Origin of the sequence: Enterobacter cloacae complex sp. P40C2 (assembly GCF_014930695.1) — a bacterium.
GTDB classification, from domain to species: domain Bacteria; phylum Pseudomonadota; class Gammaproteobacteria; order Enterobacterales; family Enterobacteriaceae; genus Enterobacter; species Enterobacter pasteurii.
Genome location: NZ_JADBRP010000004.1, coordinates 173,015 through 286,276, shown reverse-complemented (window position 1 = coordinate 286,276; position 113,262 = coordinate 173,015). Strand labels below are relative to the sequence as shown.

General features: G+C 57.1%; 107 protein-coding genes, 6 tRNA genes and 1 other RNA gene (2 of these 114 only partly in view). 78 read left to right on the top strand and 36 right to left on the bottom strand.

Going from position 1 to position 113,262, the window contains the following annotated elements:
• Both ligA and IM304_RS10690 read left to right on the top strand, forming a co-directional pair.
• Nucleotides 1-1,911, top strand: the 3' portion of a protein-coding gene (gene ligA, locus IM304_RS10695; protein WP_193356697.1) for an NAD-dependent DNA ligase LigA. Its footprint begins 105 nt before the window's first position; only the last 1,911 of its 2,016 coding nucleotides appear in the window; the start codon falls outside the window, past its left edge; it ends in the stop codon at nucleotides 1,909-1,911.
• 1 nt (nucleotide 1,912) lies between these two features.
• The gene (locus IM304_RS10690) at nucleotides 1,913-2,128 is read left to right on the top strand and encodes a DUF3820 family protein (protein ID WP_048959525.1); all 216 of its coding nucleotides are present in this window, start codon (nucleotides 1,913-1,915) and stop codon (nucleotides 2,126-2,128) included.
• Here IM304_RS10690 and IM304_RS10685 read toward each other — a convergent pair.
• On the bottom strand, nucleotides 2,125-3,120 hold the full coding sequence (locus IM304_RS10685) for a bile acid:sodium symporter family protein (RefSeq protein WP_193356696.1): 996 nt from the start codon (nucleotides 3,118-3,120) through the stop codon (nucleotides 2,125-2,127). The genes IM304_RS10690 and IM304_RS10685 overlap by 4 nt on opposite strands.
• An 89-nt stretch (nucleotides 3,121-3,209) precedes the next feature.
• Between IM304_RS10685 and IM304_RS10680 the strand changes: the two genes are divergently transcribed.
• Nucleotides 3,210-4,151, top strand: coding sequence for a LysR family transcriptional regulator (locus IM304_RS10680; RefSeq protein ID WP_193356695.1), 942 nt, complete (start codon nucleotides 3,210-3,212; stop codon nucleotides 4,149-4,151).
• Here the strand turns inward: IM304_RS10680 and IM304_RS10675 are convergent.
• From IM304_RS10675 to IM304_RS10655, 5 genes are all read right to left on the bottom strand, one after another.
• A complete protein-coding gene (locus IM304_RS10675) occupies nucleotides 4,142-4,486 on the bottom strand; it encodes a FlxA-like family protein (RefSeq protein WP_193356694.1) in 345 nt (114 codons plus the stop codon). The two genes, IM304_RS10680 and IM304_RS10675, sit on opposite strands and share 10 nt — an antisense overlap.
• A 122-nt stretch (nucleotides 4,487-4,608) precedes the next feature.
• Nucleotides 4,609-4,734: non-coding RNA, RtT sRNA (locus IM304_RS10670), on the bottom strand.
• Nucleotides 4,735-4,763: 29 nt separating this feature from the next.
• Nucleotides 4,764-4,839 (bottom strand) — tRNA-Lys (locus IM304_RS10665).
• A gap of 4 nt (nucleotides 4,840-4,843) precedes the next feature.
• Nucleotides 4,844-4,919, bottom strand: a tRNA-Val gene (locus IM304_RS10660).
• Between the two features lie 41 nt (nucleotides 4,920-4,960).
• Nucleotides 4,961-5,036 (bottom strand) — tRNA-Val (locus IM304_RS10655).
• Between the two features lie 258 nt (nucleotides 5,037-5,294).
• On the opposite strand from IM304_RS10655, the gene gltX reads away from it, so the two are divergent.
• A complete protein-coding gene (gltX, locus tag IM304_RS10650) occupies nucleotides 5,295-6,710 on the top strand; it encodes a glutamate--tRNA ligase (protein ID WP_193356764.1) in 1,416 nt (471 codons plus the stop codon).
• 51 nt (nucleotides 6,711-6,761) lie between these two features.
• On the opposite strand, the gene IM304_RS10645 is transcribed toward gltX, so the two are convergent.
• Complete coding sequence (locus IM304_RS10645) at nucleotides 6,762-7,148, bottom strand: YfeC-like transcriptional regulator (protein WP_209007142.1); 387 nt, start codon at nucleotides 7,146-7,148, stop codon at nucleotides 6,762-6,764.
• A gap of 1 nt (nucleotide 7,149) precedes the next feature.
• A complete protein-coding gene (locus tag IM304_RS10640; protein ID WP_148419988.1) occupies nucleotides 7,150-7,512 on the bottom strand; it encodes a YfeC-like transcriptional regulator in 363 nt (120 codons plus the stop codon).
• A gap of 218 nt (nucleotides 7,513-7,730) precedes the next feature.
• Here IM304_RS10640 and IM304_RS10635 point away from each other — a divergent pair.
• The 3 genes from IM304_RS10635 (at nucleotide 7,731) to IM304_RS10625 (ending at nucleotide 10,324) form a co-directional block, all read left to right on the top strand.
• A tRNA-Ala gene (locus IM304_RS10635) sits at nucleotides 7,731-7,806 on the top strand.
• Nucleotides 7,807-7,847: 41 nt separating this feature from the next.
• Nucleotides 7,848-7,923, top strand: a tRNA-Ala gene (locus IM304_RS10630).
• Nucleotides 7,924-8,134: 211 nt separating this feature from the next.
• Complete coding sequence (locus IM304_RS10625; protein ID WP_193354520.1) at nucleotides 8,135-10,324, top strand: EAL domain-containing protein; 2,190 nt, start codon at nucleotides 8,135-8,137, stop codon at nucleotides 10,322-10,324.
• Nucleotides 10,325-10,369: 45 nt separating this feature from the next.
• Here IM304_RS10625 and nupC read toward each other — a convergent pair whose 3' ends face one another.
• Nucleotides 10,370-11,557, bottom strand: a complete 1,188-nt coding sequence (gene nupC, locus IM304_RS10620) for a nucleoside permease NupC (RefSeq protein ID WP_148419986.1) — start codon at nucleotides 11,555-11,557, stop codon at nucleotides 10,370-10,372.
• A 345-nt stretch (nucleotides 11,558-11,902) separates the two neighbouring features.
• Between nupC and IM304_RS10615 the strand changes: the two genes are divergently transcribed.
• Entirely contained in the window at nucleotides 11,903-13,141 is a 1,239-nt protein-coding gene (locus tag IM304_RS10615) for an Nramp family divalent metal transporter (RefSeq protein WP_148419985.1), read from the top strand.
• A 29-nt stretch (nucleotides 13,142-13,170) separates the two neighbouring features.
• Here the strand turns inward: IM304_RS10615 and IM304_RS10610 are convergent, their stop codons facing one another.
• Nucleotides 13,171-13,512 carry a DUF2502 domain-containing protein gene (locus IM304_RS10610; protein WP_193354521.1) on the bottom strand — a complete coding sequence of 114 codons (342 nt, stop codon included), beginning with the start codon at nucleotides 13,510-13,512 and terminating at the stop codon, nucleotides 13,171-13,173.
• A 126-nt stretch (nucleotides 13,513-13,638) separates the two neighbouring features.
• On the bottom strand, nucleotides 13,639-14,637 hold the full coding sequence (gene mgrA / locus IM304_RS10605) for an L-glyceraldehyde 3-phosphate reductase (RefSeq protein WP_193354522.1): 999 nt from the start codon (nucleotides 14,635-14,637) through the stop codon (nucleotides 13,639-13,641).
• A gap of 185 nt (nucleotides 14,638-14,822) precedes the next feature.
• On the opposite strand from mgrA, the gene ipdC reads away from it, so the two are divergent.
• Nucleotides 14,823-16,481, top strand: coding sequence for an indolepyruvate decarboxylase (gene ipdC, locus IM304_RS10600; protein ID WP_193354523.1), 1,659 nt, complete (start codon nucleotides 14,823-14,825; stop codon nucleotides 16,479-16,481).
• Here the strand turns inward: ipdC and IM304_RS10595 are convergent, their stop codons facing one another.
• Nucleotides 16,482-17,717 (bottom strand): ion channel protein, encoded by a 1,236-nt coding sequence (locus tag IM304_RS10595; protein ID WP_193354524.1) that lies wholly within the window; start codon nucleotides 17,715-17,717, stop codon nucleotides 16,482-16,484. It abuts the gene before it with no gap.
• Between the two features lie 205 nt (nucleotides 17,718-17,922).
• On the opposite strand from IM304_RS10595, the gene glk reads away from it, so the two are divergent.
• Nucleotides 17,923-18,888, top strand: coding sequence for a glucokinase (gene glk / locus IM304_RS10590; RefSeq protein ID WP_148419980.1), 966 nt, complete (start codon nucleotides 17,923-17,925; stop codon nucleotides 18,886-18,888).
• Between the two features lie 35 nt (nucleotides 18,889-18,923).
• Here glk and IM304_RS10585 read toward each other — a convergent pair whose 3' ends face one another.
• Nucleotides 18,924-19,655, bottom strand: a complete 732-nt coding sequence (locus tag IM304_RS10585) for a LytTR family DNA-binding domain-containing protein (protein ID WP_193354525.1) — start codon at nucleotides 19,653-19,655, stop codon at nucleotides 18,924-18,926.
• A 13-nt stretch (nucleotides 19,656-19,668) separates the two neighbouring features.
• A complete protein-coding gene (locus IM304_RS10580) occupies nucleotides 19,669-21,366 on the bottom strand; it encodes a sensor histidine kinase (protein WP_193354526.1) in 1,698 nt (565 codons plus the stop codon).
• Nucleotides 21,367-21,752: 386 nt separating this feature from the next.
• Between IM304_RS10580 and alaC the strand changes: the two genes are divergently transcribed.
• Nucleotides 21,753-22,988 carry an alanine transaminase gene (alaC, locus tag IM304_RS10575; protein ID WP_148419977.1) on the top strand — a complete coding sequence of 412 codons (1,236 nt, stop codon included), beginning with the start codon at nucleotides 21,753-21,755 and terminating at the stop codon, nucleotides 22,986-22,988.
• 56 nt (nucleotides 22,989-23,044) lie between these two features.
• On the opposite strand, the gene ypdK is transcribed toward alaC, so the two are convergent.
• Nucleotides 23,045-23,116 (bottom strand): membrane protein YpdK, encoded by a 72-nt coding sequence (gene ypdK, locus IM304_RS22420; protein WP_099458937.1) that lies wholly within the window; start codon nucleotides 23,114-23,116, stop codon nucleotides 23,045-23,047.
• Nucleotides 23,117-23,475: 359 nt separating this feature from the next.
• Nucleotides 23,476-24,396, bottom strand: a complete 921-nt coding sequence (gene lpxP / locus IM304_RS10565) for a kdo(2)-lipid IV(A) palmitoleoyltransferase (RefSeq protein ID WP_176611187.1) — start codon at nucleotides 24,394-24,396, stop codon at nucleotides 23,476-23,478.
• 268 nt (nucleotides 24,397-24,664) lie between these two features.
• On the opposite strand from lpxP, the gene IM304_RS10560 reads away from it, so the two are divergent.
• A complete protein-coding gene (locus IM304_RS10560; protein ID WP_193354527.1) occupies nucleotides 24,665-26,044 on the top strand; it encodes a diguanylate cyclase in 1,380 nt (459 codons plus the stop codon).
• A 13-nt stretch (nucleotides 26,045-26,057) separates the two neighbouring features.
• Here the strand turns inward: IM304_RS10560 and IM304_RS10555 are convergent.
• Both IM304_RS10555 and IM304_RS10550 read right to left on the bottom strand, forming a co-directional pair.
• Nucleotides 26,058-26,129: transfer RNA gene (locus IM304_RS10555), tRNA-Arg, on the bottom strand.
• Nucleotides 26,130-26,204: 75 nt separating this feature from the next.
• A complete protein-coding gene (locus tag IM304_RS10550) occupies nucleotides 26,205-27,134 on the bottom strand; it encodes a formate/nitrite transporter family protein (RefSeq protein ID WP_148419972.1) in 930 nt (309 codons plus the stop codon).
• 313 nt (nucleotides 27,135-27,447) lie between these two features.
• On the opposite strand from IM304_RS10550, the gene mlaA reads away from it, so the two are divergent.
• Entirely contained in the window at nucleotides 27,448-28,200 is a 753-nt protein-coding gene (mlaA, locus tag IM304_RS10545; protein ID WP_003861365.1) for a phospholipid-binding lipoprotein MlaA, read from the top strand.
• Between the two features lie 44 nt (nucleotides 28,201-28,244).
• On the opposite strand, the gene fadL is transcribed toward mlaA, so the two are convergent.
• Nucleotides 28,245-29,528: a long-chain fatty acid transporter FadL gene (gene fadL, locus IM304_RS10540; protein WP_148419971.1), complete on the bottom strand. Its 1,284-nt coding sequence runs from the start codon at nucleotides 29,526-29,528 to the stop codon at nucleotides 28,245-28,247.
• A 372-nt stretch (nucleotides 29,529-29,900) separates the two neighbouring features.
• Between fadL and IM304_RS10535 the strand changes: the two genes are divergently transcribed.
• The 4 genes from IM304_RS10535 (at nucleotide 29,901) to sixA (ending at nucleotide 34,576) form a co-directional block, all read left to right on the top strand.
• Nucleotides 29,901-30,185 carry a YfcZ/YiiS family protein gene (locus IM304_RS10535; RefSeq protein ID WP_028013973.1) on the top strand — a complete coding sequence of 95 codons (285 nt, stop codon included), beginning with the start codon at nucleotides 29,901-29,903 and terminating at the stop codon, nucleotides 30,183-30,185.
• A gap of 238 nt (nucleotides 30,186-30,423) precedes the next feature.
• The gene (gene fadI / locus IM304_RS10530; RefSeq protein WP_193354528.1) at nucleotides 30,424-31,734 is read left to right on the top strand and encodes an acetyl-CoA C-acyltransferase FadI; all 1,311 of its coding nucleotides are present in this window, start codon (nucleotides 30,424-30,426) and stop codon (nucleotides 31,732-31,734) included.
• Nucleotides 31,734-33,881, top strand: a complete 2,148-nt coding sequence (gene fadJ, locus IM304_RS10525; protein ID WP_193354529.1) for a fatty acid oxidation complex subunit alpha FadJ — start codon at nucleotides 31,734-31,736, stop codon at nucleotides 33,879-33,881. Before fadI ends, fadJ begins: the two co-directional genes overlap by 1 nt.
• Before the next feature lie 209 nt (nucleotides 33,882-34,090).
• The gene (gene sixA / locus IM304_RS10520) at nucleotides 34,091-34,576 is read left to right on the top strand and encodes a phosphohistidine phosphatase SixA (protein ID WP_148419967.1); all 486 of its coding nucleotides are present in this window, start codon (nucleotides 34,091-34,093) and stop codon (nucleotides 34,574-34,576) included.
• A gap of 46 nt (nucleotides 34,577-34,622) precedes the next feature.
• On the opposite strand, the gene smrB is transcribed toward sixA, so the two are convergent.
• A complete protein-coding gene (smrB, locus tag IM304_RS10515) occupies nucleotides 34,623-35,174 on the bottom strand; it encodes an endonuclease SmrB (RefSeq protein WP_148419966.1) in 552 nt (183 codons plus the stop codon).
• A gap of 145 nt (nucleotides 35,175-35,319) precedes the next feature.
• On the opposite strand from smrB, the gene prmB reads away from it, so the two are divergent.
• Genes prmB through IM304_RS10485 form a run of 6 tightly spaced genes read left to right on the top strand, consistent with a single transcriptional unit; the run spans nucleotide 35,320 to nucleotide 39,871 of the window.
• Complete coding sequence (gene prmB / locus IM304_RS10510) at nucleotides 35,320-36,252, top strand: 50S ribosomal protein L3 N(5)-glutamine methyltransferase (RefSeq protein WP_193354530.1); 933 nt, start codon at nucleotides 35,320-35,322, stop codon at nucleotides 36,250-36,252.
• A gap of 60 nt (nucleotides 36,253-36,312) precedes the next feature.
• Entirely contained in the window at nucleotides 36,313-37,398 is a 1,086-nt protein-coding gene (aroC, locus tag IM304_RS10505) for a chorismate synthase (protein ID WP_148419964.1), read from the top strand.
• 2 nt (nucleotides 37,399-37,400) lie between these two features.
• The gene (gene mepA / locus IM304_RS10500) at nucleotides 37,401-38,225 is read left to right on the top strand and encodes a penicillin-insensitive murein endopeptidase (RefSeq protein ID WP_193354531.1); all 825 of its coding nucleotides are present in this window, start codon (nucleotides 37,401-37,403) and stop codon (nucleotides 38,223-38,225) included.
• Nucleotides 38,225-39,034, top strand: coding sequence for a sulfite exporter TauE/SafE family protein (locus IM304_RS10495; RefSeq protein ID WP_148419962.1), 810 nt, complete (start codon nucleotides 38,225-38,227; stop codon nucleotides 39,032-39,034). The genes mepA and IM304_RS10495 overlap by 1 nt, the downstream gene beginning before the upstream one ends.
• A complete protein-coding gene (locus IM304_RS10490) occupies nucleotides 39,034-39,579 on the top strand; it encodes an elongation factor P hydroxylase (RefSeq protein ID WP_148419961.1) in 546 nt (181 codons plus the stop codon). The genes IM304_RS10495 and IM304_RS10490 overlap by 1 nt, the downstream gene beginning before the upstream one ends.
• Before the next feature lie 13 nt (nucleotides 39,580-39,592).
• Complete coding sequence (locus IM304_RS10485) at nucleotides 39,593-39,871, top strand: YfcL family protein (RefSeq protein WP_193354532.1); 279 nt, start codon at nucleotides 39,593-39,595, stop codon at nucleotides 39,869-39,871.
• A 46-nt stretch (nucleotides 39,872-39,917) separates the two neighbouring features.
• On the opposite strand, the gene mnmC is transcribed toward IM304_RS10485, so the two are convergent.
• Complete coding sequence (gene mnmC / locus IM304_RS10480) at nucleotides 39,918-41,915, bottom strand: bifunctional tRNA (5-methylaminomethyl-2-thiouridine)(34)-methyltransferase MnmD/FAD-dependent 5-carboxymethylaminomethyl-2-thiouridine(34) oxidoreductase MnmC (protein WP_193354533.1); 1,998 nt, start codon at nucleotides 41,913-41,915, stop codon at nucleotides 39,918-39,920.
• A 158-nt stretch (nucleotides 41,916-42,073) separates the two neighbouring features.
• On the opposite strand from mnmC, the gene fabB reads away from it, so the two are divergent.
• Both fabB and IM304_RS10470 read left to right on the top strand, forming a co-directional pair.
• On the top strand, nucleotides 42,074-43,291 hold the full coding sequence (fabB, locus tag IM304_RS10475; RefSeq protein ID WP_193354534.1) for a beta-ketoacyl-ACP synthase I: 1,218 nt from the start codon (nucleotides 42,074-42,076) through the stop codon (nucleotides 43,289-43,291).
• A 67-nt stretch (nucleotides 43,292-43,358) separates the two neighbouring features.
• Nucleotides 43,359-44,537 carry an MFS transporter gene (locus tag IM304_RS10470; RefSeq protein WP_148419957.1) on the top strand — a complete coding sequence of 393 codons (1,179 nt, stop codon included), beginning with the start codon at nucleotides 43,359-43,361 and terminating at the stop codon, nucleotides 44,535-44,537.
• A 40-nt stretch (nucleotides 44,538-44,577) separates the two neighbouring features.
• Here the strand turns inward: IM304_RS10470 and flk are convergent, their stop codons facing one another.
• The gene (gene flk, locus IM304_RS10465; protein WP_148419956.1) at nucleotides 44,578-45,582 is read right to left on the bottom strand and encodes a flagella biosynthesis regulator Flk; all 1,005 of its coding nucleotides are present in this window, start codon (nucleotides 45,580-45,582) and stop codon (nucleotides 44,578-44,580) included.
• Between the two features lie 111 nt (nucleotides 45,583-45,693).
• On the opposite strand from flk, the gene pdxB reads away from it, so the two are divergent.
• From pdxB to hisP, 15 genes are all read left to right on the top strand, one after another.
• Nucleotides 45,694-46,830, top strand: coding sequence for a 4-phosphoerythronate dehydrogenase PdxB (pdxB, locus tag IM304_RS10460; protein WP_193354535.1), 1,137 nt, complete (start codon nucleotides 45,694-45,696; stop codon nucleotides 46,828-46,830).
• Between the two features lie 64 nt (nucleotides 46,831-46,894).
• Nucleotides 46,895-47,908 carry an aspartate-semialdehyde dehydrogenase gene (locus IM304_RS10455; protein ID WP_193354536.1) on the top strand — a complete coding sequence of 338 codons (1,014 nt, stop codon included), beginning with the start codon at nucleotides 46,895-46,897 and terminating at the stop codon, nucleotides 47,906-47,908.
• Nucleotides 47,908-48,720, top strand: a complete 813-nt coding sequence (gene truA, locus IM304_RS10450; protein ID WP_148419953.1) for a tRNA pseudouridine(38-40) synthase TruA — start codon at nucleotides 47,908-47,910, stop codon at nucleotides 48,718-48,720. The genes IM304_RS10455 and truA overlap by 1 nt, the downstream gene beginning before the upstream one ends.
• Before the next feature lie 28 nt (nucleotides 48,721-48,748).
• The gene (locus IM304_RS10445; protein WP_148419952.1) at nucleotides 48,749-49,408 is read left to right on the top strand and encodes a DedA family protein; all 660 of its coding nucleotides are present in this window, start codon (nucleotides 48,749-48,751) and stop codon (nucleotides 49,406-49,408) included.
• Between the two features lie 154 nt (nucleotides 49,409-49,562).
• On the top strand, nucleotides 49,563-50,468 hold the full coding sequence (gene accD, locus IM304_RS10440; protein ID WP_148419951.1) for an acetyl-CoA carboxylase, carboxyltransferase subunit beta: 906 nt from the start codon (nucleotides 49,563-49,565) through the stop codon (nucleotides 50,466-50,468).
• 70 nt (nucleotides 50,469-50,538) lie between these two features.
• Nucleotides 50,539-51,807, top strand: coding sequence for a bifunctional tetrahydrofolate synthase/dihydrofolate synthase (gene folC / locus IM304_RS10435; RefSeq protein WP_193354537.1), 1,269 nt, complete (start codon nucleotides 50,539-50,541; stop codon nucleotides 51,805-51,807).
• The gene (dedD, locus tag IM304_RS10430; RefSeq protein WP_193354538.1) at nucleotides 51,797-52,492 is read left to right on the top strand and encodes a cell division protein DedD; all 696 of its coding nucleotides are present in this window, start codon (nucleotides 51,797-51,799) and stop codon (nucleotides 52,490-52,492) included. Before folC ends, dedD begins: the two co-directional genes overlap by 11 nt.
• A gap of 253 nt (nucleotides 52,493-52,745) precedes the next feature.
• On the top strand, nucleotides 52,746-53,234 hold the full coding sequence (gene cvpA, locus IM304_RS10425; protein ID WP_045327894.1) for a colicin V production protein: 489 nt from the start codon (nucleotides 52,746-52,748) through the stop codon (nucleotides 53,232-53,234).
• Between the two features lie 33 nt (nucleotides 53,235-53,267).
• On the top strand, nucleotides 53,268-54,785 hold the full coding sequence (purF, locus tag IM304_RS10420) for an amidophosphoribosyltransferase (protein ID WP_148419948.1): 1,518 nt from the start codon (nucleotides 53,268-53,270) through the stop codon (nucleotides 54,783-54,785).
• Between the two features lie 89 nt (nucleotides 54,786-54,874).
• A complete protein-coding gene (locus tag IM304_RS10415) occupies nucleotides 54,875-55,444 on the top strand; it encodes a UbiX family flavin prenyltransferase (protein WP_148419947.1) in 570 nt (189 codons plus the stop codon).
• Between the two features lie 290 nt (nucleotides 55,445-55,734).
• Nucleotides 55,735-56,517 carry a lysine/arginine/ornithine ABC transporter substrate-binding protein ArgT gene (argT, locus tag IM304_RS10410; RefSeq protein WP_148419946.1) on the top strand — a complete coding sequence of 261 codons (783 nt, stop codon included), beginning with the start codon at nucleotides 55,735-55,737 and terminating at the stop codon, nucleotides 56,515-56,517.
• A gap of 225 nt (nucleotides 56,518-56,742) precedes the next feature.
• Nucleotides 56,743-57,525: a histidine ABC transporter substrate-binding protein HisJ gene (gene hisJ / locus IM304_RS10405; RefSeq protein ID WP_148419945.1), complete on the top strand. Its 783-nt coding sequence runs from the start codon at nucleotides 56,743-56,745 to the stop codon at nucleotides 57,523-57,525.
• Between the two features lie 88 nt (nucleotides 57,526-57,613).
• On the top strand, nucleotides 57,614-58,300 hold the full coding sequence (locus tag IM304_RS10400) for a histidine ABC transporter permease HisQ (protein WP_148419944.1): 687 nt from the start codon (nucleotides 57,614-57,616) through the stop codon (nucleotides 58,298-58,300).
• Entirely contained in the window at nucleotides 58,297-59,010 is a 714-nt protein-coding gene (hisM, locus tag IM304_RS10395) for a histidine ABC transporter permease HisM (RefSeq protein WP_148419943.1), read from the top strand. The genes IM304_RS10400 and hisM overlap by 4 nt, the downstream gene beginning before the upstream one ends.
• A 9-nt stretch (nucleotides 59,011-59,019) precedes the next feature.
• Nucleotides 59,020-59,793, top strand: coding sequence for a histidine ABC transporter ATP-binding protein HisP (gene hisP, locus IM304_RS10390; protein WP_148420012.1), 774 nt, complete (start codon nucleotides 59,020-59,022; stop codon nucleotides 59,791-59,793).
• A 72-nt stretch (nucleotides 59,794-59,865) separates the two neighbouring features.
• On the opposite strand, the gene IM304_RS10385 is transcribed toward hisP, so the two are convergent.
• The 4 genes from IM304_RS10385 to yfcG all read right to left on the bottom strand — a co-directional run bounded on the left by IM304_RS10385 (nucleotide 59,866) and on the right by yfcG (nucleotide 62,400).
• The gene (locus tag IM304_RS10385) at nucleotides 59,866-60,375 is read right to left on the bottom strand and encodes a GNAT family N-acetyltransferase (RefSeq protein ID WP_193354539.1); all 510 of its coding nucleotides are present in this window, start codon (nucleotides 60,373-60,375) and stop codon (nucleotides 59,866-59,868) included.
• 44 nt (nucleotides 60,376-60,419) lie between these two features.
• A complete protein-coding gene (locus tag IM304_RS10380; RefSeq protein WP_193354540.1) occupies nucleotides 60,420-61,313 on the bottom strand; it encodes a TIGR01777 family oxidoreductase in 894 nt (297 codons plus the stop codon).
• A 13-nt stretch (nucleotides 61,314-61,326) separates the two neighbouring features.
• On the bottom strand, nucleotides 61,327-61,695 hold the full coding sequence (folX, locus tag IM304_RS10375; protein ID WP_148419940.1) for a dihydroneopterin triphosphate 2'-epimerase: 369 nt from the start codon (nucleotides 61,693-61,695) through the stop codon (nucleotides 61,327-61,329).
• A 75-nt stretch (nucleotides 61,696-61,770) separates the two neighbouring features.
• Complete coding sequence (gene yfcG, locus IM304_RS10370; RefSeq protein WP_148419939.1) at nucleotides 61,771-62,400, bottom strand: GSH-dependent disulfide bond oxidoreductase; 630 nt, start codon at nucleotides 62,398-62,400, stop codon at nucleotides 61,771-61,773.
• 140 nt (nucleotides 62,401-62,540) lie between these two features.
• Between yfcG and yfcF the strand changes: the two genes are divergently transcribed.
• Genes yfcF through yfcD form a run of 3 tightly spaced genes read left to right on the top strand, consistent with a single transcriptional unit; the run spans nucleotide 62,541 to nucleotide 64,415 of the window.
• The gene (yfcF, locus tag IM304_RS10365) at nucleotides 62,541-63,185 is read left to right on the top strand and encodes a glutathione transferase (RefSeq protein WP_148419938.1); all 645 of its coding nucleotides are present in this window, start codon (nucleotides 62,541-62,543) and stop codon (nucleotides 63,183-63,185) included.
• 56 nt (nucleotides 63,186-63,241) lie between these two features.
• Entirely contained in the window at nucleotides 63,242-63,793 is a 552-nt protein-coding gene (gene yfcE, locus IM304_RS10360) for a phosphodiesterase (RefSeq protein WP_148419937.1), read from the top strand.
• A gap of 55 nt (nucleotides 63,794-63,848) precedes the next feature.
• Entirely contained in the window at nucleotides 63,849-64,415 is a 567-nt protein-coding gene (gene yfcD / locus IM304_RS10355; protein WP_003861439.1) for an NUDIX hydrolase YfcD, read from the top strand.
• A gap of 3 nt (nucleotides 64,416-64,418) precedes the next feature.
• Here the strand turns inward: yfcD and IM304_RS10350 are convergent, their stop codons facing one another.
• Complete coding sequence (locus tag IM304_RS10350; RefSeq protein WP_148419935.1) at nucleotides 64,419-65,438, bottom strand: LacI family DNA-binding transcriptional regulator; 1,020 nt, start codon at nucleotides 65,436-65,438, stop codon at nucleotides 64,419-64,421.
• 236 nt (nucleotides 65,439-65,674) lie between these two features.
• On the opposite strand from IM304_RS10350, the gene IM304_RS10345 reads away from it, so the two are divergent.
• The 5 genes from IM304_RS10345 (at nucleotide 65,675) to IM304_RS10325 (ending at nucleotide 69,656) form a co-directional block, all read left to right on the top strand.
• Complete coding sequence (locus IM304_RS10345) at nucleotides 65,675-66,118, top strand: PTS sugar transporter subunit IIA (protein ID WP_193354541.1); 444 nt, start codon at nucleotides 65,675-65,677, stop codon at nucleotides 66,116-66,118.
• Between the two features lie 79 nt (nucleotides 66,119-66,197).
• Complete coding sequence (locus IM304_RS10340; RefSeq protein WP_003861447.1) at nucleotides 66,198-66,470, top strand: PTS sugar transporter subunit IIB; 273 nt, start codon at nucleotides 66,198-66,200, stop codon at nucleotides 66,468-66,470.
• A gap of 21 nt (nucleotides 66,471-66,491) precedes the next feature.
• Nucleotides 66,492-67,880, top strand: a complete 1,389-nt coding sequence (locus IM304_RS10335) for a PTS ascorbate transporter subunit IIC (RefSeq protein ID WP_148419933.1) — start codon at nucleotides 66,492-66,494, stop codon at nucleotides 67,878-67,880.
• The gene (locus IM304_RS10330; protein WP_193354548.1) at nucleotides 67,880-68,710 is read left to right on the top strand and encodes a transketolase; all 831 of its coding nucleotides are present in this window, start codon (nucleotides 67,880-67,882) and stop codon (nucleotides 68,708-68,710) included. The genes IM304_RS10335 and IM304_RS10330 overlap by 1 nt, the downstream gene beginning before the upstream one ends.
• A complete protein-coding gene (locus tag IM304_RS10325) occupies nucleotides 68,703-69,656 on the top strand; it encodes a transketolase family protein (RefSeq protein ID WP_193354542.1) in 954 nt (317 codons plus the stop codon). Before IM304_RS10330 ends, IM304_RS10325 begins: the two co-directional genes overlap by 8 nt.
• 44 nt (nucleotides 69,657-69,700) lie before the next feature.
• Here IM304_RS10325 and pta read toward each other — a convergent pair whose 3' ends face one another.
• Nucleotides 69,701-71,842 (bottom strand): phosphate acetyltransferase, encoded by a 2,142-nt coding sequence (gene pta, locus IM304_RS10320; RefSeq protein WP_148419931.1) that lies wholly within the window; start codon nucleotides 71,840-71,842, stop codon nucleotides 69,701-69,703.
• Between the two features lie 75 nt (nucleotides 71,843-71,917).
• Nucleotides 71,918-73,120, bottom strand: coding sequence for an acetate kinase (ackA, locus tag IM304_RS10315; protein WP_148419930.1), 1,203 nt, complete (start codon nucleotides 73,118-73,120; stop codon nucleotides 71,918-71,920).
• 337 nt (nucleotides 73,121-73,457) lie between these two features.
• On the opposite strand from ackA, the gene yfbV reads away from it, so the two are divergent.
• From yfbV to IM304_RS10295, 4 genes are all read left to right on the top strand, one after another.
• A complete protein-coding gene (yfbV, locus tag IM304_RS10310) occupies nucleotides 73,458-73,913 on the top strand; it encodes a terminus macrodomain insulation protein YfbV (RefSeq protein ID WP_063853427.1) in 456 nt (151 codons plus the stop codon).
• A 92-nt stretch (nucleotides 73,914-74,005) separates the two neighbouring features.
• The gene (locus IM304_RS10305; protein WP_148419928.1) at nucleotides 74,006-74,500 is read left to right on the top strand and encodes a YfbU family protein; all 495 of its coding nucleotides are present in this window, start codon (nucleotides 74,006-74,008) and stop codon (nucleotides 74,498-74,500) included.
• 11 nt (nucleotides 74,501-74,511) lie between these two features.
• Nucleotides 74,512-75,171, top strand: a complete 660-nt coding sequence (locus tag IM304_RS10300; protein WP_193354543.1) for a sugar phosphatase — start codon at nucleotides 74,512-74,514, stop codon at nucleotides 75,169-75,171.
• 75 nt (nucleotides 75,172-75,246) lie between these two features.
• Entirely contained in the window at nucleotides 75,247-77,079 is a 1,833-nt protein-coding gene (locus IM304_RS10295) for an SLC13 family permease (protein ID WP_193354544.1), read from the top strand.
• A gap of 51 nt (nucleotides 77,080-77,130) precedes the next feature.
• On the opposite strand, the gene yfbR is transcribed toward IM304_RS10295, so the two are convergent.
• Nucleotides 77,131-77,730: a 5'-deoxynucleotidase gene (gene yfbR / locus IM304_RS10290; protein WP_148419925.1), complete on the bottom strand. Its 600-nt coding sequence runs from the start codon at nucleotides 77,728-77,730 to the stop codon at nucleotides 77,131-77,133.
• 117 nt (nucleotides 77,731-77,847) lie between these two features.
• Nucleotides 77,848-79,062, bottom strand: a complete 1,215-nt coding sequence (gene alaA, locus IM304_RS10285) for an alanine transaminase AlaA (RefSeq protein WP_013098109.1) — start codon at nucleotides 79,060-79,062, stop codon at nucleotides 77,848-77,850.
• 938 nt (nucleotides 79,063-80,000) lie between these two features.
• Between alaA and lrhA the strand changes: the two genes are divergently transcribed.
• From lrhA to nuoN, 14 genes are all read left to right on the top strand, one after another.
• The gene (gene lrhA, locus IM304_RS10280; RefSeq protein WP_148419924.1) at nucleotides 80,001-80,939 is read left to right on the top strand and encodes a transcriptional regulator LrhA; all 939 of its coding nucleotides are present in this window, start codon (nucleotides 80,001-80,003) and stop codon (nucleotides 80,937-80,939) included.
• A gap of 630 nt (nucleotides 80,940-81,569) precedes the next feature.
• A complete protein-coding gene (gene nuoA / locus IM304_RS10275) occupies nucleotides 81,570-82,010 on the top strand; it encodes an NADH-quinone oxidoreductase subunit NuoA (protein ID WP_003861475.1) in 441 nt (146 codons plus the stop codon).
• A 15-nt stretch (nucleotides 82,011-82,025) separates the two neighbouring features.
• On the top strand, nucleotides 82,026-82,700 hold the full coding sequence (gene nuoB / locus IM304_RS10270) for an NADH-quinone oxidoreductase subunit NuoB (protein WP_003861482.1): 675 nt from the start codon (nucleotides 82,026-82,028) through the stop codon (nucleotides 82,698-82,700).
• 89 nt (nucleotides 82,701-82,789) lie between these two features.
• Entirely contained in the window at nucleotides 82,790-84,592 is a 1,803-nt protein-coding gene (gene nuoC, locus IM304_RS10265) for an NADH-quinone oxidoreductase subunit C/D (protein WP_148419923.1), read from the top strand.
• Nucleotides 84,593-84,594: 2 nt separating this feature from the next.
• Nucleotides 84,595-85,095, top strand: a complete 501-nt coding sequence (gene nuoE, locus IM304_RS10260) for an NADH-quinone oxidoreductase subunit NuoE (protein WP_006176513.1) — start codon at nucleotides 84,595-84,597, stop codon at nucleotides 85,093-85,095.
• Complete coding sequence (gene nuoF / locus IM304_RS10255) at nucleotides 85,092-86,429, top strand: NADH-quinone oxidoreductase subunit NuoF (RefSeq protein ID WP_148419922.1); 1,338 nt, start codon at nucleotides 85,092-85,094, stop codon at nucleotides 86,427-86,429. Before nuoE ends, nuoF begins: the two co-directional genes overlap by 4 nt.
• Before the next feature lie 54 nt (nucleotides 86,430-86,483).
• Nucleotides 86,484-89,207 (top strand): NADH-quinone oxidoreductase subunit NuoG, encoded by a 2,724-nt coding sequence (gene nuoG, locus IM304_RS10250; RefSeq protein ID WP_193354545.1) that lies wholly within the window; start codon nucleotides 86,484-86,486, stop codon nucleotides 89,205-89,207.
• On the top strand, nucleotides 89,204-90,181 hold the full coding sequence (nuoH, locus tag IM304_RS10245) for an NADH-quinone oxidoreductase subunit NuoH (protein WP_003861490.1): 978 nt from the start codon (nucleotides 89,204-89,206) through the stop codon (nucleotides 90,179-90,181). The genes nuoG and nuoH overlap by 4 nt, the downstream gene beginning before the upstream one ends.
• A 13-nt stretch (nucleotides 90,182-90,194) precedes the next feature.
• Complete coding sequence (nuoI, locus tag IM304_RS10240; protein ID WP_003861491.1) at nucleotides 90,195-90,737, top strand: NADH-quinone oxidoreductase subunit NuoI; 543 nt, start codon at nucleotides 90,195-90,197, stop codon at nucleotides 90,735-90,737.
• Between the two features lie 10 nt (nucleotides 90,738-90,747).
• A complete protein-coding gene (nuoJ, locus tag IM304_RS10235) occupies nucleotides 90,748-91,302 on the top strand; it encodes an NADH-quinone oxidoreductase subunit J (protein WP_148419920.1) in 555 nt (184 codons plus the stop codon).
• A complete protein-coding gene (gene nuoK / locus IM304_RS10230) occupies nucleotides 91,299-91,601 on the top strand; it encodes an NADH-quinone oxidoreductase subunit NuoK (RefSeq protein WP_003861496.1) in 303 nt (100 codons plus the stop codon). Before nuoJ ends, nuoK begins: the two co-directional genes overlap by 4 nt.
• Nucleotides 91,598-93,439 carry an NADH-quinone oxidoreductase subunit L gene (gene nuoL / locus IM304_RS10225; RefSeq protein WP_193354546.1) on the top strand — a complete coding sequence of 614 codons (1,842 nt, stop codon included), beginning with the start codon at nucleotides 91,598-91,600 and terminating at the stop codon, nucleotides 93,437-93,439. Before nuoK ends, nuoL begins: the two co-directional genes overlap by 4 nt.
• Nucleotides 93,440-93,515: 76 nt before the next feature.
• The gene (nuoM, locus tag IM304_RS10220; RefSeq protein ID WP_193354547.1) at nucleotides 93,516-95,045 is read left to right on the top strand and encodes an NADH-quinone oxidoreductase subunit M; all 1,530 of its coding nucleotides are present in this window, start codon (nucleotides 93,516-93,518) and stop codon (nucleotides 95,043-95,045) included.
• A gap of 6 nt (nucleotides 95,046-95,051) precedes the next feature.
• Nucleotides 95,052-96,509, top strand: a complete 1,458-nt coding sequence (gene nuoN / locus IM304_RS10215; RefSeq protein WP_148419916.1) for an NADH-quinone oxidoreductase subunit NuoN — start codon at nucleotides 95,052-95,054, stop codon at nucleotides 96,507-96,509.
• A 529-nt stretch (nucleotides 96,510-97,038) separates the two neighbouring features.
• On the opposite strand, the gene IM304_RS10210 is transcribed toward nuoN, so the two are convergent.
• Both IM304_RS10210 and rbn read right to left on the bottom strand, forming a co-directional pair.
• Nucleotides 97,039-98,043 carry a chemotaxis protein gene (locus IM304_RS10210; RefSeq protein WP_193355644.1) on the bottom strand — a complete coding sequence of 335 codons (1,005 nt, stop codon included), beginning with the start codon at nucleotides 98,041-98,043 and terminating at the stop codon, nucleotides 97,039-97,041.
• 64 nt (nucleotides 98,044-98,107) lie between these two features.
• Entirely contained in the window at nucleotides 98,108-99,025 is a 918-nt protein-coding gene (rbn, locus tag IM304_RS10205) for a ribonuclease BN (protein ID WP_193355643.1), read from the bottom strand.
• Nucleotides 99,026-99,096: 71 nt separating this feature from the next.
• On the opposite strand from rbn, the gene IM304_RS10200 reads away from it, so the two are divergent.
• From IM304_RS10200 to menE, 8 genes are all read left to right on the top strand, one after another.
• Nucleotides 99,097-99,558 carry a GNAT family N-acetyltransferase gene (locus IM304_RS10200; RefSeq protein ID WP_176609845.1) on the top strand — a complete coding sequence of 154 codons (462 nt, stop codon included), beginning with the start codon at nucleotides 99,097-99,099 and terminating at the stop codon, nucleotides 99,556-99,558.
• Nucleotides 99,559-99,611: 53 nt separating this feature from the next.
• The gene (gene elaB, locus IM304_RS10195) at nucleotides 99,612-99,917 is read left to right on the top strand and encodes a stress response protein ElaB (RefSeq protein ID WP_148419912.1); all 306 of its coding nucleotides are present in this window, start codon (nucleotides 99,612-99,614) and stop codon (nucleotides 99,915-99,917) included.
• An 86-nt stretch (nucleotides 99,918-100,003) separates the two neighbouring features.
• On the top strand, nucleotides 100,004-101,299 hold the full coding sequence (gene menF / locus IM304_RS10190; protein ID WP_193355642.1) for an isochorismate synthase MenF: 1,296 nt from the start codon (nucleotides 100,004-100,006) through the stop codon (nucleotides 101,297-101,299).
• An 88-nt stretch (nucleotides 101,300-101,387) separates the two neighbouring features.
• Nucleotides 101,388-103,058, top strand: a complete 1,671-nt coding sequence (menD, locus tag IM304_RS10185) for a 2-succinyl-5-enolpyruvyl-6-hydroxy-3-cyclohexene-1-carboxylic-acid synthase (protein WP_193355641.1) — start codon at nucleotides 101,388-101,390, stop codon at nucleotides 103,056-103,058.
• Nucleotides 103,055-103,831 (top strand): 2-succinyl-6-hydroxy-2,4-cyclohexadiene-1-carboxylate synthase, encoded by a 777-nt coding sequence (gene menH / locus IM304_RS10180; RefSeq protein WP_193355640.1) that lies wholly within the window; start codon nucleotides 103,055-103,057, stop codon nucleotides 103,829-103,831. Before menD ends, menH begins: the two co-directional genes overlap by 4 nt.
• Entirely contained in the window at nucleotides 103,828-104,685 is an 858-nt protein-coding gene (menB, locus tag IM304_RS10175) for a 1,4-dihydroxy-2-naphthoyl-CoA synthase (protein ID WP_176609849.1), read from the top strand. Before menH ends, menB begins: the two co-directional genes overlap by 4 nt.
• Nucleotides 104,685-105,650 carry an o-succinylbenzoate synthase gene (gene menC / locus IM304_RS10170; RefSeq protein ID WP_193355639.1) on the top strand — a complete coding sequence of 322 codons (966 nt, stop codon included), beginning with the start codon at nucleotides 104,685-104,687 and terminating at the stop codon, nucleotides 105,648-105,650. The genes menB and menC overlap by 1 nt, the downstream gene beginning before the upstream one ends.
• Nucleotides 105,647-107,008: an o-succinylbenzoate--CoA ligase gene (menE, locus tag IM304_RS10165; RefSeq protein WP_193355638.1), complete on the top strand. Its 1,362-nt coding sequence runs from the start codon at nucleotides 105,647-105,649 to the stop codon at nucleotides 107,006-107,008. Before menC ends, menE begins: the two co-directional genes overlap by 4 nt.
• Here the strand turns inward: menE and IM304_RS10160 are convergent, their stop codons facing one another.
• The 3 genes from IM304_RS10160 to IM304_RS10150 are packed head-to-tail and all read right to left on the bottom strand — an operon-like array spanning nucleotide 107,009 to nucleotide 109,958.
• Entirely contained in the window at nucleotides 107,009-108,523 is a 1,515-nt protein-coding gene (locus IM304_RS10160; protein WP_148419905.1) for a tripartite tricarboxylate transporter permease, read from the bottom strand. It abuts the gene before it with no gap.
• A gap of 11 nt (nucleotides 108,524-108,534) precedes the next feature.
• Nucleotides 108,535-108,966 (bottom strand): tripartite tricarboxylate transporter TctB family protein, encoded by a 432-nt coding sequence (locus IM304_RS10155; RefSeq protein WP_193355637.1) that lies wholly within the window; start codon nucleotides 108,964-108,966, stop codon nucleotides 108,535-108,537.
• Between the two features lie 11 nt (nucleotides 108,967-108,977).
• Entirely contained in the window at nucleotides 108,978-109,958 is a 981-nt protein-coding gene (locus IM304_RS10150) for a tripartite tricarboxylate transporter substrate binding protein (RefSeq protein WP_193355636.1), read from the bottom strand.
• A gap of 152 nt (nucleotides 109,959-110,110) precedes the next feature.
• Here IM304_RS10150 and tctD point away from each other — a divergent pair, with 152 nt between their 5' ends.
• The 4 genes from tctD to IM304_RS10130 form a co-directional block, all read left to right on the top strand.
• Nucleotides 110,111-110,785 carry a transcriptional regulator TctD gene (tctD, locus tag IM304_RS10145; RefSeq protein WP_176609855.1) on the top strand — a complete coding sequence of 225 codons (675 nt, stop codon included), beginning with the start codon at nucleotides 110,111-110,113 and terminating at the stop codon, nucleotides 110,783-110,785.
• Nucleotides 110,772-112,181 (top strand): sensor histidine kinase, encoded by a 1,410-nt coding sequence (locus IM304_RS10140; RefSeq protein WP_193355635.1) that lies wholly within the window; start codon nucleotides 110,772-110,774, stop codon nucleotides 112,179-112,181. The genes tctD and IM304_RS10140 overlap by 14 nt, the downstream gene beginning before the upstream one ends.
• A 129-nt stretch (nucleotides 112,182-112,310) precedes the next feature.
• Nucleotides 112,311-112,850: a YfaZ family outer membrane protein gene (locus tag IM304_RS10135; protein ID WP_148419900.1), complete on the top strand. Its 540-nt coding sequence runs from the start codon at nucleotides 112,311-112,313 to the stop codon at nucleotides 112,848-112,850.
• Nucleotides 112,851-112,944: 94 nt separating this feature from the next.
• A protein-coding gene (locus IM304_RS10130; protein ID WP_176609857.1) for a nicotinamide mononucleotide deamidase-related protein YfaY crosses the window boundary here: on the top strand, nucleotides 112,945-113,262 show its 5' end (the start). Its footprint extends 882 nt past the window's final position; the window shows 318 of its 1,200 coding nt (coding positions 1-318); its start codon is at nucleotides 112,945-112,947; its stop codon lies beyond the right edge, outside the window.

The window sequence follows — 113,262 nt, the reverse complement described above, 5'->3', positions numbered from 1 at the left end:
GACCGCCTGATGCGCGAGCTGCGCGAGCTGGAAGCCCGCCATCCGGAGCTGATTACGCCCGACTCCCCGACGCAGCGCGTCGGCGCGGAACCGCTTGGCGCATTCAGCCAGGTGCGCCACGAGGTGCCGATGCTGTCGCTGGATAACGTGTTTGATGAAGAGAGTTTTCTGGCTTTCAACAAGCGCGTGCAGGATCGCCTGAAGAGTGTCGACAACCTGAGCTGGTGCTGCGAGCTGAAGCTGGACGGTCTGGCCGTCAGTATTCTTTATGAAAACGGCGTAATGGTGCGTGCCGCGACGCGCGGCGATGGCACCACCGGGGAAGATATCACCACCAACGTGCGCACCATCCGTGCAATCCCGCTGAAGCTGCGCGGCGATAACATTCCCGCGCGGCTGGAAGTACGCGGGGAGGTGTTCCTTCCGCAGGCGGGCTTCGAGAAGATCAACGAAGAAGCACGCCGCACCGGCGGAAAAGTATTTGCGAACCCGCGTAACGCGGCGGCAGGCTCTCTGCGTCAGCTCGATCCGCGCATCACCGCGAAGCGACCGCTTACTTTCTTCTGCTACGGCGTCGGGATCCTGGAAGGCGGAGAACTGCCTGATACCCACCTGGGACGTTTACTCCAGTTCAAAGAGTGGGGCTTGCCGGTAAGCAACCGCGTGCAGCTTTGCGACTCCCCTGAGGCGGTGCTGGCGTTCTATCACAAGGTAGAAGCAGATCGTCCTGCTCTCGGGTTTGATATTGACGGCGTGGTGATCAAGGTTAACTCCCTGGCATTGCAGGAGCAGCTGGGCTACGTGGCTCGCGCGCCTCGCTGGGCGGTGGCCTTTAAATTCCCGGCCCAGGAGCAGATGACCGTCGTTCGCGACGTGGAGTTCCAGGTTGGCCGTACGGGAGCGATTACGCCGGTAGCGCGTCTGGAGCCGGTACAGGTGGCTGGCGTGCTGGTCAGTAACGCCACGCTGCACAACGCCGATGAAATCGCGCGTCTGGGCCTGCGTATTGGCGACAAAGTGGTTATTCGCCGCGCGGGGGATGTGATACCGCAGGTGGTTAACGTTGTGGAGTCAGAGCGTCCCGCCGATACCCGCGCCATTGAGTTTCCGGCCCACTGCCCGGTATGCGGTTCGGACGTAGAGCGCGTGGAGGGTGAAGCGGTAACGCGCTGTACGGGCGGGTTAATCTGCGGGGCACAGCGTAAGGAGTCGCTCAAGCACTTTGTCTCCCGCCGGGCGATGGACGTCGACGGAATGGGTGACAAGATTATCGATCAGCTCGTTGAAAAAGAGTACGTCCATACGCCAGCAGACCTCTTTACGCTGACGGCAGGTAAGCTGACCGGCCTTGACCGGATGGGGCCAAAATCTGCCCAAAACGTGGTCAATGCGCTGGAAGCGGCAAAAAATACAACCTTTGCCCGTTTCCTTTACGCGCTCGGCATTCGTGAAGTGGGGGAGGCGACGGCGGCAGGGCTGGCGGCCTATTTCGGCACGCTGGACGCGCTGGAGAAAGCCAGCATAGAAGAGTTACAGAAAGTCCCGGATGTGGGCATTGTGGTTGCAACCCACGTCTTTAACTTCTTCGCCGAAGAGAGTAACCGCGAGGTGATCGGCAAATTGCTGGAGCAGGGCATTCACTGGCCCGCGCCGGTAGTGGTTAATGCAGAAGAGATCGACAGCCCGTTCGCGGGTAAAACGGTGGTCCTGACCGGTAGCCTGAGCCAGCTCTCGCGCGATGATGCGAAGGCGCGTCTGGTGGCGCTGGGGGCAAAAGTGGCGGGCAGCGTGTCGAAGAAAACCGATCTGGTAATTGCCGGGGAAGCGGCCGGCTCCAAGCTCGCCAAAGCGCAGGAGCTCGGCATTGACGTGATCGACGAAGCGGAAATGATGCGTCTGTTAGGAGAATAACGTGGAAAAAGAGCAGCTCGTTGAGATCGCCAATACGGAGATGCCGTTCGGTAAATATAAGGGCCGCAGGCTCATTGATTTGCCGGAGGAGTATCTGCTGTGGTTTGCCCGTAAGGACGAGTTTCCCGCCGGGCGTCTGGGCGAGCTGATGGCCGTCACGTTACTGATCAAAACCGAGGGGCTGACCCAGCTGGTTCAGCCCCTGAAGCGTCCTTAAGCCTTTGCGGCGCGGGTCTCTTCCTGCGCCAGTTTTTCCGTCTGCGCCTTGTAACGGCGCGCCAGTACCGCACAGACCATCAGCTGGATCTGGTGGAAAATCATCAGCGGCAGCACCATCATCCCAATGACCGAGGTCGGGAACAAAATATTGGCCATCGGGATCCCGTTGGCCAGGCTCTTTTTCGAGCCGCAAAACACGATGGTGATTTCATCGGCTTTACTGAAGCCGCATTTGCGGGCCACGAAGACGTTAACCGCGATGACGATTGCCAGCAGAACGATACTGACCACAACAATAAACAGCAGCGAACCGGCCCCCACCTTGTGCCAGATGCCGTTGACAACGGCTTCGCTAAAGGCGGTGTAAACCACGAGCAGAATCGAGCTCTGATCCGTTTTCGCGATCCATTTTTTGCGTTTAGCCACGAACGCGCCGATCCAGGGGCGGGACAGGTGCCCAAGCACAAACGGCAGCAGCAGCTGCAGGCAAATTTTACCCACCTGCTCCAGGTTACCCTCCGCGCCGTGCATATTCATCAGCAGACCAACCAGCAGTGGGGAAACAAAGATCCCCAGCAGGCTGGAAGCGGAAGCGGAGCAGACCGCCGCCGCGACGTTGCCGCCCGCCAGTGAGGTAAAAGCGATGGCGGACTGTACGGTGGCCGGCAAAATACACAGATAGAGGAAACCGGTATAAAGCGCCGGATCGACGTTCACCGGTGCCCACCAGGCAAACAACACCCCCAGCACCGGGAAGAGGATAAAGGTGCTGCACATTACCCAGAGATGCAGCCGCCAGTGGCTGCCGCCTGCAATAATCGCTTCCCGGGAGAGCTTGGCGCCGTGCATAAAGAACAGCAGCGCGATAGCGGCCGTGGTCAGCCCTTCAATAACTGGAACGAAACCGCCGCGCGCCGGGAAGAAGGAGGCCAGCAGGACGACGGCAATTAGGGTCAGCGTAAACGGATCAAGGATACGAAAAAGTTTCATAATCACTCCTGAAATCAGATATCGCTATTGTGCTTTTTTCCCTTTGAGAAATAAAATTGATTTATTGCATCCATTCATGAATTGATCAGATGAATTATTCACTACGTCAGCTTCGCGTTTTTGTTACCGTCGCGCAGGCCCGCAGCTTTAGCCGGGCAGGGGAGATGATCGGCCTCAGCCAGTCGGCGGTCAGCCATAGCGTTAAGGAACTGGAAACCCAGACCGGCGTAAAGCTCCTTGACCGCACGACGCGGGAAGTGGTGCTCACCGAAGCAGGACAGCAGCTGGCCGCGCGTCTGGAGAGGCTGCTGGACGAACTAAACAGCACGCTGAGGGATGTGGGCCGGCTCGGGCAACAGCTTTCCGGCACCGTGAGAGTGGCGGCGAGCCAGACGATCTCCGCGCACCTCATCCCCCAGTGCATCGCTGAAGGCAGCCTGCGCTACCCGGATATCGATTTTGTTTTACACGACAGGCCGCAGCAGTGGGTGCTGGAGAGCATCCGCCAGGGCGAGGTGGATTTTGGCATCGTTATTGACCCCGGCCCGGTGAGCGATCTGGTTTCGGAGGTTGTCCTGTCTGAACCCTTCCTGCTGCTGTGTCGCGACGACGATCCGCTGGCATTGTTACCGCAGGTGGGCTGGCAGTCGCTCCAGGGGGCGAATCTGGTTTTGCAGGATTACGCGTCGGGAAGTCGCCCGCTGATTGACGCAGCCCTGGCGGCGCAAGGCGTTCAGGCTACTATCGTTCAGGAGATCGGCCACCCCGCAACGTTATTCCCCATGGTAGAAGCGGGAATCGGTATCAGCGTATTGCCGGCGCTGGCGCTGCCCCTGCCGCAGGGAAGCCGCCTGGTTGTTAAGCGTTTTACGCCGGCTATCGAGCGTCAGCTGATGCTGGTACGCCGTAAAAATCGCTCGCTCTCGGGAGCGGCGCAGGCTATCTGGGAAGTGGTGCGCATACAGTCTCAGAAATTAACCCAGGCCCGCACGCGCGACCCGCTGTTTAGCGCTTCTGATTGTCAGATATAGACATCAATCTGACGATCGTCGGAAGGGTGATTAACCCCTTCGGCTTTACCCAGCATTTGCTCCTGCTTTTTCTGCGCTTCTTCGGCCTGCTGGCGCTGCAACTGTGCCAGCTGCGCCTGTAGCATTTTGATTTGCGTCTGGATCAGCTCCTGCTGCTTTTTCTTTTCTTCTGCGCTGGCGGAGCTATCGGCAAGCTCTTTTAACTGTTGAGTCAGCTTTGTGATCTGCTTCGTGATCCGCATGATTTGTGCGGAGATATCGTTGCCGCTCACATTTCCGCTGCTGCCGGTGTTTTGGCTCTGAACGGATGGCGTTGATGCATGAATGGTGGTCATCTTTATTCCTCTTGCCATAAATAAGAGGTATCGGCACGGCGGCGGGTAGCTTGAGAAAAACTGCAGCAGAAGGTGCTGTATCGCAGATAGCAAAAAAGCGCCTTTAGGGCGCTTTTTTACATTGGTGGGTCGTGCAGGATGACTCGCTTCGCTCGCCCTTCGGGCCGTCGTCGTAAACGACTCCGGTGCCTCACTGCGTTCGGCTCGAACCTGCAGCAGGTTCGAATCATCCATATTGCAGATAGCAAAAAAGCGCCTTTAGGGCGCTTTTTTACATTGGTGGGTCGTGCAGGATTCGAACCTGCGACCAATTGATTAAAAGTCAACTGCTCTACCAACTGAGCTAACGACCCGAAATGGTGGGCGATGACGGGCTCGAACCGCCGACCCCCTCCGTGTAAAGGAGATGCTCTACCAACTGAGCTAATCGCCCAATCTCAATTCTTATCTACACTGCGAGCCTACCGAAGTAGATGGTGGGTGATGACGGGCTCGAACCGCCGACCCCCTCCGTGTAAAGGAGATGCTCTACCAACTGAGCTAATCACCCCCGCTGTGTGGAGTCGCATTATAGGGAGAGTTGAAAATGAGTCAACGCATTTTCTAAAGTTTTTATTCGTTCGTCGTAAAATTAGTCAAAACGATCGCAAAACCGACTGCGGTGCATGATTTCTAAACAAAAACAGCAATCTCGGGCCGGATAAAGTGATCGACATTGAGGAATCGGCCCACAGTGATAGAATATTGCCCATTGTTTTCTCCCCAGGATTTGCCGATTACCGGCATCTTTATAACGTAAGGCCATTTCATGAAAATCAAAACTCGCTTCGCGCCGAGCCCGACAGGCTATCTGCACGTCGGTGGTGCACGTACTGCTCTCTATTCCTGGCTTTTCGCACGTCACAACAAAGGTGAGTTTGTGCTGCGTATTGAAGACACCGATCTTGAGCGCTCAACGCCGGAAGCAATTGAAGCCATTATGGATGGGATGAACTGGCTGAATCTGCAGTGGGATGAAGGCCCTTACTTCCAGACCAAACGTTTTGACCGCTATAACGCCGTGATTGACGAGATGCTGGTCGCGGGTACCGCCTATAAGTGTTACTGCTCCAAAGAGCGTCTGGATGCGCTGCGCGAAGAGCAGATGGCAAACGGTGAAAAACCACGCTATGACGGCCGCTGCCGTCATGACCACAGCGAACATGCCGCTGACGAACCGTGCGTGGTGCGTTTTGCTAACCCGCAGGACGGCTCCGTTATTTTTGATGACCAGATCCGTGGCCCGATCGAATTCAGCAACCAGGAACTGGACGACCTGATTATCCGTCGTACCGATGGTTCTCCTACCTATAACTTCTGCGTGGTGGTGGACGACTGGGATATGGAGATCACCCATGTGATCCGTGGGGAAGACCATATCAATAACACGCCTCGTCAGATCAACATCCTTAAAGCGCTTAACGCGCCAGTGCCGGTGTATGCGCACGTATCAATGATCAACGGTGACGACGGTAAAAAACTGTCCAAGCGTCATGGTGCGGTGAGCGTGATGCAGTACCGTGATGACGGCTATCTGCCGGAAGCGCTGCTGAACTATCTGGTGCGTCTGGGCTGGGCTCACGGCGACCAGGAGATCTTCAGCCGCGAAGAGATGATCGAGCTGTTCTCTCTGAACTCGGTGAGCAAATCAGCCAGCGCGTTCAACACTGACAAGCTGCTGTGGCTGAACCACCACTACATCAATACCATGCAGCCAGAATATGTGGCGACGTACCTGCAGTGGCATATTGAGCAGGCAAATATCGATACCCGTACCGGCCCCGAGCTGGCGGATCTGGTGAAACTGCTCGGCGAGCGTTGTAAAACGCTGAAAGAGATTGCCCAGAGCTGCCGCTACTTCTATGAAGAGTTTGACGAGTTCGACGCCGACGCGGCGAAAAAGCACCTGCGTCCGGTTGCGCGCCAGCCGCTGGAAGTGGTGCGCGACAAACTGGAAGCCATTACCGAGTGGACTGCTGAAAATGTTCACCACGCGATTCAGGCTACCGCTGATGAGCTGGAAATCGGCATGGGTAAAGTTGGCATGCCGCTGCGCGTTGCGGTGACGGGTGCAGGCCAGTCTCCGGCGCTGGACGTGACCGTTCATGCGATCGGTAAATTACGCAGCATTGCGCGTATCAACAAGGCGCTGGGCTTTATTGCCGAGCGTGAAAGCCAGCAGTAATTCTGGCGTGTTACGATAAACGGCAGGGTGACCTGCCGTTTTTTATGTCTGCTATTCAGCAATACCGAGACGTGTAAGAAAACCCTGCAAGCCTTCGCGGGCGAGCAACGTGCGTAAACGTTCCTGTTCGGCAGTCGTCATGTTTTCCAGCGAGTCGATGATTTGCGGAAGCAGGCTCGCTGAGGTCGCCACGCCATACGGGGAAGGACTTTCCGCCAGCTGGTATACGGCGCGACGGTTACGAATGGCAGGAAGGCTGATGATATGCTCTTTTACGTGAGCATCGATACAGACCACCCTTGCTCTTCCACCCTTTACACCGTTAATGCCCTCTGTTTTCCAGCCTTTTTGTCGTATCCAGCGATTAACGGTTTGTCGGGCTACGCCCAGACTGTCCGCCAGCTCTTCCGTGGTCATTTTGCTGCGTAATCTTTTCATATCAGCTCTGTTCGCGAATCCCTAAACGTTGCAATAATCCGGTAATCCCTTCCCGCAGTAACAGAGAGGTTAACTGCTTTTGCTCATCCGGCGTCATTTCATTCGCCAGCGTCAGAAGCAGGGCATGAAGCGAACCGTCGTGGTAAGCATTTTCCGGCATGTCCGGCGTCTCTGTTGCCCGGCGCGCGCTGCGAATAAAGTCGCGCACCTTATCATTGACGTGTACCAGACGCGCCTTGCCGCCCTGAACGCCTGGCTTTGGCGAAGTAATCCAACCCTCTTTACGTACCCATTTATTGATGGTCTGTCGGCTATAGCCAGTCAGCAAGGCTAACTCTTCTGGCGTCATTCGTTCCTTGATCATGCAATTTCCTGAATATCTGTGGGGTTAATTTAGTGGTTCATTTTATAGCACCGTTTTACGTGAAAACGTGACAGGCTTAACTCCTGACTGCGAGCAGGCTCGCAAAGTGGTTTATTTGCATGATTTTTCGGCGATTGAAAGGCAGAGAATGAATTTGCCGTTGACACTCTGCGGCGGAATTCATATTATGCCGCCCGTCAACATGACAGCTTTACGATGGGGCTATAGCTCAGCTGGGAGAGCGCCTGCATGGCATGCAGGAGGTCAGCGGTTCGATCCCGCTTAGCTCCACCAAACTCTGAACCCAACAGAGTGAGGTCGGTAAAGTAACATGTGGGGCTATAGCTCAGCTGGGAGAGCGCTTGCATGGCATGCAAGAGGTCAGCGGTTCGATCCCGCTTAGCTCCACCAAAATTTAAACCCTCGTCGTAAGACGGGGGTTTTTTTATATGTTGTAAAATATTTTTACTGGTTTTGTTGCCAGTTACGTCGTTTTCTATACCTCACCTCAATCCAAATCAATAAACATGTCCATAATTAGACTTGAACTTGATTCGTGCAATTAATAAACCTATTATCCATGCGGTCAATAAGACGATGGTAAAATAGATTTTATTAATTAATGAATAGAAAAATATACAATAATGTAAAGATATTTATCATTGCCCTGGCGCTATGCCTGTTTGTGATACCCCTTTCCCGTTATGTTTCTCCGCGCGCCATTGTAAACGAAAATGATGTTTATTTAGCATGGTTGCCGCTGAGCGCCATGCTCGCCATCGTGCTGTTATTCGGGCGACGGGCAGTCATTCCGCTGCTGTTTGGTTTTAGTTTTACTAACATATATAACCTTGATTTAGCACCGCTACAATCTGCCGCGCTATTATTTTGCCAGACGTTCGCGGTTTTTGCGGCATGCGGCGTAATCCGCCTGCTGCTGGGCAAGCGCTGGCGGTACAGCATGCCAAATAAGTCTGTTGGTATTCATATATTCTGGCTCGGTTTTATGGTACCTGTCGGTATCAAATTATCAATGTATCTGGCTGGCTATTTATTTGATTTTCCGGTGACAATCTCCTCTTATTTCGGCGAAGGCTCCGCAATTTATAATGTTATCGATATTCAGAGCCTGATTTGCGCCGCGCTGATTTTTACCATGATGTTCTATTATCCATTAAGAATGATTATTAATCCCCGTTATGCCCGCACGTTCTGGCGACGCAGCGTTAAGCCTCTGTTCGCAGACAGAAAAGCCGTATTTACAGTAGTGTGGCTAATGCTTTTAGTCTCCCTCATTGCAATTTTGTGTGCGCCTTTTGAATCGCAGATTATTGCAGGTTATTTGATGCCTTTAGTTTTCATTCTTTTCACGCTTGGTATTGGTCGCCTGAGCTATGCTCCCATCTCGCTGCTGTGGGCAGCGTCGGCGCTCATGCTATTGACCTATAATTATAATTTCCTCAACGGCGTTGAGTCGGGTCACTCGCTCTCCTTTATCCTGTCCGTTCTGATCTCATTCGCCATCTGCCTGCTTTTTATGTCGCGGATTTACCAGAAAAGCGAGTGGCTAAAGCAGGGCTGGCAGGACAGGGCACTTACCGATCCGCTCACCGGTTTGCCCAACGTCCGCGCGCTGGAAGCGTTCCTGCAAACGCATCCAGACGCCAGGGTGTGTTGTCTGCGCCTGGATAACCTCGAGTTCCTGAGCCGCTACTACGGCATTCTTATGCGCGTGCACTGTAAAAAGATGATTGCCACGTCGCTGCAACCGCTTTTGCAAAAAGACGAGAAGCTCTTCCATTTGCCTGGAAGCGAGCTGGTTCTGGTATTGCTGGGGCCGGGCACCGCCGAGCGGCTGCAATACATGGTTGACCATCTCAACAGCCGTAAGATTATCTGGAACAAGACGGAGCTGGACATTGAGTTTGGCGCATCCTGGGGAGAAGTGCCGGATGGTGAAAGCCTGCACCACACGCTGGGACAGCTGAGCTGGCTCTCCGAGCAGTCTTGTGCCGGGCATAATGTGCTGGCGTTAACGAACAGTCTGGACGATGTCTCCGGACAGACAACGGACAGGGTGCTGATGCTGGCCCGTATCAAACGCGCCCTGGATATCGGCGGGATTCACCTGTACGCCCAGCCCATTCAGAACGCGCGCGGGGAAGGCTACTTCGAAATTCTTTCTCGCCTGGAAAGTGAGGGCGAGATCGTCACCCCGGATCGTTTTATTCCGCTGATTGCGCAGTTTAACCTGAGCCACCGGTTCGACCTCAACGTGGTGGAAAAGCTGCTGGTCTGGCTGCGCGATCACCCGTCCAGCGAGGCCGGAACGCGTTTTTCCGTTAATCTGATGCCGCTGACGTTAATGCAAAATGAGAGTGCAGCAGAGATTATCGCGCTTTTTGAACGCTATGCCGTCGCGCCGCAGGATATCGTCATCGAGATAACGGAGGAGCAGGCGTTTTCCGATTCGGGCAGCAGCATGAAAAATATTCAGCTGCTGCGGGATTACGGCTTTCGTATCGCCATTGATGACTTCGGTACCGGATATGCCAACTTTGAGCGCCTGAAGCGGCTGGAGGCCGATATCATCAAGATTGATGGCTGCTTTGTGAAAGATATCTGTACCGACAGCATGGATGCGATGATCGTGCAGTCCATTTGCAATCTGGCAAAAACAAAATCCCTTTGCGTGGTGGCTGAATATGTGGAGTCACCGGAACAGCGTGAGGCGCTGCTGGGCCTTGGCGTGGATTACATGCAGGGGTACTTAATCGGCAAGCCTGTGCCGCTCACGGCGCTGGAGACATAAAAAAACCGGGAGCAAAAGCTCCCGGTTTTCGTTAAGCGGTCAGTATTACAGAACCAGAGCTGCAATAGAGGCAGACAGTACGCTCACCAGCGTTGAACCGTAAACCAGCTTCAGGCCGAAGCGAGAAACCACGTTACCTTGCTCTTCGTTCAGGCCTTTAATCGCGCCAGCGATGATACCGATAGAAGAGAAGTTCGCGAAGGAGACCAGGAACACGGACAGAATGCCTTCCGCACGTGGAGACAGCGTGCTGGCAATCTTCTGGAGATCCATCATCGCCACGAATTCATTGGAAACCAGCTTGGTTGCCATGATACTTCCCACCTGCAGCGCCTCGTGCGCCGGCACACCCATTACCCAGGCGACCGGATAGAAGATGTAGCCCAGGATACCCTGGAAGGAGATCCCCAGAACGGCCGCAAACAGGGCGTTCAGCGCTGCGATCAGGGCGATGAAGCCAATCAGCATCGCGGCAACGATAATCGCGACCTTGAAACCAGCCAGAATGTATTCACCCAGCATTTCGAAGAAGCTCTGTCCTTCATGCAGGTTGGACATCTGGATGTTCTCTTCGCTGGCGTCCACGCGGTATGGGTTGATGATCGACAGAACGATAAAGGTGCTGAACATGTTCAGAACCAGCGCCGCAACCACGTATTTTGGCTCCAGCATGGTCATATACGCGCCCACGATAGACATGGAAACGGTAGACATTGCGGTCGCCGCCATGGTGTACATGCGGTTGCGGGACATCTTGCCGAGGATATCTTTATACGCGATAAAGTTTTCAGACTGGCCCAGGATCAGCGAGCTGACGGCGTTGAACGATTCCAGCTTGCCCATGCCGTTGACTTTGGACAACAGGAAACCAATCGCACGGATAACCACGGGCAGAACGCGGATGTGCTGCAGGATCCCGATCAGGGCGGAGATGAAGACGATAGGGCAGAGAACCTTCAGGAAGAAGAAGGCCAGACCCTGATCGTTCATGCTGCCAAAGACGAAGTTTGTCCCTTCGTTGGCAAATCCGAGCAGTTTTTCGAACATTTCGGAGAAGCCTTTCACGAAGCCGAGGCCTACGTTGGAGTTCAGGAAGAACCACGCAAGTAAAACTTCAATGACCAGCAGCTGGACAACATAGCGAATACGAATTTTTTTGCGGTCTGTGCTGACCAGCAATGCAAGTGCAGTAACGACAACGAGTGCCAGGACAAAATGAAGGACGCGGTCCATATTTGCTCCAAATATGAGGCAGGTTTAATTTCCGTGCACATTCTATGTAACAAGCACAAAGAAAACGAGATCAAGGCCACACTATAGTTACATCCTGTGACGAGTCTCAAAAATAGTGATCAACAATACATTTTTGTTATGTTAGGTAAATGAGTGAAAAGTTAAGTTTGTGTGCTACGCTTCACAAATGTTCGTGCATTTTCACATTCTGTGATATCGCTCCACCTGCCTGTCTATCGTTCCCGGCTATCAGAGAAATCATGTTAACCACTTTAAATGATCTTGATAATCATTCTCATTTTGATAGCATAAAACATAGCAAAGGCTATATTTCCAGAGGCAGAAATGACTAACAGTCGCGTAGAGCGTAGCAGCGGCAGGGCGGCACGCAAGTTGCGGTTCGCATTAATGGGACCTGCATTCATTGCCGCTATTGGCTACATCGATCCGGGTAATTTTGCGACCAATATTCAGGCCGGAGCCAGTTTCGGCTATAAGCTGCTGTGGGTGGTGGTGTGGGCTAATCTGATGGCAATGCTGATTCAGATGCTCTCGGCCAAACTCGGCATTGCCACCGGAAAAAACCTGGCGGAGCAAATCCGCGACCACTATCCGCGACCGGCGGTATGGTTTTACTGGGTTCAGGCGGAAATTATCGCCATGGCCACCGATCTCGCCGAGTTTATCGGGGCGGCGATCGGGTTCAAGCTCATCCTCGGCGTCTCCCTGCTGCAGGGGGCTGTGCTGACGGGTATCGCCACGTTCCTTATACTGATGCTTCAGCGGCGGGGACAGAAGCCTCTGGAGAAAGTCATCGGCGGCCTGCTGCTGTTTGTCGCTGCCGCCTATATCGTTGAGCTGGTATTCTCTCAGCCGAACCTGGCGCAGCTGACGAAGGGAATGGTAATCCCTTCGCTACCTACGTCCGAAGCCGTATTTCTGGCAGCCGGGGTGCTGGGGGCAACCATCATGCCCCACGTTATTTATCTCCACTCTTCCCTGACCCAGAACCTGCATGGGGGGACGAGTAAGGAGCGTTACTCCGCGTCGAAATGGGACGTGGCTATCGCGATGACCATCGCCGGATTTGTGAATCTGGCAATGATGGCGACCGCCGCTGCCGCCTTCCACTTTAACGGACATACCGGTGTCGCCGATCTCGATCAGGCCTATCTGACGCTGGAGCCGTTGCTGAGCCATGCCGCTGCCACAATTTTTGGCTTGAGCCTCGTTGCCGCCGGTCTCTCTTCAACGGTTGTAGGCACGCTGGCAGGCCAGGTGGTTATGCAGGGTTTTGTCCGTTTCCATATTCCGCTGTGGGTGCGTCGCTCGGTAACCATGCTGCCTTCTTTTATTGTCATTCTGATGGGGCTGGATCCAACCCGCATTCTGGTGATGAGCCAGGTATTGCTGAGTTTCGGAATTGCGCTTGCGCTGGTGCCGCTGCTGATCTTTACCAGTGACAAAACGCTGATGGGCGAGCTGGTCAATACGGCGCTGGTGAAACGCACCGGATGGGCCATCGTGCTGGTGGTCGTGGCGCTAAACCTGTGGCTGCTGGTCGGCACAATCGCAGGGCTATAAAAAAAGGAGCCGCAAGGCTCCTTTCAGAATTAATGGTGATGGCCGTGTCCGCGACCTCTCCCGTGACCCCTGCCGCCGTGGCGGTCATCGCGGTCGCGCCAGCCTTCACGGTAGCCGCGTTCATAGGCTTTGCGTTTATCCCAGCCGCGGTGATAGCCGTTGTCGTGTTTCCACCAGCGGTTTTTACGCCATTCATAATGACGATGCCAGTAGTCACGGTCGCGCCAGTAGCCACCGTCCCAGTATCTGCCGTAGTCATCACGATCGCCAATTTGTAATTTTACGGATGGCAACAGGGTGATTTCGCCCGCAGTGGCGACCAGCGGGGCTGAAGCCAGTAATACCGCTGCAAGAATCAGTGACCTGAACATACTTTTCTCCTTCACGATCGGGGCCGTTGTCCGGCCTGTTAACGCAATATTAAGGGGTGGTAAAGTCCCTTATCATCGCCTCAACTCCGAAATCACAGGTGAGAGCACTTTTTGCTAAAGATGATTTTATGTTGTGCTACTGAGTATGTTGTCGATCGCAATTAACTCGTCCGCAGAGAAATGCAAATTCTCCAGCATGCCGACCGCATCATCGATTTGTGCGGTCTTACTTGCACCAATCAGCACTGAGGTAACGGCTTCATGGCGCAGGATCCATGCCAGGGCCATCTGCGACAGCTTCTGCCCGCGGCTTTCGGCCAGAGCGTTAAGCTGTTGAACCTTTTCCCGTTTCTCTTCGGTGATCTGCTCTGGGTTAAGAAACTTACTGCCGCTGGCTGCGCGGGAATCTGCGGGTATGCCGTGGAGATAGCGATCGGTCAGCTGTCCGCCCGCCAGGGGAGAGAAGGGAATACACCCCACCCCTTTCTGCTGCAACACCTGGAGCAAACCCGCTTCCGGAGCGCGTTCGAACATGGAGTACTTCGGCTGGTGGATAAGACAGGGCGTGCCCAGATCCTCCAGTATTTCAATTGCCTGTCGCGCCAGCTCTGCCGGGTAGTTGGACAGGCCGATGTACAGCGCTTTGCCCTGGCGCACCAGATGGTCAAGCGCTTTCATCGTTTCACCGAGCGGCGTTTCCGGATCGGGACGGTGGTGATAGAAAATATCCACATACTCGAGTCCCATGCGTTTGAGGCTCTGATCCAGGCTGGAGATCAGATATTTACGCGAACCCCAGTCGCCGTAGGGCCCGTCCCACATGGTGTAGCCCGCTTTGGTGGAGACGATCAGCTCATCGCGCCAGGGCAGGAAATCCTCCTGCAGGATGCGCCCGAAGTTGCGTTCGGCTGAGCCGGGAGGCGGGCCGTAGTTATTGGCAAGGTCAAAATGCGTAATACCCAAATCAAAGGCGCGCTGTAAAAGTTGACGGCTGTTTTCGAGTAGCGTCGCGTCGCCAAAATTATGCCAGAGCCCCAGCGAGATGGCGGGTAGCCTGAGTCCGCTCTGCCCGCAGCGGCGATACTGCATTGTCTGGTAACGATTTTTGTCAGGCTGATAGCCCATAGTCATGTCCTCTGGCGAAGGTAAGAAAAGTCCGTGTATGCGTTTACACTAACCTGAAGAAAATGAGAATAGCCGAGCTTTTTTCGTAAAGCATTCTTTCCATAACCTGTTTGACGCCAATTCTGGACACGCTTCACGCTTATTTAATACTCAGAGGGAGGTCAACGTCAGAAGGACACCTGTATATGCGTACCCCATATTGCGTCGCCGATTACCTGCTGGACCGTCTTACAGATTGTGGTGCCGATCATCTGTTTGGCGTGCCGGGCGACTATAACCTGCAGTTTCTCGACCATGTGATAGACAGCCCGGACATCTGCTGGGTGGGCTGTGCCAACGAGCTTAACGCGTCTTATGCCGCGGACGGCTATGCCCGCTGCAAGGGCTTTGCCGCGCTCCTGACGACATTCGGCGTTGGGGAATTAAGCGCCATGAACGGGGTGGCGGGCAGTTTTGCTGAACACGTTCCGGTGCTCCATATTGTGGGGGCACCGGGCATGGCGTCCCAGCAGCGCGGTGAGTTACTGCACCATACGCTTGGCGATGGTGAGTTCCGCCACTTCTACCACATGAGCGAGCCGATTACGGTTGCGCAGGCGGTGCTGACGGAACAAAACGCCTGCTATGAAATTGACCGGGTGCTCACCACCATGCTGAGGGAGCGTCGTCCGGGCTACCTGATGCTGCCTGCCGATGTTGCCAAAAAAGCCGCCACTCCGCCTGTAAGCGCTCTCACGATGGACCCCGCTCCGGCCGATGCTGCCTGCCTGCAGGCATTCCGTGAAGCTGCCGAAAAACGCCTGTCCATGAGTAAACGCACGGCGCTGCTGGCGGATTTCCTGGTGCTCCGCCATGGGCTGCGGGCTGCCCTTCAGAAATGGGTCAGCGAGGTGCCGATGGCGCACGCGACCATGCTTATGGGCAAGGGAATTTTTGACGAACGACAGAGCGGTTTCTACGGCACCTATAGCGGATCGGCCAGTGCCGATTCGGTCAAGATGGCGATTGAGGGGGCCGATACGGTGCTGTGCATTGGTACGCGCTTTACCGATACGCTCACTGCCGGGTTTACCCACCAGCTGACTTCCGCCCAGACGATAGAGGTTCAGCCCCATGCTGCTCGCGTGGGTGACGTCTGGTTTACGGGGATCCCGATGCGCCAGGCCATTGAAACGCTCACGGCGCTGTGTAAAGCGCACGTTAGCGATATGCGAGCGCCATCGGATCCCAGCGGCTATTCCTTCCCGACCGTCGAAGGCTCGCTCACCCAGGAGAGCTTCTGGCGCACGCTGCAGACATTTATTCGCCCCGGCGACATCATTCTGGCCGATCAGGGCACGTCCGCTTTTGGCGCTATCGATCTGCGGCTACCGGCAGACGTAAACTTTATCGTCCAGCCGCTCTGGGGATCGATTGGCTACACGCTGGCAGCGGCCTTTGGCGCGCAAACGGCGTGCCCGGACCGACGCGTAATCGTTCTGACGGGGGACGGCGCCGCGCAGCTGACCATTCAGGAGCTGGGGTCCATGTTACGCGACAAGCAGCGCCCGATTATTCTGGTACTGAACAACGAAGGCTACACGGTTGAGAGGGCCATCCACGGGCCAGAGCAGCGGTATAATGATATCGCCCTCTGGAACTGGACGCAGATCCCGCAGGCGCTGAGCCTGGCGCCCGAGGCCGAGTGCTGGCGCGTCAGCGAAGCGGAGGAGCTGGCGGAGGTGCTGGATAAAGTGGCGCACCATGAACGGCTTTCGCTGATAGAGGTAATGCTGCCGAAAGCCGATATCCCACCGCTGCTGAGCGCGCTTACGAAAGCGCTGGAGGCGCGTAATAACGCCTGATTATCCGTCGTTTCGCCATCCCATCATTATCGGTTTGCCCGCCAGCAGGAGCCAGGCGGGCAACATCACGATGCAGAGCAGCGGCAGAAGCGTGGTATCCGGAACGACCACGGCCGCCATAAACAGGCTCAGCCAGGCATCGCGCGTCACCACCAGTACCAGCCCCAGAATGGAGCAGGAGACGGTAATCGCCGCAGGAACAGCGTCAACATGCTCATGCAGCATAAGCCCCAGCGCGACGCCAACAAACACCGCCGGGAAGATACGCCCCCCGCGGAAGCCGCACGCCGCGGCCACCACCAGCGCCGCCAGCTTCACCAGCGCAAACAGCAGATAATCTGAAACGCTGAAGACCTGGCTGAACGCCAGCTGCTGCATCTCGTCCAGGCCCTTGAACAGGGTTACCGGCCCGCCGATCGCGCCTAACGCGCCCAGAATAAAGCCACCCGTGCCCAGAATCAGCACCGGATGCTTCAGCCTGTGCATCAGCCGATGCAGGCGCGGAAGGCACCACACCGCGACCATTCCCAGCGCGATCGCTATCGCAACGACGACGGCACCGCTGAGAATATCGGCTATTTGCATCTGGCCGTAGTGGGGGATAGGGAGGGAAAAGTGGGGATTGAAAAACAGGCTGGTGGTAAGTGCCCCCGCCGCCGCCGCCATCAGCGGCGCAAAAAGTTTATCCCACAGCGGTACGTCCTGGTTACTGCTGAGGGTTTGAGAAAAGATGAGCGCAGCCGCGACGGGGGTGCCGAACAGCGCTCCGATGGTCCCGGCGGAGGCGAGGATCGTCCAGTCCAGCGCGCCGACGCGCGGGAAGATACGCGCTCCCAGAAAAACCGCCAGCGCGATGTTAACCGCCATAATGGGATGCTCGGGGCCGAGGCTGACGCCACCCGCAAGGCCGAGAATCAGCGCGATAATGAGCCCCGGCAGCGCAGAGGGAGCAATCGGCTCGCCAATCAACGGCTCCAGTGCCGGATCGGGACCGGCATGACCCGGGCTGTAGCGGATAACCAGACCCACGGCTATCCCGGTCAGGGTCAGCATCATCACGATCCATCCCGGCGAGTCAATGCTGATGCCCAGTTTTACCGGAAGCGCTGTCCATAATATCGTTTGCAGCACCGACGCCACTTTCATGACGACAATGAGCACCAGGCTCGACGCTACGCCAATAATCAGCGCCGGGATAGCCAATAACAGCATGGTTCTGGCTCGCGGATGGAGCATGATGATTTCCTTGTACAAAACGGCTTAACGTTACTTTGCACAATCAGCATTGTGGCAATAGTGCAAAAGGTGCTGAAACGGTAAAGTTATTATGTGACGAAGATCGATAATCCATGGGCAGTCACCTTCTGGTCGTTGTTGTTATCACGCCTTGAATTTACAGTGTCCCAAAGATTTATTCTGACTTTAGCGGAGCAGTAGAAGAATGACAAAGTATGCTTTGGTAGGTGATGTGGGCGGCACCAACGCGCGCCTTGCCCTGTGTGATGTGAATAGCGGTGAAATTTCCCAGGCGAAAACCTATTCAGGGCTGGATTTCCCAAGCCTGGAAGCGGTGGTTCGCGTCTATCTGGAAGAGCATCACGTTAACGTGGAAGACGGCTGTATCGCCATTGCCTGCCCGATCACCGGCGACTGGGTGGCGATGACCAACCACACGTGGGCATTCTCCATTGCCGAAATGCAGAAAAACCTCGGTTTCTCTCACCTTGAAATTATTAACGACTTCACCGCGGTCTCCATGGCTATTCCGATGCTTAAGCCCGAGCATCTGATCCAGTTCGGCGGCACCACACCGGTGGAAGGCAAGCCGATTGCCGTTTATGGCGCTGGCACGGGCCTCGGGGTAGCGCACCTGGTCCACGTCGACAAGCGCTGGGTGAGCCTGCCGGGCGAGGGCGGTCACGTGGATTTTGCGCCGAACAGCGAAGAAGAAGGGATCATTCTTGAGGAGCTGCGCGCGGAGATTGGCCACGTGTCGGCCGAGCGCGTGCTGTCCGGACCGGGGCTGGTGAACCTGTATCGCGCAATTGTGAAATCAGACGGCCGTCTGCCGGAAAATCTGCGGCCGAAAGATGTGACCGAGCGCGCGCTGGCCGACAGCTGTATCGACTGCCGTCGTGCGCTGTCGCTGTTCTGCGTAATCATGGGACGCTTCGGCGGCAACCTGGCGCTGAATCTCGGCACCTTTGGCGGCGTCTATATTGCGGGCGGGATTGTGCCGCGCTTCCTCGACTTCTTTACCGCCTCCGGTTTCCGCGGCGGCTTCGAAGACAAAGGACGCTTTAAAAGCTACGTGCAGGACATCCCCGTTTACCTGATTGTCCACGATAATCCAGGCCTGCTTGGCGCCGGTGCGCATCTGCGCCAGGTGCTCGGTCAGATCCTCTGACAACCGTCTCCCTCTCCTGCGGGAGAGGGAACATTCTACAGGTGCATGAGCTGGCGGAACGCTTTTACCCTGCTGCGGCTTACCGGCACCTGAAAATCCAGATCCTTAAGCCGCAAAATGTAGGTGTTATTAAACCAGGGTTCGATTTCGCGGATCTTGTTCAGGTTCACGCAGAACGAACGGTGGCAGCGGAAGAAGTGGGCGGCCGGCAGTTTGTTGCAGAATTCGGTAATGTTCATTGCCATCACGTAGGATTCACGCCGCGTATAAACAAACGTCATTTTTTCATGCGCTTCGGCATAGTAAATATCGTCGATCGGCGTGACGATAATCCGCTCGTCCTTCACCAGATTAATGGTGTCGTTTTCCCGCGCTGCCGGGCTGTTGCCTGCGGGCTGCGTCTGCTGCTGCCATGCCGCCTCCAGCTTATGCAGCATGCTGATAATCCGCGACTCCTGGTACGGCTTGAGAATGTAGTCAAACGCCTCCAGCTCGAAGGCCTCCACCGCATGCTCTTTCCAGGCAGTGACAAACACGATAAACGGCTTGTGGGCGAACTGGTTGATATTTTGCGCCAGCAGGACGCCGTCCAGCGAGGGAATATTGATATCGAGAAAAATGGCGTCGACCCGGTTATGCTGCAAAAATTTCAGCACGTCCAGACCGTCGTCAAAGCAGCCGACAATCTCCATCTGGCTGTGGGTTTTAATCAGCCAGCTCAGCTCCTGTTGAGCCAGAAATTCATCTTCTACGATGATTACTTTCATGCGTTACTCCGGCTTACGGCAACAAGGATATGGGGGCATGAACGGGGGTTCGTTCATTTGGAACATAAAATGCGATTTCGGTGCCCGGCTCAAGGCGATGAATGTGCAGCCCGTCGCCGAACAGTAGCTTGACCCGGTGATGCACGTTCAGCAGCCCAATTTTATTGCCCGGCATTTCGTTAGATTCAACGCGCTCAATCACTTTTGGATCAATGCCGTGTCCGGTATCGCGGACGGCAATACGCACGCGGTTGCCGCTTTCCGTCACGCTAATCGTTACCACGCCCTTGCCTTTACACGGCTGAATGCCGTGAACAATGGCGTTTTCCACCAGCGGCTGGATCAGCAGGCTTGGGATCACGCAGTTGACCTCTTCATCAATATCGTAAATGACGGTGAGCTTATCGCCAAAGCGCGCCTGCTCAATGGCGATGTAATCCTTGATTTGGTATAGCTCTTTTTTAATGTCGATCTGCTCGTCGTCTTTCAGCTCAATGTTGTAGCGCAGATAGCGTGACAGATTGAAAATCAGCTGGCGTGCGGTGTCCGGATTAAGACGGATGGAGGAGGAGATAGCATTCAGGGCGTTGAACAGGAAATGGGGATTGATTTTACTTTGCAGCGCACGCAGCTCTGCCTTATTTGCCATCTCCCGCAGCTGCTCGGCGCGGGAAACCTCAAGCTGGGTAGAGATGATCTGCGACAGGCCAATCGCCATCTCCTGAAGCGAGGAGGTAATTTGGTGCGCATGGCAGTAGTAAATTTTCAGCGTCCCCGTCACCACGCCCTTTTCCCACAGGGGGATTACCAGCATCGAGTGGATCTCTGGCGTTCGGTGGGCTTCATCATTGTTTTTAATGATGATTTTACCGTAGTTAATCGCCTGTCTGGTGGTGGGGCTGATGGTGTCGTCATTGTCGCGATAGTTATGTTCACCCACGCCCACGTAAGCCAGCACGTGATTGATATTGGTGATGGCAACCGCATCGGCGTGAATATCCCGACGGATGATTTCGCACACCTGGCGCAAGGATTCGGCGTTAACGTGACGGAAAAGCGGCAGCGTTTTGTTGGCAATATCCAGCGCCAGCTTGGCCTGACGTGCGGCGCTGGCCTCCTTTTCCCCTTCCACGCTCTGCACCAGCAGCACGATAAAACCGATACAGACGCTGCCGAGGATCATCGGAATGCCGATCTTCGAGACGATATCCAACCCCAGCGCAACGGTTGGTGCCCAGGCGACAACCAGAATCATGGTCAGCGTTTCGCAGATCATCCCGGCGATAATCCCCGCCCGCCAGTGCTGTTTTTTCGGGAATCTGCGGTTAATCCAGCCGGAGAGCACCCCGGCGATAATGCTGGTGATAAAACAGGGGATTGCCGTTACGCCGCCAATATCAATCAGGTAACGATGGGTACCGGCGATAATGCCCGTAATAATCCCGACCCAGGGGCCAAAGAGGATCCCGCCTGACATTACGGCGATGATGCGCACGTTGACCAGCGAGCCTTCTACCGGCACGCCGGACCAGGTACTGAACAGGGCAAGCAGCGAAAAGATGAACGTGACGGCCAGGAGCTCTTTTGGTGAGTGGGCAGATTTATGCAAAAGCTCGCGGAACAGGCGAATGCGTATAAGGAAAAACAGACAGATCAGCATTAACGCCGCGCGGTCAAACACCGCCAGAAGCATATTGAAGATTTCGTGCACGGTCAGGCCTGGGGAAACGGGAAAAAGCTATGATAAAAAACCTCGCGTCCGATCGCCAGTTATCCGTCAGATTTATCAAATGAGGAAAAACCATAATTCTCAAAGGGGATTGTTCGCTTTTGACTGAAAGACGCTGCGTTTCCGTTTGTCGGAAAATGCCAGGTAAAGATACTGATAACAACCTGTTAAATCATAGCGGTAAAAACTGGCCGCTCGCGATAATGGTTCCGCTTTTCACTGCGATGTGATTCCCGTTTTAGTGCAAAATGTTTTTTTGTCGATTGCCCCTCGACAGCATCTTTTTCTTCAGGTTATTTTCTAGGCATGCCACGCTGGTGGCAGCGTCGCTCGGACGGTCCGGGCGCTAACGTGACTCTGAGGAACCTATGGCTGAATTCAGTCCTGAACGCCGTTTTACGCGTATCGATCGTCTCCCCCCTTATGTTTTTAACATCACTGCTGAACTGAAAATGGCTGCGCGTCGGCGCGGCGAAGACATTATTGATTTCAGCATGGGTAATCCTGACGGCCCTACGCCTCCCCACATTGTGGAAAAACTCTGCACGGTTGCCCAGCGGCCTGATACGCACGGCTATTCGACGTCGCGGGGTATTCCCCGGTTGCGCCGGGCGATCTCACGCTGGTATCAGGATCGCTATCAGGTCGATATCGATCCCGAAAGTGAAGCGATCGTGACCATCGGCTCGAAAGAGGGGCTGGCGCACCTGATGCTGGCGACCCTCGATCATGGCGATACCGTACTGGTGCCAAACCCGAGCTACCCGATTCATATTTACGGTGCGGTGATTGCCGGCGCGCAGGTTCGTTCGGTACCGCTGGTGGAAGGCGTCGACTTCTTTAACGAGCTGGAACGTGCCATTCGCGAAAGCTACCCGAAGCCGAAGATGATGATCCTCGGCTTCCCGTCAAACCCAACGGCACAGTGTGTCGAACTGGAATTCTTTGAGAAAGTGGTGGCCCTGGCGAAGCGTTACGACGTGCTGGTGGTACACGATCTGGCCTACGCCGATATCGTCTATGACGGCTGGAAAGCCCCGTCAATTATGCAGGTGCCCGGCGCCCGTGACGTGGCGGTTGAGTTCTTTACGCTGTCGAAAAGTTACAACATGGCGGGCTGGCGTATTGGTTTTATGGTCGGGAACAAGACGCTGGTGAGCGCCCTGGCGCGGATTAAAAGTTACCACGACTATGGCACCTTTACGCCGCTGCAGGTCGCGGCCATCGCTGCGCTGGAGGGCGATCAGCAGTGCGTGCACGACATCGCCGCCCAGTACAAGCGCCGCCGTGACGTGCTGGTCAAAGGGCTTCATGAGGCCGGCTGGATGGTGGAAATGCCAAAAGCGTCGATGTACGTCTGGGCGAAAATACCCGAGCCGTATGCGGCGATGGGCTCGCTGGAATTTGCTAAAAAATTGCTTCAGGATGCAAAGGTGTGCGTCTCGCCGGGCATCGGCTTTGGTGACTACGGCGATACGCACGTTCGGTTTGCGCTTATCGAAAACAGCGACCGTATTCGTCAGGCCGTGCGGGGAATAAAAAGCATGTTCCGTGCCGACGGCCTGCTTGCGACGAAGAGCGTGGCGGAACAACCCGAATCGTAACCGACAAAAAAAAACAGGCGCCGCTGGCGCCTGTTTTTTTGACTGCATTTTCTTAACTAGATCATCAGAGCAAACGTCCCGGCCCAAACTAAAACAATAACCGAAATGCCCATAAAGAAATATTTCACGTTTCATCGCTCCGCGTATCTACCGGTACGCATTAAAAAAACAGAGTCCAACTGAGTATAGAGAGTTGAAATCGCGCGCAGGGGTAAATAAGAATTATCCCGTTACGCCGCTAACTTCAGCTCAGAATTCTGTGCTTTCCTGTCGCCAGACGGCGCTAATGTACGCCTAAATTTCAGGGGTGACAAGAGTCATTTTTTTAAATAATTTCCTATACTTACAGGTGTCGTGGAACGGCGACAGTTTGATTTCATCACGCAATAAAAGTGTATTGAGCGACGGCTCGAATAAGCCGTCACGCAATGTGATTACAGGTGATTGAAAAGGTTAGTTTCTTAGGGAAACTAACCTTCAGAAAGGCTTAGACGTAGAGGGAGGCTTCGCCCAGAGGGCGGGTTTTAAAGCGGCGGTGCATCCACAGATACTGCTCAGGCGCGCGCATAATCTCGAACTCAATCACCTTGTTGATAAAGGAGGCAGCTTCGCCTTCGTTTTCAGGATAGTCGGCCATTTCAGGAGAGATGTGCAGGCGGTAGCCTGATTTATCCGCTTTCCTGACCATGGTCACCGTTAACATCGCGGCGCCTGAAAGACGTGAAATCACAAAGGTACCGTTCGTCGTGGCGACATTTTTCACCGCAAAGAAGGGGGCAAAGCTGCTGCCTTTAGGACCGTAGTCCTGGTCCGGTGCAAACCAGACCGCTTCGCCTTTCTTCAGGGCACCGACCATGCCGCGCAGGTTGTTTCGGCTGATCATGGCTTTATTCGAACGCATGCGACCGCGCGTTTGTACCCACTCCATCAGCGCGCTGTTATGCGGACGATAGGTAGCCATCATCGGCTGGCAAAGGCCCATAACGCGGCCACCCAGCTCAAGGGACATAAAATGCACGCCGACAACCATCACGCCGCGGTTTTGCAGCTGGGCGCGCTTCAGGTTATCCAGACCTTCAACGTCAAACCATTTACGCACGCGCTCGTCTGACCAGAACCAGGCCATGCCGGTTTCGAGCAGCGCCATACCGATAGATTTAAAGTTTTCAGCAATCAGCTTTTCACGCTGCTGCGCGTTGTAATGCGGAAAGCAGAGTTCGAGATTTTTACGGGCAATGGATTCGCGACGCTTCAGGAAATGGCGCGATGCGCTACCCAGCTTCGAGCCCAGGAAACGAATCACGGGGTAGGGAAGTTGCACCAGCAGCCAAAGCACGCCAAGACCGAACCATGTAAACCAGTAGCGCGGGTGCAGAAACGCCCGCTGAAATTTGGATTGAGACAAAATAGTGGAACCTTTGTAAAGCCTGTGAAGGTAGCGCAGACTTCGCGATACCACGTGCCATTAAGACCGTAGGACGAGGTCATGGTTGCAGGCTTTACCGTTCTTTACGACGTTGCCTGGCCATTGCTGACTTGGGTGGGCGGCATAATGTAGCACCGTTATACGATATGAGCTATCGCTCCTTTTTGTTTAAAAAAGCGACAATTGCGGAGTGGGTTGATTTTGCTATTGTTAAATCTGCATTCCCGCGTGTCTCCTGAAGGAGCTGACCATGGAAACCTACCTGCAAACGGTAAAACAAGAGTGGGTAAAGCTGATTAATGAAACCGATCCCGAAGTGCACCGGCTTGCGGCCGAGCTTGCCGGGGATAATGCCACGGCGCTGATCGATGAATTCTATCGTATTGTTCTGGCCGATCCCTCCGTCGCTGAATTTCTGACTACCGAGCAGGTGGAAAGGCAGCTTCAGGAGGCGCTGCGTCGCTGGCTTACCGACGTACTTTCCTGCGAGGCCGGCCAGGTTGAAGAACAGATCCGGGCCCAGCAGCGCGCCGCGGACGTTCATGCCCGTATCGGCATTTCGGTTGATTTGGTCGAAATGGGGTTTCGCGTCCTGAAAAAGCTGCTGTTGCCCATCATCACCACCAGCCCTCATTCGTCTGAAATAAAGCTCCATATTTATCATTACGCGATAAACAGCATCGACCTGGCTATGGAAGTGATGTCACGGGCGTACGTGTTTAGCGAAAACAATGCGGCGAAAGAGGACGAAAACTACCGAATCTTTTCCTTAATGGAGAATGCCGAAGAGGAGAAGGAGAGGCAGACCGCGGCGCTGCTGACATGGGAAATGGTGCTTCTGTATAAAATCACGCTTAATTCCAGCATCGGCAACAGCCTGCCGCTGGGCCAGTCTGAGTTTGGGCTGTGGTTTAGCCATAAGGGACGCCACTATTTCAGCGGGATCGCTGAGGCCGGTCATATTTCGCGTCTGATTCAGGAGTTTGACGAAACCTTCGAGCGCATCCGTCAATCCGAGCAGGGCCTGAACGATAACGTGCACCGGGATAAATTTCTGCATCAAATGCGAAACTCGCTCTCCCAAATCATTACGCTGCTGCGGGAGCTGTTTGACGAGGTCTCACGTCACGAGGTCGGCGTGGATGTCCTGACCCGGCTGCTGAACCGCCGTTTCCTGCCAACCATATTCAAACGCGAAATTCTGCACGCCAGCCGGGCCGGAACCAGGCTTTCTACGCTGCTTATTGACGTTGATAAATTTAAGCAAATTAACGATACCTGGGGGCACAACACGGGAGATGAGATCCTGCGTAAGGTCGCCGGCGCGTTTTATGACAACGTGCGGACCTGCGATTACGTTTTTCGCTACGGCGGAGATGAGTTTCTGATTGTGCTAACGGAAATCTCAGAGGCAGACACGCTGCGAATTGCCGAGCGGATTCGCAAACGGGTGGAAAAAATCAAGGTTAACTCTCCGGCCGGCGATATTATCCCGCTCTCTCTTTCGATAGGGGCGGCGATGTTTAACGGGCATCCTGACTACGAGCGGTTGATTCAGGCAGCGGATGAAGCGCTGTACGGCGCGAAACGTCGTGGCCGCAATTGCGTGGAGCTGTGGAAGGAGGCATAAGGGAAATCGGAAGTGTCCCCTGCAGGAATCGAACCTGCAACTAGCCCTTAGGAGGGGCTCGTTATATCCATTTAACTAAGGGGACGAAGCGGCAAGAGTATAGCGTTATTTACACTTTTCGTTAAGCGCCTTGCCGCCTGACTGGTCAAAGAGTCACCGTTTAGCCCGATTTTTTAGCAGATTGCGCCTTTTTTTCCTGTGCTTTTAGCTCTGCCTTACGCTTGTTGGACATATCGTTACGGATTTGCGCATGGCTCAGCAGCGCGAAGATAAAGGTTCCGCCACAAATGTTGCCCGCAAGGGTGGGGATCGCAAACGGCCAGAAGAAATCGCTCCAGTGCAGGGTGCCGTTAAAGACCAGATAAAGGATCTCAACGGTTCCGACCACAATGTGTGTGGTATCGGCGAGGGCGATTAGCCAGGTCATCAGGATAATCACCACAATCTTCGCGCTGCCCGCTGACGGGAACATCCAGACCATGGTGGCGATGATCCAGCCGGAAATGATGGCATTAGAGAACATTTCCACCGGCGTGTTTTTCATCACGTCCATACCGATCTTCACGAAGGCGTCGCGGGTAGGTTCATCAAATATTGGCATATATTCGAAGGCCCAGGCGGCTACGCCTGTACCGATGAGGTTACCCAGCAGCACGACGCTCCACAGGCGCATCAGCAGGCCAAAATTCCCGAGGGTAGGATTTTGCATTACCGGCAATACGGCGGTGACGGTGTTCTCGGTGAAAAGCTGCTGCCGTGCCATAATGACGATAATAAAGCCGAACGTGTAGCCTAAGTTTTCCAGCAGAAACCCGCCCGGTACGCCTTCCAGCTGCACGTGAAATATCCCTTTGGCAAGCAGCGATGCGCCCATCGACAGGCCGGCGGCTATGGCCGACCACAGCAGGGCCATCGCGTCGCGCTCCATCTCTTTTTCGCCGTCCTGGCGAATATGCTCATGAATGGCCATGGCGCGCGACGGCAGGCGGTCCTCATCGACCTCTATCTCTTCTCCCCGGTCTTTCTCCTCGCTCTCAATCTCAGGTTCTTCATTATTCTCGCCAATTTTTTCTTCGTTAATGTCTTTCATAACTGCTCCTTCGGGGTTATCGCTCATTTAAGCGTAGCGGCTTTTAGCGCGCTGCCCGTGGGGAAGCTCTTAAATTGCTGAAAATGGCAATAAAGGTGAGACATCCCTTTCAAAGCCAATATAAAATTGCCGGCGAAACGAATTCTGAAAGCCAGGCTATGCTGAAATTAGCGTGATGACGAGAGCGGGTCGTCATTGTCCTCGTAGACATCGGTAAGCGTGCTGTTACAATCACTTGCACGTTTCGGCGGAGCGTAAGATGCTCCGTCTCGGATGGCATTCAACGATAGCCATACTGAACAGGGAGAAATTTATGAAACTTCGGCTGTCGGCGCTTGCGCTGGGCGTCACAATGCTTGTGGGCTGCGCCAGCTCTGGCGAGCAAACGGGACGCTCCGATCCTCTCGAAGGATTTAACCGTTCAATGTACAGCTTTAACTACAATGTGCTGGATCCGTACCTGGTTCGACCGGTTGCCGTGGCGTGGCGTGACTACGTTCCGCAGCCAGCGCGTAACGGCCTGAGCAACTTCACCAGCAACCTGGAAGAGCCTGCGGTGATGGTGAACTACTTCCTCCAGGGCGACCCGTATCAGGGAATGGTGCATTTCACCCGATTCTTCCTGAACTCCCTGCTGGGGATGGGCGGCTTAATTGATGTCGCCGGCATGGCGAACCCGAAACTGCAGCGCGAGCAGCCGCACCGTTTCGGCAGTACGCTGGGGCATTATGGCGTGGGTTATGGTCCGTATGTGCATCTGCCATTCTACGGCAGCTTCACCGTGCGTGATGATGGCGGCGATATGGTGGATACGCTGTATCCGGTGCTGTCATGGCTCACCTGGCCGCTGTCGATTGGTAAATGGACAGTGGAAGGCATTGAAACACGTGCGCAGCTGCTGGACTCTGATGGTCTGCTGCGTCAGTCGTCAGATCCGTACATTATGGTGCGTGAGGCCTACTTCCAGAACCACGACTTTATTGCCAACGGCGGCAAGCTGAAGCCGGAAGATAATCCGAACGCGAAAGCCATCGAGAATGAATTAAAAGATATCGATTCGGAATAAATAAAAAAGGTGAGCGATGCTCACCTTTTTTGATGCCTGCGCGATTAGAACGCGTAGTTGAAGTTGGTACCGAACAGCCACGCTTTACCTTCAGAGGTAAACTCGTAAGGGCCTTCCTGGAACGTCACTTTCTGACCGTGCATATAAGAGACGCCAGCGTCGATGGAGGCATTCTCGTTAAACGCATAGGTTGCACCCGCACTCAGCCAGAAGCGGTCCTGATCAGGAATGGAGATGGAGCGTTTATCCGCCGGAACCGGGCTGTCATCAAACGCGATACCGGTACGGAACGTCCAGTTGTCATCCATATAGTAGGTTGTACCCAGCGCCAGACGGTATGCGTCGTGGAAGCTTTCGTCCTTATAGAACAGCGTCTGACCGTTGGTGCCGGTGGCTTTCAGCTCCTGGAACTGACTCCAGCTGGTGTAAGCCAGGCTATAGTGGATCGCCCACTGTGGCGCGACGCGGTTATAGCCGGAGACTTCCCACATTTCTGGCAGATGCAGCGACAGTGAACCCGGTACGGTCTGGTTAGACGTACCCCATGGAATGGTGGTGCCCGCACCCGGAACCAGGCCGTTAACAGGGCTCAGGATGCCGCTTTTGTAATCGCCATCGAAATCAATTTTCACTTCTGAGCGATAGGTCAGACCCCAGCGGTTGTTCTTGTCCAGCTCGTACAGGATCCCGGCGTTCCAGCCGTAACCCCATTCATCGCCTTTCAGGCTGGCAATTTTATTGCTGTTTTTCGGCAGCGCGGCGGTTTGCTCGCCGGTGTAACGCTCAATTTTTGCATCAGCATAAACGGCATTGAAGCCCAGACCGAAGCTCCAGCTTTCGTTCAGACGATAAGCGCCGCTCAGGTTGAGGTTCAGGGTGGTCAGGTCGGTTTTACCGCCGTATTCCCCGGCCGGATAGTCGTTATTGAATTCCGTCGCCAGGCCATAGTTAGAGGTAACGGAAGCCCCCCAACCAAACTGCTCGTTAATAGGAGCAACAAAGTGCAGGTTAGGCACCCACGCCGTCGGCGCAATGTTATCCGCCTTCAGGTCTGCACCGGTGAAGCGAGATTTGCCGGAAATGTTGACATCAGGATCGATGTAAACCGCACCAGCAGAGAAGGTAGGGCGATCGAACATCATGATCAGCGCCGGGTTACGGCTTGCGTTGCCTGCGTCATCGGCAATCGCACCTTCCCCGGAATACGCACGGCCAAGGCCAGAGGAAGAAAATTCGTTTAACTGGAAGCCCGCTGACCAGGCGGACGTTGAGACGATTGCCACTGCAACTGCTAAAGCAGTTTGTTTGAACAGGGTTTTCTGGCTCATGACCATAACCTCATTGAGTTATTTTTATTCAATAATTGTTACATACCGTAACAGGAGCGCGAAGTGTAGGGTCTGAGGTATGACTTACAAATCAGACCAGTGGCGAGAGTATAGGTCTGACCAGCTGGGATGTTGCAAGTTTGTTTATTAATATTTTCAGATATGTTTCTTGAAACGAGATCTGGTTGGCAAAATTGTGACCAGTGCGAATCATCTGAAAAGGTGAATTTTGTTTTAGATCATTTTTTAGTGTGATATTGCTCACTTATCCGATTTTGCGCCATTAACGGCTGGAGGGGGCACGCGAGGGGGCGTAAAATAGTCGCATCGTGTTTATCTCGCGCGCTGCGCGAATACAGAGGAAATTGAGCTATGAGTAAATGCAGTGCTGATGAAACCCCGGTTTGCTGCTGTATGGATGTTGGCACCATCATGGACAACACCGATTGCACCGCCTCTTACAGCCGTGTATTCACTAACCGCGCTGAAGCAGAAGAGACGCTGGCTGCGCTGAGCAAGCGCGCGCGCGACGTGGAGTCCGATCCGTGCGAAATCAAATCCACCTTCACGGAAGTGGACGGCGGCGTGAAGCTGGATATCGACTTTGTCTTCGCCTGTGAAGCAGAAACACTGATTTTCCAGTTAGGGCTGCGTTAATCTCCGCGGCCTGATGCCCTCACCCCAGCCCTCTCCCACGGGAGAGGGTGCAAACACTAAAAACGGTAACCTATGGGTTACCGTTTTGCTTTTACCTCGGGGCATTTTCTTTTTCTTCTCTGTGCCTTAGCTCGCAATTTTTCGCTTCCCCGATTGGCTCAATGTAAAAAAATAGTTAAGACTATTATCAGGTCAGACCACTTTGTGCGTGCGCAAATTTTTTTTACAGGGGAGTGTTATGAGTCAGGCATTACCGCTTATCACCCGACACGGTGACCGCATTGCCATCGTCAGCGGGCTGCGTACGCCGTTTGCGCGTCAGGCAACCGCGTTTCACGGAATACCGGCTGTCGATCTGGGAAAAATGGTGGTGGGGGAGATGCTGGCTCGCAGCGACATTCCGCCTGAAATCATTGAGCAACTGGTTTTTGGTCAGGTCGTGCAGATGCCGGAGGCGCCAAATATCGCGCGTGAAATCGTTCTGGGAACGGGCATGAACGTGCACACCGACGCCTACAGCGTCAGCCGTGCCTGTGCCACCAGTTTCCAGGCGGTGGCGAACGTGGCGGAAAGCCTGATGGCGGGCACCATTCGCGCCGGGATCGCCGGAGGCGCAGACTCCTCATCCGTGCTGCCCATCGGCGTCAGCAAAAAGCTGGCCCGCATTCTCGTGGATGCCAACAAAGCCCGCACCACCGGGCAGAAGCTGAAGCTTTTCTCGCGTTTGCGCCTGCGCGATCTGCTGCCTGTTCCACCCGCCGTCGCCGAATACTCCACCGGCCTGCGCATGGGCGACACCGCCGAGCAGATGGCGAAAACCTACGGCATCACGCGTGAGCAGCAGGATGCGCTGGCGTACCGTTCCCATCAGCTTGCCGCAAAGGCCTGGTCGGAAGGCAAACTGACCGGCGAAGTGATGACCGCCTATGTCCCGCCCTATCGTGAGCCGCTTTCGGAAGATAACAATATTCGCGGCACCTCGACGCTGGCGGACTATGCGAAGCTGCGCCCGGCCTTTGACCGTAAACACGGAACGGTAACCGCGGCTAACAGCACGCCGCTGACGGACGGTGCTGCCGCCGTGATCCTGATGACGGAGTCCCGGGCCAAAGAGCTGGGCATAACGCCGCTGGGCTATTTGCGCAGCTACGCCTTCACCGCTATCGATGTCTGGCAGGACATGCTGTTAGGGCCTGCCTGGTCCACGCCGCTGGCGCTGGAGCGCGCGGGGCTGACGCTCTCCGATCTCACGTTAATTGATATGCACGAAGCCTTTGCCGCACAAACGCTGGCAAACGTTCAGCTTATGGCGAGCGAGCGCTTTGCCCGCGACGTGCTGGGCCGCGCGCATGCCACAGGCGAAGTGGATCAGAGCAAATTCAACGTGCTGGGTGGCTCCATTGCTTACGGCCATCCGTTTGCGGCGACGGGGGCGAGAATGATAACCCAGACGTTACATGAGCTACGCCGCCGGGGCGGCGGCTTTGGTCTCGTCACCGCCTGTGCGGCGGGCGGCCTGGGCGCAGCAATGGTTCTGGAGGCTGAATAATGGAAACGACATCTGCATTTAACCTGACCGTTCGCCTCGATAACGTGGCCGTTATCACCATTGACGTGCCCGACGAAAAGATGAATACCCTGAAGGCCGAGTTTGGCGTTCAGGTGCGCGACATGCTCAGACAAATTCGTGAAAACAAGGCGATTCGCGGGCTGGTGTTTATTTCGGCAAAGCCGGATAACTTCATTGCCGGGGCCGATATCAACATGATTGCCCGCGCCAGAAGCGCGCAGGAAGCAGAGGATCTGGCGCGCCAGGGCCAGCAGGTGATGGCGGAAATCCATGCGCTGTCGATACCCGTTGTCGCCGCAATTCACGGCGCCTGCCTGGGCGGCGGGCTTGAACTGGCGCTGGCCTGCCACAGCCGCATCTGTACCGACGATGCGAAAACCGTGCTGGGCCTGCCGGAGGTGCAGCTTGGACTGCTGCCCGGCTCCGGTGGAACGCAGCGTCTGCCGCGTCTGGTGGGCGTCAGTACGGCGCTGGAGATGATCTTAACCGGAAAACAGCTGCGCGCCCGTCAGGCGTTAAAGGCGGGGCTGGTTGACGAGGTCGTTCCCCACGCCATCCTGCTCGATGCCGCCGTTGAGCGGGCGCTTAAAGGCCGCCAGGCAAAACGCGCGCTGCCGGTGCGCGAGCGCGTCCTTGCCGGGCCGCTGGGGCGCGCGCTGTTGTTTAATATGGTGGGTAAAAAAACCGGGCAAAAAACCAAAGGTAACTACCCGGCCACGAAGCGCATTCTGGACGTGATTGAAACCGGGCTGTCGCAGGGCAGCAGCAGCGGCTATGCCGCCGAAGCGAAAGCTTTTGGCGAGCTGGCGATGACGCCGCAGTCGCAGGCACTGCGAAGCATTTTCTTCGCCAGTACTGACGTGAAAAAAGATCCGGGCAGCGAGGCTGAGCCTGCTCCGCTGCGCGCCGTTGGCGTACTGGGCGGTGGGCTAATGGGCGGCGGCATCGCGTTTGTCACCGCCAGCAAAGGCAAATTGCCCGTACGTATCAAAGACATCAACCCTAAGGGCATCAACCACGCGCTGCAGTACAGCTGGCAGAACCTCGATCGAAAGGTTAAACGCCGCCATATCAAAGCCAGCGAGCGCGATAAAACGCTCGCGACGATCTCCGGCACCACGGACTACAGCGGGTTTACGCACCGCGACGTAGTGATTGAAGCCGTTTTCGAAGATCTGGCGCTTAAGCAGCAGATGGTGGCGGAGGTTGAGGAGCACTGCGCGCCGCACACCATTTTCGCTTCAAATACCTCCTCCCTGCCAATTGGCGATATCGCAGCGAAAGCCGCGCGTCCGGAGCAGGTGATAGGGCTGCACTATTTTAGTCCGGTCGAAAAAATGCCGCTGGTAGAGGTTATCCCTCACGCCACAACCCGTCCGCAAACTATTGCCACGGTGGTGAAGCTGGCGAAAAAACAGGGGAAAACCCCCATCGTGGTAGCGGACAAAGCCGGTTTCTACGTCAACCGCATACTGGCGCCGTACATCAACGAAGCGATGCGGCTCCTGACGGAAGGCGAGAAAATTGAGCACGTTGATGAGGCCTTAGTAAAGTTTGGCTTCCCCGTAGGCCCTGTCCAGCTTTTGGACGAGGTAGGCATTGATACCGGCACTAAAATTATCCCCGTGCTGGAAGCCGCTTACGGCGATCGTTTTTCGCCGCCTGCAAACGTTGTTTCTGCAATTTTGAAGGACGATCGCAAAGGCAGAAAAAATGAACGCGGTTTCTATCTTTACGGCGCGAAAGGGCGTAAAAGCAAGAAACAGGTCGACCCTTCAGTTTATGGGCTTATACCTGCCGCGGGGCAGGGAAAACTGTCGGCGGTTCAGTGTGCTGAACGCTGCGTGATGATGATGCTCAATGAAGCGGCACGCTGCTTTGGTGAGAAGGTTATTAAAGGCGCGCGCGATGGCGACATCGGTGCCGTTTTTGGCATTGGTTTCCCGCCGTTTCTTGGCGGCCCGTTCCGGTATATGGATACCCTCGGGGCGGGTGAAGTGGTTGCGATCCTGCAACGTCTGGCCTCGCAGTATGGTCCGCGGTTTACACCTTGTGACGAATTATTGCAGATGGCGGAACGGGGCCAGACCTTCTGGCCCGCAAGGGAAACTGATTTCGTAAACTGAAGTCAAAGAAGGGTAAATCCTCCGGTGAGGGGGCCTGTTTTGGCGAAATTGTAAACAGAGATTGACTATACTTACGCCATTGAGGTAAAAAACAGCGTTTCATTCACCGAATGGATCAGGCACAATGCCCGGCCATCGGGTTTTCTACCTCAGAGCATTTATCGCGGGTAGTTAACGCCGGTGATTCTGGTTAACAAAAGCGGTGCAATATGCAAGTTTTTATCATGCGTCACGGCGACGCGGCACTCGATGCCGCCAGTGACTCAGTACGTCCTTTAACCGTCTGTGGCTGCGACGAATCCCGTCAGATGGCGACATGGCTTAAAGGTCAAAAAGTGGACATTGAACGCGTTCTGGTGAGTCCGTACCTGCGGGCAGAACAGACGCTGGATGTGGTGGGGGAGTGTATGAACCTGCCATCCAGCGTGGATGTTCTCCCTGAACTCACGCCGTGTGGCGATGTTGGCCTTGTCAGCGCTTACCTTCAGGCGTTATGCAACGAAGGCGTCGCTTCCGCACTGGTCATTTCCCACCTGCCGTTGGTCGGCTATCTGGTATCTGAGCTGTGCCCGGGCGAAACGCCACCGATGTTCACGACGTCCGCCATTGCCAACGTCACCCTCGACGACACCGGCAAAGGGGTCTTCAACTGGCAAATGAGTCCGTGCAACCTGAAGATGGCAAAAGCAATCTGACGTGACGTGCGATATGGCGGGGTGCAGCGTGCCTCCCGCCATCCTGTCAGGGTAATTCTGGCGGCTGCCACTCCTCAACTTCAATCAATACCAGCAATGCGGCATCTCCGCCGTACTCTTTTGGTGCCTGATGAAAAGCCATCACGTGCGGATGCTGAGCCAGCCACAGCGGCGTCTGTTGTTTGAGGATATGCTTACCGTGACCGTGCATTACGCAGGCGCAAAAAACATGTTCGCGACGACACGCTGCTATCAACGCCCCCAGCTCCTGTTTCGCCTGCATCTGGGTCAAACCATGCAAATCGAGAAACAGCTCCGGCGAATAATCTCCCCGACGTAATTTTTTCAGCTCAAAATGGCTGACGTCTTCGCGCACGTATTTCACCGCACCCTGGGTATTCAGCAGCGGCTGAAATTCATCTGAAAAATAGTGACTGTTATCGGCCTGCTCCTGGAGCAGCCGTTTGACCGGTACTTCGCTGATTTTTTTACGCTGCGGGCGATGAACAATGGTGTCCTGTCTGATCTGGCGCGTCCCGGTCATAAGCTGTCGGAAGAGAGCCTGATCCTCCTCGCTAAGCGATGTTTTCTTTTTCATTCGTCATTCTCATCTCGTATTTCCGATAGTGTACCCGACTAAATGCATTTTTTAACCTCAAGCGGCACGCGTCATTGCTGATTTATCGCCGTCTTCATGGCAAACTAGCCGCCGAAAATTATGCGAGCATGCCCTGGAGGAAAGAGTGGATAAAATTTTTGTCGATGAAGCAGTAAACGAGCTGCATACCATACAGGACATGTTGCGCTGGTCGGTTAGCCGCTTCAGCGCCGCCAATATCTGGTACGGTCACGGTACCGATAACCCGTGGGATGAGGCCGTTCAGCTGGTGCTGCCGTCGCTCTACCTGCCGCTGGATATTCCGGAAGACATGCGCACCGCGCGTCTGACCTCCAGCGAAAAACACCGCATCGTAGAGCGCGTGATCCGCCGCGTGAACGAGCGCATTCCGGTGGCTTACCTGACCAACAAAGCCTGGTTCTGCGGCCACGAGTTCTACGTGGACGAACGCGTGCTGGTGCCGCGCTCGCCGATTGGCGAGCTGATTAACAACCACTTTGACGGCCTGATCGATCGTCAGCCGCAGCACATTCTCGATATGTGCACCGGCAGCGGCTGCATCGCGATTGCCTGCGCGTACGCCTTCCCTGAAGCGGAAGTGGATGCCGTAGATATCTCCACCGACGCGCTGGCCGTCACCGAACACAATATTGAAGAGCACGGGCTGATCCACCACGTTACGCCAATCCGCTCTGACCTGTTCCGCGACCTGCCAACGCTGCAATACGATCTGATCGTTACCAATCCGCCGTACGTGGATGCGGAAGACATGTCCGATCTGCCGAACGAGTATCGCCACGAGCCGGAGCTGGGCCTGGCGTCAGGCACTGACGGCCTGAAGCTGACCCGCCGCATTCTGGCCTGCGCGCCGGATTACCTGACCGACCACGGCGTTCTGATTTGTGAAGTAGGCAACAGCATGGTACATCTGATAGAGCAGTACCCGGATGTGCCGTTCACCTGGCTTGAGTTCGACAACGGCGGTGACGGCGTCTTTATGTTGAGCAAAGCGCAGCTCCTCGACGCTCGCGAATACTTCAGCATTTACAAAGACTAATCCAGCGGGCTTCGGCCCGTTTCACAACGCTCAAACACAAACAACAACATCGGAGCCGTGATGGCAGGAAACAGTATTGGACAGGTATTCCGCGTGACCACCTTTGGGGAGTCGCACGGGCTGGCACTGGGTTGTATCGTTGATGGCGTCCCGCCAGGCATCGAACTGACCGAAGCCGATTTACAGCACGACCTCGATCGTCGTCGTCCGGGCACCTCTCGCTACACCACGCAGCGTCGCGAGCCGGACCAGGTTAAAATTCTCTCCGGCGTTTTCGAAGGCCGCACAACCGGCACCAGCATTGGCCTGCTGATTGAAAATACCGATCAGCGCTCCCAGGACTACGGCGCGATCAAAGACGTCTTCCGCCCGGGCCACGCCGACTACACCTACGAGCAAAAATACGGATTCCGCGACTATCGCGGCGGCGGCCGCTCATCGGCGCGTGAAACCGCGATGCGCGTGGCGGCAGGGGCGATTGCCAAAAAATACCTTCAGCAGAAGTTTGGCATCGCGATCCGCGGCTGTCTGACCCAGATGGGCGACATTCCGCTTGCGATCAAGGACTGGGATCAGGTCGAGCTTAACCCGTTCTTCTGCGCCGATGCCGACAAGCTGGACGCGCTGGACGAACTGATGCGCGGCCTGAAAAAAGAGGGCGACTCAATTGGCGCGAAGGTTACCGTGGTAGCGGACGGCGTGCCGGCAGGCTGGGGCGAACCGGTATTCGACCGCCTCGATGCCGATATCGCCCACGCGCTGATGAGCATCAACGCGGTGAAGGGCGTTGAAATCGGCGACGGATTTGACGTGGTCCAGCTTCGCGGCAGCCAGAACCGGGACGAAATCACCAGAGACGGTTTCCAGAGCAACCATGCGGGCGGTATTCTCGGCGGGATCAGCAGCGGGCAGCAGATAGTTGCCAACATTGCGCTGAAGCCAACCTCCAGCATTACGGTGCCAGGGCACACGATTAACCGCGCTGGCGACGAAGTTGAGATGATCACCAAAGGGCGTCACGATCCGTGCGTGGGGATCCGCGCGGTGCCGATCGCAGAAGCGATGCTGGCGATCGTGCTGATGGATCACTTCCTGCGCCAGCGCGCGCAGAATGCGGATGTGACGACCACCATTCCACGCTGGTAACTATGAAAAAAACCGCAATCGCGCTGCTGGCGCTGCTGGCCAGTGGTGCCAGCCTGGCCGCCACGCCATGGCAAAAAATCACCCATCCGGTGGCGGGAAGCGCGCAGTCCATCGGCGCCTTCTCTAACGGCTGTATCGTAGGCGCGCAGGCGCTGCCGCTCCAGTCGGATACGTATCAGGTGATGCGTACCGATCAGCGCCGTTATTTCGGCCATCCCGATCTGGTGCTGTTTATTCAGCGTCTGGGGAACCGGGTGCATAACCTGGGGCTGGGTACGATGCTGATAGGCGATATGGGGATGCCCGCAGGGGGTCGCTTTAACGGCGGACACGCCAGCCACCAGACCGGTCTGGATGTGGATATCTTCCTGCAGCTGCCGAAAGCGCGCTGGAGCTCAGCGCAGCTGCTGAAGCCCCAGGCGCTGGATCTGGTGTCGGCCGACGGGAAACGGGTCGTTGCTTCGCGCTGGTCGCCGGAGATCTCCAGCATGATCAAGCTGGCGGCGGAAGATAACGACGTCACGCGGATCTTCGTTAATCCGGCCATCAAGCAGCAGCTCTGTCTGGATGCGGGAACCGATCGTGACTGGCTACGTAAAGTGCGACCGTGGTTCCAGCACCGGGCACATATGCACGTTCGTCTGCGCTGCCCGGCAAACAGCCTTGAATGTGAAGATCAGCCGCCGCCGCCGCCTGGCGATGGCTGTGGCTACGAACTGCAAAGCTGGTTTGAGCCGGCCAAGCCTGGAACCTCTAAGCCTGAGAAGAAGACACCGCCTCCGTTGCCGCCTTCCTGCCAGGCGCTACTGGATGAGCACGTACTTTAATGGATACTTTCGTCGATCTGTTTATGGTGTCGCCGCTGCTGCTGGCGGTACTCTTTTTTGTTGCGATGCTGGCCGGATTCATTGATGCCCTGGCGGGCGGCGGCGGGTTGCTCACCGTTCCGGCGCTGCTGGCGGCAGGCATGAGTCCAGCTCAGGCGCTCGCCACCAACAAACTCCAGGCGTGCGGCGGCTCGCTCTCCTCCTCGCTCTATTTTGTTCGCCGCAAGGTGGTGAATCTCGCCGATCAGAAGCTCAATATCCTGATGACCTTTATCGGCTCGACGGCGGGCGCGCTGCTGGTTCAGCACGTGCAGTCCGACATTCTGCGCCAGATCCTGCCGATTCTGGTTATCTGTATCGGCCTTTACTTCTTACTGATGCCAAAGCTTGGTGAAGAAGACCGTGCGCGGAGGCTGCACGGCCTGCCGTTTGCGCTGATTGCCGGTGGCTGCGTCGGTTTTTACGACGGTTTCTTTGGGCCGGGTGCCGGCTCGTTTTACGCGCTGGCGTTCGTGACGCTGGCCGGGTTTAATCTCGCTAAATCCACCGCCCATGCCAAGGTACTCAATGCGACCTCCAACGTTGGCGGCCTGCTGCTGTTCATCATTGGCGGCAAAGTTATCTGGGCAACCGGCTTTGTAATGATGGCAGGACAGTTTCTGGGCGCGCGCGTCGGCTCGCGTCTGGTTTTAAGCAAAGGGCAAAAGCTGATCCGCCCGATGATTGTTGTCGTCTCGGCGGTGATGAGCGCCAAACTTCTTTATGACAGCCATGGACAGGAGATCCTCACCTGGTTGGGGATGCACTAATGAACAGTACGCATAAATACGAGCAGCTGATTGAGATCTTTAACGGCTGTTTTGCTGATGATTTTAATACCCGTCTGATTAAAGGCGACGACGAACCGATCTATCTTCCAGCAGATGCCGAGGTTCCTTACAACCGCATCGTGTTCGCGCACGGCTTTTACGCCAGCGGTTTGCACGAGATTTCACACTGGTGCATCGCGGGAAAAGCGCGTCGCGAGCTGGTGGACTTCGGTTACTGGTATTGCCCGGACGGGCGCGATGCCGCTACTCAGGGCCGGTTTGAAGATGTGGAAGTGAAGCCGCAGGCGCTGGAATGGCTGTTCTGCGTGGCGGCGGGTTTCCCGTTCAATGTGAGCTGTGACAACCTTGAGGGCGACTTCGAGCCCGATCGCATCGTCTTCCAGCGCCGCGTACACGCGCAGGTGATGGAATATCTTGAGAAAGGCATCCCGGAACGTCCGGCACGCCTGATCGAGGCTTTACAGAATTATTACCACACGCCGGAAATAACGGCGGAATGCTTCCCGTGGCCGGAAGATCTTTAACAGAGGAAAGAAGATGATCGCAGAATTTGAATCACGCATTCTGGCGTTAATTGATGACATGGTGGAACACGCCAGTGATGACGAGCTGTTCGCCAGCGGTTATCTGCGTGGACACCTGACGCTGGCGGTTGCCGCGCTGGAAGCAGGGGACGATCACTCTGCCGGGGCGGTGCATGATGAAGTGACCCGCAGCCTGGAAAAAGCCATTCTGGCCGGAGAACTCTCCCCGCGCGACCAGTCGCTGGTGCTGGGTATGTGGGACAATTTGTTCCAGCAGGCGAACGCGAAGTAAGTGTTTCACCACCCTCTCCCTGTGGGAGAGGGCACCAGACCTGATCCTACTTAACCAACTTCCCCTTCAGTAATTTCCTTACCCATAACCGGTTGGGGTTCAGCCCCGCAAGGGTCACGCTGTCCAGCGGAAGGGGCTCGTCGCTCATTTGTGCGGCTAACACTTCAGCCAGCAGCGGCGCGGTGCACAACCCGCGCGAACCTAACCCACCCAGCATGTATAGCTCCGGATAAACCGGCGCACTCACCGCGCTTTCCCGGCGTTCAGCGAGGTTGTGATATACCTCAAGCGTGGCCTCGTAGTCCGGCACGCTTCCCGCCATCGGCAGGTGATCGCGAGTGGCGCAACGCACGCCGCAGCGGGCTTCACCTTTGCTCACGTCAACCTCTTTTGCCCATTCGGCATCCGGGAAACAGTCAATCAGGCGCTGGCGATTCTGCTGCTGATCCGCGTCGCTGTATTGCATAACCGCTTCACCGCGATGGTAGCTGGCGCCGATGCAGTGATGGCCGTTTGACGGGTTTTGTGGCGTCAGATAGCCGTCGTAACAGAGTACCTGGCGCAGTTCGTTCAGCGCGGGCGTGGAAGGGATATGGCTCACCTGGCCGCCGACGGGGTAGACCGGCAGCTTTTCCGTCTGAACAAACTGGCTGATGCGGTGCCCGTTTGCCAGCACAACGCTGGCATGCTCTGCCTCTTTTACATCAGCAAAATGCAGAACCCAGCGTTCTGCACGACTGAGCGATTCAACCTTGTGGGCATAGCGCACCGTCAGCCCGCGCGACTGGCCGAGGGCAATCGCCGCAGAAGTCAGTTCGGCCGGGCACAGCCAGCCGCCGAGCGGGTACTGAATGCCGTCACAGCCGGTGTCGACCCCAGCGGTTTCTAAAACCTGCTGCGCAGTCACCGCCTGGGCGATGGCCTCCGGTAAACCCAGCGACAGCATTTGCGTGATTTTTTGCTGGCTCTTCTCATCCCAGCCGAGCTGCGTCACGCCGCACCAGTCGTGGTCGAACGCGACCGGCAGGCTATCATAAAGACGACGGGCGAAAGTAAACGCCGCCGGGAAAAACTGGAACAGCGCGGGATCGTGGGCGCTCAGCAGCGGGTAGAGCGCTCCCTGGCGGTTGCCCGAGGCGCCGTTTGCCGGCGCCTCGTCAGCGCAGTAGAGCGTCACCTGCCAGCCACGGTTCAGCAGCGCCAGCGAGAGCAGGGCGCTGGCAATGCCGCCGCCCACGATTGCGACCTCACGCGAGGTGCTGGCGCGACGCGCGAACCAGGGGGTTTTGGCGGGGAGCGCCAGTTCCTGCTCCATCACGCCAACCAGCATGTCGCGTTTGCGGCCAAAGCCTTTGGTTTTGCGCATGGTAAAACCCGCCTCCTGTAACCCACGGCGGACAAAGCCCGCCGAGGTGAAGGTGGCAAGCGTCGCGCCGGGACGGGCCAGCCGCGCCATGGCGCTGAACAGATGCTGGCTCCACATGTCAGGGTTTTTAGCGGGCGCGAAGCCGTCCAGGAACCAGGCATCAACCTTCTGATTCATCGCGTCATCGAGCTTATCGGTCAGGTCGTTAATGTCGCCCAGCCACAGGTCGAGCGTGACGCGCCCGTCGTCCAGAATCAGACGATGGCAGCCGCCGATAGCCGGTGGCCACTGGGCCTGAAGCTGCTCCGCCCAGCGGGCAAGCTCCGGCCAGCGCTGATGGGCAAGCCGCAGATCGTGCGCGGTGAGCGGAAATTTTTCGAAACTGATGAAATGTAATCTTTGTAGCGTAGCCTCGGGGTGTGCAGCGCGAAACTGGTCGAACGCCTGCCAGAGGGTCAGAAAATTCAGACCGGTTCCGAAACCGCTCTCCGCCACGACAAACAGACTGCGCGGATGCTCGGGAAAACGGGTGCCGAGATGATTTCCGTCGAGGAAAACATAGCGCGTCTCTTCCAGTCCGTTATCATTAGAAAAGTAGACGTCATCAAAATCTCGGGAAACAGGTGTACCCTCAGCGTTGAATTCGAGGTTGGCAGGTTGTATGGCGTTTTGTTTCACGTAAGTTACTCGTCCGACAGGCAGTGGCACGATCTTAGCGATGTGGGCCCATCGGTGCAAATTTCCACAGAAAATCGCTGATCGGACTTGTTCGGCGTACAAGTGTACGCTATTGTGCGACTCGAAACTTTTTATAGTGCGACTTACAGAGGTATTGAATGAAACGTGCAGTGATTACTGGCCTGGGCATCGTTTCCAGCATCGGTAATAACCAGCAGGAAGTCCTGGCATCTCTGCGTGAAGGACGCTCCGGGATCACTTTCTCTGAAGAGTTTAAAGATTCTGGAATGCGTAGCCACGTATGGGGTAACGTTAAACTGGACACCACCGGTTTAATTGACCGCAAAGTGGTTCGTTTCATGAACGATGCCTCTATCTACGCCTATCTTTCCATGCAGGAAGCGATCAAGGATTCTGGTCTGAGCGAAGACGTCTACCAGAACAATCCACGCGTTGGCCTCATTGCAGGCTCCGGCGGTTCCTCTAAAGCACAGGTATTCGGTGCTGACGCGATGCGTAGCCCGCGCGGCCTGAAAGCGGTAGGTCCCTACGTTGTGACCAAAGCGATGGGTTCTGCGGTTTCCGCGTGCCTGGCAACGCCGTTCAAAATTCACGGTGTGAACTACTCCATCAGCTCTGCATGCGCGACCTCCGCGCACTGCATCGGTAATGCGGTAGAGCAGATCCAGCTGGGCAAGCAGGACATCGTATTTGCTGGCGGCGGCGAAGAGCTGGGCTGGGAAATGGCCTGCGAATTCGACGCGATGGGCGCACTGTCCACCAAATATAACGAAACCCCGGCTAAGGCTTCCCGTACCTATGATGCGCACCGCGACGGTTTTGTTATCGCAGGCGGCGGCGGTATGGTTGTGGTTGAAGAGCTGGAACACGCGCTGGCACGCGGTGCTCATATCTACGCTGAGATCGTTGGCTACGGCGCAACGTCTGACGGTGCCGACATGGTTGCCCCATCCGGCGAAGGCGCGGTGCGCTGCATGAAGATGGCGATGCACGGCGTTGATACCCCAATCGACTACCTGAACTCCCACGGGACTTCTACTCCGGTAGGCGACGTGAAAGAGCTGGGCGCGATCCGCGAAGTGTTCGGCGACAACAGCCCGGCTATCTCTGCAACCAAAGCCATGACCGGTCACTCTCTGGGTGCGGCAGGCGTGCAGGAAGCAATCTACTCTCTGCTGATGCTGGAAAACGGCTTTATCGCCCCAAGCATCAACATCGAAGAGATGGACGAACAGGCGGCTGGCCTGAACATCGTGACCGAAACCACCGAACGTGAGCTGACGACCGTTATGTCTAACAGCTTCGGTTTTGGCGGCACCAACGCCACGCTGGTGATGCGCAAGCTGAAAGCGTAAGCGTTTGAAGGTATAGTAGAAGGGAGCCGCGCGGCTCCCTTTTTTATGCCTAAACACGGAGTTATGCATGAAGGCCGTTATCCCTGAGAAGCGTACCCCTTCCGGGAACCTTTCCCTTTTCCGCATCGCCTTTGCGGTATTTCTGACCTACATGACCGTTGGCCTGCCGCTGCCTGTTATCCCACTTTTCGTACATCACGAGCTGGGCTACGGCAACACCATGGTCGGCATTGCGGTGGGCATTCAGTTTTTAGCCACGGTATTAACCCGGGGCTACGCCGGACGACTGGCGGACCAGCACGGCGCAAAACGCTCGGCGTTGCAGGGCATGCTGGCCTGCGGACTGGCCGGGGGAGCGTGGCTGCTGGCGGCACTCCTGCCGGTAGACGCCGCGTATAAGTTCGCCCTGCTGGTGGCGGGACGCCTGATCCTCGGCTTCGGCGAAAGCCAGCTGCTGACCGGTACCCTGACCTGGGGAATGGGGCTGGTTGGCCCTGCGCAGTCGGGCAAGGTGATGTCGTGGAACGGGATGGCGATTTACGGCGCACTGGCGGCAGGCGCGCCGTTGGGGCTGCTGATCCACAGCCAGTTTGGTTTTGCGGCGCTGGCAGCAACCACTATGGTATTGCCGCTGCTGGCGTGGGCATTTAACGGTTCGGTGCGCAAGGTGCCAGCCCATAAAGGCGAGCGTCCTTCGCTGTGGAGCGTGGTGGGGCAAATCTGGCAGCCGGGTCTGGGGCTGGCGCTTCAGGGAGTGGGCTTTGCGGTTATCGGTACCTTCGTCTCCCTCTATTTCATGAGCCGCGGCTGGGCGATGGCGGGCTTTACGCTGACGGCTTTTGGTGGTGCGTTTGTCCTGATGCGCGTGCTGTTTGGCTGGATGCCGGATCGCTTTGGCGGCGTGAAGGTCGCCGTGGCGTCTTTAGCGATCGAGGCCATTGGCCTGCTGCTGCTCTGGCAGGCGCCCGGCGCGTTCGTTGCGTTACTGGGGGCGGCGTTAACCGGCTGCGGCTGTTCGCTGATCTTCCCGGCGCTGGGCGTCGAAGTGGTGAAGCGCGTCGCGCCGCAGGTTCGCGGCACGGCGCTGGGGGGCTACGCGGCGTTTCAGGACATTTCATATGGCATCGCCGGACCGTTGGCGGGGCTGCTTGCAACCTCGTTTGGCTACCCTTCCGTATTTCTCGCCGGTGCGGTGTCCGCGGTGGTGGGGATTGTGGTGACGCTGGTGGCGTTTCGAAAGGGCTAACGTGTTGCCGGGTGGCGGCTACGCCTTGCCCGGCTAAACGTCAGGCAACCAGCCAGAAAATCGCCAGCGCAATCATCAACGCGACAAACATCAGTCCCGGTCGGGCTGAAAGCGTTTTAAAGGTGTCGACCACCGGCGCAAACAGCGGGCTGTAGACAGGCTGAATATCCCGCACCTCCGGCACGCCACCTTCACGCTCGGCGCGGCGGATAAAGATCTGATTCAGTAAATCCTGCACCTGTGCGGTTGTCAGCACCGTTTGCGGGGTGGCCTGCCAGGCCTGCTGAGCGTAGTCCCTAACGGCTGCAAACTCCTGCGGCTCAAGAGGCTGCTTAAGCGACGCCTGCACCGTATGCAGCGTCGGGGCGCTCTGGGCGCTGAGCGTCTGCCGCGCCTGGAGCCAGGTGACCAGATGGGTAAACTGTTTTGCCGGGATCGTCTCGCCCGCTTTCACGCCGGAGAGTTCCAGCATCGACTGCCAGATAAGCTTTGTCGGCTCGCCGGTGGCCGCAGCCAGCTTAGTGACCATCTGCTTGAGCGTGTTATGTTCCGCAGGCTGCATTGGCCGTTCTGTAGGCTGGCGCTGTTGCGGCTGCGGGATAGAGAGCTGATTACTTTGCAGCAGGGTCAGCACGGTTTTAAGCTGTTCCGGCGAAAGCTGGCTCAGCGCGGTATGGCCGTACTGTTGACGGATAAAATCACTCACCGCCTGGCGATTGTTCCCCTGGCCCAACAGCTCGGTCAGCTGCGAGACAGTCTGGCGGGTCGTATGCTGCTGCTGCGCGCTGGTGAGACGCTGATTCAGGTTTTGCTCAGCGGCAGGGAAATGGCGCGACTGTAGCGGCGCATCGTTTCTGACGCCCAAATCGTGCTTAACGCCTGCCCATACCTCAGCGTTTTGCTGCGAGGTCAACGCGATAAGGCGCGTGATCAGACGCTCCAGTACGGTGCGCTGTTGCGTGGAGAGCGGCTGGTCGCCTGGCGTGTTGGGCGTTACGGGGCCTTCACCCGGAGGGCGCGGAGGCGTACCTGAAATGGGCTGCATCGTCAAAAATCCTTAAAGTCAAACTCTGCGTAACCGGGCAGAAATATATGCCCGGCGGCGAGATTATGGCACACTTGGCAGGTTTACTTCCTCTCAAACAGGTACTCAGACGTGAAAATCCTCGTTGATGAAAATATGCCTTACGCCCGCGAGCTGTTCAGCCGCCTGGGTGAGGTTAAGGCTGTCCCTGGTCGCCCGATTCCGGTAAGCGAGCTGGACGATGCAGACGCCCTGATGGTGCGCTCGGTGACCAAAGTAAATGAGGCACTGCTCTGCGGCAAAGGGATTAAATTTGTCGGGACGGCAACGGCCGGGACCGACCATGTGGATGACCAGTGGCTTAAGCAGGCGGGGATCGGATTTTCAGCGGCGCCAGGCTGTAACGCGATCGCCGTCGTGGAATACGTCTTTTCCTCATTGCTGATGCTGGCCGAGCGCGACGGGTTTGCGCTGAAGGACCGCACCGTAGGCATCGTGGGCGTGGGCAACGTGGGCGGACGCCTGCAAAAGCGCCTGGAAGCGTGGGGCATTCGCACGGTATTGTGCGATCCGCCGCGCAAGGATAACGGCGATGAAGGTGATTTCCGTACGCTGGATGAGCTGGTTGACGAGTGCGACGTTATTACCTTCCACACGCCGCTCTTTAAAGAGGGGCCTTACAGGTCCCTGCATCTGGCCGACGAAACGCTGATCCGCCGCCTGAAGGCTGGCACTATTCTGATAAATGCCTGCCGTGGTCCGGTGGTAGATAACGCGGCGCTGCTGAAATGCCTCGAGGAAGGTCAGGATCTCAGCGTCGTGCTGGACGTCTGGGAGCCCGAGCCGGATCTCAACGTCGCGCTGCTGGATAAGGTGGACGTGGGCACCGCGCATATCGCGGGTTATACCCTCGAAGGCAAAGCGCGCGGCACGACTCAGGTATTTGAGGCCTACAGCGCCTTTATCGGCCATCCGCAGCAGGTGGCGCTGGACACGTTACTTCCCGCGCCCGAGTTCGGCCGGCTCACCCTTCATGGGCCGCTGGATGAGGCAACGCTGAAAAGGCTCGTGCATTTGGTGTATGATGTGCGCCGCGATGACGCGCTGCTGCGTAAAGTGGCGGGTATTCCGGGTGAGTTTGACAAGCTGCGCAAGAATTATCTCGAGCGCCGCGAGTGGTCTTCCCTGTATGTGATGTGCGACGACGCCTCAGCGGCGACGCTGCTGCACAAGCTGGGATTTAACGCCGTTCACCATCCGGCACGTTAATGTCTTTCTGCTCCCTGCCGGAGGCTCCGGCAGGGACGCTTTTTTATTTCTGGAGTAAACCACCATGTCTGAAGGCTGGAACATTGCCATTTTGGGCGCCACTGGCGCCGTGGGCGAAGCCCTGCTCGAAACCCTTGCTGAGCGTCAGTTCCCGGTGGGCGACATTTTTGCGCTGGCGCGTACCGACAGCGCCGGTGAACATCTGCGCTTCGGCGGCAAAACCGTGACGGTGCAGGATGCCGCCGCGTTCGACTGGACGCAGGCTCAGCTGGCATTTTTTGCCGCAGGTGCAGAAGCAACGGCGTCTTATATTGAAGAAGCCACCAACGCCGGATGTCTGGTAATTGACCTGAGCGGCCTGTTCTCCCTGGAGCCGGACGTGCCGCTGGTGGTACCGGACGTTAACCCGTTCGTGCTGGCTGACTACCGTAACCGTAACATCATTGCGGTACCAGACAGCCTCACCAGCCAGCTGCTGACCGCGCTGAAGCCGCTTATCGACGACGGTGGCCTGTCGCGTATTTCCGTGACCAGCCTGCTGTCCGCCTCCGCCAACGGCAAAAAAGCGGTCGATGCGCTGGCAGGGCAGAGCGCGAAGCTGCTGAACGGTATCCCGATCGACGAAGACGATTTCTTTGGCCGCCAGCTGGCGTTCAACATGCTCCCGCTGCTGCCGGATCGTGAAGGTTCGGTGCGTGAAGAGCGCCGCATCGTCGACGAAGCGCGCAAAATTATGCAGGATGACGGGCTGACGATCTCCGTAAACGTCGTGCAGTCGCCGGTCTTTTACGGTCATGCGCAGATGGTCGGGTTTGAAGCCCTGCGTCCGCTGGCGGCCGAAGAGGCACGCGACGCGTTTGGCCGTGCCGAGGACATCGTGCTTTCTGAAGATGGCGAGTTCCCGACGCAGGTGGGCGACGCAACCGGCAGTGCGCACCTCTCCGTGGGCTGCGTTCGCAACGACTACGGCATGCCGGAGCAGGTGCAGTTCTGGTCCGTGGCGGACAACGTTCGCTTCGGCGGCGCGCTGATGGCGGTCAAGATCGCCGAGAAGCTGGTACAGGAGTACCTGTACTGATGTCGGAAGTGGAACAAAAGCCGGTCCACAGAATTGCCCTCGGCATCGAGTACGACGGCAGTAAATATTATGGCTGGCAGCGTCAGAATGAGGTGCGCAGCGTCCAGGAAAAGCTGGAGAAAGCGCTCTCTCAGGTGGCGAATGAACCGATAAGCGTCTTCTGCGCGGGCCGCACCGATGCGGGCGTTCACGGCACGGGCCAGGTGGTGCACTTCGAAACCACCGCCGTGCGCAAAGACGCGGCCTGGACGCTGGGCGTAAATGCGAATTTACCTGGTGACATCGCGGTGCGTTGGGTTAAAGCTGTGCCGGATGACTTTCACGCGCGTTTCAGCGCGACGGCGCGGCGCTACCGTTACGTCATCTACAACCAGCGCCTGCGCCCGGCGGTGTTAAGCCAGGGCGTAACGCATTTTTATGAACCGCTCGATGCAGAACGTATGCAGCGTGCGGCGCAGTGTCTGATTGGTGAAAATGACTTTACGTCGTTCCGTGCGGTGCAGTGTCAGTCCCGTACGCCGTGGCGTAACGTTATGCACATTAGCGTCAGTCGTTATGGCGCGTATGTGGTGGTGGATATCAAAGCCAATGCCTTTGTACATCATATGGTGCGGAATATTGTAGGCAGCCTGATGGAAGTGGGCGCCGGACACCAGCCGGAGAGCTGGATTGCAGAACTGCTGGCAGCGAAGGACAGAACGCTTGCGGCAGCAACGGCGAAAGCGGAAGGGCTGTATCTGGTTTCGGTGGATTATCCGGACCGGTTTGACCTGCCAAAACCGCCAATGGGCCCGCTCTTTTTAGCGGACTAAACAAAGGTGCAATTAAGGCTTAGACAATATGGACGTAATACGTTTTCTGATTGATTTCATCCTGCATATTGATGTTCACCTGGCGGAGCTGGTCGCGCAGTACGGCGTCTGGGTTTACGCCATTCTGTTCCTCATTCTGTTCTGTGAAACCGGTCTGGTCGTCACGCCATTCCTGCCGGGCGATTCACTGCTGTTCGTGGCAGGCGCGTTATCCGCGCTGCCAACCAATGACCTGAACGTTCATCTGATGGTCGCGCTGATGATCGTTGCGGCGATTATTGGCGATGCGGTCAACTACACCATTGGACGGGTATTTGGGGAACGGTTATTCAGTAACCCGGACTCGAAGATTTTCCGCCGCAGCTATTTAGACAAGACCCACGCCTTTTATGAGCGCCACGGCGGTAAGACCATTATTCTTGCCCGCTTTGTGCCTATCGTCCGCACGTTTGCCCCGTTTGTGGCGGGAATGGGCCACATGTCCTATCGTCATTTTGCAATGTACAACGTGGTGGGCGCGCTGCTGTGGGTGCTGCTCTTTACCTATGCGGGCTACCTGTTTGGCGATCTGCCTGTAGTTCAGGAAAACCTTAAGTTACTGATTGTAGCGATTATTGTGCTTTCCGTACTACCGGGCGTTATCGAAATCATTCGTCACCGACGCGCGGCGGCAAAGCAGGCGAAGTAAGTGCACGCTGGCGGTTCGACCACTTTTTTATCCAAAGTTTCGGGCTGTTATGTTTTAATGTGCAACATTCATGGTCTGTTGGAGGCAAAAATGGCATTATTCGCCTCTTACAGCAAAACTGGCATACGACCAGGTTCAGGCAGAAAGGTTATCAATGAGCTGGATTGAACGAATTAAAAGCAACATTACCCCGACGCGTAAAGCGAGCATTCCTGAAGGGGTATGGACGAAGTGTGATAGCTGCGGCCAGGTTCTGTATCGTGCAGAGCTGGAACGCAATCTTGAGGTGTGTCCGAAGTGTGACCACCACATGCGTATGTCGGCGCGCAACCGCCTGCATAGCCTGCTGGACGAAGGTTCTCTGGTAGAACTGGGCAGCGAACTGGAGCCAAAAGACGTGCTCAAGTTCCGCGACTCCAAAAAATACAAAGATCGTCTGGCCTCTGCACAGAAAGAGACCGGCGAGAAAGACGCGCTGATCGTCATGAAAGGCACCCTGCATGACATGCCGGTTGTTGCCGCCGCGTTCGAGTTCTCCTTCATGGGCGGCTCTATGGGCTCCGTGGTGGGTGCGCGCTTCGTGCGTGCCGTTGAGCAGGCGCTGGAAGACAACTGTCCGCTGATCTGCTTCTCCGCCTCCGGCGGTGCGCGTATGCAGGAAGCGCTGATGTCCCTGATGCAGATGGCGAAAACCTCTGCTGCGCTGGCCAAAATGCAGGAGCGCGGTCTGCCGTACATCTCCGTACTGACCGACCCAACCATGGGTGGCGTCTCTGCAAGCTTCGCGATGCTGGGTGACCTGAACATCGCTGAGCCAAAAGCGCTGATTGGCTTCGCCGGTCCACGCGTTATCGAGCAGACCGTACGTGAGAAACTGCCGCCGGGCTTCCAGCGCAGTGAGTTCCTCATTGAGAAAGGCGCTATCGACATGATCGTCCGCCGCCCGGAAATGCGCCTTAAACTGGCAAGCGTCCTGGCGAAGCTGATGAATCTGCCGTCGCCGAGCCCGGACGAGCCGCGCGAGGGCGTGGTGGTACCGGATCAGGAACCCGAGGCCTGATAACTGAAAAGGGCAGGGCCGGTTGGCGCTGCCCTTTTGCTTTCTAAACCGCTTATGACAACCGGGCATCATGGAAAATAAACGCATTCCTCAAGCCACGTCGCCCCTGGCCGCGTGGCTTTCTTATCTGGAAAACCTGCACAGTAAAACCATCGACATGGGCCTTGAGCGCGTAAGCCAGGTTGCCGCGCGTCTCGACGTGCAGAAACCCGCTCCTTTCGTGTTTACCGTTGCCGGCACTAACGGTAAAGGGACCACCTGCCGCACCCTGGAATCTGTCCTGATGGCGGCGGGTTACAGGGTTGGCGTATACAGCTCTCCGCATCTGGTGCGCTATACCGAGCGCGTGCGGGTGCAGAACGCCGAGCTTGCGGAATCGGCCCATACGGCGTCGTTTGCCGCTATCGAAGCCGCGCGCGGGGATACCTCATTAACCTATTTTGAGTACGGTACCCTGTCGGCGCTGTGGCTGTTTAAGCAGGCGCAGCTGGACGTGGTGATTCTGGAAGTCGGGCTGGGCGGGCGTCTGGATGCCACCAATATGGTGGATGCGGATGTTGCCGTCGTCACCAGCATCGCGCTGGACCACACCGACTGGCTGGGCCCCGACCGTGAAAGCATCGGACGTGAAAAGGCCGGTATTTTCCGGGCGAATAAGCCTGCCGTGGTCGGCGAGCCGGACATGCCCCACACTATCGCTGACGTGGCGAGAGAGAAGGGCGCTCAGCTGCTGCGTCGTGGCGTGGACTGGCACTATGAGGTTCAGGACCAAAGCTGGCGCTTTAGCGATGCACGGGGCGTGCTGGATAACCTGCCGCTGCCGCAGGTACCGCAGCCCAACGCGGCGACCGCGCTGGCGGCACTGCGCGCCAGCGGGTTAACGGTGAGCGAACAGGCGATCCGTGACGGCATCAGCAACGCGCTGCTGCCGGGGCGTTTTCAGATTGTGAGTGAGTCACCGCGTCTGATTCTGGATGTTGCGCATAACCCGCATGCCGCGGCGTACCTCGCAGGCCGTCTCAAATCCTTACCAAAAACCGGGCGCGTGCTGGCGGTTATCGGTATGCTTCATGATAAAGATATCGGCGGTACGCTGGCCTGCATGGAGAGTGTGGTCGATAGCTGGTATTGTGCACCTCTGGAAGGGCCGCGTGGTGCGACTGCCGAACAGTTGATGGAACATCTCGGCAAAGGCGAAATCTACAGCAGTGTGGTTTCGGCCTGGCGCGCCGCGATGGCGGAGGCTAAACCAGAAGATACCGTGCTGGTGTGTGGATCGTTCCACACGGTGGCACATGTCATGGAAGTGATGGACGCGGGGAGAACCGGTGGCGAGTAAGTTTCAGAACCGTTTAACAGGAACCATTGTGCTGGTCGCGCTCGGGGTGATTATTCTACCCGGGCTGCTCGACGGGCAGAAAAAGCATTACCAGGATGAATTTGCGGCCATTCCGCTGGTACCGAAACCGGGAGACCGCGACGAGCCCGACATGCTGCCAGCGGCAACGCAGGCGCTGCCTGCCCAGCCGCCTGAAGGCGCAGCGGAAGAGGTGCGTGCAGGCGATGCCGCAGCGCCATCCCTTGACCCGTCGCGTCTGGCTGCGAACAATAACGTTGAAATCGATCCCATACCGACAGAGCAGCCTAAGCCGGTTGAAAAACCGAAGCCGGTAGAGAAAACGCAGCCTAAACCGCAGCGTGATAAAGCGGCCGAACAGCTGGCTGCGGCATCAGAAGCGCCGCCACCGGCAAAACAGGCCCAGCAGGAGGCAGCCCCGACGGGTAAAGCCTACGTGGTACAGCTGGGTGCGTTGAAGAATGCCGACAAGGTCAATGAGATCGTGAGTAAGCTGCGCGGCGCGGGATACCGCGTTTATACTTCACCAACCACGCCGGTGCAGGGTAAAATTACCCGCATCCTCGTGGGGCCGGATGCGTCCAAAGATAAGCTGAAAGGGTCGCTTGGCGAACTGAAGCAGATCTCCGGGCTGAGCGGTGTGGTGATGAACTACAGCGCGAACTGATAAGGCTCCCCTCACCCCGGCCCTCTCCCCAAAGGGGAGAGGGTGCAAATAATTCCCTCTCCCCTTTGGGGAGAGGGTTAGGGTGAGGGGGAGAAAGCAGACGTCCACAGAGACGTCAGGCGGAGGGGCGTTGAACATTTTTTCAGCGCCTTTTTTATTTACGCGCGGGAAGGAAATCCCTACGCAAACGTTTTCTTTTTCTGTTAGAATGCGCCCCGAACTGGATGACAGGGCGTTAAATCGTGGGACATATATGGTCTGGATTGATTACGCCATCATTGCGGTGATTGGTTTTTCCTGTCTGGTTAGCCTGATCCGTGGCTTTGTTCGTGAAGCGTTATCGCTGGTAACCTGGGGTTGTGCTTTCTTTGTTGCCAGTCATTACTACACTTACCTGTCTGTCTGGTTCACGGGCTTTGAAGATGAACTGGTCCGAAACGGAATCGCCATCGCGGTGCTGTTTATCGCGACGCTGATTGTCGGCGCTATTGTTAATTTCGTGATAGGCCAGCTGGTCGAGAAAACCGGTCTGTCCGGAACGGACAGGGTGCTCGGCATCTGTTTTGGCGCATTGCGAGGCGTGCTGATTGTGGCCGCGATCCTGTTCTTCCTGGATACCTTTACCGGGTTCTCCAAAAGCGAAGACTGGCAGAAGTCGCAGCTTATTCCGGAGTTCAGCTTCATCATCAGATGGTTCTTTGACTATCTGCAAAGCTCGTCGAGTTTCTTGCCCAGGGCGTAAGCTCTGAGATGTGGCTTAACGAGGAAAAGACGAATGTGCGGTATTGTCGGTATCGCCGGTTTCATGCCGGTAAACCAGTCGATTTATGACGCGTTAACGGTGCTTCAGCACCGTGGGCAGGATGCTGCGGGTATCATCACCATTGATGCAAACAACTGCTTCCGTTTACGCAAGGCGAACGGCTTGGTAAACGATGTGTTTGAAGCCCGCCATATGCAGCGTCTGCAAGGTAATATGGGGATCGGTCACGTTCGTTATCCTACTGCTGGCAGTTCCAGCGCCTCCGAGGCTCAGCCTTTTTACGTTAACTCCCCGTATGGCATCACGCTTGCCCACAACGGCAACCTGACCAACGCTCACGAGCTGCGTAAAAAGCTGTTTGAAGAGAAACGTCGCCACATTAACACCACGTCTGATTCTGAGATCCTGCTCAATATCTTTGCCAGCGAGCTGGATAACTTCCGTCACTATCCGCTGGAAGCCGATAACATCTTTGCCGCCGTTGCTGCGACTAACCGCCTGATCCGCGGCGCGTACGCCTGCGTGGCGATGATTATCGGCCACGGCATGGTGGCCTTCCGCGATCCAAACGGGATTCGCCCGCTGGTGCTCGGCAAGCGCGAGCTCGGCGATGGCCGTACCGAGTACATGGTTGCCTCCGAAAGCGTGGCGCTGGATACGCTGGGCTTCGAATTTCTGCGTGACGTTGCGCCGGGCGAAGCGGTTTACATCACCGAGAAGGGCCAGCTGTTCACACGCCAGTGCGCCGACAGCCCGGTCAGCAACCCGTGCCTGTTTGAATACGTTTACTTCGCGCGTCCTGACTCGTTCATCGACAAGATCTCCGTTTACAGCGCCCGCGTGAACATGGGCACGAAGCTGGGTGAGAAGATTGCCCGCGAGTGGGACGACCTCGATATCGACGTCGTCATTCCTATTCCGGAAACCTCCTGCGACATCGCGCTGGAGATCGCCCGCATTCTGGACAAGCCGTACCGTCAGGGCTTCGTGAAGAACCGCTACGTTGGCCGCACCTTTATCATGCCGGGCCAGCAGCTGCGCCGTAAATCCGTGCGCCGCAAGCTGAACGCCAACCGTGCCGAGTTCCGCGATAAGAACGTGCTGCTGGTGGATGACTCCATCGTGCGTGGCACGACGTCCGAGCAGATTATCGAGATGGCGCGTGAAGCAGGCGCGAAGAAGGTGTATCTCGCCTCTGCGGCACCGGAAATCCGCTTCCCGAACGTGTACGGCATCGATATGCCTACCGCCACCGAGCTGATTGCTCACGGCCGCGAAGTGGACGAAATTCGTCAGATCATCGGGGCCGACGGCCTGATTTTCCAGGATCTGAACGATCTTATCGACGCGGTGCGCGCCGAGAACCCGGATATTCAGCAGTTCGAATGCTCCGTGTTTAACGGGATCTACGTGACCAAAGACGTTGACCAGCAGTATCTCGACTACCTGGATTCGCTGCGTAACGACGACGCGAAAGCCGTCCAGCTGCAAAACGATCTCGAAAGCTTAGAGATGCACAACGAAGGTTGATGCTAACGCAGGTGAGGGCGCTCGCCCTCACTTGCAACTCCCCGTAAAATCCTGCACAGTCTGCCCTGAAATCAGCAAGGGCGAAAATCATGAAACGACTCATTGTAGGGATCAGCGGTGCCAGCGGCGCCATTTATGGCGTCCGGCTGTTACAGGTGCTGCGTGACGTTGCCGACGTGGAAACCCATCTGGTGATGAGCCAGGCGGCGCGCCAGACCCTCTCTCTTGAAACCGACCTTTCGCTGCGCGACGTTCAGGCCCTGGCTGACGTTGTCCACGATGCGCGCGATATCGCTGCCAGCATCTCGTCGGGCTCGTTTAAAACCGCAGGCATGGTCATTTTGCCCTGTTCCATTAAAACCCTTTCCGGGATTGTGAACAGCTATACCGACACGCTGGTGACGCGCGCGGCAGACGTGGTGCTGAAGGAGCGTCGCCCTCTGGTTCTCTGCGTGCGGGAAACCCCGCTGCACCTGGGGCATCTGCGCCTGATGACGCAGGCGGCCGAACTGGGCGCCGTGATTATGCCGCCGGTCCCGGCGTTCTACCATCGCCCGCAAACGCTGGATGACGTCATTAATCAGACCGTTAATCGCGTGCTGGATCAGTTCGATATCGACCTGCCGGAAGATCTCTTTACCCGCTGGCACGGGGCGTGAAGGGATGCACCTGCAGGGTGCATGAAAAGTTGTTTTGCCCTGTTTCAGGGCAAAACTGCAACCGCGATCATATCCTCGACATTTAATTCGCTTTTTCCCTTTTTCTCTTTCCGGTTCGTTCGGCAGACCTGCTATCTTTCACCATTAAGGCAGTATCGCAACGTTTTATTAACATATTTAACGTCGTAGTTTTAGCCCGACGGCAATGTGGCATAAGACCTGCAAGAGCAGCCTGCAACACAACACACAACGCAAACCATAATAAAATCACGGTTCTTGAGGGTAAATGTATGAAGAAGACGGTTCTGGCTCTGTCTTTGCTCGTGGGCTTGAGTGCGGCAGCAGGTAGCTATGCAGCGCTTCCACAGACGGTTCGTATCGGTACGGACGCAACCTACGCGCCATTCTCTTCGAAGGATGCGAAAGGCGATTTCGTTGGGTTTGATATCGACCTGGGAAATGAGATGTGCAAGCGCATGGAAGTGAAATGCACGTGGGTGGGCAGTGACTTTGACGCGCTGATCCCATCGCTGAAAGCCAAGAAAATTGATGCGATTATCTCTTCTCTCTCCATCACGGAAAAACGTCAGCAGGAGATCGCCTTCTCCGATAAGCTCTACGCGGCCGATTCACGTCTGATTGCCGCGAAAGGCTCACCGATCCAGCCGACCATCGACTCCCTGAAAGGCAAGCATGTTGGCGTGCTTCAGGGGTCGACTCAGGAAGGCTACGCAAATGCCAACTGGCGCGAGAAGGGCGTTGATGTGGTCGCCTATCAGAACCAGGATCTGATCTACTCTGACCTGGCGGCGGGCCGTCTGGACGCGGCGTTCCAGGATGAGGTTGCCGCAAGCGAAGGCTTCCTGAAGCAGCCTGCGGGGAAAGAGTACGCCTTTGCCGGCCCGTCCGTGAAGGATAAAAAATACTTTGGTGATGGCACCGGTATTGGCCTGCGTAAAGATGATACCGAGCTGAAAGCCGCCTTCGACAAAGCTTTCTCCGAGCTGCGTAAAGACGGAACCTACGACAAACTGGCGAAGAAATATTTCGATTTTAACGTCTACGGTGACTAACGCCCGACGGCAATGCTCTGTTTTGGTGCATTGCGGGTGTTGATGATCCAATATGGTGCATCTGGTGCACCGTATTGGATCGCTTCGTGCATAGTTAAGCATTTAAAATGCAAAAATTCCCGCCCGGCGGCATTAATCTTTGCCTGAATGAGGGGATTAATGGCACATTAACGTCACCCCGTGGTCGTAAAAATCTCGTATTAAGACAGTTTGTTGAGGACAGATATGAAAAAACTGGTGTTGTCACTTTCTCTGGTACTGGCCTTTTCCAGCGCCACCGCGGCATTCGCAGCAATCCCGCAGAAAATTCGTATTGGTACTGACCCCACCTATGCGCCTTTCGAATCCAAGAATGCGAAGGGTGAACTGGTCGGTTTTGACATCGATCTGGCTAACGAGCTGTGCAAACGCATTAAAGCGCAATGTACCTACGTTGAAAACCCGCTTGACGCGCTGATCCCGTCCCTGAAAGCGAAAAAAATCGACGTGATCATGTCCTCCCTCTCTATTACGGAAAAACGCCAGCAGGAGATTGCCTTCACCGACAAACTCTATGCTGCCGATTCACGTCTGGTTGTGGCGAAATCTTCCGACATTCAGCCAACTATCGACTCGCTGAAGGGCAAACGCGTGGGCGTGCTGCAGGGCACCACCCAGGAAACCTACGGCAATGAGCACTGGGCGCCGAAAGGGATCGAAATCGTCTCCTATCAGGGCCAGGAAAATATCTACGCTGACCTGACGGCAGGCCGTATCGATGCGGCGTTCCAGGACGAAGTCGCGGCGAGCGAAGGCTTCCTGAAACAGCCGGTGGGTAAAGATTATAAGTTCGGCGGTCCGTCCATTAAGGATGAAAAACTGTTCGGCGTCGGCACCGGTATGGGCCTGCGTAAAGAAGACAATGAACTGCGTGAAGCCCTGAACAAAGCGTTCGCCGAGATGCGCGCGGACGGCACCTACGACAAGCTGGCGAAAAAGTACTTCGATTTTAATGTTTACGGCGGCTAATCGCCCCGTCTGATAACGTGCGGCCCCTCCCGCTGCGGGAGGGGAAAAGACACGGTTCCACCACTCACGAGACGACAGGGCAGGCGGTATGCTGTACGGATTTTCTGGCGTTATTTTACAGGGCGCGCTTGTCACCCTTGAGCTGGCTATCAGCTCCGTGGTGCTGGCGGTGCTGATAGGCCTGGCGGGCGCGGGGGCAAAGTTATCGGCCAACAGACCGCTGGCACTGATATTTGAAGGCTATACCACGCTGATTCGCGGCGTTCCTGACCTGGTGCTGATGCTGCTGATCTTCTACGGGCTGCAAATTGCGCTTAACGGCGTGACGGATGCCGTCGGCATGGATCAGATCGATATCGATCCGATGGTGGCTGGCATCATTACCCTGGGCTTTATCTACGGCGCATACTTCACTGAAACCTTCCGCGGCGCGTACATGGCTGTCCCGAAAGGGCACATTGAAGCGGCGACCGCCTACGGTTTTACCTCTTCACAAACGTTCCGTCGGATCATGTTTCCGGCCATGATGCGCTACGCGCTCCCGGGCATCGGCAACAACTGGCAGGTTATTCTCAAAGCGACGGCGCTGGTCTCCCTGCTCGGCCTGGAAGATGTGGTGAAGGCCACGCAGCTGGCGGGTAAGAGCACCTGGGAACCGTTCTACTTTGCGGTGGTCTGCGGCGTGATTTATCTGGTCTTTACGACCGTCTCCAATGGTGTGCTGCTTCTGCTCGAACGTCGCTACTCCGTGGGTGTGAAGAGGGCTGACCTGTGATTGAGATTATTCAGGAGTACTGGAAATCCCTGCTGTGGACGGACGGCTACCGCTTTACCGGCGTGGCGATCACGCTGTGGCTGCTGATCTCCTCCGTGGTGATGGGCGGTATTCTGGCGGTGTTTTTGGCCATCGGGCGCGTGTCGAACAACAAATTTATCCGCTTCCCGATCTGGCTGTTCACCTACGTGTTTCGCGGCACGCCGCTGTACGTGCAGCTGCTGGTGTTCTATTCGGGAATGTACACGCTGGAGATCGTGAAAGGCACCGAGATGCTGAACGCGTTCTTCCGCAGCGGTCTGAACTGTACGGTGCTGGCGTTAACGCTCAACACCTGCGCCTATACCACCGAGATCTTCGCCGGGGCCATCCGTTCCGTGCCGCACGGTGAGATCGAGGCGGCGCGCGCGTACGGTTTCTCCTCCGTGAAGCTTTACCGCTGCATTATTCTGCCTTCGGCGCTGCGAATCGCGCTGCCGGCATACAGCAACGAGGTGATTTTGATGCTGCATTCGACGGCACTGGCGTTTACCGCCACGGTACCGGATCTGTTAAAAATCGCCCGCGATATTAACTCCGCGACCTACCAGCCGTTTACCGCGTTTGGCATTGCGGCGGTGCTCTATTTGATCATTTCTTACGTCTTGATCAGCCTGTTCCGTAAGGCTGAAAAACGCTGGTTGCAGCATATAAAACCGTCGACGCACTGAGAATTTATGATGGCTGAGAACAAATTAAACGTAATTGATTTGCACAAGCGCTACGGCGAACATGAAGTGCTGAAAGGGGTATCGCTGCAGGCGAATGCGGGCGACGTGATCAGTATTATCGGCTCATCCGGTTCCGGTAAGAGTACGTTCCTGCGCTGCATTAACTTCCTCGAAAAGCCGAGTGAAGGTTCGATTGTGGTGAGCGGGCAGAATATTAATATGGTCCGCGATAAAGACGGCCAGCTTAAGGTGGCGGATAAAAACCAGCTGCGCCTGCTGCGTACGCGTCTGACGATGGTGTTCCAGCACTTTAACCTCTGGAGCCACATGACGGTGCTGGAGAACGTTATGGAAGCGCCGGTTCAGGTACTCGGCTTAAGCAAGCAGGAGGCCCGCGAGCGTGCGGTGAAATATCTGGCGAAGGTGGGCATCGACGAGCGCCAGCAGATTAAGTATCCGGTGCACCTGTCGGGCGGTCAGCAGCAGCGCGTTTCCATCGCCCGCGCGCTGGCGATGGAGCCTGAAGTGCTGCTGTTTGACGAACCGACCTCCGCCCTTGACCCTGAACTCGTCGGCGAGGTGCTGCGCATCATGCAGAAGCTGGCCGAAGAGGGCAAAACGATGGTAGTGGTGACGCACGAGATGGGCTTTGCCCGTAACGTTTCTAATCACGTTATCTTCCTGCATCAGGGCAAGATTGAGGAGCAGGGGCACCCGGATGAGGTGCTGGCGAATCCGCAAAGCCCGCGTCTGCAGCAGTTCCTCAAGGGATCGTTGAAATAGTCTTGCGGAACTGGATTGGGCTGAGGGGGACGTTTCTCCCTCTCCCCGTGGGAGAGGGCTGGGGTGAGGGCATCAGGTCGCGCCACGCTCCAGCCGGTACGCCCAGTCGTCGTAACGCACGCCGTTAATCTCGTACGCCTTCTCCAGCACCTGCGTGCGCACAAAGCCGGCTTTCTCCAGCACGCGCACCGATCCGCCGTTATCCGCCAGTACATACGCATTAATTGCCTTCACGCCGATCTGGTTAAAGGCGTATTCGCACACCGCACGCAGCGCCTCGCTGGCAATCCCTTTTCCCTGCGCGGCAGGCACCACGGTATAGCCAATATCCGCCTCTTCACGGTTCGCCGCGCTGATTTGCAGTCCGATATCGCCCAGCGGCGTATCGTCATTATGCAGACGGATCGCGAAGACATGCTCCGCCAACAGACGTGCGGCAAATACGCGGCGCGTCTCCTTTTCCGGGGCGATGGCGGCCATGTAACGCATGATAAGAGGATCTTCACGCAGCGAGCGAAAGAAGGCCCAGTCAGAAGGTTCGAAAGGTGTGAGGTGAAGCCGGGCTGTAGTGATGGTTGCCATAGTTACGCCATATCATCCAGACATGGCGTATAACTGTAACATATTCACCGCACCACATCCCCCAGCGCCTCTTCCAGGTCATACCAGCGGAACGTAAACCCGGCCGCTTCCAGCCGTTTCGGCAGCGCGCGCTGGCCGCCCAGCACCAGCACCGACGATTCACCCATCAACAGCCGAATCGCCGTCGCGGGCACGCGCAGTACCGCCGGGCGGTGCAGGGCATGGCCCAGCGCGTGCGCAAACTGTTCATTACGTACCGGATACGGTGACACCATGTTAAACGGCCCGCGCAGGTCGTTATCCAGCAGCCAGATAATGCCGTTAACCATATCGTCGATGTGGATCCACGCCAGGTACTGACGTCCGTTGCCGATGGGCCCGCCAAGCCCCATTTTAAACGGCGGCAGCATTTTGCCGAGAATACCGCCCTTCGGGGCGAGCACCACGCCGGTGCGCAGCAGGCAGACGCGGGTATTATCGCTCTGCGCACCGCAGGCGATGCGCTCCCACTGGGCGCAGAGCTTGTGGGTAAACTCGTTATGCGGAGGCTCTTCCTCAGTCACCACCACTTCCCCGAGATCGCCGTAGTATCCCGTGGCAGAGCCGGAAATCAGCACCGACGGCGGCGTTTCGCTGTTGCGAATCAGCTCAACCAGCTTCCCGGTTATGTTCCAGCGGCTGCTGCATAAGCGCTGTTTTTGCTCTTCGGTCCAGCGCTTATCGGCGATGGGTTCGCCTGCGAGGTTGATGACGGCATCAAAGCCGTTCAGATCCTGCCGTTCCGCCAGGCCTTTCCAGAACGCCACCCCGCCACCCAGCACCTGACGGGCTTTCTCCGGGCTGCGCGTGACCACGGTGATGTCGTGATGCAGCGCCCGCAGGCGCGGAATGAGATGGCGACCAATCAGGCCCGTACCGCCGGTGAGCAGAATCTTCATACAACCTCCAGGTTTACGCCTGGCGCCGCCAGCTTAACGTCATGGAGACGGAGTCGGCGTAGCGCAGGGCGTGAAGTTTATCGATCTCCACTTCAGCATAAGTGACCCAGTGGTGTTCGCGTGCGATGTCGAGCACATCCTGAGTTAATTTTTCCAGCAGCGCGAAACGGTTGTTCTCGACGTACTGGATGATGCTTTTGGTGATCGTGCGATAGTTCAGCGCGTCATTAATGTCTTCGCTGGCGCGCGCCTTGTCCGCCGGGTAATGGATCGCGACATTCACCACGATATCCTGGCGATTAGCGATCTCTTCCTCTTTGATGCCAATGAACGTGCGCAGGCGTAAATTTTTTATACGAATAACAGCGTCATGCTGGGACATTGCAGGTCTTCTCCGTGTCAGTATTATCGCCTCATCATACATGAGGACAACACCTGCACCCAACGGGGCGCAGGCTCAAATCTGATGGATTTTTTGCATGGCGCGTTCGGTGGCCGGACGGGTTCGGATGCGCTCAAACCAGTTGTTCACCGCCGGATAGGTGGCCAGGTCAATCCGGTGGCGTTCATGGGTATTGACCCACGGCCAGCAGGCGATATCTGCGATGCTATAGTGATCGCCACCGAGCCACGGTGACGTTTCCAGCCGCCGGTTGAGGACGCCGTACAGGCGCTGCGTTTCGACCTGATATCGCTCAATGGCATAAGGGATAGTTTGCGGCGCATAGGCGGTGAAATGGTGGTTCTGCCCCAGCATCGGCCCCAGGCCGCTCGACTGCCAGAATAACCATTGCAGCGTGTGATGGCGTTCGCGCAGCTCCCCGCTCAGAAGCTTGCCGGTTTTCTCCGCCAGATAAAGCAGTATCTCCCCGGATTCAAACAGGCTTAGCGGTTTTCCGCCGTCTGAAGGCAGGTTATCAATGATGGCCGGAATTTTATTGTTGGGCGAGATGGCCAGAAAAACGGGGCGGAACTGATCGCCTTTGCTGATATCAACGCGAATGATTCGGTAGTCCAGTTCGGCTTCTTCGAGAAAGAGGGTGATCTTATGACCATTCGGGGTAGGGGCATAATAAAGATCTATCATTCTCAACTCCTGTCTGTGCGAATAGTGTTGCCATGAAAAAACAGTATAGGTGTTTGTTGTAAATCGTGAGTTTTCATCAAGTGACAGCGAGGCCGGGAGATTATATCTTGAGTAAAAACCGATCAGCCGATGAGGATGTTATGAGCCAGCCTGTAATAACGTTGTGGTCCGATGCGAACTTCTTTTCTCCTTATGTTTTGAGCGTTTACGTTGCGCTGGCTGAAAAGGGGCTTTCCTTTAGTCTGAAAACCGTCGATCTGGACAGTGGCGAACATCTGAAGCCTCAGTGGCAGGGTTACGCGCTCACCCGCCGGGTGCCCGTGCTGGAGATTGACGGCTTTGAATTAAGTGAATCCTCGGCAATTGACGAGTACCTTGAAGACCGCTTTGCGCCACCGGAGTGGGAACGCATTTATCCTCACGATCTGCAAAAGCGCGCCCGTGCCCGTCAGATTCAGGCGTGGCTGCGAAGCGATCTGGTGCCGATTCGCACGGAGCGATCGACGGATGTGGTGTTTGCAGGGGTCAAAAAGCCAGCCCTCAGCGAGGAGGGGATAGCCAGCGCTCAGAAGCTGATTGATACCGCTTCATCACTGCTGGCCCACGGCAACCCCAATCTGTTTGGCGAGTGGTGTATTGCCGATACCGACCTTGCGCTGATGCTGAATCGCCTGATCCTTAACGGAGATGCGGTCCCACAGCTGCTGGTGGATTATGCCGCGTTCCAGTGGCAACGCGCATCGGTACAGCGCTATCTGGCACTCTCTGCTAAGCGTGCAGGCTGATAAGCCCGGGCGCTTCAGGTATGATATGGGCAGTCTGTATTTCCGAGGAGTAACTGATGAAGCTGATGTTTGCATCGGATATTCATGGATCGCTGCCCGCGACCGAGCGCGTGCTTTCTCTGTTTGACCAGAGCGGAGCGCAATGGCTGGCGATCCTGGGCGACGTGTTAAACCACGGCCCACGCAACGCGCTGCCGGAAGGCTATGCGCCCGCCCAGGTGGCGGAAAAACTGAATCACTACGCCTCCCGTATTATTGCCGTGCGCGGCAACTGCGACAGCGAAGTGGATCAGATGCTGCTGCAATTTCCCATCACCGCTCCCTGGCAACAGGTGCTGCTGGAAAACTGCCGTCTGTTCCTGACGCATGGGCACCTGTTCGGCCCGGATAAACTCCCGCCGCTCGCGGCTGGCGATGTCCTGGTTTACGGTCATACTCATATTCCGGTAGCGGAAAAACGCGGGGCGATTTATCACTTTAATCCCGGCTCTGTCAGCATTCCTAAAGGCGGCTACCCGGCAAGCTACGGCATGTTTGAAGACGGGACATTAAGCGTTATCGCACTTAATGATCAGCAAGTTATTGCGCAGATAGCGATTAATCCGTAAGTTACACCACAACTGCAAACGCGCCGTAAGAGCGCTTAGACGAGAAGGTTTCCCGATGGTGGAGCAGAATCATTTGGCAAGTACTGAGTGGGTTGACATTGTCAGCGAAGAAAATGAAGTGATCGCGCAGGCCAGCCGCGAACAAATGCGTGCGGAGCGTCTGCGTCACCGCGCTACGTACATCGTTGTTCATGACGGAATGGGCAAGATCCTGGTCCAGCGCCGCACGGACACCAAAGATTTTCTTCCAGGCATGCTGGATGCCACCGCGGGCGGCGTCGTCCAGGCCGATGAAGTTCTGCTGGATTCCGCACGTCGTGAAGCGGAAGAAGAGTTAGGCATTGCCGGCGTGCCGTTTGCCGAGCACGGCCAGTTCTATTTTGAAGACGAACATTGCCGCGTCTGGGGCGGTCTGTTTAGCTGCGTTTCCCACGGGCCTTTCGCCCTGCAGGAAGAGGAAGTTAGCGAAGTTAGCTGGATGACGCCGGAAGAGATCACCGCCCGCTGCGATGAGTTCACGCCGGACTCCTTAAAAGCGCTGGCGCTGTGGATGACCCGCAACGCCAAAAACGAATCCGCTAAGCCGGAAAACAAAGCGGAAAAAGAGGAAGAGGCGGAGTAAGCCTCAACAGCTTTCCCGCAGGCACAGGCTGGACGCGATGGGCTTACGATCGCGCCAGCCTCCGTCATTCAGACGCTCCAGAAGCGCTTTTCCGGCCTCAATCCCAATCTTACGATGCGGCACCGCCATCGTCGTCAGCGGCGGCTGGCAGACCCGGCTGACGTCGCTATCGCCAAAGCCAACCACCGCCAGATCGTCCGGCACTTTGATGCGTCGTCGCTGGCATTCGTACAGCGCGCCGCAGGCCAGCTCGTCAGAAACGCACACCAGCGCATCCAGCTCCGGCCACGCCAGCAGAAATTCAGGCAGCTGCGCCGCACCGGTCGAGAAGTTCGGCGGCATGGCGGCGTTAATCACCCGGTTCGGCGACAGGTGGTGGCGCAGCATCGCCTTGTACCAGCCCTGCAAATGCTGCTGGAAAATCCACTGCTCCTGGTTGGCACACAGCAGGCCAATGTTCTGGTAGCCGCGCTTAATGACCATTTCCGTGAGCTCCTGCATGGCGGCGACGTTATCAATACCGATGTTCATATCAATCGGATCGGCGCGCATCGCCCCCATTTCCATCACCGGAATGGAGGCATTTTTCAGCCAGTGGCGGACCGTGTCGGAGTGCTCAACGCTGAGCAAAATCGCGGCGGCGATATTCGACGCCAGCAGCGTTTCAAGCAGTTTCTCTTCCTGTTCGACTCGATGCTGAGACTCCGCCAGCATGATCTGGTAACCGGCGGGCTGAAGCACCTGCTGAAGCCCGGCAAACATCTCTGAACATCCGGCTTCGGAAAGGTTGGGAACGACCATCGCGATCGTCCACGATGACGCCGATGCCAGTGCGCTGGCGGCCAGGTTGGGCATATACCCCAGCTCCTGAACCGCAGCTTCAATTTTTTCACGCAGTTTATCGGAAACCTGTTCGGGCGTGCGGAGCGCGCGTGAGACGGTCATTGTGCCGACGCCGGCAAGCTGCGCGACATCTGCGAGGGTTACTTTTCCGGTGCTGCGCCGTTTTCGGGTTAAAGACATACATCTTCCTGCTGACAGGACGCGATTGAATTTCATCCTTCATTTTACGTGACTGGCAGTATACGCCTTAAATCCCTTTTTTTGCTGTGATTTCATACCGTGCGGGTAATTTGATAGCGCTATCACACTTCTGCATGTTAGTTTTTGGTAGCGCTATCTTTGTGATCCCGATCGCAGTCATTGGCTGACGGGTTGAATAAAGTTCGACCATGTCAGGCGTTACGCGGGAGTAAAAAATGCTCAAAAAATGGATATATGATACAACCATTACGCTACAGGATAGCGTCGAAAACTGGCCGCAGGCGCTGGAGATTTGTGCGAAACCGCTGCTGGAAATGCAGGTTATTTCGCCGGAATACGTTACGGCCATCGTCGCGCAGCACCACACGCTAGGGCCTTACTACGTGCTGGCGCCAGGGCTGGCAATGCCGCATGCGCGCCCGGAAGAAGGGGCGAAAGGTCTCGGCCTCTCATTATTAAAGCTGAAGCAGGGCGTTTCGTTTGGCGCCGGTGAGTTTGACCCCGTCGATGTGATTATTATGCTGGCGGCGCCGGACAAACACAGCCATATCGAAACAATCTCCGCGCTCGCAGAACTCTTTTCCAGCGACGCGGATATGGCGAAATTGCATCAGGCAAATACCCTGGAGGAGATAAAAGCCATTATCGACCGCTTCTGATTTAATTATTTCATCCGATTTATCTCAACATTACGCATCAGCGTGATGGGGCGTGCTCTACTCAAAAAAGGGGTTAAAAATGAAAATTATGGCTATTTGCGGCTCCGGCCTGGGCAGCAGTTTTATGGTCGAAATGAATATTAAAAAAGTGCTCAAAAAGCTGGAAATAGAGGCCGAGGTTGAACACTCCGATCTCTCCTCCGCCACGCCGGGTGCGGCCGACCTGTTTGTAATGGCAAAAGACATTGCAGCCAGCGCCAGCGTGCCGGAAAGCCAGCTGGTGGTGATCAACAACATCATCGATATCAACGAACTCGAAGCGCAGCTGCGTGCCTGGTTCGAAAGACAATAATCCTGATAAGGCGAGGTGGATATGTTTATCCTTGAAACGCTGAATTTCGTTGTTGATATTTTAAAAGTCCCTTCGGTGCTGGTGGGGTTAATTGCCTTAATTGGTCTGGTTGCGCAGAAAAAAGCGTTTTCAGATGTCGTAAAAGGCACAATTAAAACGATTCTCGGCTTTATTGTGCTGGGCGGCGGCGCCACGGTGCTGGTAGGTTCATTAAATCCCCTGGGCGGCATGTTTGAGCACGCCTTTAATATCCAGGGCATTATTCCAAACAATGAAGCGATTGTATCGATTGCCCTGGAAAAATACGGTGCTTCCACCGCGCTCATTATGGCCTTCGGGATGGTGGCGAATATTATCGTCGCGCGCTTTACCCGCCTGAAGTACATCTTCCTGACCGGACACCACACCTTCTACATGGCGTGCATGATTGGCGTGATCCTGACGGTGGCGGGCTTTGAGGGGGTTGGGCTGGTCTTCACCGGCTCGCTGATCCTCGGCCTGATCATGGCCTTCTTCCCGGCAATTGCGCAGCGCTATATGAAGCGCATCACCGGCAACGATGAGATCGCCTTCGGTCACTTCGGTACGCTGGGCTACGTGCTGTCCGGCTGGATCGGCGGCAAAGTCGGCAAAGGCTCGCGCTCTACCGAAGAGATGAACCTGCCGAAAAACCTCAGCTTCCTGCGCGACAGCTCGATCTCCATCTCCCTCACCATGATGATTATCTATCTGATCATGGCGGTGAGCGCCGGGCGCGAGTATGTGGAAGCGACCTTCAGCGGCGGCCAGAACTACCTGGTGTACGCCATCATCATGGCAATCACCTTTGCGGCGGGCGTTTTCATCATCCTCCAGGGCGTGCGCCTGATTCTGGCGGAAATCGTCCCGGCCTTTACCGGCTTCTCTGAAAAACTGGTCCCCAACGCGCGTCCCGCGCTGGACTGTCCGGTTGTCTATCCCTACGCGCCAAATGCGGTGCTGATTGGTTTCCTGTTCAGCTTCCTGGGCGGGATTGTGGGGCTGGTCATCTGCGGACAGCTTAACTGGGTGCTGATCCTGCCGGGCGTTGTTCCGCACTTCTTCACCGGCGCGACCGCAGGCGTGTTTGGTAACGCCACCGGCGGACGTCGCGGGGCGATGATTGGCGCATTTGCCAACGGCCTGCTGATCACCTTCCTGCCGGTTCTGCTGCTGCCGGTGCTGGGCGCGATTGGCTTTGCCAATACCACCTTCTCGGATGCCGATTTTGGCGCGGTCGGGATTGTGCTGGGCAACCTGGCGCGCTTCCTGTCGCCGCTTGCCATCACCGGGCTGGTTGTTGCGTTGTTCGCGCTGCTGGTGGCCTACAACGTATTCGCTAAAAACAAACCTGCGGGCGGTGACGCGCAGGAAAATACCGGAGCCAAATGATGAATGAGAACGAAATAACCGAACTGGCGCGTCAGATCCGCCTTGAGACGCTGAAATCCCTGACGCAGCTGGGTTTTGGCCACTATGGCGGCAGCATGTCGGTCGTCGAAACGCTGGCGGTGCTGTACGGCGCGGTAATGAAGATTGACCCGGCCGATCCGGACTGGCCTGAGCGAGACTACTTTGTGCTGTCGAAAGGCCATGCGGGCCCGGCGCTCTACAGCACGCTGGCGATTAAAGGCTACTTCCCGATTGAAGAGCTGAGCACGCTGAACCAGAACGGAACGCGTCTTCCCAGCCACCCGGATCGTCTGAAAACCCGCGGCGTGGACGCCACCACCGGTTCGCTTGGACAGGGGATCTCTATCGCCGGCGGCATGGCGCTGTCGCACAGGCTGGCAGGAAGACCAAACCGGGTGTTCTGCATCGTTGGCGACGGGGAGCTGAACGAGGGGCAGTGCTGGGAAGCGTTCCAGTTTATTGCCCACCATCGCCTGAATAACCTGACCGTGTTCGTGGACTGGAACAAACAGCAGCTCGACGGCGAGCTGGACGAGATCGTCTGCGCGTTCGACCTGGAAGAGAAGTTCCGCGCCTTTGGCTTTGACGCGGTGACGGTGAAGGGGGACGACATTCCGGCGCTGCTGGAGGTAACGTCGCCGATGCCCGGGGCCGATGCGCGCCCGCGGGTAGTGATCCTCGACAGCATCAAAGGGCAGGGGGTGCCGTACCTGGAACAGCTCGGCAACTCGCACCATCTGCGGTTAACCCCGGAGAGCAAAGCGGCCCTCAACGAGACGATTCGCCAACTGGAGGCTTCACATGATTAAGCTTGCACCGCCACAACAGAAAGATGCCGTTGAGATGCGTAAGGTCTACGCGGGCTTTGTGGCAAAACAGATTGAGGCCGGGAGCGAGATTATTGCCCTCGAAGCGGATCTGATGAGTTCGATGGCGATGGATGGCGTGGCGCGCGATTATCCGCAGCACGTTATCAACTGCGGTATTATGGAGGCTAACGTGATTGGAACGGCGGCGGGGCTGTCGCTTACCGGACGTAAGCCGTTCGTGCACACCTTCACCGCCTTTGCCAGCCGCCGCTGCTTCGACCAGCTGTTTATGTCCCTTGACTACCAGCGCAACAACGTGAAGGTGATTGCCTCGGACGCGGGGGTAACGGCCTGTCACAACGGCGGCACGCATATGTCGTTTGAGGATATGGGCATTGTGCGCGGCCTGGCGCACTCGGTGGTGCTGGAGGTGACCGACGCGGTGATGTTCGAAGACGTGCTGCGTCAGCTGATGGACCTGGAAGGCTTCTACTGGGTGCGCACGATACGCAAGCAGGCGCCGAGCGTGTATGCGCCGGGCTCAACGTTCACCATTGGCAAAGGCAACGTGCTGCGTGAAGGGAGTGACATCACCCTGATAGCCAACGGCATCATGGTGGCGGAAGCGCTGGAGGCGGCGCGTCAGCTAGAGCAGGAGGGCGTAAGCGCGGCGGTTATCGACATGTTTACCCTGAAGCCCATCGACAGGATGCTGGTGAAAAACTATGCCGAGAAAACCGGGCGTATTGTGACCTGCGAAAACCACAGCATCCATAACGGGCTGGGCTCGGCGGTGGCGGAAGTGCTGGTGGAAACCTGCCCGGTGCCGATGCGTCGCGTTGGCGTTAAGGAACGCTATGGTCAGGTGGGGACGCAGGACTTTCTTCAGAAGGAGTATGGCCTGACGGCCCACCATATAGTGTCGGCGGCGAGAGAGCTGCTGTAAAAAAAAGGCGACCGTCGGGTCGCCTTTTTAATGCAGTTAAAGCATTACTGCTGCTGTGAAGACTGGATCGCCGTCAGCGCGATGGTGTAGACGATATCGTCAACCAGCGCACCGCGGGAGAGGTCGTTCACAGGCTTGCGCATGCCCTGCAGCATTGGCCCGATGGAGATCAGGTCTGCTGAACGCTGTACCGCTTTATAGGTGGTGTTACCGGTGTTCAGATCCGGGAAGATGAACACGGTAGCGCGACCTGCAACCGGCGAGTTTGGCGCTTTGGATTTCGCCACGTCAGCCATAACCGCAGCATCGTACTGGAGCGGGCCGTCGATCATCAGATCCGGACGTTTTTCCTGCGCAATACGGGTTGCTTCACGGACTTTCTCTACGTCGCTACCTGCACCAGAGGTGCCGGTAGAGTAGGAGAGCATTGCCACGCGCGGTTCGATACCGAATGCCGTTGCGGAGTCCGCAGACTGGATTGCGATTTCTGCCAGCTGCTCTGCGGTTGGATCCGGGTTGATCGCGCAGTCGCCGTAAACGTAAACCTGTTCAGGCAGCAGCATGAAGAACACGGAGGAAACCAGAGAGCTACCCGGTGCCGTTTTGATCAGCTGCAGCGGCGGACGGATGGTGTTCGCGGTGGTGTGTACCGCACCGGAAACCAGGCCGTCAACTTCATCCTGCTCCAGCATCAGCGTACCCAGCACCACGTTGTCTTCCAGCTGCTCGCGCGCAACGGCTTCGGTCATGCCTTTGTTCTTACGCAGCTCAACCAGACGGGCAACGTAGCTTTCGCGAACCACTTCTGGATCGACGATTTCGATGCCTGCGCCCAGCTCAACGCCCTGGGACGCCGCAACGCGGTTAATCTCATCCGGATTACCCAGCAGCACGCAGGTCGCGATGCCGCGCTCTGCACAGATAGCGGCCGCCTTAACGGTGCGTGGTTCGTCGCCTTCTGGCAGAACAACACGTTTGCCCGCTTTACGCGCCAGCTCGGTCAGCTGGTAACGGAAGGCTGGAGGAGACAGACGGCGGCTGCGCTCGGAGGTCGCGGTCAGGGATTCGATCCAGTCTGCGTTGATATAGCCAGCAACGTATTCCTGAACCTTCTCGATACGCTCGTGGTCATCAACCGGTACTTCCAGGTTGAAGCTCTGCAGGCTCAGGGAGGTCTGCCAGGTGTTGGTGTTCACCATGAACACCGGCAGGCCGGTGGCGAACGCGCGTTCGCACAGCTTGCTTACGCGTGGGTCCATCTCATACGCGCCGGTCAGCAGGATCGCACCGATTTCCACGCCGTTCATCGCGGCCAGGCAGGCTGCAACCAGCACGTCCGGACGGTCTGCGGAGGTCACCAGCAGAGAACCAGCGCGGAAGTGCTCCAGCATGTGTGGAATGCTGCGCGCGCAGAAGGTCACGGACTTCACGCGGCGGGTATTGATGTCGCCTTCGTTGATCACGGTAGCGTTCAGGTGGCGCGCCATATCGATTGCACGGGTGGCAATCAGATCGAAGCTCCACGGCACCGCGCCCAGGACGGGCAGCGGGCTGGAATCCTGAAGTTTAGCCGGGTCAACTTTGATGACTTTCGCTTTAGAAGAGTCGTCGAAGATTTCGGACAGGTCAGGACGCGTACGGCCCTGTTCATCAACCGGTGCGTTCAGTTTGTTAACGATAACGCCGGTGATGCTGGTGTTTTTCGCACCGCCAAAGCTGCTGCGCGTCAGTTCGATACGCTCTTTCAGCTGCTCCGGGGTATCGGTGCCCTGAGACATCACGAAAACGATCTCTGCGTTCAGGGTTTTTGCGATTTCAAAGTTTAGGGACTGGGCAAACTGGTGTTTACGGGTCGGGACCAGGCCTTCAACCAGCACCACTTCAGCGTCCTGCGCGTTAGCGTGATAGTTGGCGATGATCTCTTCCATCAGCACGTCTTTCTGGTTGCTGGAGAGCAGAGACTCAACGTGGCTCATCTTCAGCGGTTCAGCCGCCGGCAGATTGGAATTTTTGCGAACGATGGTGGTGGTCTGGTCTGGCGCATCGCCACCGGCGCGAGGCTGGGCGATTGGCTTAAAGACGCTCAGACGAACGCCTTTGCGTTCCATAGCACGGATCACGCCGAGGCTGACGCTGGTCAGGCCGACGCTGGTTCCGGTAGGGATCAGCATAATTGTACGGGACACGGTTTATCCTCTTTCGTTACCGCCGCGTTGGGCGGGCTACAAAACAGCACCGCCAGCATTGCTGGCGGTGTGGAATCAGGCGGTCAGACGGCACGCGTCTTGCGCGATGACCAGCTCTTCGTTAGTTGGGATAACGATAGCCGGGCGGGTGCCTTCTTTGTTGATGAAGCCAGACTTGCCGAAGCGGGCAGCCAGGTTACGCTCGTGATCAACCTCGAAGCCCAGAACGCCCAGTTTGCCCAGGGACAGTTCGCGAACCATTGCCGCGTTCTCACCGATACCACCGGTGAAGATAACTGCGTCAAGGCGGCCTTCCATCAGCGCGGTGTAAGAACCGATGTACTTCGCCAGACGGTGGCAGTAAACGTCCATTGCACGCTTAGCGTCTGCTTTGGTTTCGTAGTTATCTTCAACGTAACGGCAGTCGCTGGTGACTTCGGTCAGACCCAGCAGGCCAGACTCTTTGGTCAGCATTTTGTTGATGTCGTCAACGCTCATGCCCAGGGTGTCGTGCAGGTGGAAGATGATCGCCGGGTCGATGTCACCGGAACGGGTACCCATCACCAGACCTTCCAGCGGGGTCAGACCCATGGAGGTATCAACACATTTACCGTTGCGGATAGCAGAAACAGAACCACCGTTGCCCAGGTGGCAGGTGATGATGTTCACTTCTTCAACCGGCTTGTTCAGCACTTTTGCGGCTTCCTGAGTCACATAGAAGTGGCTGGTGCCGTGTGCGCCGTAACGACGGACGCCATGCTCTTTGTACAGGCTGTATGGCAGGGCATAGAGGTAAGACTCTTCCGGCATGGTCTGATGGAACGCGGTATCGAACACGGCCACGTTTTTGTCTTTCAGATTCGGGAAGGATTTCAGTGCTTCAGCGATACCGATCAGGTGAGCCGGGTTATGCAGCGGTGCGAAAGACGCAGAGTCTTTGATGCCCTGGATCACAGAGTCGTCAATCACCACGGAACTGGTGTATTTTTCGCCGCCGTGGACGATACGGTGACCAATTGCAGTCAGCTGAGCAGACAGTTCTGGTTTTTGTGCCAGAATAGTGTTAACGATAAAGTTCAGCGCTTCACTGTGAGCGGCGCCTGCACCTAAAGCCGCTTCTTGTTTGCTGCCGTCCATCTTCCACTTGATACGTGCTTCAGGCAGATGGAAACATTCGGCCAAACCAGAGAGGTACTCGTCACCGTTGAGCGCATCGATGATGGCGAATTTCAGTGAAGAGCTACCGCAGTTCAGAACCAGTACTAACTTACTCGACATGGAAGTACCTATAATTGATACGTGGCTAAAAAAACGTCAATGAGTCTAAAAGCGTAACGCATGCTGACCCAGACATTTATGATTAACATCATGCCAAACGAACATTCTGGCAGGATGGAAGAAATACCTATGATTTTAAGCCATTTTGAACATTTTTCAGACAATGGCATAATATGCGATAATTTGACGAGTTAACGCTTCTCGTCTACGGCCCTATCAGGCTGGCACAGGATACCCGATACGGGGTAGCGATGACAAAATATTTTGAACGTTGTCATAGCCTGTTGTGGTTTTGCACGAAAATTTTAATTTTTATATGTGAAGTTGAGGTACAGCCATGTCGACACCCGAAATCCCGTCCGTTAACTTTTTTAGCCTGTTTCGTCGGGGACAGCATTATGCAAAGACATGGCCGATGGAAAAGCGCCTCGCGCCCATGTTCATTGAAAACCGCACCATTCGCGCCACGCGCTACGCGATCCGCTTTATGCCCCCGATCGCCGTCTTTACCCTGTGCTGGCAAATTGCGCTGGGTGGACAGCTTGGCCCGGCCGTTGCGACTGCGCTCTTTGCCTTAAGCCTGCCGATGCAGGGGCTGTGGTGGTTAGGTAAACGCTCCATTACGCCGCTTCCGCCTTCTATTTTACACTGGTTTTATGAAGTGCGTGGAAAACTGGAGGAAGCCGGCCAGGCGTTGGCGCCGGTGGAAGGCAAGCCGGACTATCAGGCGTTGGCAGATACGCTCAAGCGAGCGTTTAAACAACTTGATAAAACATTCCTCGATGACTTGTGATTGATCATCGAAACGACGACCAAAAGAAGGCACAGTAACACACCGTTACCGTGTCTTTTTTTTACAGTGCAATGCGCTACAGGAGTCGAAAGATGGAAATGACCCATGCTCAACGTCTGATTTTGTCTAACCAGTACAAGATGATGACTATGCTTGATCCCGATAACGCTGCGCGCTACAGCCGCCTGCAGACCATCGTCGAACGTGGTTTTGGTTTGCAGATGCGCGAACTGGATCGCGAGTTTGGCGAGCTGAAAGAGGAAACCTGCCGCATCGTTATAGATATCATGGAGATGTACCATGCGCTGCATGTGTCCTGGACCAACCTTAAAGACCAGCAGGCCATTGACGAGCGCCGGGTGACGTTCCTGGGATTTGATGCGGCGACGGAAGCGCGCTATCTGAGCTATGTGCGCTTTATGGTGAACACCGAAGGGCGCTACACCCACTTTGACGCGGGCACGCACGGCTTTAACGCCCAGACCCCAATGTGGGACAAATATCAGCGTATGCTGAGCGCGTGGCATGCCTGCCCGCGCCAGTACCACTTAAGCAGCAACGAAATTCAACAAATCATTAATGCCTGACGGAGGTGCGTGTGCAGTGTAAAGGTTTTCTGTTTGATCTGGACGGTACGCTGGTGGATTCGCTGCCGGTGGTTGAACGCTCGTGGTGCCACTGGGCCGACCGGCACGGCATCGACCATCAGGACGTACTGAATTTCATCCATGGCAAACAGGCCATTACCTCATTGCGGCACTTCCTGGCGGGACGTTCTGAGGAAGAGATCCAGGCGGAGTTTACCTATCTTGAGCAGATTGAGGCCACCGATACCGACGGCATCACCGCGCTGCCCGGCGCGCGCGAATTGCTTGAGCATCTGAATGAAGCGCAGATCCCCTGGGCTATCGTCACCTCCGGCTCGGTTCCCGTCGCTCACGCCCGCCACAAGGCGGCAGGTTTACCGACGCCGGACGTGTTCATTACCGCTGAACGCGTGAAGCGCGGCAAACCGGAACCGGATGCGTTTCTGCTCGGCGCCGAGCTGCTTGGCCTTGCGCCTGCGGAGTGCGTGGTTGTGGAAGATGCGGCGGCAGGCGTGCTGGCCGGGCTGAACGCCGGAAGCCACGTCATCGCCGTTAACGTTCCGGCGGGATCGCCCCGGCTGAACGAGGCAGACTTTGTGCTCAACACGCTGACTGCCATCGACGTCTCGAAGACGCCGGACGGCATTGTAACCGTCTCGCTAAAAATGTAATCCCATGATATAGCCCCACGCTGCTGGGGCTTTTTTATGGCAAAATTGCTTCTCCTCCACTGACAAGGACATGTTGTGAACGGTGAACTGATTTGGGTCCTGAGCCTGCTGTTAATGGCCATCATTCTTTTTGCCACGGGCAAGGTGCGCATGGATGCCATCGCCCTGTTCGTGATTGTCGCCTTCGTGCTGAGCGGTACGCTCTCGCTGCCGGAAGCCTTTTCCGGGTTTAGCGATCCCAACGTTATTTTGATTGCCGCCTTGTTTATCATCGGCGACGGGCTGGTACGCACCGGCGTGGCGACGATGATGGGCGCGTGGCTGGTCAAGGTGGCGGGCAGCAGCGAGACCAAAATGCTGATTTACCTGATGCTGACGGTGGCCGGGCTGGGCGCGTTTATGAGCTCAACGGGCGTCGTCGCTATTTTTATTCCGGTGGTGCTGAGCGTCTGCATGCGAATGCAGATCTCCCCGTCGCGCCTGATGATGCCGCTAAGCTTTGCCGGGCTTATCAGCGGCATGATGACGCTGGTGGCGACGCCGCCGAACCTGGTCGTTAACAGCGAACTGATCCGTGAGGGGCTTGAGGGGTTTAGCTTTTTCAGCGTTACGCCGATCGGGCTGGTCGTGCTGGTGATGGGCATTATCTATATGCTTCTCACCCGTTTTGCCCTGAAAGGGGAGAAGCAGGATAACGCCAGAGAGGGCTGGAAGCGGCGCTCCTTTCGCGATTTGATTAAAGAGTACCGCCTGACCGGGCGCGCCCGGCGTCTGGCCATCCGACCGGGTTCGCCCATGGTAGGGCAGCGGCTGGACGATCTCCGGCTGCGCGAACGCTACGGCGCAAACGTGATCGGCGTGGAGCGCTGGCGTCGCTTTCGTCGGGTGATTGTCAACGTGAACGGGGTATCCGAATTCCGGGCGCGGGATGTCCTGCTGATTGATATGTCCACGGCGGACGTGGACTTGCGTGAATTCTGTAGCGAACAGCTGCTGGAGCCGATGGTGCTGCGCGGCGAATATTTTTCTGACCAGGCGCTGGATGTCGGCATGGCCGAGGTGTCACTCATTCCGGAATCGGAGCTGTTGGGTAAAACGGTGCGCGAAATCGGCTTTCGCACCCGCTATGGCCTGAACGTGGTGGGCCTGAAGCGCGATGGCGTGGCCCTTGAAGGAGCGGTAGTGGATGAGCCACTCCTGCTGGGGGATATCTTCCTGGTAGTCGGCAACTGGAAACTGATTAGCCAGCTCGGGCAGAAAGGCCGCGACTTTGTGGTGCTGAATATGCCGATTGAGGAGAGCGACGCGTCGCCGGCGCACAGCCAGGCACCCCACGCGATATTCTGCCTGGTGCTGATGGTCTCCCTGATGCTGACGGACGAGATACCTAATCCCATAGCGGCGATAATTGCCTGCCTGCTAATGGGCAAATTTCGCTGTATCGATGCCGAAAGCGCTTACAAGGCGATTCACTGGCCGAGCATCATTCTTATTGTCGGGATGATGCCTTTCGCCCTGGCGCTACAGAAAACCGGCGGGGTGGATTTAATCGTTAAAGGCTTAATGGACGCGGGCGGCGGTTATGGTCCCTATCTGATGATGGTCTGCCTGTTTGTCATGTGCGCCTCCATCGGACTGTTTATTTCCAACACCGCCACCGCCGTGCTGATGGCGCCTATTGCGCTGGCGATGGCGAAATCGATGGGCGTTTCGCCGTATCCGTTTGCGATGATGGTTGCGATGGCGGCGTCTGCGGCGTTTATGACGCCGGTCTCTTCGCCGGTCAATACGCTGGTGCTGGGGCCGGGGAACTATAAATTCAGCGACTTCGTGAAGATTGGCGTGCCGTTCACCGTGCTGGTGATGCTGGTGTGCGTGGTGTTAATTCCGGTCTTATTCCCGTTTTAAGCAGGGGCACGCGCTTCAGGCCGGGCAGGCGACGACGCCGCCCGGCAAACGTTATAGCGGGGAGTCCTGGCTAATCTCATCCAGCGACAGATGGAAGCTCGGCACAAATACCTGCATAAAGTAGTCCATCTCCTCGCTGCGACGGGATGCCAGGGTTTTTTCGAGGCGCGTTTTCGCCAGCAGGAACTCGTTATTTCCCGCGGATAGCTCTTCCAGACATTTCAGGTACGCGCACAGCGCATCGGCCTGTTTCACCAGGGACTTTTCTTCTTCCGTATACTGATGTTCGTCGATAAGCGGCTCAAAGATATCACGCAGCTCCTCGGGCACCATTTCAATCAGCTTCTGCTGCGCAATCTTCTCAATAGCCTTATATTCCTGCGCAATCTGCGAGTTGAAATATTTCACCGGCGTCGGCAGATCCCCGGTCAGCACTTCCGAAGCATCGTGATACATCGCCAGCAGGGCGATACGCTCGGCATTCACCTGCCCGTTGAATTTGCGGTTCTTAATGGCGGCCAGCGCGTGAGCGACCATGGCAACCTGCAAACTGTGCTCTGACACGTTTTCCGTGCGCACGTTGCGCATCAGCGGCCAGCGATTGATGAGCTTCAGGCGGGAGAGGTGGGCAAAAAAATGACTCTGACTCATAGGTTACCTTACGTCTTAACAGCGACAGACTTCATTGTGCGGGGAGGGGAGGGAAGATGCAAATTAGCGGATGCTGAAAGCCGGGCAGGCGAAGCGCCACCCGGCAGGCGGGAAAGTTTACTGATGATACCCGGACAGGAAGCGTCCGAAGCGGCTGATGGCCATTTCGAGATCGTCTTCGCGCGGCAGCGTCACGATACGCACGTGGTCCGGCCACGGCCAGTTAAACGCCGTTCCCTGCACCAGCAGCACTTTTTCCTGTAGCAGGAAGTCGAGCACCATTTTCTGATCGTCGTGAATGTTGAAGCGCTTCGCGTCAATTTTCGGGAACATATACAGCGCGCCGTTTGGCTTCACGCAGGAGACGCCCGGGATATCGTTGATCAGTTCCCACGCGCGGTTGCGCTGTTCATACAGACGGCCGCCAGGCACGATGAACTCGCTGATGCTCTGATAGCCACCGAGCGCCGTCTGGATCGCATGCTGCGCCGGTACGTTGGCGCAAAGACGCATGGATGCCAGCATCTCCAGCCCTTCTATATAGCCCTTCGCATGTTTCTTCGGACCGTTCAGCACCATCCAGCCCTGACGGAAACCGGCCACGCGGTAGGTTTTAGACAGGCCGTTAAAGGTGACGGTCAGCAGGTCGGGGGCCAGCGCGGCGATAGAGTGGTGCTGCGCCGCGTCGTACAGGATCTTGTCGTAAATCTCGTCGGCAAAGATGATCAGGTTGTGCTGGCGGGCGATCTCCACGATCTCCATCAGCAACGCTTTTGAGTAGACGGCGCCCGTCGGGTTATTCGGGTTAATGATGACGATACCGCGGGTGCGTGGCGTAATTTTGGCGCGAATATCATCCAGATCCGGGAACCAGTCAGAGGATTCGTCGCACAGGTAGTGGACCGCCTTACCGCTGGACAGCGACACCGCAGCCGTCCATAGCGGGTAATCCGGCGCGGGAACCAGCATTTCGTCGCCGCTGTTCAGCAGCGCCTGCATCGCCTGGACGATCAGCTCCGACACGCCGTTGCCAATGTAGATATCTTCCACGGTAACGTCGCGCATACCGCGCGCCTGATAGTGCTGCATGATGGCTTTACGGGCGGAGTAAAGCCCTTTTGAATCGCAGTAACCCTGGGCGGTTGGCAGGTTGCGGATCACATCCACCAGGATCTCATCCGGCGCTTCAAAACCAAATGGCGCGGGGTTGCCGATGTTGAGTTTCAGAACCTTATTGCCTTCCTCTTCGAGACGTTTAGCCTCTTTAAGAACCGGGCCACGGATGTCGTAACAGACGTTGTCGAGCTTGCTGGATTTTTCGATAGGGGACATGAACCTTTAACCTTTTCGCTATTGTTGCTACTCCCTGCCGTGGAAGCTAGCACGGAACAATGTACTCCCACCGCGCTTCGTTTTGAAGGGCGCACAGAAGAAGATTTTGTACAACAGGACGGAGCCGTTGCGATCTCTTAAGCTGAATACGGACCGATCGGGTTCCTGAATTTATCGCTATACAGGCAAATGTTAGGATTTTTATGCTGAAAATTTAAAATAAATGTGAATATTGTGCTGACGTAAATTAAAAGGCGATTGGCGAGGAGGCGTTAGTCGCCGGGCGTGACCTTTCGTAAAACCTGAATGCTAAGATACGCATTGCCTTATTAGCAAAGCCAGGTTAGAAGTTACTCATGTGAAATTAATGTTAAGCGATATTAATGATTGAACTGAATCTAAATTAAACTTTATTTATTATTAACGACGAAAATGCAACTTTCGTTAATTTTAATAAAAAGAGTTTAGCGGCTTATCGGTGGCGGTAAATCTGTAATATTGCAATAAGACTTATAAATATAGTGGATTTGGGTTAAGATGTGTTTCGGGAAAGCGGTTGCGCGATACGCCTGTTACGTATATCGGATTCTGCTTTCCTATATTAATCGATTGTTATTGTTGAAGTTATCTCTGGCTGAATTGGGTGAGTTACATCTTGCTGCGCTGACAACGCTGCGATATAGATAGCAGAAAACCTGTCTTACCCTATATGGAATTTACATCTACCTTCAGACAGCGAAATATCCTGAGCGCAAGAGAATAAAAATAACGTCATGAAACGTGATTTCTGACCGTTGATATACCGCAGTACAATAACTATCTGTCAGGCAGTCTGCCGGGCCGGGACGCGAGGGAAACTCTTCAGAAGGAATTGCTTAACTGTTACACACAGCTTAAACCCGGGCAGCTCCGTACGAGCAACCTGAAAGTGAAAAGATATGATAAATGCAAATCGTCCGATAATGAATCTCGACCTCGATCTGCTGAGAACGTTTGTTGCGGTCGCCGATCTCAACACTTTTGCAGCAGCTGCTGCCGCAGTTTGCCGTACCCAGTCCGCCGTGAGCCAGCAAATGCAGCGGCTGGAACAACTGGTTGGTAAAGAGCTTTTTGCGCGCCATGGGCGTAATAAGCTTTTAACGGAACATGGTATACAGCTTCTGGGTTATGCCAGAAAGATACTGCGCTTTAATGATGAAGCTTGTATGTCTTTAATGTTTAGCAACCTTCAGGGAGTGTTAACATTAGGGGCATCGGATGAATCAGCGGATACCATTTTACCTTTCCTTCTCAATCGTATTAGCTCGGTTTATCCGAAGCTTGCGTTGGACGTTAGCGTTAAACGCAATGCTTTTATCGTTGAGATGCTGAAAGAGAACGAGGTTGACCTGGTGGTCACCACGCATCGGCCCGGTCAGTTTGACTGCCTTACGCTGCGTACATCTCCCACGCACTGGTACTGTGCGGCGGAGTATGTACTGCAACAGGGTGAGCCAATACCCCTGGTCCTGCTGGACGATCCCAGCCCGTTCCGCGATATGGTGCTGGCCGCGCTTAACGAAGCCAATATTCCCTGGCGTCTGGCGTACGTGGCATCCACGCTTCCCGCCGTGCGGGCCGCGGTGAAGGCTGGACTTGGCGTAACGGCCCGTCCGGTTGAGATGATGAGCCCGGATCTGCGCGTTCTGGGTAAATCCGATGGCCTGCCATCGTTACCGGATACGGAGTACCTGCTTTGCCATAACGCCGCCAGCAACAACGAGCTGGCGAAAGTGGTGTTCGAGGCAATGGAAAACTACCATAATCCGTGGCAGTACGCGCATGTTACTCCCGAAGGAGGGGGCAACCCCCTGATCGTGGAAGGGGATTTTGAGTGATCGTTCCCTCAAAATTCTCGTAACAAAATGTAAGTGCAAAAAAGAGCCACTCGCATGATTTTTTCATGGAGTGGTTTTTTTTTGCTAATCATAACCGCGAGCGCTGTGTGGATAAGTCAAATACCCGTTATTTATCAACGCAGCATATGCTTTTGGTTAAGATGTAAACGATGGCCGTTCTAACTTCCCTCAACCCCCGTCGATGTTAAAAAAACAGGAAATATGTTGCTGTTTTTTTGATTGAATTAACAAAAGCGTGTCTCAGATCAAGAAAATACTCCTATTTGGGGGGAGGAATCGTTGGCAAATCCTGTCAAAATAGGAGGGTTATTTTTTTTACTTCCAAAACGGACACGATTCAACAAGATGCATTTGACGTAAAGTCACCTGGCCACCAAGGTTAAAGGGCATGTTTTGTTAATGAGAATCGCACGATGTAATTTAATGTGAAGAAACCTTTGTTAAAGTTGACAAAAGGTTATAGAAAGGAGTAAAAAACCCCATCATTTTGCTGTCTATGTCTCATTTCAGACAGTTAGTGTAAGGTTATTTGTTCCTCCCCATGAATCGATGTGATGCCCATCTGCCAGCAAGAGCAGTGTCGTCGGTATCACTTTTGATGAGTAAGCAATGAGTATGTCAACATCCACAGAAGTCATCGCTCATCACTGGGCATTCGCAATCTTTCTTATTGTAGCCATTGGCCTGTGCTGCCTGATGTTAGTCGGCGGCTGGTTCCTGGGCGGTCGCGCCCGCGCAAGGCACAAAAACACACCTTTTGAATCAGGTATTGATTCAGTAGGTACCGCTCGCTTACGCCTGTCTGCCAAGTTCTACCTGGTAGCCATGTTCTTCGTCATCTTCGACGTGGAAGCGCTTTACCTCTTCGCGTGGTCTACCTCGATTCGCGAAAGTGGTTGGGTGGGCTTTGTCGAGGCCGCAATTTTCATTTTAGTGTTACTGGCCGGTCTGGTTTATCTGGTGCGTATTGGCGCGCTGGACTGGACACCTGTGCGTTCACGCCGTGAACACATCAACCCGGAAAACAGTATCTCTAATCGTCAGCAGTAACAGCGAGGCAATAAGATGGATTATACGCTCACCCGCATAGATCCTAACGGTGAGAATGACCGTTACCCCCTGCAAAAACAGGAGATCGTAACCGACCCCCTGGAGCAAGAAGTCAACAAAAGCGTGTACATGGGCAAGCTCGAGCATGCCATGCACGACATGGTCAACTGGGGTCGTAAGAACTCCATCTGGCCATACAACTTTGGCCTTTCTTGCTGCTACGTTGAAATGGTGACGTCATTCACTGCGGTGCATGACGTTGCGCGTTTTGGAGCCGAGGTACTGCGTGCTTCCCCGCGTCAGGCTGACCTGATGGTGGTCGCCGGCACCTGCTTTACCAAGATGGCGCCTGTTATACAGCGTCTGTATGACCAGATGCTGGAGCCAAAATGGGTTATCTCCATGGGGGCATGTGCAAACTCGGGCGGTATGTACGACATTTATTCCGTTGTGCAGGGCGTTGATAAGTTCATTCCGGTGGATGTTTACATTCCTGGCTGCCCGCCGCGTCCGGAAGCCTATATGCAGGCGCTGATGCTGCTCCAGGAGTCCATTGGTAAAGAACGCCGCCCGCTCTCATGGGTTGTTGGCGATCAGGGTGTCTATCGCGCGAACATGCAGTCTGAGCGCGAGCGTAAACGTGGTGAACGTATTGCCGTCACCAACCTGCGTACGCCTGACGAAATTTAAATTGCGCCTGTGGGCCTGGAGAACACCTTCGCATATCACTACTCAAATAGCGCGAAGCCAGGCTTAACAGTCACCACGGACCATTTGCAATGGTGAACAATATGACCGACTTAACCGCGCAAGAAGCCGCCTGGCAGACCCGGGATCATCTCGATGACCCCGTCATTGGCGAACTGCGCAACCGTTTTGGGCCGGATGCCTTTACTGTTCAGGCCACCCGCACCGGGGTACCCGTTGTTTGGGTGAAGCGTGAGCAATTACTGGAAGTGGTCGATTTCCTCAAGAAATTGCCAAAGCCTTACGTCATGCTGTTTGACTTACACGGCATGGACGAACGTCTCAGAACGCACCGCCAGGGCCTCCCTGCTGCGGATTTTTCCGTTTTCTACCACCTGATCTCAATAGACCGCAACACGGATATCATGCTCAAGGTGGCATTGTCTGAAAACGACATGCATCTGCCGACGATCACCAAACTTTTCCCGAACGCCAACTGGTACGAGCGTGAAACCTGGGAAATGTTCGGCATGACCTTTGACGGCCACCCACATCTGACGCGCATCATGATGCCGCAGACCTGGACCGGCCACCCGCTGCGTAAAGACTATCCGGCCCGTGCAACCGAATTCGATCCGTTTGAGCTGACTAAAGCCAAGCAGGATCTGGAGATGGAAGCGCTGACCTTCAAGCCGGAAGACTGGGGCATGAAGCGCGGTACCGAAAACGAGGACTTCATGTTCCTCAACCTCGGTCCAAACCACCCGTCCGCGCACGGTGCGTTCCGTATTATTCTTCAGCTTGACGGCGAAGAGATTGTCGACTGCGTTCCTGACATTGGATACCACCACCGTGGTGCCGAGAAGATGGGCGAGCGTCAGTCCTGGCACAGCTACATTCCGTATACCGACCGTATCGAGTACCTCGGCGGCTGCGTAAACGAAATGCCGTACGTGCTGGCCGTTGAGAAACTGGCGGGCATCACCGTGCCGGATCGCGTTAACGTGATCCGCGTCATGCTGTCTGAACTGTTCCGTATTAACAGCCACCTGCTGTACATCTCCACGTTCATTCAGGACGTCGGCGCGATGACCCCGGTCTTCTTCGCCTTTACCGATCGTCAGAAAATCTACGATCTGGTGGAAGCGATTACCGGTTTCCGTATGCACCCGGCCTGGTTCCGTATCGGCGGTGTGGCACACGACCTGCCGCGCGGCTGGGACCGTCTGCTGCGTGAGTTCCTCGACTGGATGCCGAAGCGTCTGGCCTCTTACGAGAAAGCCGCGCTGCGTAACTCCATCCTGAAGGGCCGTTCCCAGGGCGTTGCTGCCTACGGCGCGAAAGAGGCGCTGGAGTGGGGGACCACGGGCGCAGGCCTGCGCGCAACCGGTATTGATTTCGACGTGCGTAAAGCCCGTCCTTACTCTGGCTACGAGAACTTCGACTTTGAAGTCCCGGTTGGCGGCGGCGTGTCCGACTGCTACACCCGCGTGATGCTGAAAGTGGAAGAGCTGCGCCAGAGTCTGCGCATCCTCGAGCAGTGCCTCAACAACATGCCGGAAGGCCCGTTCAAGGCGGATCACCCGCTGACGACGCCGCCGCCGAAAGAGCGCACGCTGCAACATATCGAAACCCTGATCACCCACTTCCTGCAGGTTTCCTGGGGCCCGGTCATGCCGGCACAAGAATCCTTCCAGATGATCGAAGCGACCAAGGGTATCAACAGTTACTACCTGACCAGCGACGGCAGCACCATGAGCTACCGTACCCGCGTGCGTACGCCGAGCTTTGCGCACCTTCAGCAGATCCCGTCCGCCATTCGCGGCAGCCTGGTCTCTGACCTGATTGTGTATCTGGGTAGTATCGATTTTGTTATGTCAGATGTGGACCGCTAATTATGCACGAGAATCAACAACCACAAACCGAGGCTTTTGAGCTGAGTGAAGCAGAGCGTGCCGCCATTGAGCACGAGATGCACCACTACGAAGACCCGCGTGCGGCGTCCATTGAAGCGCTGAAAATCGTACAGAAACAGCGTGGCTGGGTGCCGGATGGGGCGATCTACGAGATCGCAAAAGTGCTGGGTATTCCGGCGAGTGACGTAGAAGGCGTAGCCACGTTCTACAGCCAGATCTTCCGTCAGCCGGTAGGCCGCCATGTGATCCGCTACTGTGACAGCGTTGTCTGCCACATTACCGGCTATCAGGGCATTCAGGCTGCAATTGAGAAGAAGCTCAATATCAAGCCGGGCCAGACCACGTTCGATGGTCGCTTTACTCTGCTGCCAACCTGCTGCCTGGGTAACTGCGACAAGGGGCCGACCATGATGATTGATGAGGACACTCACAGCCATCTGACGCCGGAAGCGATTCCTGACCTGCTGGAGCAGTACAAATGAAAACTGTAATTCGTACTGCTGAGACGCATCCGCTGACCTGGCGTCTGCGCGATGACAAACAGCCGGTATGGCTCGACGAATACCAGAGCAAAAACGGCTATGCCGGGGCGCGTAAAGCCCTCGGCGGCATGGCGCCGGACGAGATCGTTAACGCGGTCAAAGAGTCTGGTCTGAAAGGCCGCGGCGGCGCGGGCTTCTCCACCGGTCTGAAGTGGAGCCTGATGCCAAAAGATGAATCCATGAACATCCGTTACCTGTTGTGTAACGCCGATGAAATGGAGCCGGGTACCTATAAAGACCGTCTGCTGATGGAGCAGCTGCCGCACCTGCTGGTGGAAGGCATGCTGATCTCCGCGTTCGCGCTGAAAGCGTACCGTGGCTACATCTTCCTGCGCGGTGAGTACATCGAAGCGGCAGAAAACCTGCGTCGCGCGATTGCCGAAGCCACCGAAGCCGGCCTGCTGGGTAAAAACATCCTGGGCACCGGGTTTGACTTCGAGCTGTTCGTGCACACCGGCGCAGGGCGCTATATCTGCGGTGAAGAAACCGCGCTGATTAACTCACTGGAAGGCCGCCGTGCGAACCCGCGCTCCAAGCCGCCGTTCCCGGCAAGCTCCGGCGTGTGGGGTAAACCGACCTGTGTGAACAACGTTGAAACCCTGTGCAACGTTCCGGCGATCCTCGCCAACGGCGTGGAGTGGTATCAGGGCATCTCTTCAAGTAAAGATGCCGGCACCAAGCTGATGGGCTTCTCCGGCCGCGTGAAAAACCCTGGCGTCTGGGAACTGCCGTTTGGCACCACCGCACGCGAAATTCTTGAAGACTACGCGGGCGGCATGCGCGATGGTCTGAAATTCAAAGCCTGGCAGCCGGGTGGGGCAGGGACCGACTTCCTGACCGAAGCCCACCTTGACCTGCCAATGGAATTCGAAAGCATTGGTAAAGCAGGCAGCCGTCTGGGTACGGCGCTGGCGATGGCCGTCGACCATGAGATCGGCATGGTGTCGCTGGTGCGTAACCTGGAAGAGTTCTTCGCCCGCGAGTCCTGCGGCTGGTGTACGCCGTGCCGTGACGGTCTGCCGTGGAGCGTGAAGATCCTGCGCGCAATCGAACGCGGCGAAGGTCAGCCTGGCGATATCGAGACGCTTGAGCAACTGTGTCGATTCTTAGGCCCAGGCAAAACCTTCTGTGCCCACGCACCGGGTGCCGTCGAGCCGCTGCAGAGCGCGATTAAATATTTCCGCGACGAATTCGAAGCAGGCATCAAGCAGCCGTTCAGCAATACCCATTCAATCAATGGTATTCAGCCGAACCTGCTGAAAGCGCGCTGGTAAAAACAGAATTTTGATTAACGCTCGGTTTCGACCGAGACAACTGGAAGCATGCTAATGGCTACGATTCATGTAGACGGCAAAGAATACGAAGTCAACGGGGCGGACAACCTGCTGGAAGCTTGTCTGTCTCTTGGCCTCGATATTCCGTACTTTTGCTGGCATCCGGCGCTGGGCAGCGTCGGTGCTTGCCGCCAGTGTGCGGTGAAGCAATATCAAAACGCGGAAGACACGCGTGGTCGCCTGGTGATGTCCTGTATGACGCCAGCCGCCGAAGGCACCTTTATTTCGATTGATGACGAAGAAGCCAAACAGTTCCGCGAAAGCGTGGTGGAGTGGCTGATGACCAACCACCCGCACGACTGTCCGGTTTGCGAAGAGGGCGGTAACTGCCACCTTCAGGATATGACCGTCATGACCGGTCACAGCTTCCGTCGCTATCGCTTTACCAAGCGTACCCACCGTAACCAGGATCTGGGGCCGTTCATCTCTCACGAAATGAACCGCTGCATCGCCTGCTACCGCTGCGTGCGTTACTACAAAGATTACGCAGACGGCCAGGATCTGGGCGTGTATGGCGCGCATGACAACGTCTACTTTGGTCGTCCGGAAGACGGTACGCTTGAGAGCGAATTCTCCGGTAACCTGGTAGAAATCTGTCCGACCGGCGTATTCACGGATAAAACGCACTCCGAGCGCTACAACCGTAAGTGGGACATGCAGTTTGCGCCAAGCATCTGCCAGCAGTGTTCGCTGGGCTGTAACACCAGCCCGGGCGAGCGCTACGGCGAACTGCGTCGCATCGAAAACCGCTACAACGGTACCGTTAACCACTACTTCCTGTGCGACCGCGGTCGTTTCGGCTATGGCTATGTGAACCTGAAGGACCGTCCGCGTCAGCCGGTTCAGCGCCGTGGCGACGACGTCATCACCCTCAACGCCGAGCAGGCGATGCAGGGCGCCGCGGATATTCTGCGCCAGTCGAAGAAAGTGATCGGTATCGGCTCCCCGCGCGCCAGCATCGAAAGCAACTTCGCGCTGCGCGAGCTGGTTGGGGCGGAAAACTTCTATACCGGTATCGCCCAGGGCGAACAGGAACGTCTCCAGCTGGTGCTGAAGGTGCTGCGTGAAGGCGGTATTCACACTCCTGCGCTGCGCGAAATCGAATCCTACGATGCGGTTCTGGTGCTGGGTGAAGACCTGACTCAGACCGGCGCTCGCGCGGCTCTGGCGGTTCGCCAGGCGGTGAAGGGTAAAGCGCGTGAAATGGCAGCCGCGCAGAAGGTGGCCGACTGGCAGATTGCGGCAATCCTCAACATCGGCCAGCGCGCGAAGCATCCCCTGTTTGTGACTAACGTTGACAATACCCGTCTGGACGACATCGCCGCGTGGACCTACTGCGCGCCGGTTGAAGATCAGGCGCGCCTTGGCTTTGCCATTGCCCACGCGCTGGACGGCAACTCTCCGGCCGTTGAGCTGGATCGCGACCTGCAAAACAAGGTCGACGTGATTGTTCAGGCGCTGGCGGGGGCGAAAAAGCCGCTGATTATCTCCGGGACCAACGCCGGAAGCGCCGAGATCATTCAGGCCGCAGCGAACGTTGCCAAAGCCCTGAAGGGCCGCGGTGCGGACGTCGGTGTGACCATGATTGCCCGTGCCGTGAACAGCATCGGTCTGGGCATGATTGGCGGCGGATCGCTGGAAGAAGCGTTAAGCGAACTGGAATCCGGTGCCGCTGACGCCGTTGTGGTGCTGGAAAACGATCTGCATCGCCACGCGTCTGCCGCACGCGTTGACGCCGCGCTCTCCAAAGCGCCGCTGGTGATGGTGATTGACCATCAGCGCACCGCGATTATGGACAAAGCGCACCTGGTGCTCTCTGCGGCAAGCTTCGCAGAAAGCGACGGTACGGTGATCAACAACGAAGGCCGCGCGCAGCGTTTCTTCCAGGTTTATGACCCGGCGTACTACGACAGCAACACCATCATGCTGGAAAGCTGGCGCTGGCTGCACTCCCTGCACAGCACCGTGCAGAGCCGCGAGGTGGACTGGACGCAGCTCGACCACGTTATCGATGCGGTAGTCGAAAAACTGCCTCAGCTGGCGGGCATTAAAGATGCCGCGCCTGAAGCAAGCTTCCGCATTCGCGGCCAGAAGCTGGCGCGTGAACCGCACCGTTACAGCGGCCGTACCGCAATGCGCGCCAACATCAGCGTGCACGAACCGCGCCAGCCGCAGGATAAAGACACCATGTTCGCCTTCTCCATGGAAGGGAACAACCAGCCGTCCGCGCCGCGTTCGCAAATCCCGTTTGCATGGGCGCCGGGCTGGAACTCCCCGCAGGCATGGAACAAGTTCCAGGCTGAAGTGGGCGGCTCCCTGCGCCACGGCGATCCGGGCGTGCGTCTGATTGAAGCCTCCGAAACCGGTCTGGACTTCTTCACCACCGTTCCGGCGAGCTTCCAGGCGCAGGAAGGGCACTGGCGTATTGCGCCGTACTACCATCTGTTTGGTAGCGACGAAATGTCCCAGCGTTCACCGGTATTCCAGCAGCGCATGCCGCAGCCGTACATCAAGCTCAACCCGGCGGATGCCGCGAAGCTTGGCGTTAACGCGGGCGCGAACGTTGCCTTTAGCTACGACGGCCAGACAATCAGCCTGCCGCTGATTATCTCTGAAAGCCTGACAGCAGGGCAGGTTGGTCTGCCGATGGGTATGCCAGGCATCGCGCCGGTACTGGCGGGTGCGCACCTTGATAACCTGCAGGAGGCACAAGCATGAGTTGGTTAACGCCGGATCTTATCGACATCCTGCTGAGCATTCTGAAAGCGGTTGTGATTCTGCTGGTGGTGGTCACCTGCGGTGCGTTCATGAGCTTTGGTGAACGTCGTCTTCTCGGTCTGTTCCAGAACCGTTACGGACCGAACCGCGTGGGCTGGGGTGGTTCACTCCAGCTGGTCGCGGACATGATCAAGATGTTCTTTAAAGAGGACTGGGTTCCGCGCTTCTCGGATCGCGTGATCTTTACTCTGGCACCGATGATCGCCTTCACCTCGCTGCTGCTGGCGTTTGCTATCGTTCCGGTCAGCCCGACCTGGGTGGTGGCTGACCTGAACATCGGCATTCTGTTCTTCCTGATGATGGCAGGCCTCGCGGTTTACGCGGTGCTGTTCGCAGGCTGGTCCAGTAACAACAAATACTCGCTGCTGGGTGCGATGCGTGCTTCCGCGCAGACCCTGAGCTACGAGGTGTTCCTGGGGCTCTCCCTGATGGGCGTGGTGGCGCAGGCCGGTTCATTTAACATGACCGACATCGTCAACAACCAGGCCGACATCTGGAACGTTATCCCGCAGTTCTTTGGGTTTATTACCTTTGCTATCGCGGGCGTGGCGGTGTGTCACCGTCACCCGTTTGACCAGCCAGAAGCCGAACAGGAACTGGCCGACGGTTACCACATTGAATATTCCGGCATGAAGTTCGGTCTGTTCTTCGTGGGCGAGTACATCGGTATCGTCACCATTTCCGCGTTGATGGTAACGCTGTTCTTTGGTGGCTGGCATGGCCCGTTCTTACCGCCGTTCATCTGGTTCGCGCTGAAAACCGCGTTCTTCATGATGATGTTCATTTTGATTCGCGCAGCGTTACCGCGTCCGCGTTATGACCAGGTAATGTCCTTCGGCTGGAAAGTGTGCCTGCCGCTGACGCTCGTCAACTTGTTGGTAACGGCGGCTGTCATTCTCTGGCAGCAGCCATAAGGGGCTATAGACCATGACCTTAAAAGAATTATTGGTAGGTTTCGGCACCCAGGTACGCAGTATCTGGATGATCGGCCTGCACGCGTTTGCCAAACGCGAAACCCGGATGTACCCGGAAGAGCCGGTATATCTGCCGCCGCGCTACCGTGGCCGTATCGTGCTGACGCGCGACCCGGACGGTTCCGAGCGCTGCGTTGCCTGTAACCTGTGTGCGGTAGCGTGCCCGGTCGGCTGTATCTCTCTGCAAAAAGCAGAGACGGTAGACGGCCGCTGGTATCCTGAGTTCTTCCGCATCAACTTCTCACGCTGCATCTTCTGCGGCCTGTGCGAAGAAGCGTGCCCAACCACGGCGATTCAGCTGACTCCAGACTTCGAGCTGGGTGAGTACAAGCGTCAGGATCTGGTGTACGAGAAAGAGGATCTGCTGATTTCCGGTCCGGGCAAATACCCGGAATATAACTTCTACCGGATGGCGGGTATGGCAATCGACGGCAAAGATAAGGGCGAAGCAGAGAACGAAGCTAAGCCTATCGACGTCAAGAGCCTGTTACCGTAAGGAGAGGGCAATGGAATTCGCTTTTTATATCTGTGGCCTTATCGCCATCCTGGCTACGCTACGAGTGATTACGCACACCAATCCGGTGCATGCGCTGCTGTATTTAATCATCTCGCTGCTGGCCATTTCCGGGGTGTTCTTCGCGCTGGGCGCGCACTTTGCGGGCGCGCTGGAAATCATCGTCTACGCCGGGGCCATTATGGTGCTGTTCGTGTTCGTGGTGATGATGCTGAACCTGGGCGGCTCTGAAATTGAGCAGGAACGTCAGTGGTTAAAACCGCAGGTGTGGATTGGCCCGGCAATTTTGTCGGCCATCATGCTGGCGGTGATTGTTTACGCCATTCTCGGCGTCAACGACCAGGGTATCGACGGTACGCCGATCGGCGCTAAAGAGGTCGGTATCACGCTCTTTGGCCCATACGTTCTGGCGGTTGAACTGGCTTCAATGCTGCTGCTGGCGGGTCTGGTTGTCGCCTTCCACGTCGGACGCGAAGAGCGTTCTGGCGAGGTGCTGAGCAACCGCACCGACGACCGCGCGAAAAGAAAAACGGAGGAGCGCGCATGATCCCCTTAACACATGGACTGATCCTCGCTGCGATTTTATTCGTTCTGGGCTTAACCGGTCTGGTTATCCGCCGCAATCTGCTGTTTATGCTGATTGGTCTGGAAATCATGATTAACGCTTCCGCGCTGGCCTTTGTGGTCGCCGGTAGCTACTGGGGCCAGACCGATGGTCAGGTGATGTACATTCTCGCCATCAGCCTCGCGGCTGCCGAAGCGAGTATTGGCCTGGCGCTGTTGCTGCAGCTCCATCGTCGCCGCCAGAACCTGAACATCGATTCAGTAAGTGAGTTGCGTGGATGAACATGCTTGCCTTAACCATTATTTTTCCGCTAATTGGCTACCTGCTGCTGTCGTTCTCGCGCGGCCGCTGGTCTGAAAATCTGTCTGCCACCGTCGGCATGGGCTCTGTTGGCCTGGCTGCTCTGGTGACGGCATATGCGGGTGTCGACTTCTTTAACAACGGGCGTCAGGCCTTCAGCGTGCCGCTGTGGAACTGGATGTCGGTCGGTAACTTTAACATCGGTTTTAACCTGGTGCTGGATGGTCTGTCTCTGACCATGCTCTCCGTGGTCACCGGCGTGGGCTTCCTGATCCACATGTTCGCCTCCTGGTATATGCGCGGTGAAGAGGGATACTCCCGCTTCTTCGCCTACACCAACCTGTTTATCGCCAGCATGGTGGTTCTGGTCCTGGCCGATAACCTGCTGCTGATGTATCTGGGCTGGGAAGGCGTGGGCCTGTGCTCTTACCTGCTGATCGGCTTCTACTACACCGATCCGAAGAATGGCGCAGCGGCCATGAAAGCGTTCGTCGTGACCCGCGTGGGTGACGTCTTCCTCGCGTTCGCGCTGTTCATTCTCTACAACGAACTGGGCACGCTGAACTTCCGCGAAATGGTGGAACTGGCGCCGGCGCACTTCGAAGCAGGCAATAACATGCTGTGGTGGGCGACGCTGATGCTGCTGGGTGGTGCCGTGGGTAAATCCGCGCAGCTGCCGCTTCAGACATGGCTGGCCGACGCGATGGCGGGTCCAACCCCGGTCTCTGCGCTGATCCACGCCGCAACCATGGTGACCGCCGGTGTTTACCTGATTGCGCGTACCCATGGCCTGTTCCTGATGACGCCTGAGATTCTGCATCTGGTGGGTATCGTTGGTGCGGTGACGCTGGTGCTGGCAGGCTTTGCCGCGCTGGTCCAGACCGACATCAAGCGCGTTCTCGCGTACTCCACCATGAGCCAGATTGGCTACATGTTCCTGGCGCTGGGCGTTCAGGCGTGGGACGCGGCCATTTTCCACCTGATGACGCACGCGTTCTTTAAAGCGCTGCTGTTCCTCTCATCCGGTTCGGTGATCCTGGCCTGCCACCACGAGCAGAATATCTTCAGGATGGGCGGACTGCGTAAGTCCATCCCGCTGGTTTATGTCTGCTTCCTGGTGGGCGGCGCGGCGCTGGCGGCACTGCCGCTGATTACCGCGGGCTTCTTCAGTAAGGACGAAATCCTTGCGGGTGCCATGGCGAATGGTCATATCAATCTGATGGTTGCGGGTCTGGTCGGTGCGTTCATGACCTCCCTGTATACCTTCCGTATGATTTTCATCGTATTCCACGGTAAAGAACAAATTCACGCTCACGCAGGGAAGGGGATCACCCATCACCTGCCGCTGATTGTGCTGCTGGTACTGTCCACCTTCGTTGGCGCGATGATTGTGCCACCGCTGCAGGGCGTACTGCCGGCGACAACCGAGCTTGAGCACGGTCGCGTTCTGACGCTTGAAATTACCTCCGGCGTGGTCGCAATTGCGGGCATCCTGATTGCTGCATGGCTGTGGCTGGGTAAACGCACGCTGGTGACTGCCGTTGCCAACAGTGCGCCAGGCCGTCTGCTGAGCACCTGGTGGTACAACGCGTGGGGCTTCGACTGGCTGTACGACATGATCTTCGTTAAGCCGTTCCTGGGCATTGCGTGGCTGCTGAAGCGCGACCCGCTGAACAGCCTGATGAACATCCCGGCGATCCTCTCTCGCTTCGCAGGTAAAGGCCTGCTGTTCAGCGAGAACGGTTATCTGCGCTGGTATGTGGCGTCCATGAGCATCGGTGCGGTTGTCGTGCTGGCGCTGCTGATGGTGTTGCGTTGATCGTTAAGTGAATTTTATTCGAATTCGTTGAAAATCAGGCCCCTGTTGGGGGCCTTAAAAAGGAATATAAATCGCCATGTTACTACCCTGGCTAATATTAATTCCCTTCATCGGCGGCTTCCTGTGCTGGCAGACTGAACGCTTTGGCGTGAAGATGCCGCGCTGGATCGCGCTGATCACCATGGGATTGACGCTCGCGCTTGGCCTGCAACTCTGGTTGCAGGGTGGCTACTCACTGACCCAGTCTGCGGGGCTTCCGCAGTGGCAGTCTGAGTTCATTTTGCCGTGGATCCCGCGTTTCGGCATCACGATCCACCTGGCCATTGACGGTCTGTCGCTGCTGATGGTGGTGCTGACCGGCCTGCTCGGCGTTCTGGCGGTACTGTGTTCCTGGCGTGAAATCGAAAAATACCAGGGCTTCTTCCACCTGAACCTGATGTGGATCCTGGGCGGCGTTATCGGCGTGTTCCTGGCCATCGACATGTTCCTGTTCTTCTTCTTCTGGGAGATGATGCTGGTGCCGATGTACTTCCTGATCGCGCTGTGGGGCCACAAGGCCTCCGACGGTAAAACGCGTATCACGGCGGCAACCAAGTTCTTCATCTACACCCAGGCGAGCGGTCTGGTGATGCTGATTGCTATCCTGGCGCTGGTGTTCGTGCACTACAACGCGACCGGCGTCTGGACCTTCAACTATGAAGACCTGCTGAAGACGCCGATGTCCCACGGCGTGGAATACCTGCTGATGCTGGGCTTCTTCATCGCCTTCGCGGTGAAAATGCCGGTGGTACCGCTGCACGGCTGGCTGCCGGACGCGCACTCCCAGGCGCCAACGGCGGGTTCCGTTGACCTGGCGGGTATCTTGCTGAAAACCGCGGCCTACGGTCTGCTGCGCTTCTCCCTGCCGCTGTTCCCGAACGCCTCCGCGGAGTTCGCACCGATTGCCATGTGGCTGGGTGTGATCGGTATCTTCTACGGCGCGTGGATGGCCTTCACGCAGTACGACATCAAACGTCTGATTGCTTACACCTCCGTTTCCCACATGGGCTTCGTGCTGATTGCTATTTACACCGGCAGCCAGCTGGCGTACCAGGGCGCGGTCATTCAGATGATTGCGCATGGTCTCTCCGCTGCGGGTCTCTTCATCCTGTGTGGTCAGCTGTACGAACGTCTGCATACCCGCGACATGCGTATGATGGGCGGCCTGTGGGGCAAAATGAAGTGGCTGCCAGCGCTTTCCATGTTCTTCGCGGTTGCCACCCTGGGGATGCCGGGTACCGGTAACTTCGTCGGCGAATTTATGATCCTGTTCGGCAGCTTCAAAGTGGTTCCGATGATCACCGTCATCTCCACCTTTGGCCTGGTGTTCGCTTCCGTGTACTCGCTGGCGATGCTGCATCGCGCTTACTTCGGTAAAGCGAAGAGCGAAATTGCTGCAAGAGAACTGCCGGGGATGTCGCTGCGCGAGCTGTTCATCATCCTGCTGCTGGTCGTACTGCTGGTGCTGCTGGGCTTCTATCCGCAGCCGATTCTGGATACCTCGCACTCCGCGATGGGTAATATCCAGCAGTGGTTTGTTAATTCTGCTTCTACTACAAGGCCGTAATTCGCCATGACAATAACTCCACAACAACTGATCGCGCTGCTACCGCTGCTGATCGTCGGATTGACGGTGGTGGTTGTGATGCTCTCCATTGCGTGGCGACGCAATCACTTCCTGAATGCGACCCTGTCCGTTCTGGGTCTGAACGCTGCGTTAGTCTCCCTCTGGTTTGTTGGCCAGGCGGGAGCGATGGACGTCACGCCGCTGATGCGCGTTGACGGCTACGCCATGCTCTACACCGGTCTGGTGCTGCTGGCGAGCCTGGCAACCTGTACCTTTGCGTACCCGTGGCTCGAAGGCTACAACGACAACAAAGAAGAGTTTTACCTGCTGGTACTGATTGCCGCACTGGGCGGCATTCTGCTGGCGAATGCGAACCATCTGGCCGCGCTGTTCCTCGGTATTGAGCTGATCTCTCTGCCGCTGTTCGGCCTGATTGGCTACGCCTTCCGCCAGAAGCGTTCTCTGGAAGCGGCAATCAAGTACACCATTCTGTCCGCTGCCGCGTCGTCGTTCCTCCTGTTCGGTATCGCGCTGCTGTACGCACAGACGGGTAACCTCTCCTTCATGGCGCTCGGCAAGAGCCTCGGAGACGACATGCTGCACGAGCCGCTGCTGCTGGCGGGTCTGGGCATGATGATTGTTGGCCTTGGCTTCAAGCTGTCTCTGGTGCCGTTCCACCTGTGGACGCCAGACGTATACCAGGGCGCACCCGCGCCGGTCTCTACCTTCCTGGCGACGGCGAGCAAAATCGCTATCTTCGGCGTGGTAATGCGTCTGTTCCTGTACGCGCCGGTGGGCGACAGCGAAGCGGTTCGCGTGGTGCTGGGCATTATCGCCTTCGTTTCCATCATCTTCGGTAACCTGATGGCGCTGAGCCAGACCAACATCAAGCGTCTGCTGGGCTACTCCTCTATCTCTCATCTGGGCTACCTGCTGGTGGCGCTGATTGCGCTGCAAAGCGGCGAGATGTCGATGGAAACCGTGGGCGTGTATCTGGCCGGCTACCTGTTCAGCAGCCTCGGCGCGTTCGGCGTGGTGAGCCTGATGTCCAGCCCGTACCGTGGTCCGGATGCAGATTCTCTGTTCTCCTACCGTGGTCTGTTCTGGCACCGTCCAATCCTGTCCGCGGTGATGACCGTGATGATGCTCTCGCTGGCGGGTATTCCGATGACGCTGGGCTTTATCGGTAAGTTCTACGTGCTGGCCGTCGGTGTCCAGGCGGGTCTGTGGTGGCTGACTGCGGGCGTCGTTATCGGCTCCGCTATAGGTCTCTACTACTACCTGCGCGTAGCGGTGAGCCTGTACCTGAGCGCGCCTCAGCAGCTTAACCGCGATGCACCGTCCAACTGGCAGTACAGCGCCGGGGGTATCGTGGTGCTGATCTCTGCGCTGCTGGTGCTGATCTTCGGTATCTATCCGCAGCCGCTGATTGATATCGTGCAGCGAGCAATGCCGTTAATGTAAAAGCAAAAAACCCGCCTCGGCGGGTTTTTTTATGGTTTTCGCCTTCTCCCGGTGGGCTGAGGGATCCCCAGTAATTTTTTTATGCAGAAGCAATAAAGTTGCTTTCTGAATGACTGAGGGCTGTCAGCGATGCCCTGGTCCGGCTGTAAATCGCTGAGGCGTTTCCTGCAGGCCGGGGCAAGGCGCAGGGATGCGCCGAGAGGGCGGCTTTACAGGGACGTTACATCCGCCCGTCCCCGATAAGCCGGAAGGAATAAGCCGAGGGCACCGCGAAGCGGCGATTTACCGCCGGGAGCCCGGGTCGCCAGGGTGGTGGCGACTGAGCCACCCTGGCACGTTCACCGGTCATGTCGTTACAGAGTAGCAAGAAACATAAAGTGAACGGAATGACCACCACCGCCGTATGTTCCCCTCACCCTAACCCTCTCCCCGGAGGGGCGAGGGAATTGCTCAGTGCTCGCATTAATTTGTGGGGAACCCTCAGCCCGGTGGGAGAGGGACGGGGTGAGGGCACCAGCCCGCACCAGACTTAAGCTAGCTGCTTCCTGCTAATCAACGGCCCGTCAATTTTCTTCATCGAACGATCCAGCACCTCTTCAATCACCGACGACAGCTCGTTCAGCTCAAACTTCGCCACGTAGCCGTCCGCCTTCACTTTACGAATATGGTCTTCGTTGGCGTTGCCGGAGAGCGACGAGTGGATCACCACCGGAATATCTTTCAGTACCGGGTCGGTTTTGATTTTGCGCGTCAGCGTGAAGCCGTCCATCTCCGGCATTTCGAGGTCGGTCAGCACCAGGGCAATTTTATCGGTGATCGGCACCCCTTCAGCCTGCGCCTGCGCGGCCAGCACGCCAATTTTCTCCCATGCGTCTTTACCGGTGATGTGCAGCTGCGCCGGGATCTCCATCGCCTGCAACCCCTTCTCCAGCATCGAGCGCGCCACCTTAGAGTCTTCCGCAACAATCGCGACAGAGCCCGGCTTGATGTTGAATTTGGTGGTCTTCAGGTTAGTGGCGTGCAGATCGTGGTTGGCCGGGGTGATATCGTAGAGGATCTGCTCCACGTCCAGCACCATCGCCAGATCGTTGGTATCGGTCTTCTCGTCCAGACAGGCGATGCTGGTGATATAGCGCCCGCTCACGGCGGTTTCGGCCGCGTGAACCTGCTTCCAGTCCAGACGCATGATGTTCTCCACCGATTCCACGGCAAACGCCTGCACGCTGCGGGCATATTCGGTGATCAGCAGTATGTTCAGCCCGGTTGCTGGCCTGCAGCCCGCGACGGCGGCAAGATCGATCACCGGGATAACCTGGTCGCGAATATTCACCATCCCCATCAGCGGAGACTTCATCCCCGCGGGTTTGGTGAACGTTGGCATCGGCACAATTTCGCGCAGCTTGAATACGTTGATGCCGAACAGCTCGGATTTGTTTTCGTTCAGAGAGGTGCCAAGACGGAACAGCAACAGTTCAAAACGGTTGGACAGGGTCAGATTCGCCCTGTCATCAATATCTTTCTGGAAATTATCCATTTTACCCTCAAGAGAAATGCTGGCCTTTTAATCGTTATCGGCATCCTGAGGGAAAAGTGAAGGACTAAACGCTGACCTTAGCGAAATCTTCCGCCAGCTCACACGCCGGGAAGACCTCCCGACACTCCGCCAGCAGGCTTTGGCAGCCGCGGGCGTCGTAGCGCGAGCTGACGTGAGTGACAATCAGCTTCCCGACGCCTGCTTCACGGGCAAGCCGTGCCGCCTGACGCGTTGAGCTATGGCCCCGGCCGTTGGCCTTTTCCTCCATCGCAGCGTCCAGCGTCGCCTCATGCACCATCACGTCCACGCCTTGCGCAAGCCTCAGCGCTGAAGGGCAGGGGGCGGTGTCGCCGAATATCGCCAGTTTTTTGCCCGGCTGCGGCGGTGCGAGATAATCCTGGCCGTTGATAACGCGGCCGTCTTCCAGCGTGACGGTCTCTCCGTGCTTCAGGCGCTGAAACAGCGGGCCGGGTTTAACGCCATCGGCCTGCAGCGCGGCGGCGTTGAGCGCGCCGGGTTTATCATGCTCTTCCACGCGATAGCCATAGCACTCCACCGGATGGTTAAGCGGGTAGGCGCGCACCTGATAGTCGCCGTCGTCGAAGACCAGACCTTCGCCAATCTCCACCACCTCCAGCGGATAATCGGTCCATGAACCGCTCAGGCGCAGCGTGGTTTCAACAAATTCCTGAATACCCGCCGGCCCGTAAATCGTCAGCGGGTTGGCGTTGCCCGCCATCGAACGGCTGCACAGCAGGCCCGGCAGGCCAAACAGATGGTCGCCGTGCAGGTGGGTCACGAAAATTTTATCCAGCTTGCCGGGATGATATGCGGTGTGCAGCAGCTGATGCTGCGTGCCCTCTCCGCAGTCAAACAGCCACAGCCCGCCGCGGGTAGGATGCTTAAGATCCAGCAGAATTGCCGTCACGTTTCGTGAGCGGGTTGGCACCCCGGCGGACGTACCCAGAAAAATCAGTTCCATAACGCAATCAGCCCTTTGCCGAATGGGAAGGGGTTTAGTATAACGTGATGAACCCCAGGAAGGAGAAACACATGATCCAGTGGCAAGATTTACACCACGGCGAACTGACCGTTCAGTCACTATACGCCCTGCTCAGGCTGCGCTGTGAAGTCTTTATTGTTGAACAAACCTGCCCGTATCAGGATATCGACGGCGACGATCTGGTGGGCGAGAACCGGCATATCCTCGGCTGGCGGGGTGATGACCTGGTGGCATATGCGAGGATTCTGAAAAGCGAGGACGATTTCGACCCCGTCGTTATTGGCCGGGTTATTGTCAGCGGCAGCGCCCGCGGTGAAAAGCTGGGCTATCAGCTGATGGAAAAAACGCTGGAAGCGTGCAGAAAACGGTGGCCTGACAAGGCGTTATACCTTGGCGCGCAGGCGCATCTGCAGCCTTTCTACGCCCATTTCGGTTTTGCCCCGGTGACGGAAATCTATGACGAGGACGGCATCCCGCACGTCGGCATGGCGCGCGAAGCGAAACAGGCGTAATGGCGAGACGTTGTCTATAGTTACCGGACTGGTGTACTAACATGGAGAACATTATGTCATTTCAATCCTGGGATTCCCGAGCAGACGACGACCTGACGCTGCTGAGCGAAACGCTGGAAGAGGTGCTTCGTTCGTCAGGCGATCCTGCCGATCAGAAGTACATTGAGCTTAAAGCGCGTGCCGAACAGGCGCTGCATGATGTGAAAAACCGCGTCAGCAACGCCTCCGACAATTACTACTACCGCGCCAAGCAGGCGGTGTATCGTGCCGATGATTACGTCCATGAAAAACCGTGGCAGGGCATTGGCGTCGGGGCTGCCGTAGGGCTGGTGCTGGGCCTGCTGTTAGCCCGCCGTTAAGCCGCTAAACCCCTCCCTAAACGTGGGTACTGCTATTTATCGTCAGTACCCCGTATAATAGTAGGTTTTAACAGGGAGAGGTTCGCGTGCATTCGATTTTCCTCGCGCTGGAACGCCTGCGCACTCAGCTTGCGCAAGCGTTGCCCGCTACGCCCGGCTTACGTCATTTCGACGTTTCATTCCCGTTAAACGACGCCTTCGATCCCCTGGCATGGCTGGGCGCGCAGCGGATCTATCCTCAGTTCTACTGGCAGCAGCGCAGCGGCGATGAAGAGCTTGCCGCGCTGGGAAGCCTCGTCCACTTTGATTCTCTGGCCTCGGCCTCACGGTTTTTGCATGCCCATGATGCGGCAGATGATACCCGCATCTGCGGCCTGAACGCCTTTAACCCGGCGCAGGGAAACCTGTTTTTGCCGCGCCTGCTCTGGCGACGGTCTGCCGGCGTCGCCACGCTGCGCCTGCAGCTATGGAGCGAAACGTCCCTGCGTGAAGATGCCCGTCAGGCGCTGAGCGTTATAGACAGCCTGCGCGATGCCGCCCCAATTCGTCCGCTGTCCGTTCAGGTTGCGCAGGAAACGCATCATCCACAAAAGCCGGAGTGGCTGCGGCTGATCCGTCATGCGACGGATACCATCGCGCTCGGCGATGTCGAAAAAGTGGTGCTGGCGCGAGCGACGGATTTGCAGTGCAGGCAGCCCGTAGACGCGATTGCGCTGATGGCCGCCAGCCGCGCGCTGAACCTCAACTGCTACCATTTTTGTATGGTTTTCGATGCCGGCAACGCGTTTCTCGGTTCGACCCCCGAGCGCCTGTGGCGGCGGCGCGGCACGCTGCTGCGCACCGAAGCGCTGGCAGGCACCGTTGCCAGCCATACCGACGACAGGCAGGCCCGGCATCTGGGCGACTGGCTGATGAACGACGACAAAAATCAGCGTGAAAATATGCTGGTGGTAGAAGATATCTGCCAGCGTCTTCAGCACCATACCCGGACGCTTGAGGTACTGCCCCCTCAGGTGCTGCGTCTGCGCAAGGTACAGCACCTGCGCCGCTGCATCTGGACCGAGCTTAAACAGCCTGACGACGAGCAGTGTCTGCACACCCTGCAACCGACGGCGGCAGTGGCCGGGCTGCCGCGTCAGGCCGCGCGTGAGTTTATTGAGAAAGTGGAGCCGTTTGATCGGGAGTGGTACGCCGGCTCGGCGGGCTATCTGTCGGTCGAACAAAGTGAATTCTGCGTGGCATTACGCTCCGCCCGCGTCCACGACGACGCGCTGCGCCTTTATGCCGGGGCGGGCATCGTCAGCGGCTCCGATCCGGAGCAGGAGTGGCAGGAGATAGAAAACAAAGCCGCCGGGCTGCGCTCCCTTCTCCTTAGGGATTAATACTGATTCGCGCAATCCCGATTCACATCAAAATTCTGATTTTTTCTATTATTTATACTGTGTCGCATTCTTGATACTGGACAACCTCATGTCAGTAAGTTCTTTTAACCGACGCTGGGCGACGGTGATCCTTGAAGCCCTGACCCGCCATGGCGTCAGGCACGTGTGTATTGCCCCGGGCTCTCGCTCCACGCCGCTCACCCTTGCAGCGGCGGAAAACCGGGCTTTTATTCATCACACCCATTTTGACGAGCGCGGCCTGGGCCATCTGGCACTCGGGCTGGCGAAGGTCAGCAAGGCGCCCGTGGCGGTGATCGTCACGTCCGGTACGGCGGTGGCGAACCTCTACCCGGCGCTGATTGAAGCGGGCTTAACCGGTGAGAAGCTGATTTTACTGACTGCCGATCGCCCCCCTGAACTTATTGACTGCGGCGCTAACCAGGCGATTCGCCAGCCCGGCATCTTTGCTTCGCATCCTTCTCAGACGGTTTCGCTGCCGCGCCCCACTCAGGATATCCCCGCCAGCTGGCTGGTCTCCACCCTCGACCACGCCATGAACGCGCTGCGCAGCGGCGGGCTGCACATCAACTGCCCGTTTGCCGAGCCGCTGTACGGCGAAATGAACGATACCGGCCTCGCCTGGCAGCAGCAGCTCGGAGAGTGGTGGGAGAGCGAAAAGCCGTGGCTGCGCGAGCAAACGCATCTGGAAAGCGCAAAGCAGCGCGACTGGTTCTTCTGGCGTCAGAAGCGCGGCGTGGTACTTGCCGGGCGGATGAGCGCGGCGGAAGGCAGGCTGGCGGCGGAGTGGGCACAAACGCTTGGCTGGCCGCTGATTGGTGACGTGCTTTCCCAGACCGGTCAGCCGCTGCCGTGCGCCGATCTCTGGCTGGGGAACGCGAAAGCGGTCACCGAGCTGGCGCAGGCGCAGATTGTCGTCCAGCTGGGATCGAGCCTGACGGGTAAACGCCTGCTTCAGTGGCAGGCCACCTGTACGCCGGAAGAGTACTGGCTGGTGGACCCGCTCGAAGGGCGCCTCGATCCGGCGCACCACCGCGGCCGTCGCCTGGTGAGCGATATCGATACCTGGCTGGCGCTGCATCCGGCGGAAAAACGCAAGCCCTGGGCGGTAGCGATCCCCGAGCTGTCACGCCAGGCGTGGGAGCTTACCAAAGCGCAGTGCGAAGCGTTCAGTGAAGCCGGGCTGGCGCACCGTATCCGGAAATATCTTCCCGAGCAGGGGCAGCTTTTTGTCGGTAACAGCCTCGTCGTGCGCCTGATTGACGCCCTCTCGAAGCTGCCCGCTGGTTACCCGGTGTACAGCAACCGGGGGGCGAGCGGCATTGACGGCCTGATCTCCACCTCGGCCGGCGTACAGCGCGCCAGCGCCAAATCCACGCTGGCGATTGTGGGGGACCTCTCCGCGCTCTACGATCTCAACGCGCTGGCGCTGCTGCGTCAGGCGTCGGCACCGTTTGTGCTGATTGTCGTTAACAATAACGGCGGCCAGATTTTCTCGCTGCTGCCGACCCCGCAGAGCGAACGCGAGCGCTTCTATCTGATGCCGCAGAACGTGCAGTTTGAACATGCCGCCGCCATGTTCAGCCTTAAATACCATCGCCCGGAAAGCTGGGACGATCTGGAAACGGCGCTGAGCACCGCCTGGCGACAGCCCGGCGCAACGCTGATTGAGCTGGTGGTCAACGATTCTGACGGCGCGCAGAAGCTGCAAACTCTGCTGGCGCAGGTGAGCCACCTGTGATCCTCGCAGGCGTCACGCAGCCCGGAAAGCCAGGCTACCCCTGGCTGGTTTTCCTGCACGGTTTTTCCGGCGACCGCCGCGAGTGGCAGGCTGTCGGAGCGTCGCTGAAGGACTATCCCCGGCTCTACCTGGACCTGCCGGGACACGGTGAGTCAGCGGACATCGGCGTGACGGCATTTGCCGGGATGAGCGCGCTGCTTACCCGCACCCTTATTAGTTACAACATACTAAGCTTCTGGCTGGTGGGGTACTCCCTCGGCGGCCGCATTGCGATGTTTCATGCCTGCCAGCGTCCTGCGGGCCTGAACGGGCTGATTGTGGAAGGCGGGCACCCGGGCCTGCTCCACGCCGATGCGCGCGAGGCGCGGCTTATATCCGACCGCCGCTGGGCGTCACGTTTTCGCGGCGAGCCGCTGGAAGCCGTCTTCGCCGACTGGTATCAGCAGCCCGTCTTTGCCTCCCTCACGCAGGCGCAGCGCCGCGCGCTTATCGCCCTGCGCAGCCGGAACAACGGCCTGAAGCTGGCAGAGATGCTGGAAGCCACCTCGCTTGCCGTTCAGCCTGACCTGCGTCCCGCGCTCAGCGCGCGTGATTTTCCTTTTTACTATCTCTATGGCGAACGTGATGAGAAGTTCAACGCCATCGCTGCTGAACTTAACGCCACGCGCCATGCTATCCCTCATGCCGGACACAACGCCCACCGGGAAAACCCGGATGCGGTTGCCGCGAGTCTGGCTCAGATACTGCGTTATCGAACAAAGGACACGCTATGATCTATCCTGATGAAAACATGCTTTACGCGCCGGTCGAATGGCAGGACTGCTCCGAAGGCTACACCGACATTCGTTACCACAAGTCCGCCGACGGCATTGCCAAAATCACCATTAACCGCCCTCAGGTGCGCAACGCGTTTCGTCCGCTGACCGTCAAAGAGATGATCCAGGCGCTGGCGGATGCCCGCTACGACGACAGCATCGGCGTCATCGTCCTGACCGGCGAAGGCGAAAAAGCCTTCTGCTCCGGCGGCGATCAAAAAGTGCGTGGCGACTACGGCGGATACCAGGACGATGCGGGTACGCACCACCTGAACGTGCTGGATTTCCAGCGCCAGATCCGCACCTGCCCGAAACCGGTGGTGGCGATGGTGGCAGGTTATTCCATCGGCGGCGGCCACGTGCTGCACATGATGTGCGACCTGACCATCGCGGCGGAAAACGCCATCTTCGGCCAGACCGGCCCGAAAGTGGGTTCCTTCGACGGCGGCTGGGGCGCATCCTACATGGCGCGCATCGTCGGCCAGAAAAAAGCCCGCGAGATCTGGTTCCTGTGCCGCCAGTACAACGCGCAGGAAGCGCTGGATATGGGGCTGGTCAACACCGTGGTGCCCGTTGCCGATCTTGAGAAAGAGACCGTGCGCTGGTGTCGCGAAATGCTGCAAAACAGCCCAATGGCGCTGCGCTGCCTGAAAGCCGCGCTCAACGCCGACTGTGACGGCCAGGCGGGCCTTCAGGAGCTGGCGGGCAACGCGACCATGCTGTTCTATATGACCGAAGAGGGTCAGGAAGGGCGCAACGCGTTCAACGAAAAACGCCAGCCAGACTTCAGCAAATACAAACGGAACCCGTAATGCGTCGCGCGCAGGTTTACCGCTGGCAGATACCGATGGACGCGGGCGTGGTGCTGCGTGAACGGCGGTTAAAAACCCGTGACGGCTTTTTCGTGCACCTTCGGGAGGGCGAGCGGGAAGGGTGGGGCGAGATAGCCCCGCTTCCGGGCTTTAGCCTGGAAACGCTGGACGAGGCGCAGGCCGCGCTGATGGCCTGGACGCACGACTGGCGCGAGGGAGACGATCCGGCGCTGCCGGACGTTCCTTCCGCCGCGTTCGGCATCAGCTGCGCGCTGGCAGAGCTGGACGGCAGTTTGCCGGAGGCGGCGAACTATCGCGCCGCGCCGCTCTGCACCGGCGATCCGGATGAACTCTTCGCGCTGCTCTCCGCGATGCCGGGCGAGAAGGTGGCGAAAATCAAGGTCGGCCTGTACGAAGCGGTGCGCGACGGGATGGTGGTCAACCTGCTGCTGGAAGCCATCCCCGACCTGCGCCTGCGTCTGGACGCCAACCGCGCCTGGACGCCGCTCAAGGCGCAGCAGTTCGCGAAATACGTTAACCCCGCGTACCGCAGCCGCATTGCGTTTCTCGAGGAGCCGTGCAAAACCCGCGACGATTCCCGCGCCTTTGCCAGGGAAACGGGCATTGCTATCGCCTGGGATGAAAGCCTGCGCGAAGCCGATTTTGCCTTCGTCGCCGAGCCCGGCGTCAGTGCCGTGGTCATCAAGCCGACGCTTACCGGCAGCCTTAATACGGTGCGCGAGCAGGTCGCGGCGGCCCATGCTTCGGGGCTGACGGCGGTGATCAGCTCGTCCATCGAGTCAAGCCTTGGGCTGACGCAGCTGGCGCGCGTTGCCGCCTGGCTAACGCCGCAGACTACTCCCGGCCTCGATACGCTGAACCTGATGCAGGCGCAGCTTATTCGCCGTTGGCCAGGCAGCACCCTGCCGTGCCTCGACGCTGGGGCGCTGGAGCCGCTGCAATGACTTTTACCGACTGGCCGTGGCGGCACTGGCGCGCGCGGCATGCCGACAGGCCCGCGCTGCGCTTAGGCGATGTAACGCTCAGCTGGTCTCAGCTGTGCGAGCGTATCGACGGGCTGGCAGCCGGTTTTCAGTCTCAGGGGGTCAGTGACGGTGACGGCGTCATGCTGCTCGCCCACAACCATCCCCGAACCCTGCTGGCCTGGCTTGCGCTGCTGCAGTGCGGCGCACGCATTTTACCGGTAAACCCTCAGCTTCCGCGTCCCCTGCTGGACGTGCTGATGCCGCAGATGACGCTGCGCTTTGCGCTGGTGCTCAACGGTGAATACGACGGTCTGCCCGCGCTGGCGTTAAGAGAGGGAGAGGGGCAGGGCGGCGTGACGTGGCGGGCGGAACGTCTGGCCTCGATGACGCTCACCTCCGGCTCCACCGGCCTGCCGAAGGCGGCGGTGCACACCTGCGCTGCCCACCTTGCGAGCGCAAAAGGCGTGCTGTCGCTGATGCCTTACGGCGATGACGACGACTGGCTGCTGTCCCTGCCGCTGTTTCACGTCTCCGGTCAGGGGATCTTGTGGCGCTGGCTGCAGGGCGGAGGTCGTCTCACCGTGCGCGAAAAACAGCCGCTGGAGCAGGCGCTACGGGGCTGCACCCACGCCTCGCTGGTGCCGACCCAGCTGTGGCGACTGCTCAATTCACACCATCCCGTCGCGCTGAAGGCCGTGCTGCTCGGCGGAGCGGAAATCCCCGTTGAGCTGACCGAACAGGCGCGCGAAAAGGGGATCCGCACGTTCTGCGGCTACGGCCTGACCGAGTTTGCTTCCACCGTCTGCGCCAAGGCGGCCGACGGCGAGCCCGACGTGGGCAGCGCGCTGCCGGGCAGGGAGGTTCAGGTGGTCAACGGTGAGGTCTGGATCCGGGCAGACAGCATGGCGACGGGCTACTGGCGAGACGGCGCGCTGCTGCCGCTGGTCAACGAGCAGGGCTGGTTTGCCACCCGCGATCGCGGCGAGTGGCGTAACGGCCGTCTGACCATTCTGGGCCGGATGGACAATCTCTTTTTCAGCGGCGGAGAAGGGATCCAGCCGGAAGCGCTGGAGCGCGTCATCGTCACGCACCCGCAGGTGAGCCAGGCGTTTATCGTTCCGCTGGATGACGTTGAGTTCGGGCAGCGCCCGGTTGCGGTAGTGGAATGCGAGCCCGGCACGGATATCACGCTGTTACCGGAGTGGGTTAAGGGCAGGCTGGCGCGCTTTGAGCAGCCGGTGCACTGGCTGGCCCTGCCGCCGGAGCTAAAAAATGGCGGGATAAAGATCTCCCGCCAGGCGTTAAAGCAGTGGGTCAATGCCCTGTTGAGGGGATAATCAGCCGATATCCGGCTGCGGTTTGTGGTGGCGTCGGCGCATCCAGCGCAGCACCGGCGGCACGACAATAACCATGATCGCCATTCCCAGCAGGATCTTCGTCACGCTGCTCTCCCACAGAATCGCCATGTTGCCGTTGCTGATGGAGAGGGCGCGGCGCAGGTTCTGCTCCAGCATCTCACCCAGCACGAACCCTAAAATCAGCGGCGACATCGGGAAGTGCATTTTGCGTAAAATGTACCCCAGCACCCCGAGCAGCACCATTAACACCAGGTCGAAGGTGGTGCTGTGCACCGCGTATACCCCAACCGCAGAGACGGCGGCGATAGCCGGGACCAGGAACCAGAGGGGAATGGTCAGCATTCGGGTAAACAGGCCGATCAGCGGGATGTTCATCACCAGCAGCATCACGTTGGCAATCAGCAGCGCCGCAATCAAGCCCCAGACGATATCGGGCTGCTCGGTAAACATCGCCGGACCGGGAGTGATGTTATAGAGCGTCAGCGCGCCCATCATCACCGCCGTGGTGCCGGAGCCCGGCACGCCAAGCGTCAGCATCGGGATAAACGAGCCGCAGGCCGAGGCGTTATTGGCCGCCTCTGGCGCCGCCACGCCGCGTATATCGCCTTTGCCGAAGCTGTCGCCGTTACCGCTCAGCTTCTTCTCGGTCATGTAGGTAATGGCGCTGGCGATGGTTGCCCCCGCGCCGGGCAGAATGCCGACGAAGAAACCAATCACCGACGAACGCAGGGTGGCACCCACGCACTGCGCCCCCTCTTTGGCGTTAAAGAGCATACGGCCGGTTTTACGCACCAGCGTCTGCCCGCTGCTGGTATGTTCCAGCATCAGCAAGATTTCCGATACGGAGAACAGGCCAATCACGACGACGATAAACTGCACGCCGTCGGACAGGTGAACGCTGTCGAAGGTAAAGCGGTAAACCCCGGTGTTGGCATCCACGCCGACGGTGGCTAACCCTAAGCCAATCAGCGCGGACAAAAACGACTTCAGCGGGTTCTGCGCCATCATGCTGCCGAGGCAGGCGATGGCGAACACCATCAGGGCAAAATATTCGGCCGGACCAAAGGCCAGCGACCACTGGGCCAGCGCCGGGGCGAACAGAATGATGCCGCCGATGGCGATCAGGGAGCCAAAGAACGAGCTGACGGCGGAAATCGAGAGCGCCACGCCGCCGCGCCCCTGCTGCGCCATCGGATAACCATCCAGCGCGGTCATAATGGCGGCGGCATCGCCGGGCACGTTAAGCAGTATCGACGAAATACGCCCGCCGTATTCACAGCCGATGTACACCGTCGCCAGCAGGATCAGCGCCGATTCCGCGGGCAGATGCAGGGCAAAGGCCAGCGGCAATAAAATCGCCACGCCGTTGATGGGGCCAAGGCCGGGCAGCAGGCCGACGATGGTCCCGACGAAACAGCCGATCAGGGCAATCACCAGGTTTTCCGGGGTCATCGCTACCGCGAACCCCTGAGAGAGATAGATCCAGGTATCCATAGCGTGCTCCGTTAGTTAAACCATGCGCCGAGGGGCAGCGTCACGTCCAGCAGGCGGTCGAAGGCGTACCAGAGTAAAATGCCCAGCACGACCCCGGAGATCCCCGCCGCGGTCAGCGAGGCGTTAAACAGCAGGCCAATCACCATCGTCAGCAGGGCAGTGGCAATCGGGAAGCCGAGCCACTCAAAGCCCCACGCGTACATCAGCAGCACAATCACCATCACCAGCAGACGCTGCAGCGTGCGGCGCGGCGGCCACTCCACGGTATCCGGGTGGCGCAGCAGCAGGGCTACCGAGCAGAGCAGCATCAGGCCGACAATGCCCACAGGGAAGGGGCGTGGCCCCACGGGTTCATAGCTGTATTCGCTGTGGATCTGCCAGGCGACGAACATCCCGCCAACGCAGAGCAACAGCCAGATCCCGGCAAAAATGCGATCGCTCATAGCGCCTCCGGTTATTTCGCCAGGCCAAAGGCTTTCGCCTGCTCGCGGTAATCATTCACCTGTTTTTTCACGTAGTCGTCCAGCTGCTTGCCGTTCAGGTTGAACTCAAACAGCCCGCGCAGATCGCGCTGCTTTTTGAACGACTCGGTTTGCTGGAGTTTTGCGAAGGTATCCACCCACCACTGGTACTCGGCGTCGGTCACCTTTGGCCCGACGAAGAAGCCGCGAATGATCGGCCAGACCAGGTCATAACCCTGCTCTTTGGCGGTTGGGACGTCTGCCAGCTGGCCCGGCAGGCGGTTTTCCGAGAACACCGCCAGCACGCGAATTTTATCCCCGCTCAGGTAGGGCACCATTTCGCTGAGATCGCCAGAAACGGCCTGCACGTGGTTGCCCATCAGCGCCGTGACCGGCTCACCGCCGCCTTCAAAGGCCACGTAGCGCATCTTGTGCGGATCCACTTTTGCCTGCTGCGCCAGCAGAGCGGCTTTCATCCAGTCCTGGCTGCCGATAGACGCGCCCGCGCCAATCACCACGCTGTTCGGATCTTTTTCCATGGCGGTCAGCAGATCTTTCAGGGATTTCCACGGGGAGTCGGCGCGAACGGCAATCATGCCGTAATCGGTGCCCACGGTGGCGAGCCAGCGCACGTCGTCCACGTCATAACGGCCAAATTTGCCCTGCGACAGGTTCAGCAGCGAGCCGCCGGAGAAGGCCACCACGGTACCCGCTTCGGCAGGGCGCTGCGCGACAATGGCGTTGTAGGCTACCGCGCCCACGCCGCCGGGCATGTAGGTAACGCGCATCGGTTTTTCGATGGCCTTCGTCTCCAGAAGGCTGACCTGAATCAGCTTGCACGTCAGGTCGAAACCGCCGCCGGGCTTGGCCGGAGCAATGCATTCGGTGCGGGACGGGGCATCCTGCGCCTGGACGACAGAGGCACTCAACATCAAAACGCTTGCAGCAAGAGCAGAAAGTAATTGTTTTTTCATCGTTTATCCTCACGCCGGAGAACCGGGAGTACGGGTACGGGTGTCTTTTTTCTGATTATGTGAACCACCTTGTAGCGGTTCCGTTGCGTGATTGTTAAAACAATAACCTTTCATTTCCCTTTCACTGCGACACCAACTTTACAGGATGTGATATGCGTCTCTTACTGGCGGAAGATAATCGTGAGCTGGCTCACTGGCTGGAGAAAGCGCTGGTACAGAACGGTTTTGCCGTGGACTGCGTTAACGACGGGCGCGCGGCCGATCACCTTTTGCAGGGGGAAAACTATGCCGTCGCCATTCTTGATATCGGCATGCCCGGCTTCGACGGGCTGGAGGTGGTGCACCGCCTGAGAAAGCGCGGGCAGACGCTTCCCGTGCTGTTTCTTACCGCCCGCAGCAACGTGGCGGACAGGGTGAAAGGCCTGAATGCCGGGGCTGACGACTACCTGCCAAAGCCGTTCGAGCTGGAGGAGCTTGATGCCCGCCTGCGCGCGCTGCTGCGCCGCAGTGAAGGGCGAACCCAGGAGCGCCAGCGCCTGGGGGAGCTGGAATACGATGACGACGGCTTTTTTCTTCTGCGCGATGAGCCCCTCTCGCTCACGCCCCGCGAGCTTTCGTTACTGAAGGTGCTGATGCACCGCCGCACCCGCCCCGTATCCCGACAGCAGCTTTTCGACCAGGTGTTTAGCCTGAACGACGACGTCAGCCCCGAGAGCATCGACCTCTATATTCACCGCCTGCGTAAGAAGCTGGCCGGCAGCGGCGTGCGGATCACCACGCTTCGGGGTCTGGGCTACGTGCTGGAGTGCGGCGATGAGGTGGGTTAAGCCGCAGTCGCTTTACCAGCAACTTCTGCTCTTTCTGGGTTTGCCGCTGCTGCTGTTATGGGGGCTGTCGGCCTTCAACAGCTACGTCAGCGCGCTTCAGGCGGCGACGCAGGCCTATGACCGCACGCTGCTATCCTCGGCGCGTACGGTGTCTGAACGGCTGGAGGTGCACAACGGCAAGCTGCTGGTCAACGTTCCCTGGGTGGTGCTCGACAGCTTTGAGCTGAACATGAACGATCGCCTCTACTACAAGGTGGTTGACCCGGACGGTCGGACGATCTCCGGCTATGACGACCTGCCGAACATGCCCCCCTCCACGTCGCGCACCACGCACTATCCCGCGCTGGCCTGGTTCTATCATACCGAGTATCGCGGTCAGGCGATCCGCGTGGCGAAGCTGCTTCAGCCGGTTAACGAAGACAGCGTGTCCGGAATGGCGGAGATCTACGTTGCCGAAACCCTGCAGTCGCGGCGCTATCTGGCCACCCAGCTTCTCTTTTCATCACTAGTCTCGCAGGGGCTGCTGGTGCTGCTGACGCTGGTCTTAACCGCCTGGCTGCTGCGCCGCGTGCTGCGCCCGATGCGCCAGCTCTCCTCACTGATGGTGCGCCGTGAGCCCGGGCTGCTGGCCCCGCTGCCGGAGCTGCTGCCCTGGTCGGAAACGCGCCTGCTGATCGTGGCGTTTAACCGCTATATCGACCGGCTGCGCGGCGTGCTGTCGCGGCAGGAGCGCTTCAGCGCCGATGCCTCCCACCAGCTCAAAACCCCGCTGGCGGTGCTCAAAACTCAGGTTTCGGTTGCCCTGACGCGAAACGATCCGGCCCTGTGGCAGGAGAGCTTGCGGGCGATGAACGTCACGCTGGACAACACCATCGTGCTGACCGAGCGGCTGCTGCAGCTTTCGGCGGTGAAGCGAAAGGAGCAGGGTGAGCGGCAGTTTGGCCCCGTCGATCTGGTGCAGGTGGTGCAAAACTGCTGCTTTTCCCGGCTGGCGCAGGCGCGCAGCAAGGGTATCGATCTCGGGTATGACGGCGTTCAGCAGCCGGTGATGATCGAAGGGGACGACGTGCTGCTGGGCGAGCTGTGCGCGAACCTGCTGGAGAACGCCATCAAATACACCCCGGAGCAGGGCATAGTCACGGTGTTTTTACGCACCGATAACAACGCCGTTGAGCTTCGCGTGGAGGACTGCGGTCCGGGAATTGCTGAAGATCAGATCGCCCAGGCCATGCTGCCGTTTCATCGGCTGGATAACGTGGGGGACGCCGCCGGGTCCGGGATTGGGCTGGCGCTGGCCGGGGACATCGCCCGCCTGCACCGCAGCCATCTTCAGCTCTCGGCCAGTGAACAGCTGGGCGGCCTGAGCGTGAAAATGCGCTTTTTATTGATGACGTAAATGCCGATATTTTCATATCGTTACAAACTAATTGTTCGATGTATGCGGAGTCCATTGATCCCACGGATAGTCAGGTTAAAATCTCGCGGTTTTGGGACATCTGTGAATAAATTGTGCGGGATCACGACAATGAAAAAAGTGGCATTAATGGGCTTAGGCCTGATGGTTGTATCGGCTGCGGCCAACGCTATCTCCTTCAACGGCTCGGCGGGCGAGGACTATACCCATCTGGGCTTTGGTCTTGGCACGGATAGCGCAGGCCTGGCGATGACCGGCGGCTGGACGCATAACGACGACGATGGCGACGCGGCGAGCCTGGGCCTCGGCTTTAACGTTCCGCTTGGTCCATTCCTGGCGACCGTCGGCGGTAAAGGGATCTACACCAACCCGAACGACGGTGACGAAGGCTACGCGGCGGCAGTAGGCGGCGGGCTGCAGTGGAAGATTGGCGACAGCTTTGGCCTGTTCGGCGAGTACTACTACTCCCCGGACTCCCTCTCCAGCGGTATCGAGAGCTACCAGGAAGCCAACGCCGGCGCGCGCTGGACCATCATGCGTCCAATCACCATCGAAGCAGGCTATCGCTATCTGAACCTGGCCGGTAAAGACGGCAACCGCGACAACGCGCTGGCCGACGGCCCGTACGTAGGCGTTAGTGCAGGCTTCTAACCCCTTCGGCGCGGCGTTCCGTCGCGCCAGTTTCTCTCTTCCCCCGCTCTTCGATTGCGCTATAGTGTTTTGACCATTGAAATGGGAGAACACAATGATAAACGTGGAAATGTTATCCACTGGCGACGAAGTGCTGCATGGGCAAATCATTGATACCAATGCCGCCTGGCTCGCCGATCTCTTCTTTGAGCAAGGATTACCGTTAACGCGCCGCAACACGGTGGGCGACAGTCTTGAGTCACTGGTCAACGTTCTGCGCGAGCGCAGCGAGCAGTGCGACGTGCTGATTGTGAACGGCGGGCTGGGTCCCACCAGCGACGATCTTAGCGCGCTGGCCGCCGCCACGGCCAAAGGCGAAGGGTTAGTGCTGCACGAGGCGTGGCTGGCGCAGATGGAGCGCTTTTTCTCCGAT

Excerpts from the sequence above, each read along its gene's own strand:
- IM304_RS10685 (WP_193356696.1), bottom strand. The coding sequence starts at position 3,120 with ATGAAACTTTTTCGTATCCTTGATCCGTTTACGCTGACCCTAATTGCC.
- IM304_RS10680 (WP_193356695.1), top strand. The coding sequence starts at position 3,210 with ATGAATTATTCACTACGTCAGCTTCGCGTTTTTGTTACCGTCGCGCAG.
- IM304_RS10675 (WP_193356694.1), bottom strand. The coding sequence starts at position 4,486 with ATGACCACCATTCATGCATCAACGCCATCCGTTCAGAGCCAAAACACC.
- gltX (WP_193356764.1), top strand. The coding sequence starts at position 5,295 with ATGAAAATCAAAACTCGCTTCGCGCCGAGCCCGACAGGCTATCTGCAC.
- IM304_RS10645 (WP_209007142.1), bottom strand. The coding sequence starts at position 7,148 with ATGAAAAGATTACGCAGCAAAATGACCACGGAAGAGCTGGCGGACAGT.
- IM304_RS10640 (WP_148419988.1), bottom strand. The coding sequence starts at position 7,512 with ATGATCAAGGAACGAATGACGCCAGAAGAGTTAGCCTTGCTGACTGGC.
- IM304_RS10625 (WP_193354520.1), top strand. The coding sequence starts at position 8,135 with ATGAATAGAAAAATATACAATAATGTAAAGATATTTATCATTGCCCTG.
- nupC (WP_148419986.1), bottom strand. The coding sequence starts at position 11,557 with ATGGACCGCGTCCTTCATTTTGTCCTGGCACTCGTTGTCGTTACTGCA.
- IM304_RS10615 (WP_148419985.1), top strand. The coding sequence starts at position 11,903 with ATGACTAACAGTCGCGTAGAGCGTAGCAGCGGCAGGGCGGCACGCAAG.
- IM304_RS10610 (WP_193354521.1), bottom strand. The coding sequence starts at position 13,512 with ATGTTCAGGTCACTGATTCTTGCAGCGGTATTACTGGCTTCAGCCCCG.
- mgrA (WP_193354522.1), bottom strand. The coding sequence starts at position 14,637 with ATGGGCTATCAGCCTGACAAAAATCGTTACCAGACAATGCAGTATCGC.
- ipdC (WP_193354523.1), top strand. The coding sequence starts at position 14,823 with ATGCGTACCCCATATTGCGTCGCCGATTACCTGCTGGACCGTCTTACA.
- IM304_RS10595 (WP_193354524.1), bottom strand. The coding sequence starts at position 17,717 with ATGCTCCATCCGCGAGCCAGAACCATGCTGTTATTGGCTATCCCGGCG.
- glk (WP_148419980.1), top strand. The coding sequence starts at position 17,923 with ATGACAAAGTATGCTTTGGTAGGTGATGTGGGCGGCACCAACGCGCGC.
- IM304_RS10585 (WP_193354525.1), bottom strand. The coding sequence starts at position 19,655 with ATGAAAGTAATCATCGTAGAAGATGAATTTCTGGCTCAACAGGAGCTG.
- alaC (WP_148419977.1), top strand. The coding sequence starts at position 21,753 with ATGGCTGAATTCAGTCCTGAACGCCGTTTTACGCGTATCGATCGTCTC.
- IM304_RS10560 (WP_193354527.1), top strand. The coding sequence starts at position 24,665 with ATGGAAACCTACCTGCAAACGGTAAAACAAGAGTGGGTAAAGCTGATT.
- IM304_RS10550 (WP_148419972.1), bottom strand. The coding sequence starts at position 27,134 with ATGAAAGACATTAACGAAGAAAAAATTGGCGAGAATAATGAAGAACCT.
- mlaA (WP_003861365.1), top strand. The coding sequence starts at position 27,448 with ATGAAACTTCGGCTGTCGGCGCTTGCGCTGGGCGTCACAATGCTTGTG.
- fadL (WP_148419971.1), bottom strand. The coding sequence starts at position 29,528 with ATGAGCCAGAAAACCCTGTTCAAACAAACTGCTTTAGCAGTTGCAGTG.
- IM304_RS10535 (WP_028013973.1), top strand. The coding sequence starts at position 29,901 with ATGAGTAAATGCAGTGCTGATGAAACCCCGGTTTGCTGCTGTATGGAT.
- fadI (WP_193354528.1), top strand. The coding sequence starts at position 30,424 with ATGAGTCAGGCATTACCGCTTATCACCCGACACGGTGACCGCATTGCC.
- fadJ (WP_193354529.1), top strand. The coding sequence starts at position 31,734 with ATGGAAACGACATCTGCATTTAACCTGACCGTTCGCCTCGATAACGTG.
- sixA (WP_148419967.1), top strand. The coding sequence starts at position 34,091 with ATGCAAGTTTTTATCATGCGTCACGGCGACGCGGCACTCGATGCCGCC.
- smrB (WP_148419966.1), bottom strand. The coding sequence starts at position 35,174 with ATGAAAAAGAAAACATCGCTTAGCGAGGAGGATCAGGCTCTCTTCCGA.
- aroC (WP_148419964.1), top strand. The coding sequence starts at position 36,313 with ATGGCAGGAAACAGTATTGGACAGGTATTCCGCGTGACCACCTTTGGG.
- mepA (WP_193354531.1), top strand. The coding sequence starts at position 37,401 with ATGAAAAAAACCGCAATCGCGCTGCTGGCGCTGCTGGCCAGTGGTGCC.
- IM304_RS10495 (WP_148419962.1), top strand. The coding sequence starts at position 38,225 with ATGGATACTTTCGTCGATCTGTTTATGGTGTCGCCGCTGCTGCTGGCG.
- IM304_RS10490 (WP_148419961.1), top strand. The coding sequence starts at position 39,034 with ATGAACAGTACGCATAAATACGAGCAGCTGATTGAGATCTTTAACGGC.
- IM304_RS10485 (WP_193354532.1), top strand. The coding sequence starts at position 39,593 with ATGATCGCAGAATTTGAATCACGCATTCTGGCGTTAATTGATGACATG.
- fabB (WP_193354534.1), top strand. The coding sequence starts at position 42,074 with ATGAAACGTGCAGTGATTACTGGCCTGGGCATCGTTTCCAGCATCGGT.
- IM304_RS10470 (WP_148419957.1), top strand. The coding sequence starts at position 43,359 with ATGAAGGCCGTTATCCCTGAGAAGCGTACCCCTTCCGGGAACCTTTCC.
- flk (WP_148419956.1), bottom strand. The coding sequence starts at position 45,582 with ATGCAGCCCATTTCAGGTACGCCTCCGCGCCCTCCGGGTGAAGGCCCC.
- IM304_RS10455 (WP_193354536.1), top strand. The coding sequence starts at position 46,895 with ATGTCTGAAGGCTGGAACATTGCCATTTTGGGCGCCACTGGCGCCGTG.
- truA (WP_148419953.1), top strand. The coding sequence starts at position 47,908 with ATGTCGGAAGTGGAACAAAAGCCGGTCCACAGAATTGCCCTCGGCATC.
- IM304_RS10445 (WP_148419952.1), top strand. The coding sequence starts at position 48,749 with ATGGACGTAATACGTTTTCTGATTGATTTCATCCTGCATATTGATGTT.
- accD (WP_148419951.1), top strand. The coding sequence starts at position 49,563 with ATGAGCTGGATTGAACGAATTAAAAGCAACATTACCCCGACGCGTAAA.
- folC (WP_193354537.1), top strand. The coding sequence starts at position 50,539 with ATGGAAAATAAACGCATTCCTCAAGCCACGTCGCCCCTGGCCGCGTGG.
- cvpA (WP_045327894.1), top strand. The coding sequence starts at position 52,746 with ATGGTCTGGATTGATTACGCCATCATTGCGGTGATTGGTTTTTCCTGT.
- purF (WP_148419948.1), top strand. The coding sequence starts at position 53,268 with ATGTGCGGTATTGTCGGTATCGCCGGTTTCATGCCGGTAAACCAGTCG.
- IM304_RS10415 (WP_148419947.1), top strand. The coding sequence starts at position 54,875 with ATGAAACGACTCATTGTAGGGATCAGCGGTGCCAGCGGCGCCATTTAT.
- argT (WP_148419946.1), top strand. The coding sequence starts at position 55,735 with ATGAAGAAGACGGTTCTGGCTCTGTCTTTGCTCGTGGGCTTGAGTGCG.
- hisJ (WP_148419945.1), top strand. The coding sequence starts at position 56,743 with ATGAAAAAACTGGTGTTGTCACTTTCTCTGGTACTGGCCTTTTCCAGC.
- IM304_RS10400 (WP_148419944.1), top strand. The coding sequence starts at position 57,614 with ATGCTGTACGGATTTTCTGGCGTTATTTTACAGGGCGCGCTTGTCACC.
- hisP (WP_148420012.1), top strand. The coding sequence starts at position 59,020 with ATGGCTGAGAACAAATTAAACGTAATTGATTTGCACAAGCGCTACGGC.
- IM304_RS10385 (WP_193354539.1), bottom strand. The coding sequence starts at position 60,375 with ATGGCAACCATCACTACAGCCCGGCTTCACCTCACACCTTTCGAACCT.
- IM304_RS10380 (WP_193354540.1), bottom strand. The coding sequence starts at position 61,313 with ATGAAGATTCTGCTCACCGGCGGTACGGGCCTGATTGGTCGCCATCTC.
- folX (WP_148419940.1), bottom strand. The coding sequence starts at position 61,695 with ATGTCCCAGCATGACGCTGTTATTCGTATAAAAAATTTACGCCTGCGC.
- yfcG (WP_148419939.1), bottom strand. The coding sequence starts at position 62,400 with ATGATAGATCTTTATTATGCCCCTACCCCGAATGGTCATAAGATCACC.
- yfcF (WP_148419938.1), top strand. The coding sequence starts at position 62,541 with ATGAGCCAGCCTGTAATAACGTTGTGGTCCGATGCGAACTTCTTTTCT.
- yfcE (WP_148419937.1), top strand. The coding sequence starts at position 63,242 with ATGAAGCTGATGTTTGCATCGGATATTCATGGATCGCTGCCCGCGACC.
- yfcD (WP_003861439.1), top strand. The coding sequence starts at position 63,849 with ATGGTGGAGCAGAATCATTTGGCAAGTACTGAGTGGGTTGACATTGTC.
- IM304_RS10350 (WP_148419935.1), bottom strand. The coding sequence starts at position 65,438 with ATGTCTTTAACCCGAAAACGGCGCAGCACCGGAAAAGTAACCCTCGCA.
- IM304_RS10345 (WP_193354541.1), top strand. The coding sequence starts at position 65,675 with ATGCTCAAAAAATGGATATATGATACAACCATTACGCTACAGGATAGC.
- IM304_RS10340 (WP_003861447.1), top strand. The coding sequence starts at position 66,198 with ATGAAAATTATGGCTATTTGCGGCTCCGGCCTGGGCAGCAGTTTTATG.
- IM304_RS10335 (WP_148419933.1), top strand. The coding sequence starts at position 66,492 with ATGTTTATCCTTGAAACGCTGAATTTCGTTGTTGATATTTTAAAAGTC.
- IM304_RS10330 (WP_193354548.1), top strand. The coding sequence starts at position 67,880 with ATGAATGAGAACGAAATAACCGAACTGGCGCGTCAGATCCGCCTTGAG.
- IM304_RS10325 (WP_193354542.1), top strand. The coding sequence starts at position 68,703 with ATGATTAAGCTTGCACCGCCACAACAGAAAGATGCCGTTGAGATGCGT.
- ackA (WP_148419930.1), bottom strand. The coding sequence starts at position 73,120 with ATGTCGAGTAAGTTAGTACTGGTTCTGAACTGCGGTAGCTCTTCACTG.
- yfbV (WP_063853427.1), top strand. The coding sequence starts at position 73,458 with ATGTCGACACCCGAAATCCCGTCCGTTAACTTTTTTAGCCTGTTTCGT.
- IM304_RS10305 (WP_148419928.1), top strand. The coding sequence starts at position 74,006 with ATGGAAATGACCCATGCTCAACGTCTGATTTTGTCTAACCAGTACAAG.
- yfbR (WP_148419925.1), bottom strand. The coding sequence starts at position 77,730 with ATGAGTCAGAGTCATTTTTTTGCCCACCTCTCCCGCCTGAAGCTCATC.
- alaA (WP_013098109.1), bottom strand. The coding sequence starts at position 79,062 with ATGTCCCCTATCGAAAAATCCAGCAAGCTCGACAACGTCTGTTACGAC.
- lrhA (WP_148419924.1), top strand. The coding sequence starts at position 80,001 with ATGATAAATGCAAATCGTCCGATAATGAATCTCGACCTCGATCTGCTG.
- nuoA (WP_003861475.1), top strand. The coding sequence starts at position 81,570 with ATGAGTATGTCAACATCCACAGAAGTCATCGCTCATCACTGGGCATTC.
- nuoB (WP_003861482.1), top strand. The coding sequence starts at position 82,026 with ATGGATTATACGCTCACCCGCATAGATCCTAACGGTGAGAATGACCGT.
- nuoC (WP_148419923.1), top strand. The coding sequence starts at position 82,790 with ATGGTGAACAATATGACCGACTTAACCGCGCAAGAAGCCGCCTGGCAG.
- nuoE (WP_006176513.1), top strand. The coding sequence starts at position 84,595 with ATGCACGAGAATCAACAACCACAAACCGAGGCTTTTGAGCTGAGTGAA.
- nuoF (WP_148419922.1), top strand. The coding sequence starts at position 85,092 with ATGAAAACTGTAATTCGTACTGCTGAGACGCATCCGCTGACCTGGCGT.
- nuoG (WP_193354545.1), top strand. The coding sequence starts at position 86,484 with ATGGCTACGATTCATGTAGACGGCAAAGAATACGAAGTCAACGGGGCG.
- nuoH (WP_003861490.1), top strand. The coding sequence starts at position 89,204 with ATGAGTTGGTTAACGCCGGATCTTATCGACATCCTGCTGAGCATTCTG.
- nuoI (WP_003861491.1), top strand. The coding sequence starts at position 90,195 with ATGACCTTAAAAGAATTATTGGTAGGTTTCGGCACCCAGGTACGCAGT.
- nuoJ (WP_148419920.1), top strand. The coding sequence starts at position 90,748 with ATGGAATTCGCTTTTTATATCTGTGGCCTTATCGCCATCCTGGCTACG.
- nuoK (WP_003861496.1), top strand. The coding sequence starts at position 91,299 with ATGATCCCCTTAACACATGGACTGATCCTCGCTGCGATTTTATTCGTT.
- nuoL (WP_193354546.1), top strand. The coding sequence starts at position 91,598 with ATGAACATGCTTGCCTTAACCATTATTTTTCCGCTAATTGGCTACCTG.
- nuoM (WP_193354547.1), top strand. The coding sequence starts at position 93,516 with ATGTTACTACCCTGGCTAATATTAATTCCCTTCATCGGCGGCTTCCTG.
- nuoN (WP_148419916.1), top strand. The coding sequence starts at position 95,052 with ATGACAATAACTCCACAACAACTGATCGCGCTGCTACCGCTGCTGATC.
- IM304_RS10210 (WP_193355644.1), bottom strand. The coding sequence starts at position 98,043 with ATGGATAATTTCCAGAAAGATATTGATGACAGGGCGAATCTGACCCTG.
- rbn (WP_193355643.1), bottom strand. The coding sequence starts at position 99,025 with ATGGAACTGATTTTTCTGGGTACGTCCGCCGGGGTGCCAACCCGCTCA.
- IM304_RS10200 (WP_176609845.1), top strand. The coding sequence starts at position 99,097 with ATGATCCAGTGGCAAGATTTACACCACGGCGAACTGACCGTTCAGTCA.
- elaB (WP_148419912.1), top strand. The coding sequence starts at position 99,612 with ATGTCATTTCAATCCTGGGATTCCCGAGCAGACGACGACCTGACGCTG.
- menD (WP_193355641.1), top strand. The coding sequence starts at position 101,388 with ATGTCAGTAAGTTCTTTTAACCGACGCTGGGCGACGGTGATCCTTGAA.
- menB (WP_176609849.1), top strand. The coding sequence starts at position 103,828 with ATGATCTATCCTGATGAAAACATGCTTTACGCGCCGGTCGAATGGCAG.
- menC (WP_193355639.1), top strand. The coding sequence starts at position 104,685 with ATGCGTCGCGCGCAGGTTTACCGCTGGCAGATACCGATGGACGCGGGC.
- menE (WP_193355638.1), top strand. The coding sequence starts at position 105,647 with ATGACTTTTACCGACTGGCCGTGGCGGCACTGGCGCGCGCGGCATGCC.
- IM304_RS10160 (WP_148419905.1), bottom strand. The coding sequence starts at position 108,523 with ATGGATACCTGGATCTATCTCTCTCAGGGGTTCGCGGTAGCGATGACC.
- IM304_RS10155 (WP_193355637.1), bottom strand. The coding sequence starts at position 108,966 with ATGAGCGATCGCATTTTTGCCGGGATCTGGCTGTTGCTCTGCGTTGGC.
- IM304_RS10150 (WP_193355636.1), bottom strand. The coding sequence starts at position 109,958 with ATGAAAAAACAATTACTTTCTGCTCTTGCTGCAAGCGTTTTGATGTTG.
- tctD (WP_176609855.1), top strand. The coding sequence starts at position 110,111 with ATGCGTCTCTTACTGGCGGAAGATAATCGTGAGCTGGCTCACTGGCTG.
- IM304_RS10140 (WP_193355635.1), top strand. The coding sequence starts at position 110,772 with ATGAGGTGGGTTAAGCCGCAGTCGCTTTACCAGCAACTTCTGCTCTTT.
- IM304_RS10135 (WP_148419900.1), top strand. The coding sequence starts at position 112,311 with ATGAAAAAAGTGGCATTAATGGGCTTAGGCCTGATGGTTGTATCGGCT.